This window comes from Brevibacterium sp. 1718 (assembly GCF_051131255.1).
GTDB classification, from domain to species: domain Bacteria; phylum Actinomycetota; class Actinomycetes; order Actinomycetales; family Brevibacteriaceae; genus Brevibacterium; species Brevibacterium sediminis.
In genome coordinates this window covers 1,032,978-1,145,949 of record NZ_CP186550.1, presented here as the reverse complement: position 1 = coordinate 1,145,949, position 112,972 = coordinate 1,032,978, and the positions used below count along the sequence as shown (strand labels likewise).

The window sequence follows — 112,972 nt, the reverse complement described above, 5'->3', positions numbered from 1 at the left end:
GCCGCGGCCATGGCGATCGGCGTGGTCTCCGTCGTACCGAGAATCGACGACGGTGACAGGGCTTGGATGAAGCCGGACTTGTCCTTGAAGTCGAGCGCCTCTCCGCTGCCATAGCGGATGCCGAGGTCCATAGCGGTGTCCATGACGTCACACATGTTCAGTTGGTTGCCCATCGCCGCGTAGCCCGTGTTGACGGACTTCTTCGTGGCCTCCAGCGCGGTCATCGAACCCTTGCCTTCACCGTCGCCGGCGTTGTTCGGGTCCCAGTCTCCGCCCATATTCGGACAGCCCTCGTACTTCCAGGAGCTGGCCGGGAAATTGCGCTTCGTCGCATTGACGGTGGTGTTGAGGCTCTTTCCTTCCTTCAGCCATGCCGTCAGGACGAAAGGCTTCCACGTCGAACCGACCTGGAAGCCGCCGCCTCCGTTGTGCTTCTTGTCGACGGTGTAGTTGATCGAGGTCTTCTTGTTCTTGTCCTTCTTCTTGACCTCTCCCGCGGTGTATTCGCGGTTCTCGGCCATGGCGATGACTTCACCGGTTCCAGGTTCGATCGTCACCAGGGCGTGACCGGCGCCGGAGGGGTCGCCGACGGGGACGCGCTTCTTGATCTCTTTGTCCGCGATCTTCTGGATATCGGGATTGAGGCTGGTCTTGATCTTCAGACCGCCACGTTGGAGGAAGGCCAGGCGTTCGTCAGCCGTGTCGCCGAAGGTGTCATCATTCATAATGACGTTCTGAACATAGTTGCAGAAGAATTCTGCCTTGCTCTTGGCTGCCGAACAGCCGTTCGGAGTCTCATGCAGGTCGAGGTCGAGGTCGGTCTTGACCGCCTTGTCGTATTCCTTCTGCGTGATGTGGTCGTACTTGAGCATCTGCCCGAGCACGGTGTTGCGACGCTTGAGCACCTGGTCGGGGAACCGCTGCGGGTTGAACGCCGAGGGGTTCTGCACGATTCCGGCGAGCATCGCCGACTGCTGGATGTTGAGATCTTTCGCGTGGATGCCCCAGTACCGGTAGGCGGCGGCTTCGACACCGTAGACGTTCGGGGAACCCGAATAGTTGTTGATGTTCATGTAGCGATTGAGGATTTCCTTCTTGTCGTACTTCTTCTCAACCGCGACAGCGAGTTTGGCTTCGCGCAGCTTACGCGCATAGCCGGCGGTGCCTTCGGACTCCTTCGCCGCAGCCACACCTTCGGAGTCCTCCTCGGCATGCGCGTTCTCTGCCAGCACGTTCTTCACGTACTGCTGGGTCAGCGTCGATCCGCCCTGAGTCGTCGAGGACACCATATTGTGCACCGCTGCACGAGCAATGCCCTCGATGTCGACGCCGCCGTGTTCGAAGTACCGGTAGTCCTCGACGGCGATCGTCGCATTCTGCATATCCTTCGAAATCTTATCCAGCGGGACCTCCTGGCGGTTCTGCCAGTAGAACTCCGCAAGCTCGGACCCGTCGGAGGCAAGCATCGTCGACTTCTCACCGAGGTCCTTGATCTCCAAGGTCGCGGGGAGTGAATCGAAGATCTCGACAGCGCTGTTCGCACTGGCTGTTGCGACACCGACTCCGGGAATGGCCAGACCGGCAGCGACGATTCCCGCCACTGCGCTGACGGCCACGAACTGCATGAACGCGCCCATTTTTGTGGGTGGGGCGTTTGACTCAGGAGACACCATGGTAGCCAGTTTAACGAATTTGCCTTGTGCAAATCTTCAGAAACCGCTGAACGGGTTAGGCCATTGCGACGAGTTCCAAGACGCTGACTTCGGGTCGGCAGGCGAAACGCACTGGTGAGTACGGTGAGAATCCGAGACCGGCGGAGATGGCGACGAGGCTCTTCCTGTACGGAAAGACTCCGCGTGCGCGTGTCCGATCGAGGTCGCAGTTCGTCACCGGCGCACCCCAGAAGGGCACGCGGATCTGTCCACCGTGAGTGTGTCCGGCCATGATGAGGTCCGCCCCCGCCGAGGCGAACGCCTCCAAGGTCCGCGAATACGGGGCGTGTGTCACGCCCACCTTGAGCCCGGCCTCGGAATCGAACCGCGGATGCTCAAGCACGCCCTTGCCGGGTGCTCCCCCACTCCAACGGATCCGGTCGCGGTCGATATGGGCGTCGCCGAGCCCGGTGAAGTGGATCCGGGTGCCCTTGATCGTCAGGGTCGCCTCGGTGTTGTCGAGGAAATGCCATCCCTGACTACCGGCCGACGAGTCCGACGGGGATGTCGGTTCTTCGAATCCGCGGACGAGGGCCTCGACATCGAGATCGGGGTTCACTCGGTGTTTGACCTGGGACGGCGATCGCAGATACTTCGCGGGATTCTTCGCCTGCGGCGAGAAGAAGTCATTTGACCCCAGGACGAAGACTCCGGGTGTGTCGAGCAGACCGGAGAAGACGTCGAGGACGTCGGGCACGATATCGGCCGAGAGGTTGTCACCGGTGTTGACGACGACGTCCGGTTCGAGCCGGGTGAGCGCTTTGACCCAGGAGGCACGGTGCTTCTGCCAGGGCGCCAGGTGCAGGTCGGCGACGTGGAGGATCCGGATGGATTCGGCTCCGGCAGGCAGGATCGGCAGGGTGTGGCGGCGGATGGCGAAGAGGTGCGGTTCGACGACCGCACCCCAGATTCCGGCGGCCGTGGGGGCGGCCAGAGCACCGGCGAGGAGAGCGCGCTTCTTCATTCCCCCAACTCTATCCGCTCCCAGAACTACCTGACGGCGGCCCAGCAACCTCGCGCGAGGTTGCTGGGCCGCCGTCAGGTAGCAACTAGGGGGTGGGGATGGGGGTGTTGTGTTCTCTTGCGGCGCGGTGGGCGCGGCGGCGGTGCAGGGATTTCATCCGGCGACCGCCGACGAGACGGCAGACGACGTAGATGAGGAACGAGATCGTCGTGACGAACGGGCTGATCGGGACCACCGGTGAACCGAGCGCAATGAGGATTCCACCGACCGAGGCGGTCACGGCGAAGATCACGCTGAGCACCGGAACCCACACCGGCGAGGCCGAGAGCTGGGTTGCTGCGGCGGCCGGGGTGATGAGGAGAGCGAGGACGAGGAGGACACCGACGACCTGCACGCTCAGCGCCACCGCGAGTCCGAGGGTGAGCATGAAGACGATGGTGAGCACACTGACCGGCACACCTTTGGCCCGTGCCACCTCGGGGTCGAGGCTGGAGAACATGAGCGGACGCCAGACGATCGCCAACACCACGAGTACGGCCAGCGCACAGATGATGAGGGTGAGGATCTGGCCGGGTGTGATCGCGACGATCTGGCCGGTGAGCAGCCCGAACTTGCTCGCCGCTCGCCCGTCGTAGAGGGCGAGGAAGAGGATCGCCAGCCCCAGACCGAAGGGCATGAGGACGCCGATGATCGCGTTCTTCTCCGAATCCTTGGCCCCGCCGATGCCGATGATGAGAGCGGCGACGACGGACCCGACGATCGACCCGGTCACGACGTCGAAGCCGACGAGCAGGGCGAAGGCAGCACCGGCGAAGGAGAGCTCGGAGACCCCGTGGACTGCGAAGGGGATGTCCCGAGCCATGACGAAGACACTGATGAGGCCTCCGACAACGCCGAGCAGCGCCGCGGCGATGAGAGAATTGGCCAGCAGCGCCACGAGCTCGCCGTAATCCTCGAAGGTGAAGAGGTTGGCAAAGATCTCAGGAATGCTCATCGGTTCACCACCGTCCCGTCGAGGTGGAAGGAGTCATCGGGCAGGTTGTGGTGGTCGACGCATTCCTCTTCACCGCCGACGACGACGAGGCGGCCGCCGACGCGTACCACTTCGACCGGAGCACCGTAGAGGCGGGACAGCGATTCGGTGGTCATCACCTCGGCGGGGGTGCCGATGAGGAATTGCCCGCCGACGATATAGAGCACCCGGTCGACATACGGCAGGATCGGGTTGATCTCGTGGGTGACGAAGACGACGGCGGCATCGCGTTCGACCCGCTGTTCGTGCAGCAGCGCGGCCACCACCTGCTGGTGGTGCAGATCGAGGGACAGCAGCGGTTCGTCGCAGAGCAGCACCGTGGGATCGTTGGCCAGGGCCTGGGCCACGCGCAGTCGCTGCAGCTCACCGCCGGAGACCGTGCCGGCGGGGGCGTCGGCATAGTCGGTGGCGCCGACGGAGGCCAAGAGGTCTTCGACCTTCTTCTTTCGTCCCCGGGACAGCAGGCCCATCCCCCACCGGTGACCGTCGATGCCCATGCGCACCAGATCGCGGCCGCGCATCGGAGTGTGCGGATCGATTCCGCGCTGCTGCGGAATGTAGCCGATGGCGGGATTGCCCTTGTGCACTTCCCGACCGCCGACCTCAGCGGTGCCGGCCGACAGCGCATTCTGTCCCAGCAGCACCTTGAGCAGGGAGGTCTTGCCGGTGCCGTTGGGGCCGAGCACGGCGAGGAACTCCCCGGGCGCGACGTCGAGGTCGAGATCGTGCCAGAGTACTCGCGGGCCGAACCGCAGTTCGGCGTCGCGCAGTCGAATCACCGGCTCCCGTCGTATTGCCGGTGCGGAAGCGTCGGATTCCTTGGCCATGTTCAGTGCTTGTGCCCTTCGAGTGCGGTTGAGATTTCGGTGATGTAGCCACCCATCCAGTCGGCGTAGTGCGTTCCCGAAGGCATGGTCTCGGCGAGGTCGACGACCGGGACGTCGGAGTCCTCAGCGGTGGACTTCAAGGCCTCTGCCTGCGGACCTGCCGCTTGAGTATTGTATCCAAGCAGCACGGCATCTCCATCGGAGATCTGCTTCTCCGCGGCCTTGAGCACCAGCGGCGGCACATCGTTGCCCTCTTCGACGGCGGCGAGGAACTCCATCGAGGTGACGTTCTCGAGCCCCATATCGTCGAACAGCCACAGCGGAATCGGTTCGGTCGCAGCGACCTTCTCGCCGCCGTGTTCCTTCTTCACCGCATCGATATCGTCCTGCAGGGCGGTCAGCTGCGCCTTGTACTCCTTCGCGTTCTCCTCGAACTCGCCCTGATGTTCCGGCAGGGCCTCGCCGAGGTGGGTCGCCGCCTCGTCGACGAGCTTCGTCATCGTCGGGACCGAGTACCACAGGTGTTCGTTGAATGATCCGTGATCGTGGCCTTCGTGGCCCGCATCATCGTGGCCCTCTTCGGCATGTTCATGGTCATGTGCCTCCTCACCCTCGTGAGCGTGCCCGCCGCCGTGGGCCTCCTCGTCGTCATGGCCCTCACCGTGTTCATGGTCGTGGGGCTCGTTGCCGAGGCCTTCCGAGCCGGGCAGGGCCGAGATCGAAACGGTATCGATGATGTCGACGTCGGTACCGGAGGCATCGAGCATTCCGGTCATGAATGCGTCGTAGCCGCCGCCGTTCTGTACTACGAGGTCGGCCTTCGACAGTTTGAGTCGATCCTGCGTGGTCGCCTCGTAGGAGTGAGGATCCTGGTTCGGATCATCGATGATCGGGCTCACCTCGGCGAAATCGCCGGCGACTTGGGAGACGATGTCGGCGTAGACGTTGGTCGAGGTCACCACGCGCAGTGCCCCGGCGTCGGCTTCGGAGGCCTGTCCCCCGCAGCCGCTGAGGACAAGCGTCGCCGAGGAGGCGATGGCAGCGGAAGTGAGAAGAATGCGCGAGGAGGTCATGAGGAGCCTTTCTAAGGCATCGAGGATGAAGCAACATCGTCGACGATACTCAGATCAGAGGCCCGCCACTAATATAAATATTTATATATAGCAACGCTTTTATATGTTCTGGCCACTTTCGACACTTGGCACCCATACCGTCACCCGAGGTCCGCTCGTTCAAGGCGGAGCGCACTCTTCGCTCCGTGTACCGCGTGCAATCTGCGGTTGCGCTTGAACAAGTTCGACCGGCGTGCGGGAACTCTGGATAAACGAGCGTGGCCTTGAACGAGACTGCCGCTGACGGGCAGTCGAGTGCGACTGTGGGAAACAACGAACCGCCCGAAAGCGTGTGCTTCCGGGCGGTTCATCACCTGACTGTCGTTGCCTTGCCGGCTCAGGCGGCCTTCGCCTCGAGCTTCTTGGCCAGCAGGGCGGCGATCTGGACAGTGTTCAGTGCCGCGCCCTTGCGCAGGTTGTCGTTGGAGACGAAGAGGACGAGTCCCTTGCCTGCTGGTGCCGACTGGTCGGCGCGGATGCGGCCGACGTAGCTGTCGTTCCGACCTGCAGCCTTGAGCGGGGTCGGGACCTCGTCGAGGGAGACTCCGGGTGCCTGCGACAGGATTTCGGTGGCCTGCTCGGGGCTGATGTCGGAGTCGAATTCGGCGTGGATGCTCAAGCTGTGTCCTGTGAAGACTGGCACGCGCACGCAGGTGCCGGCGACCAGCAGGTCGGGCAGGCCGAGGATCTTCCGGCTCTCGTTGCGCAGCTTCTTCTCTTCATCGGTTTCGTTCTGCCCGTCGTCGACGACCGATCCGGCCATCGGCAGGACGTTGAACGCAATCGGTTCGACGTAGTTGTCAGGCTCCGGCAGGCTCACCGCGTTTCCGTCGGTGGTGAGCTTGCGCGCATCGGGCAGACCGGCTTCGAGCTGACCGGCGAGCTCCTCGACCCCGGACAGACCCGAACCGGACACTGCCTGGTAGGTGGCCACGATGAGACGGCTCAGTCCGGCCTTGTCATGGAGAGCCTTGAGCACGGGCATGGCGGCCATGGTCGTGCAGTTCGGGTTCGCGATGATGCCCTTGGGCGGCTCATCAAGGGCATCCGGGTTGACCTCACTGACGACAAGCGGAACCTCCGGGTCCGAACGCCACGCCGAGGAGTTGTCGACGACGATGGCACCAGCCGCGGCGAAACGCTCGGCCTGTGCCTTCGACGTCGCCCCACCAGCGGAGAACAGGGCGATATCGAGTCCGCTCGGATCCGCCTCGGCGGCATCTTCGACGGTGATCGGCTGACCCTTGAAGTCGATCGTCTTCCCGGCCGAACGGGCCGAGGCGAAGAGCCTCAGGGCCCCGATCTCGAACCCGGGATCGTCGGCCAGCAGGTCGAGCATGACTCCGCCGACCTGGCCGGTCGCACCGACTACTCCGATATTGACGCTCATCGTCCGGTACCTCCGTACACCACTGCTTCGTTGTCTTCACTGTCGAGTCCGTAGGCGGCATGAGCGGCACGGACCGCGTCGTCGAGCAGGTCTGCTCGGGTGACGACGCTGATGCGGATCTCCGAGGTGGAGATCATGTCGATATTGACCTGGGCTTCGCTGAGCGCTTCGAACAGGGTCGCGGTCACGCCCGGGTGGGAGCGCATTCCGGCGCCGACGACGGAGAGCTTGCCGATCTGGTCGTCGTAGCGGACCTGGTCGAAGCCGATCTCTGCCTTCACACCGTCGAGGGCCTCGAGCGCCTTGGCTCCGTCGTCCATGGGCAGGGTGAAGGAGATGTCCGTCTTCCCCGGCTCGCGGGTGGAGATGTTCTGGACGATCATGTCGATATTGGCTTCCTGCTTGGCCAGAGTCTTGAAGATCTCAGCGGCCTTGCCGGGGACATCGGGAACACCGACGATCGTGACCTTGGCTTCCGAGCGGTCGTGGGCGACGCCGGAGATGATTGCCTGTTCCATGGTGGACTCCGTTTCTGGTTCCGCTGCCGGGGTCGATGATCCCCGGCCCTGGCGGAAGGCTTCGGGGATGGGTGAATCGGTCACCCAGGTTCCTTGGTTGCGAGAGAATGAGGACCGCACGTGCACCGGCACGTTGTAACGGCGGGCGTATTCGACGCAGCGGAGCATGAGGACCTTGGCGCCCGAGGCGGCCATCTCCATCATCTCTTCGTAGCCGATCTCATCGATCTTGCGCGCCGTGGGCACGATCCGCGGATCGGCGGTGAAGACGCCGTCGACGTCGGTGTAGATCTCACACACATCGGCGTCGAGCGACGCGGCCAGTGCCACAGCGGTGGTGTCGGAGCCGCCGCGGCCGAGTGTGGTGATGTTCTTCGCGGTCTGGCTGACGCCCTGGAATCCTGCGACGATGGCGACGTATCCCTCGTCGAGGGAGGACCGGATGCGGCCGGGAGTGACGTCGATGATTCGGGCCTTGCCGAACTGCTCATCGGTGATGACTCCGGCCTGGGAGCCGGTGAAGGACTGGGCTTCGAAGCCGAGGTTGGCGATCGCCATGGCCAGCACCGCCATCGAGATGCGCTCACCGGCGGTCAGCAGCATATCGAGTTCGCGGGCGGGGGGCATGGGGGAAACCTGTTGGGCCAAGTCGATGAGATCATCGGTACTGTCACCCATGGCCGACACCACGACAACTACTTCGTGACCGGCTTGACGGTACTCGACAATTCGTTTGGCCACTCGCTTGACCGATTCCGCATCGGCTACCGAGGACCCACCGAACTTCTGGACGACTATGCTCACTGCAGTATCTTCCTTATCGCTGATAAGTTCCGTGCCAGGCGATCGATTCCATGGTTCCAAACATGGACGTCTCGTACTGCATCGATCAGGATTTCAGCCGTGTCGGGCTCCCGGCACCTGAACCATTGTATGAGGTGCGTCATTCCGCTTCACCTTCGCCCGTCATTCAGACACTGCCTGACCGGGCCGAACGTCCGCCCCTGCAGACCCGAGCGTTGACTGTGCACATAGGCGAGGCGGCGGTTGGTCACCGGGCGTTCAGCCCCTGCTCAGAAATCGTTATAAACGAGGCATCGCGGAACGCCGGATTCACTCGCCGAGGCGGCCCGCCGGCTTCGTGCCGACGGGCGCTGCCCTTGACGGTCAGTCCGACCGTCGTTCCACGGTGAAGAGGTCACCGGGCTGACAGTCGAGGACCTCGCACAGAGCAATGAGAGTGGAGTAGCGCACGGCCTTCGCTCTGTTGTTCTTAAGCACGGAGAGGTTTGCGAGCGAGACCCCGACGCGCTTGGACAGTTCGGTCAGGCTCATGTCTCGCCGGGTCAGCAGACTGTCGAGGTGGCAGATGACTCGGGAAGAGCCGAATTCCTCGACCATCACACGAGCCCTTCGAGATCTTCTTGAGCTTCGCGCCCTGATCTGAAGCACCTCCGCAGCAATTCGGCGCCGCCGACGGCCCCGAGAACGAAGAATGCGTGGACGACGGTGATTCCCGGCCCCACTTCATCAGCGATGCCGATATCGGCGGAGATCCAATTGCCGCCGGGAACCTTGGTGATGAAGTGGAGAATCCACCCGATCGCCACAATCCACTCGAACGCCGCAAAGGCGCGGGACGCCCGGAGCGTGAAGGGTGTTCCCGCCGCGATGTCACGGATGACAGGCACCAGGGAGATCGCGGCCGCCAACACGGTGAGGATAAGAGTGACTTCGGCAATGGTCACCAGCACGACTGCCCCGGCCGAGACGTCGGCCGTCGGAACGACGATCTCGGTGAGTCCGGACAGGGATGCCGTTCCGTTCCCGGCATCGAGCGAGGAGGGTGCGCCTTCGGAGAAGTCCACCGTCACCGCCACTTCGGAGCGGATCATTCGCGTGACGAGATCAGTGACGGCATAGATGACGTAGAAGCCGACCGCCAAACCGATCCATAGTTCGTAACCTGTTCCGAACGCCTTGCGCTTCTGAGGTTCGCCGTCCGGCCTCTGTTCCTCTGTCGGTGACATGACAACGCCTTCCCGTCCCGGCGAGCAGCAGACGAGCTTTCCGCCGACCTTCGCCGCATCCGATGATTTATCGTTTGTCGATATATCGATAAACAATATGTTTCACGATTATCGATATGGTGTCAAGAGGGCGAAACCGAGGCGGTCAGTCGATTTCGCGACGACCGGAGAATGCCCGACCGAGGGTGACTTCGTCGGCGTATTCGAGGTCGCCGCCGACGGGCAGCCCCGAGGCCAGGCGGGTGACGGTCACGCCGAGTGATCCGAGCAGGCGGACGAGGTAGGTGGCGGTGGCTTCGCCTTCGAGGTTCGGGTCGGTGGCGATGACGGTCTCCTTGACCTCACCGTCCTGCAGACGCGTCATGAGCTCTTTGATCCGCAGGTTGTCGGGCCCGACTCCGGCCATCGGGTCGATGGCTCCGCCGAGGACGTGGTAGAGGCCCCGGTATTCTCGGGTCCGTTCGATTGCGACGACGTCCTTGGGCTCTTCGACCACGCAGATCATCGACCGATCGCGGCGCGGGTCCTGGCAGACCGTGCATTCGGCCTCCTCGGAGACGTTTCCGCAGATCTCGCAGAACCGCACTCGCTTCTTCACGTCGGTGAGCGCCTGGGCCAGCGCATTGACGTCCTGCGAGTCCGTCTGCAGGATGTGGAACGCCAGACGCTGGGCCGATTTCGGCCCGATGCCCGGAAGCTTGCCGAACTCTTCGACCAAGTCCTGAAGGGCACCTTCGTATACAGCGCTCATACTTCTCTTTCGTCAATGATTTCGCCGCCGAGGACCCGTGCGATCACATCGACGCCCATCTGCGGCGCTTCGGAGACGTCGAGGTCCGTTTCCGGATCATACTCGTCCTCGTCCGATCCCGACCCTTGCGGGTAGGGGTTCGATCCCGGCGCCGAGGCAGCCCCCGGTGCTGTCCCGCCTGCCGGGTTGGCCTGCGGAGCAGATCCGTAGCCGGGTCCGGCAGGCGGAGTGGTGGTGGCACCGTGCTTTTCGGCAAGTGCGGCGAAGCGCGATTTGAACGGTTTCGCCTCTCCCCCATGGGTCGGTGGCGGCGACTGCACGGCAGGTGCCGACTGGTCGAAGGCACCTCCTCCGAAGTCGCTCGTGGTGTCGCCGAGATCGGGATAGTCGAGATCGTCGTCGGGCGGCGGAACTACGACGGCGCCGACGTCGACAGCTCCGCTGCCGGCGCTCGTCTCGTCGACGTCGGTCGAGGCTGTGCCTGTCGATGCCGCATCGACCGGTGAGGAGTCGATCGGGGAGGGACCGTCGTTCCAATTCGGTTCCTCCCACCGCGGTTCGACATATTCCATCGGCGAATCGTCGGCGAAGCCGGACGACCTTGCTGGAGCTGGTTCCTGCTCGCGCGAGTGGTCAGACCGTCCGAAGTCGTCGGTCGGTGCGTTACCGGAGTCGGTCGACTCGGTTCCGGTGTCTGTCGGCGCACCGAAGAAGTCGTCGTCGGACAGGTCGGGCACAACAACATCCGGGACCGCTGGTTCGGAAGAATCGTGGTCAGGATCTCTCGGCTCAGGAGCAGTCCAGTCTGATCCTTCAGAGTCGGCCGAGTCCACAGCGGGAACCTGAGCGACCGAGGATTTCGGCTCAGACTCGGCCGATCCCTCTTCGGTAGTTTCGGCCGGTTCACCGGAGTTGTCCTGAGGTGTGGGTTCAGTCGGAGGGCCCGGCTGTTCCCCCTCCTCGTCGTCGGAGGACCAGGGCCCCTGCGTCGGGCCGCTGGGTTCCCAGAACTTCTCGTGGTCAACCTGTGGTTTGTCGACTTCACGAGTACCGACGACTGCGGCGACCTCCTGCGGACTCGGGCGTCGCAGGCTAGGCGCCGGTCCGTGATTGCCGCCGGAGTCATTCATGGGCGGAGCCGAGGATCCTTTGCCCTGGCTGCCTCCGCCGGCAGTTCCTCCGCCGATCCGACCGACATCACCGACGTCGATACGAGCCTGGATGCCGAGAACGTCGTTGATCGCCGCCGCGAGTTTGGCCGCATGGTCACGCTGCTGGAATCCCTGCACGGATCCGGCGTTGTTGAAGCCGAGGTAGACGACCCCGTCGGAGAACGACTGCGGGATCGCATTGGCCGCGATGATCGCTCGTGTCAGTCGGCTGCGCTTCTCCACCGAGGCGAGGATGCTCGGCCATGCTCGGCGGATCGCTTCGATCTCACCGCCGATGTCGCCGGATCCCGCCACCGAGGTCGCCTCCGGCGCCGCTGCCTGCTCGGACTGTCGCGAGCCATCGCCAGGTCCGGCTGGTGACGCAGACGCGGGAGCCGACTGACGCTGAGACTGGTTCGCCGGCGCGGAGTCCGGTGCAGAGCTGTGTGCGGAGGCACCGGCAGAGCCCTGTCTCTGCTGGTTATCCTGCACAGATTGCGACTCATTCTGCGGCGCGCCCGACGCTTCGGCCGCAGGCTCGGGCGGCGGCTGCTGTTCCTGCGCTGGCCGGCCCCTTTCTGCGTTCCGAGGGTTCTCAGCAGACTGCTGCTGCGGACCCGCGTGCGCGGTCTGAGATTGAGGCCCGGACGGCGATGCCTGCTCCGGCTCGGTCTGGCTATCGTGCTGAGACGACTGAGCCTGCTGATCCGACTGTTCTTGTTGCTCGGCCTGCTCTTGCGACCCCTGCCGATCAGATTGACGCTGCTGCCCCTGCTCAGGCTGCTGCCCTGGCTGCGCTACCGGTTCGTTGAGCATCGACTCGGCGGCCGCGGCCATGGCCGCGATGTCGTCGAAGTCGTCGTGAGCTGCGCTCTGAGGCTGACCGGCGGTCGCATCCGCATCCGGTGCTCCGGCCCCGCGGCCCGGCGCACCAGGCGACGCATCACCTGCCGGCGGTCGACCGCCCGACTGTCCCTGATCGACAGCAGGTGCCTGCCCCTGCACAGGGGCTTGCGCCGCACCCTGATCCGGGACTGCCTGCGGCGGCGGCACGTTCGCTGCCACACCGGTGGCCGACATGCCGATGCGACGTTCCATCCGCTCCATACGACTGAGCACAGCATCCCGGCTGCGGCCGGAACCGGGCAGCAGAATGCGGGCACAGATGAGTTCGAGCTGCAGCCTCGGCGAGGTGGCACCCGACATCTCCGTCAGTCCCACGTTGAGCAGGTCTGCGGCGCGGGAGAGTTCGCCTTGTCCGAAACCATTGGCCTGCAGGGTCAGCCTCTCCAGGCGGTCCGGCGGCACTTCGGGCAGGAAGGCATGGGCCGCCTCGGGGGCGGCGTTGATGACGATGAGATCCCGGAAGCGCTCGAGCAGATCTTCGACGAAGCGCCTCGGATCCTGACCGGATTCGATGACCCGCTCCACCGCGCGGTACACCCCGGCACCGTCGCCGGCGGAGAACGCATCGACGATGTCGGACAACAGCGAATCAGGAGTGTATCCGAGCAGCGCGACGGCTCGACCGTAGTCGACTCCATCGGGCCCAGCCCCGGCGATGAGCTGGTCGAGGACCGACAGCGTGTCACGCACCGATCCCCCTCCGGCCCGCACGACCAGCGGCAGCACGCCCTTGGCCACCTGCACACCCTCACTAGCGCACAGCTCCTCGAGGTAGTTGCCCAGGGCCTCCGGCGGCACCAGTCGGAACGGATAGTGGTGAGTCCGCGACCGGATCGTGCCGATGACCTTCTCGGGTTCGGTCGTGGCGAAGATGAACTTGATATGCGGCGGCGGCTCTTCGACGATCTTGAGCAGAGCGTTGAAGCCCTGCGAGGTGACCATGTGCGCCTCATCGAGGATGAACACTTTGTACCGATCGCGCGCGGGCGCATAGACGGCACGTTCACGCAGGTCACGGGCATCATCGACGCCGTTGTGGCTGGCCGCGTCGATCTCGACGACATCGAGCGAGCCGGGTCCGCCGTTGGCCAGATCCCGACAGCTCGGGCATTCCCCACACGGCACCGGGGTCGGTCCCTGCTCGCAGTTGAGGCACCGGGCCAGGATCCGCGCCGAGGTGGTCTTACCGCACCCGCGCGGGCCGGAGAACAGGTAGGCATGGTTGATGCGGCCACGTTCGATGGCGGCCTTCAGCGGATCGGTCACATGCTCTTGACCGATGACCTCGTCGAAGGTCTCTGGGCGGTATCTTCTGTACAGTGCGGTGGACACGTCCCCTAGCCTAATGCCAACGGCTGACACGAGACACGGCCCCGGACTCCCCGCCGTTGTCGCCGACTTCCCGATCAGGCACGATAGAGATCATGAGCTCAGCCACCCCCTCCCCCGACGAGAACGACCCCGCAAAGACCTTCCGCATCGGCCACAAAGAGCGCGACGAGGCGATCGAGCTGCTCCGCGAAGCCGCCGGCGACGGTCGGATCACGGTCGACGAGCTCGACGAACGGATGGAGAAGGTCCAGTCCGCGAAGTTCCCCATCGACCTCGACGCAGTGCTCGCCGACCTCACCACCGAGCTGCCCTCCGATCGCTTCCGCCCCGCCTCGGCGATCGCCCCTGCCCCTGGCCGCGCGATGGCGATCACGGGGCATGACCGCTTCGATCCGCTCGTCATCAAGGCCGGCTGGGAGTCCGCGGTCCGCCGCGCCAGGTGGGCGGTCCCGCCGTATATCCGCTGCGAACCGTCGATGTCGAACATCGAGCTGAACTTCCTCGAGGTCGAGACCGATCTCGAGGTCATCGAGATCGAGATCGTCGCCGGTATGGGCTCGGTCACCGTCGTCATCCCCGACGACTGGGCGGTCAACGTCGACCAGCTCTCAAAGTCCTGGGGAAGCGTGAAATCCGTGGTCGACGCCGTTCCGACCGGCCGCCGGCCTCTCGTGCGCGTGGGCGGATCGATCGGCATGGGCTCGTTCAAGGCCCGCTTCGCGAACTACTTCGACCGTCGGCGAATGGCGAAATGATGCAGCCCGGACTCGGTGCTGTCATCTTCCTCACCCTGTGCATCATCGTCGTCTTCAGCGTCGGTGCCTTCCTCGTGTACCGGGTGATGAACACTCCCGGTTCTCATATCGGCTCCCGCCTGCCCAAACACGATCCCCACGCCGAGGCGGCCCCCACCGACCCACCCGAGCGCGGATCCGCTGCGGACCAGTCCGACCCCGAGGGGACGAACAGCACCGACGGCCCTGACCGTCCTGAGGACCCCGAACCGCGGCGTCCTTGAAAACCGACACCTGCCGTGATCGACTTTCACTATGTCTGAGATTCAGATCACGCGCATCGCCGCCGACGATGAATCTGCGCTGCTGAAGTGGAACGACGTCATGCGCACCGCTTACACCGAGGGTCGCACCGCCGCCTGGTGGCGCAGCGCCGAGACGACGCTGACCCAATTCGCCCACCCGCGTCCGGGAGGGCAGGACATCGCCCTGGTGGGCCGCCTCGGCGAGGAGATCATCGGCGGCGTCGAGATCAGTCTCTCCCCCGAAACTCCGACCGATATCGAACTCGGTGTCCTCTCGGCTCACCGTCGGCAGGGTTTCGGCACTGCCCTCGCCGAGGCGGCCGCACAGTTCCTCGATGATGGTGACGATTTCTCGGAGATCGTGCAGACCGAAACCTACTGTCCGGCCGGGGTCGCCTTCGCGCAGGCGCACGGGATGAGCATCGGCAACGAAGAGCACCGACTGCTGCTCGACCTGCCCGCTTACCTGGACGCCGATGCGAATCGGTACAAGGATTCGGGGGCGTCGACGGTTGTGCCGGTGATCAGGGAGGACCCGGACTTCTCGGTCACCTCATGGATCGGAGCCTGCCCCGAGGAGGTGTTGGAATCCTGGACCCAACTGCGTGTGCAGATGGATGAGGACGTGCCCGTCGGTTTCCTCACCCGCTCCGCTACCCATGCCAGCACTGCGGCGATCCGCAGCCATGAGGAGCGGATGGAAGAGCAGGGCTGGACCTTGGTCAGCTCGATGGCGCACGTGGGCGAACTCGCCGTCGGCTACACGGAGATCATGGTCTCGGCCCACGATCCGCAGATCGTCATCCAGGAGGACACGCTCGTCGACCGAGCCTATCGAGGCCGCGGGATCGGTCGGGCCCTCAAGGTCGCGAACCTGCGTCAGCTGCCCGCGGTCGCGGCGACCGCCTCGGCGAAATGGGTGCAGACGTACACGGCGACGGACAACGAACCGATGCTCGCACTCAACCGCGACCTCGGGTTCTTCATCTCCGACACGATGACCGCTCTGGAGAAGAAGTCCGATCACAGCCGCGCGTGACATTCCGGTCGACTAGAGTGGGCGGTGACCCGTCCGGCCATCGAACCGAAGCAGACCGCCGTGCCCACAGAACTCCTCATCGCCGTCCTCGTCTTCATCATCGTCGTCCTCGTGACCGTGCTCGTCATCCGAACACGTGCCAACAAGGCCCGCAAGCAGGAGCAGACACAGCAGCCGACCACCCCGCGCGATCCCTTCGCCGCCGACCAGAACACCGGCGGTGATCCCGAGACCATCAAGGCCGGGGACCTCCTCGAATTCGGCAACGAGAAGTTCTTCGTCCGCGGCACCCTGCGCATCTCCGAAGGCGGCTACGACTGGGCCGAGCACTTCTTCCAGGCCGACGCCTCGGCGACCCGCATGTGGCTGAGCGTCGAACGCGACCCCGACGTGCAGATCGCCCGCTGGCGCGACCGCCCCGACCTCGACATCGAACCGAAGGCCCGGACCATCACCATCGACGGCACCGACTACGACCTCGTCGAGCACGGCACCGCATCCTACCGGTCCGAAGGCACCACGGGACTGAATGAGAAGGGCGGGGTCGACTATGTCGACTACGAATCCGGCGACGGCCGCCTGCTCGCCTTCGAACGCTTCGACCACGGACGCTGGGAAGTGAGCACGGGAGAGACCATCCCGACCGGCTCCTTCACCATCTACTCCGGCAGCTGATGCTCACCCTCCCCCGCCCGCTCGACGTCCCCTTCACCGACACCAGTGCCGAGGCGCTGCGGCTGAGCCTCGACCACGACCGGATCGCCCCGTTGGCTGCCCACCGCATCGATGTGCCCACAGCAGCCGCACCCACTGACACAGAGTCCACCCCCGCCGAGGAAGCACCGCACCTCACCCTGACACTGACCGTCATCGGCTCCTCCCACCAGGCGGTCCTGAGCACCGGGCCCACCGATGTGTTCATCGAGACCTTCGCCTGCCTCGGCGAGGGTGGGGACGATTCGTCTCCGAAACGACCGCGGTGGGACCGCGAGGACATCCGCCACGGCAGGTGGGCCGGATTCACCGAACACCGGTTCACCGCGACCCGCACCCACGTGTCCGGGGACTTCCCGACGGCCGCCGCCGAGGTGCTCGCCGTCGGTGCCGACCGTGCCCTCACCGCAGACGACCACCTCTCAGTCGCGTTCCCCGGACAGCCCGGCGCACTGACGGCACTGTCGCTGACCGCAGCAGGTCCCGAACGGATCGCCTGGCTGTCGTGGCACTGCTACCCGCAGCATGGAGAGATCGTGCACAGCAGCAGCGAGCTGAGGAGGTCGACATGAGCCAGGGACCGAACGTCTCGATGGGCGGAGGCTCTTTCGATTTCGACCGCGAAAACTCCGGCCCTTCCGGCCCCCAGCGCCCCTCCGGACCGCAGCGGCCCGGCGGCGGATCGGGGCGGAAGCCGCGCCGCATCGGCTGCGGAACGATCATCTTCTTCGTCGTCATCCTCATCGTCATCGGCAATATGTTCCGAGGTTGCGGTTCGTCCGGGTCGTCGGCGAACTGCGGTGACTACGACCTCAGCAACGGCCAATACGTCTCGAACCCCGGCGAGGGCGATTACGAGAAGAACGGCAGCAGCTATGACTACGTCGGCTGCGACTCGTCCCGCTCCGGAGGCGGCGGCTTCTTCTTCCTCCCGTTCTTCACCGGCGGCGGATCGAACTACGGCGACGGCTCAGGCTTCCGCGGCGGCGGACCGGGCACCGGAAAATAGGCACGATCAGGCACAGCGAAAGGCAGACATGCTCCTGAATTACCTCATCTACGAGACCGGAGTCGTCCTCTCCTATGCGGGCTGCGGACTCCTCCTCATGGTCATCGGCTACTTCGTCGTCGACCTGCTCACCCCGGGCAAGCTCCACGTCATCCTGTGGGAGCAGAAGTCGCGCAATGCCGCGGTCCTCGTCGCCTCCGACCTGGCCGGAGTCGCGATCATCGTCATCGCAGCCATCCGCGCCAGCTCAGATGACCTGGCCGCGGGCATCCTGTCCACTCTCGTCTTCGGCATCCTCGGCATCATCCTCATGGGAGTGAGTTTCGTGCTCATCGGCCTGCTCACCCCGGGCAAGACCGGCGACATCATCAACTCCCCACAGATGCACCCCGAGGTCTGGGTCAACGCCACCGCCCACCTGGGCATCGCGGGCATCATGGCCGCAGCCCTCCTTTGAACACCGCTGACGACGGCTCCGGCACCACCACCGAGGCGGCCCGACCGATCACCCTCCCGATGCGTCCGGGGCCGGCCCGATTCTTCGTCCTGCTCGCCGTGTTCATCTGCGCGAGCTGCGGAATGGTCTACGAGCTCGCGCTCGTGGCCTTGGGGTCCTATCTGCTCGGCGACACCATCGTCCAGGCCTCCATCGTCCTGGCCGTCATGGTCTTCGCCATGGGTGTGGGCTCGCTGGCGACCAAGCGGCTGACCGGGTTCGCCGCGGTCTCCTTCGCCCTCATCGAGGCGGCCCTGGGCATCATCGGCGGGCTCTCCGTCATCCTGCTCTACCTCGCCTTCGCGTTCGCCGACGTCTACACGGTGGCCATGGTGGCCCTCGCGTTCGTCATCGGCGCGCTCATCGGCGCGGAGATCCCGCTGCTCATGGAGCTCGTCCAACGCATCCGCGCGCAGAAGGCCTCGAGCGCAGTGGCCGACCTCTTCGCCGCCGACTATGTGGGCGGACTCATCGGCGGGCTCGCCTTCCCGTTCCTCCTGCTGCCGCTGCTCGGTCTGCCGCGCGGAGCACTGGCCGTGGGGATGACGAACGCGCTGGTGGGCATCCTCATCGTCCTCTGGCTCTTCCGCTCCGAACTCAGCCGCGCCGCCCAACTCATGTTGGCAGCGCTGCTTGTGCTCATCCTCGGCGGGCTCACCGTGGTGTGGGTGTATACCGACGACATCGAAGTCACCACCCGGCAGCGTCTCTACCGGGATCCGATCGTGTATTCGCAGCGGTCGGACTACCAGGAGATCGTGCTCACCGAGGCGAAGAGGACCGGTGATACGCGGCTGTTCCTCAACGGGGATCTGCAGTTCGCCTCGGCCGATGAGTACCGCTATCACGAAAGCCTCGTCCATCCGCTGCTGAACGGTCCGCGGCGCAACGTCCTCGTCCTCGGCGGCGGCGATGGATTGGCCGTGCGCGAGATCCTCAAGTATCCCGACGTCGAGTCAGTCACGCTCGTCGACCTCGACCCCGCGGTCCTCGAACTGGCGAAGAACTCGGAGCACTTCACCGCGTTCAACGACGACTCGCTCGACGATCCGCGGGTGACAACGATCGCCGCCGATGCCTTCACGTGGCTGCGCGAGGCGAAGCATTCGGCCTATGACGCGGTCATCGCCGATCTTCCCGACCCCGATGATGTGGCGACTTCGAAGCTCTACAGCATCGAGTTCTACGGGCTCATCCGCCAGGTGATGTCCCCGGAGGCGCGCCTCGTCGTCCAGGCCGGCTCCCCCTATTTCGCCCCAGAGGCCTTTTGGGGCATCGGAGAGGCCGTCGCCGAGGCGGGACTGTCGACCACTGCCTATCACGTCGATGTCCCCAGCTTCGGTGATTGGGGATACTTCCTCGCCGATCTCGACGGAGAGGGCCCCGAAGTGACCGTGGCCGATGATGCTCCGGACGGATTGAAATTCGTCACCGCCGAGGTGCTCGCCGCCTCGACAACGTTCCCACCGGACCGTGATCGCGCGGCTGTGGGCAAGGTCGAAGCCTCGACGCTGCTGCACCCGCGTGTCCTCGACCAGGAACGCGGAGCCTGGGTCGGATACTGAATTCGTCTGACACGGGCTTCTCAAATCGGCAGAGGGCCGACCCACACGGGTCGGCCCTCTGCGGTTTCTCTGTCGGTGTTGCCTTCTTGTCGCGGTCAGCCGGCCATGAGGCTGGCCAGGCCGCCGACGATGCCGAAGGAGATTCCGAGTGCCCATCCGAGGACAAGGAGACCGAGGAAGACGAGGCCCAAGATGAAGCCCCATTTGCCCATCTCGTTGTCTCCGAAACCTGCTTCCTGTGAGCGCTTGCGCGCCATGTGACCGGTGATGATGCCGACGACGGGTCCGATGAAGTTGAATCCGAGGAAGGTCGACAAGGTCGCCACGAGCGAGACGATGCCGAGCACCTTGCCCGGATCCTCCTCGGCGCGCTGGCCATTGCGGTACTGCGTCGGGTAGCTCTGCGGTGCTTCGTACTGCCCGGCGGACGGGCGTGGGTACTGTCCCGCGGAGGTCTGGTCGAACTGATCGGGAGTCGGGGTGGGTGTTGCGTTCATGGTGCTGGTCTCCTTGGTATCGGCTGTTGATACCAGCCTAGGAAGACGTCACCGGACGCCGACAGGGACCAATCCCCCGACCTGGATAGGGTTTTCCCGAAGTTCAGCGCACGTCGACGAGTGCGTGGCCTTCTCGTCCCATGAGATAGAGAAGCAGCTCGAGAGGTGCCCCGGTGATCGTCGTGGCCTCACCGCTGCCCTTCTTCCCTGCTGTGCGGGTACCGAAGCCCGGGGCTTCGATCGTCACGGGCCCCTTCGCCTTCGCCGCGTAGGGCAGGAGGGCCACTTTCGTCTGTGCCCACACGGTCGCGGTCTCCGCCTTCGACAGCCGACGCGGAATCCATTCGATCGCGGCGCGGCGGATGTCTTCGTGGTGGACGAGGAACTCGGTCGTGTTCATCACCGTCTCCACTCCCGGCAGGGCGCCCGGGGTCCACTTCGGCGGTGCGGCGACGAGTCCGAGCAGCCGGCTGAACGGCATCTCGGCGTACTCGTCTTCCTTCGCCTGCAGGCGGTCGGAGAACTTCGGCATGAAGATGCCCGCGGCAGCGCGGGGATGACGTTCGCGGATGACGAGGTGGGTGGCAAGGTCCCTGACCGTCCACCCTTCACACAGGGTGGGTGCGTCGTCCCCGGCACGGCGGGCTGTGTCGACAAGGCGCAGTCGTTCGGCGCGAGCCAGATTGTCTCTCATGACTCTCAGTCTTCCATTCCCGGCTTGGACTCCCCTGGATGCCTGGCCGAATCGCAGCCTGATCTCCTCACCGGCTTGCCCACGCGGTGACGAAGTCGGCGACGCGGGAGATCGACCGGAAGTCGGCGAATTCGTCTCCGCGGGTCGGCCCGTCGGTGACGATGACGACGGGTTTGCCTTCCTTCGCAGCCATCCTGACGAACCGCAGTCCGGAGAGCACCGCGAGCGAGGAACCGAGCACCACGAGTCCGGCAGCCTCGTCGGCGATCCGATTGGCTGCCTGGACCCTGGCGGCCGGGACGGAATCGCCGAAATAGACGACATCGGGTTTGAGCAGTCCACCGCATTCGGGGCAGTCGAGGACTGCGAATCCGGCGGTGTCCTCGAGTTCGACGTCGCCGTCGGGTGCGGTTTCGACGTCGATGGGGTCGATGCCGACCTCCTCGGCGAAGTCCGGGTTGAGTTCGCTCAGTCTCCGCTGTACCCAGTCGCGGTCGAACAGGTGCCCGTTGCTCAGGCAGATCACCCGGTCGAGGCTGCCGTGGAGGTCGATGACGGGACTCGGCGCCGGCGCTCCGGCCTCTGTCGCACGGTCGGCGGCGACCGCCTCGGCGGCGGCCTGATGGAGTCCATCGACGTTCTGGGTGATGATCCCGGCCACGGACAGCTCGGCCAGGGCGAGGTGAGCTTGGTTCGGGCGAGTGCCGCGCATCCGCGGCCAGCCCATCCATGACCGCGCCCAGTACCTGGCTCGCTGATCGGGGTGGGAGAGGAAGGTCTGGATCGTCATCGGCTTCCGCGGCGGGGAATCCGGTCCACGGTAGTCGGGCACGCCTGAATCCGTGCTCATTCCCGCCCCGGTGAGCACCGCCCAGTCCGCATCGGAATAGGTCTTCGTGAGCACGTCGATGATCGCGGCATCGGGGTGGCTGGCTTCCGGACGCACACGTCCGCGCAGGGGGTCGAAGATGACTGCCATGGCTCCACTGTAGACATGGCAGCTGACGGAGGGCACCGGCCGGGGCTAGGGTGGGGCCATGGTCAACGTTCTGCTCGTTCATCATTCCCCGTCCGCTGCGACGGTACGGATCGCCGAGGCGGCCGAGTCCGGGCTGCGTATGCCCGAGCTCGGCGACATCGACGTCACCATCCGCCCGGCGCTGGAGGCAAGTCTTGCTGATGTGCTCGCCGCGGATGCCTATGTGCTCGGCACGACCGCGAACTTCGGCTATATCTCCGGTGCCCTCAAGCACTTCTTCGACACCACCTATGACGCGGTGCGCGAGCCGACCGCCGGCAGGCCGTTCTCCTACTGGATCCACGGCGGCTACGACACGACCGGTGCCGAAACCGCGATGAAGCAGATCACGACCGGCCTGGGTTGGAAGCTCGCCTTCGACCCCCTCATCTTCACCGGCGAAGTCACCGAGGAGCATTTGGAGCGGGCCACGGAGCTGGCCGCCACAGTCGCCGCCTCCACCCCCTAATTACTACCTGACGGCGGCTCAGCAACCTCGCGCGAGGTTGCTGATCCGCCGTCAGGTAGTAATGGGGAGTTTTTGGTGAAAGTACTTTCCAATATGGAAAGTAGTTGGTACTGTGGAATCACTTCCACAGAGCAATCCCAATCAGAGGAATCGACATGAACGCGAACCCCACCCCGCAGCAGGCTGCAGATCTTCTCAGCCAGGTCGAAGCGAACCACTCCCGGGCGCGCAGCGGAGATGCGTGGCCGCTGGTCACACTGCTCTTCGTCCTCTCCGCCGGACTCTCCGTCGGGCTCACGGCCTTCGGCATCATCGACGACAACACGACTCAGCTCATGATCGCCGGAGCCGGACTGAGCTGGATCATTCCTGCCCTGATCGTCTACCTCGTCAAGGCCCTGTCCTGGAGCCGCCGCTCCACCGCCCTGCTGCTGACATGGCTGGGCGTCATCATCGTCGCCTTCGTCGCCGGCGTCATGGCCGATTCGTTCGCAGCCGGCGGTCCGATCCCGTTCATCGCCGCAGGACTGCTGTGGGTCGCCGCCCCGGTCTTCTCCCTGTTGGCCCTGCGCCGCTGAGGAGGGACCGACGATGACTGCGAAACAGAACTCCGCGACCGAACCAGAGGACGCGCACACCGAAGACGAGACGATCCCCCACCTCGGCGACTCTCTGTCCCGGCTCGAACCGGAGCTCAACAACCCCACGAGACTCGGCATCGTGTCGAGCCTGAAGAGCCGGGACAGGGCCGAGTTCAAACTGCTGCGCGACAGTCTCGGCGTCTCCGATTCCGTGCTCTCCCGGCACATCACCGCACTCGAGAAGGCCGGAATGATCGAGGTGAAGAAAGGGTACGTGGGCAAACGCCCGCGCACCTGGGTCTCGATCAGCAAAGACGGGAGCAGACGTCTCGAGGCACACATCCAAGCACTGCGGGAACTGGCCGGAGAATAGCCCCGTAGATGACTGTTCACCCTGGTGAGAAGATCGGCTAGGGTGATGGAAACCGATGCAGGGAGGCATGATGACCACACCGACGAGCACCGAGATCCCGTTCCTCGAGCTCCACGAAGTCTCGACACTCATCCGAACCAGGCAGCTGTCCTCGCGTGAGGTCACCGAAGCGATGCTCGAACGCATCGATAGCCTCGAGCCCCGACTGCAGGCCTTCGCCACGGTCATGGCCGAATCGGCCCTCGCCGAGGCCGACCGCGCCGATTCCCTCCTGTCCCGCGGCAACTGGCTCGGCGATCTGCACGGTGTCCCCGTGGCGGCGAAGGATCTTGCGAACACTCACGATGCACCGACCGGTGCGGGCACCACGATCCATGCGGACTTCCGCCCAGATTTCGATGCCACCGTCGTCGCTCGACTGCGAACCGCCGGAGCCGTCGTCCTCGGCAAACTGCGGCTGACCGAGGGAGCGTTCACCGGTCACCATCCCGACCTGCCGACCCCGGTCAACCCGTGGGATGCCGACACCTGGTCGGGAGTCTCCTCCTCAGGGTCAGGTGTGGCCACTGCGGCCGGACTCTGCTTCGCCTCGCTCGGCTCGGACACCGGCGGATCGATCCGCCTTCCGTCCTCGGCCAATGGCGTCACGGGACTCAAACCGACCTGGGGCCGAGTCTCCCGCCACGGCATCTTCGCACTCGCTCCCAGCCTCGACCACATCGGGCCGATGACCCGCAGCTCCCGTGATGCCGCGATCGTGCTGCGGGCCATCGCCGGCCACGATCCGGCCGATCCCACCTCGTCGCTCGAATCGGTACCGGACTACCCCAATACGCTGCGCGTCGACGAAGCCCCGGTCGTCGGTTTCGACCGCAAGCTGGCCGAAGAGCACTTCGACGCCGCGACGAATGCGATGCTCGAAGACACCATCGAAACGGTGACCGGCCTGGGCTGGCGGGTGCTCGAGGTCGAAACTCCCGGTTTTGAGGCCGCGGCCAAGGAATGGACGGCTCTGTGCGGGATCGAGACCGCCGGTGTCCACGCGGCGACGTATCCGGCCCGGGCGGACGAATACGGCCCCGACCTGTCCGGCCTCATCGAGATCGGGCGCGGACTCTCCGCCATCGACTATCACCGGCTGCTCGAATCGCGGAGAGACTTCACCGGCCGTATGCGCACTCTCATGGCCGATATCGATCTGCTCCTGCTGCCGGGAATCGGCGTCGGCTCACCGACGATCGCGCAGATGGCGAACCTGGGTTCCGACCAGAAGCTGTTCGCTGCGGTGACCATACCGACGGCACCGATCGACAACTGCGGAATGCCCTCGATCACTCTGCCCGCAGGGTTCACCGAACGGGGCACTCCCCTGGCAGCCCAGTTCGTCGGCGGTGACTTCACCGAACCCCTGGTTCTCGCCGCCGGTCACGCCTTCCAGCAGGTCACGGACTTCCACACCCGCCACCCGGAGATCACCGGATGAGGAGTCCGCGTATCCTGAATCAGTGACCTCCACGATCAAACAGTTTGACTCCCGAACCACGGCCTCGGGCCGCGTGGCCGAACGCCACCTGCCCAGCTATTCAGCGGGACAGGTGTGTCTGCCGATGCAGATCCTCGGTTCCGCGGAGACCATGGAGCACGAAACCTACTGGTCCGAACACTCCCACCCCACACATGAGCTCCTGTGGCGAGACGATGGCGTGGGGACGGTGACGATCGGCACCCGAACCTGGACGATCACGCCGCCTCTGGGGATGTGGATCCCTGCCGGGATTCCGCACTCCGGGTGGACTCCCGCCGGAGTGGTCGTCAAAGCAGCACAATTCGATGTCGACGAGCCACCGCTGGGCAATGCGCCGACCACCGTGAGCATCCACCCGCTGCTGCGCCTTCTGCTCTCACGGCTGCAGACCCTCGAACCCCGAACCGATTCCTATGCGCTGACCGAGGCGATGATCCTCGATGTCCTGTCCCCCGCAGAGCACGAGGTCCTCGTCCACCGACCGACCGCCGAGCTGCTGACCCCGATCGTCGAGACCGTGTTCAATGACCCCAGCGATCCGACGACTCTTCAGGAATGGGCGACGCGCCTGGGAGCCAGTCCGCGCACCATCACCCGCGCCTTCACCGCGGAGACCGGCTTGGGTTTCAACCGATGGGTGACGACGGCCCGCATCCACTGCGCGATCACCCTGATCGGACTCGGCTGCGAGATCCCTGATGCCGCTGCCGACGTGGGTTATGCCTCGGCGAGCGCATTCACCACAGCGTGCCGACGGATCACAGGGACGACACCGGCGAATCTCCGAGCAGAGACTTCATCGTCACATTTGTCCGTTTGACGCAACCGAGTGTCACAATTGCTCGATTGCGCCGAACCGCCTCCTCGGATACTTTGATTAGGCACACCTATGTATTGATTAGGCAAACCTACTTCCCGGCCTTTCCGGGTGTGCCCCACACACCTTTCGAAAGGAAGAAATGAACCGCCCATCCCGTGCCTTCGCTCTGCCTGTGGCCATTTCGGCAGCACTCGTGCTCTCCGCCTGTTCATCCTCCGGGACCTCCGCTGATGCCGAAGCCGGTGACGGTGACTGGGCGCCTGTGACCATCGAACACGCCCTCGGCACGACGAAGATCGAGTCGAAGCCCGAACGGGTCGCCACCGTCAACTGGGCCAACCATGAAGTGCCCCTGGCACTCGGCGTCGTGCCTGTCGGTATGGCCAGCGCCGACTTCGGTGATGATGACGGCAACGGCGTTCTCCCCTGGGTCGAAGACAAGCTCGACGAGCTCGACGCGGAGACGCCGACCCTGTTCGACGAGACCGACGGCATCGACTTCGAAGCCGTCGCGGACACCCAGCCCGACGTCATCCTCGCCGGATATTCCGGTCTGAGCCAGGAAGACTACGACACGTTGTCAGAGATCGCACCGGTCGTCGCCTACCCGGAGACCGCATGGGGCACACCATGGCGAGAGATGATCGAGATCAACAGTGAAGCGATCGGTATGAAGAACGAGGGTGAGGAACTCATCGCCGACCTCGAGTCGGAGATCGACTCAGCAGTCTCCGAGCATCCGGCGATCAAGGACAAATCGACGATGTTCCTCACTCACGTCGATCCATCCGATCTGTCAGAGGTCAACTTCTACACCACGCACGACACCCGTGCGATGTTCTTCGAGGATCTAGGCATGAAGGCTCCCGCCAGCATCGCGAAGGCCTCGGAGGAGACCGACCAGTTCTCCTCGCAGGTCAGCGCCGAACAAGCCGATGTCTTCGATGACGTCGACATCATCGTCACCTACGGCGACGACAAGCTCGTCAAGACCTTGGAAGATGATGAGCTTCTGTCCCAGATGCCTGCGGTGAAGAACGATGCGATCGTCAACCTGCCCGGCGACCAGCCCTTGGGCACCGCCGCCAACCCGACTCCGCTGTCGATCTCGTACATCCTCGACGACTACCTCGACGAGCTCGACGAGGCCGCCTCGAATCAGAAATAGGCCGCCATCTCGATGACAGCCACGTCGACTGCAGTGTCGACCGCCGCCAGGCTGCGGCGGTCGACTCGCGTCCGCTTCCTGTGGATGCTCACCGCGCTCGCACTCGTCGTCGTCCTCATGATCGCCTCGACGATGATCGGCTCCCGCAATGTCGGCCTCGAAGACGTGTGGGCCGCCTACGGCGGATCGGCGACCGGCTTCGACCAGGCTGCGGTGGCCAAGCGCATACCTCGCACCCTGCTCGCCGTCTGCGTCGGCGCGGCTCTCGGCGTCTCCGGAGCCGTCATGCAGGGTGTGACACGCAATCCTCTGGCCGACCCTGGCATCCTCGGCGTCAATACCGGGGCGTCCTTGGCCGTGGTCATCGGCATCGCCTTCTTCGGCCTATCCAGTGCTGAGGGCTATATCTGGTTCGCCATCGCCGGTGCGGCGGTCACCGCTGTGTTCGTCTACGCCATCGGGTCCCTCGGTCGGCAGGGGGCGACACCGCTCAAGCTCGCTCTGGCCGGAGCCGCCACCGCAGCGGCCCTGTCCTCTTTCATCTCCGCAGTAGTCCTCCCTCGCGGTGACATCTCCGATCTCGCACGGGATTGGCAGATCGGTGGGGTCGGCGGAGTCACCATGGATTCCGTCCTGCTCATCGTGCCCTTCCTCATCGGCGGCTTCTTCGTCAGCGTCTGGTGTGGTCCGGGGCTCAACGCTCTCGCCCTCGGCGACGAGCTCGCGGCGGGTCTCGGTCAGCATGTGGGACTCACCCGAGCCCTGTCCGCGGCCGGGGCCGTCGTCCTCTGCGGAGCCGCCACCGCCGTGGCCGGACCCATCGGCTTCCTCGGACTCGTCATCCCCCATGCCTGCCGACTGCTCATCGGCCTCGACCACCGGTGGCTGCTCCCGTTCTCGGCAGTCACCGGCGCCGGGCTGCTGACTGCCTCCGACATCCTCGGACGCATCGTCGCCCGACCGGCCGAACTTGACGTCGGCATCCTCACCGCGCTCATCGGCGCTCCGTTCTTCATCGCCATCGTCCGCCGGCAGAAGGTCCGATCCCTGTGAGTATCACACCACTGACCCCCACTGCCGAGGCGGTCGTCAGCCTGCGCAGGGCGCGGTCGAGGCACTGGACGAGCATCGTCGTGATCCTTTCCGTGCTCATCGTCGCGACCTTCCTGGCCAGCCTCATGGTCGGGCAGACTTTCTATTCCTTCGACACGGTCGTCCGTGTCATCGCCGGCGAACAGGTCCCCGGGGCGTCTTTCACCGTCGGCCGTCTCCGTCTGCCCCGTGCCGTGATGGCGCTGGCCGTGGGGCTGAGCTTCGGACTCGGCGGGGTCACGTTCCAGACGATGCTGCGCAATCCCCTGGCCAGTCCCGACATCATCGGCATCAGCTCGGGAGCATCGGCGGCCGCGGTGTTCGCAATCATCACCCTCGGCCTCGGCACCACCGGCGTCTCGATCTTCGCCATCGTCGCCGGCCTCGCGGTGGCGCTGCTCATCTATCTGCTCGCATATAAGAACGGGGCCGCGGGAATCCGCCTCATACTCGTCGGCATCGGCATCTCCTCGATGCTGACGGCCCTGATCAATTGGGAGCTGACGCGGGCGTCCCAATGGGACCTCCAAGAGGCGCTGCGCTGGTTGGCCGGCAGCCTCAACGGTGCGAACTGGGAGTCCGTGATTCCGGTGCTCATCGCGCTCGTCATCCTGGCCCCGCTGCTCCTCGGCCAGTCGAAGAACCTCTCGATCACGCAGCTCGGCGACGACACCGCCGAGGCTCTCGGCGTGCGTGTGTCCCGCACCCGTCTCCTCGTCATCGTCACCGCCGTCGGACTCATCGCCTTCGCCACCGCTGCGGCCGGCCCGGTGGCCTTCGTCGCCTTCCTCTCCGGACCGATCGCCGCCCGACTCATCGGGCCGGGTTCCTCACTCCTCATACCGGCGGGACTCGTCGGGGCACTCCTCGTTCTCGTCGCCGATCTCATCGGTCAGTTCGCCCTCGGCACTCGGTACCCGGTCGGTGTCATCACCGGTGTTCTCGGCGCCCCGTACCTCATCTACCTCATCATCAGAATCAATCGTTCGGGAGGTTCCCTGTGACCACGGACCATTCGCTTGCGGCCGAGGGTCTGCATCTGTCCTACGGGGACGCCGATATCATCTCCGGCCTCAGCCTCGCCCTGCCGTCCGGGGGCATCACGGGCATCGTCGGGGCCAATGCCTGCGGCAAGTCCACGCTGCTGAAATCGATGTCTCGGCTGCTGACCCCGCGTGCGGGGCAGGTTGTCCTCGACGGTCGGCAGGTGCATGCGATGCCGGCGAAGCAGCTCGCCCGCATCCTCGGCCTGCTCCCTCAGACTCCGATCGCCCCGGAGGGCATCACGGTTGCCGACCTCGTCGGACGAGGTCGCCATCCGCATCAGGGAGCTTTCTCCCGCTGGAGTGCCGCCGACGACCTCGCTGTCGCCGAGGCCCTGGACACCACCGGCACCGCGGAGCTCGCCGACCGGCCCGTGGACGAGCTCTCCGGAGGTCAGCGACAGCGTGTGTGGATCGCGATGGCCCTTGCCCAGCAGACCGACATCCTGCTCCTCGACGAACCGACGACTTTCCTCGACGTCAACCATCAGGTCGAAGTCCTCGATCTGCTCACCGAGCTCAATCAGCGCTCCGGAGTGACGATCGTCATGGTCCTCCACGACCTCAACCTCGCCGCCCGCTACTGCGATCGGCTCGTCATGCTCTCGGGCGGCACCATCCATGCCCAGGGCACGCCTGCCGAGGTTCTCACCGAGGACAACGTCCATCATGTCTTCGGACTGGAGAACCGGATCATCGAGGACCCCGTGTCCGGTCAGCCGCTCATGCTCCCGATCGGGCGTCACCGCACGCTGGGCTGACTCGCCGACGGCTCAGTCCGCTGACTTCCGAGCCACCATCTCCGTGATCCAGGTCGGGGCGAAGGGCGAGGTGCAGCCGGGCGAGGTCGGGTAGTCGCGGAGCACGCCGAGGCGCTCACCGATGTCGATGGCACGTTTCCGCAGGTCCGGGTTCTCGATGCCGATATAGGACAACGTCTCGTTCATCGCCCACTGCAGACGTTCTGGGGCATCGGACATCTCGGCCTCGATCACATCGAGCAGACCGGTCAGGTCGAGGCCTTCGGGTTTCCGGTTCACCCGTTCGCTCGTGAGCGCCCACCCGGCGGAGGCGACCACGGGATCCGGATCGTCCATCCACGACCGGCGCAGCGCCTCGGCGTGGGGTGATTTCTTGACGATATAGCTGACCAGCCAACCGTGGACCTTCGGGACACGGGAGTCACGCAGCATCTCATCGAGCTGTGCTTCGCTCCAGGCCTTCGGACGCATGATGAGGATCGCGACGAGGCGGGCCGCAGTGTCACCGGAGTCCCACAGTTCGGAGGCGAGTTCATCGTTCTTCTTCAGGTCCTTCGCCACGGCGCGCAGCTTCGTCAGGTTGACCGCGTGGTCGTCGCCGTGGCGGGCGTTGACGGCGCGGATCTTCTCGTCCTCGAGCGAGGCCAGGGTGGCGAGCACCTCGGTGCTGGTGGTCATCATGTGCTCCCGGTTCGGTTGAGCATGAGGGCAGTATGGATGAGTCGGGGTGAGCCGATGATATCCGACGCACAGGCGGCGTGGCAGAAGTTCTGGCAGCCGAGGACCAGGTCAGTCATCATCATCGGCATGCGGGGAGGCATCGATTTCAGCGCGCGTCCTCTTCGCACTGCTGAAGCCGACGATGACGACGACCATGCCGACGACGGCGCCGATGACGGTTTCGATGGCACGCGAGGCCAACAGCTCCGGAACCGGGTGGGGGCTGCCGATCTGGGTCATGAGCAGGGCCAACGGGGTGATGAAGAGCAGAGCCACCGAGTAGTTGCGCAGGACGAAGATCTCGGCGAGGAACTGCAGCAGGATCACCCACACCACCAGCTGCCACGCCTCGGTGGGGAACGACAGCAGGAACGCTGTGACGATCACGCCCAGCAGGGTTCCGACCACCCGGTGGACGCCGCGCTTGAGACGAGCCGAACGACCGGGCGGAGTGATCGGTGCGACCGCTGCGACCATCGCCCAATAGCTGTGTGACAGAAGCGGGAGCACATCGATGAGCAGGGTGCCGAGAACTCCGGCGATGAACGGGGCGATCGTGAATCGGGCGGCGTGGGCTGCCAGATCAGCCTTGCCCACCGGCGACAGCCCGACCCGCACATAGGTCTCCTTCTCCGGAGGCATGCGTTCGCCGGCATAGTGGGCGAACGCTCCGAGACCGATGCACACCAGCGCCGAGGCGGCCGCCACACCCATTGCCACCGGCACCGATGCGCCGCCCGGAATGGATCCGACGGCTCCCGTGGCGAAGATGAAGAAGATCGACCCGCCGGGTTTGAGCCGGAAGCGCAGGGCGATGGCCGCACCCGCACCGGACACGAGTGAGGTGATGACGACGAGCGCCCAGACCGAAGCTCCGAGGCTGCTGAGCAGGGCGCCGATGCCCACGCAGACGACGAGGACGGCGGCAGCGATCGACTGGCGTCTGGTCCGCGATCGTGGGGACTCGAAGCGCGCGTAGATGCCGGTGAAGGCGCCGAAGGCGGCATAGACGGCGAGGTCGAGGCGGTCGATTCCGAGCAGCACGAGAAGCGGGATGGCGACTCCCAGGGCGATGCGGAACGCGGGAATATGGTCGCGTTCGCCCGGTGGGATGCGGAAGAACTCCTGCAGGTGGCTCAAACGGGTTCGGCCTCTTTCGACATCGGGAACGGACCCCGGTGACGGGATCGCTGACATGGGTTGGTGAGCTGAGTGCTCCCTTCGATCGTAGTCCGCCATCGGTGCTGGCGAATGTCTTCTGCCGACAGGAGTGATCAACCTCGCTCGCCGAGGCGGCCGAGCGAGACCGTGATCACCGCCGTCACGGTCACCTCGGTCACGGTCGGTGGCCCTGCCCCGACCGTGCGCGTGCCGCCTGCCGGTTGAGATGGTCGCGTTCGGCGAGGTTGCCGGCCCGTTCGGCGGCCCGCGCGTAGAGCTCGGCGGCCCGCTGTGACTCCCCTGCGCGTTCGCGCAGGTGCGCTTCGACGGCGAAGTAGCGCGGCAGGCTCTCGTCCAGTCCCCGCAGTTCGGTCAGGCCCGCCCCTGGGCCGTCGGCTTCCCCGACGGCCACGGCACGGTTGAGTCGCACGATCGGGGTATCTCGCAGGGCCAGCAGCTCGTCGTACCACTGAACGATCTGCACCCAGTCGGTGTCCTCGACGTTCTGCGCGTCGGCGTGGAGTGCCGCGATGGCAGCCTGTGCCTGATATTGGCCGAGTTCATCCCGACCAAGGGCTGCCTGCAGGATCTCGATGCCCTCGATGATGAGCCGTCGATCCCACAGGGTGCGGTCCTGATCGGTCAGGGCGATGAGTCGTCCGTCGGGACCGAAACGGGCCTCGCGGCGGGCGTGGTGGAGGAGCATGAGGGCGAGCAGTCCGTCCACCTCGGCGGAGTCGATCATCGCCCGCAGGCTGCGGGTCAGTCGGATCGCCTCGGCGACGAGGTCGACCTTGCCCGAGTGGCCTTCGTTGAACACGAGGTAGAGGGTGGTGAGCACCGAGGACAGGTCGCCGGGTCGGTTGAGTCGGGAGCCTGCGATCGTCGATTTGGCGCGGCTGATGCGCTGGGCCATCGTCGACTCGGGCACCATATAGGCTTCGGCGATCTGCTTCGTCGTCAGTCCGCCCACCGCCCGCAGGGTCAGTGCCACCGCCGAGGCGGGGCTGAGGTCGGGATGGGCGCAGAGGATGTAGAGGTCGAGGGTGTCATCGGCGTTCGGGACGCCGTCGGCCCCGGGTTCGGCCGAGGTTTCGGGCTCGGCGAGGGTGGCGGCCATGACCCGTTCCTCGCGTTTCATCCGCGATCCCTCAGATCGCACGATGTCGAGGAACTTCCGCCACGCCACCGTCACGAGCCAGCCCCGCCGGTCACGGGGCAGGTCGGCCGGCCACGATCGCAGGGCTTCGATGAGCGCGTCCTGAACGGCGTCCTCGGCGGTCGCGAAGTCTGCTCCACGACTGACGAGGATGCCGATCGCGGCGGGGACGAGCTCACGCAGCTCCGCCTCGGCGAGGGGATCCGGATCGATCATCGCGGACTCCGTTCGCGTCCCTGATCATTCGTCCACGCTGGGTGCGTGGTCGAGGAAGGGACGCAGTTCGAGCCATTCGTTGATCGGCTCTCCGCCCTTGCCCGGTGCGGCGGACAGCTCACCGGCGAGTTCGAGAGCTCGGTCGTAGTTCTCGACGTCGATGACCATCCACCCGGCGATGAGGTCCTTCGTCTCGGGGAAGGGACCGTCGGTGACCGGAGGCTTGCCCGGTCCGCCGGATCGGACGAAGGTGCCCTCGGGCGAGAGTGCCTGGGAGTCGACGAATTCACCGGAGTCCTTGAGTCTGTCGGCGAAGGCGTTCATGTACGCCATATGTGCGTCGACCTCGTCGGGACTCCACTGATCCATCGGGGTGTAGTTCATGAGGTCGCTCGACATCCGATAGTGCTTGAGCATGAGGTACTTGGCCATGATGGTCTCCTTGTCTCGTGTCGCTCGCACGGGTTGTGCTCGCTGACATGTCTGGGACGCAGCCGGACGAGTGTTCTCGACATCGCCGGCGAAGTTTTCTCGAATCTCTTCGGCTCCGATCATCGAACACAGTCCCAGAATAGGCCGATGTGTCCGTCCTGGAACATGCGTCACCGGATCCGAACACGAATCGGCCCAGGTCACGGCTCCTCGCTGAGAGGCTTGTCTTGTACGAAACACCGACAGCTTTTTGCACACGAGACCAGGAGCAGACCATGAAGGCACAGACACTTCTCAAGACCATCACCGTTGCCGGAGCTCTCGCCGCGACCCTGACTCTCTCGGCCTGCGATATGAACATCACCTTCGGTCCGGAAGGTCAGGGCCAGGAACAGGGCCAGGAGCAGGACGGTCAGCAGGACCAGCAGACCGAGAGCACCGAGACGACCGCCGAAGAACCGGCATCGGATTCGGGCTCCGCCTCGGACTCCACCGGTTCGGGTTCGACCGGAACGACCGATAACGGCACGACGGACAACGGCACCACCGGCAGCGGCGGATCCACGGATTCGTCCAGCGCCTCCTCGGCGAGTGGCTCCTCCACCTCGAACGGCTCGTCGTCCACCGGATCGTCGTCCTCGAGCGACTCCACCTCGAGCGGATCATCGTCGTCGAGCGGCACGACCGACAACGGCTACCAGGGTCCGCGGATCGGCGAAGACGGAGTCGAACTCGACGCCGACGGCAACGGCAAGATCCCCGCCGACGTTCTCGAGGCGGACATCAAGAACGCCTACGCCAAGCAGGGCACCACGGTCGACAACGTCGACTGCTACTCCGACCTGCGGATCTTCTCCCACAGCGGCTCACAGAACTGCACCGTCACCGCTGCCGGCAAGAATCACTACGGCACTGTGAAGATCACCTCGGCGTCGCAGTCCGGCATCGGCTACAGCCTCGAGTTCCCGAACATCTGAGCCGACAATGCCCGGTCGCCTCATCGACGCGGCCACCCTGATCCGCTCCCCTCGAGCAGCCGCGATTCGCCTGACGAATTCCGCGCATCCCCAACTGCACTCCCCTGGCCCGCTGCGGCCCGGGGAGTGCGGTCATTCGTGTCGTGGAACAAGTCGGCTTCCTGTGGTGTTGTCGCTGATGTGGGCCACGGAACAGGTCGGGCCCCCAACCGATTCGTCAGTCGGACTGATTCGCCCACCGATGAGGAGCAGAGCATGACCAGACGCGTCCAGTACACCTCCAACGGAGACATCGATCAGCTTCACCTCGCCGAGGTGGCCTTCCCCGAGGTCGGCGAGGGCCAGGTCCTCGTCACCGTCCTCTATGCCGGGCTCAATCCCCTGGATTGGAAGATGCTCCAGGGCGGTCGCTTCGGTTCCGTCGAAACTGCCTCCGGCAACGGCGTGGACTTCTCCGGCGTCGTCGCCTCGGTCGGCGAAGGCGTTACGGACTTCACGCCCGGAGACCTCGTCTACGGCGGGCTGCCGAAGCAGGCGCAGACCGAACAGCTTCTCATCACCGATCCTGCCGACAGGCTCGACAGGATCCCGCGCGGACTCGGCGTCGACACCGCCGGAGGTCTCTACGTCGCAGGGCGCACCGCCGTCGCCGGAATCCGCGCCCTGCGCCTCAGCGAAGGCGACACTCTCTTCGTCTCCGGGGCCTCCGGCGGCGTCGGCATCATCGTCGCCCAGCTCGCCCGCAACCTCGGGGCGAGGGTCATCGGCAGCGCCAGCCAGGGCAATCATGCTCTCTTGGAAAGCCTCGGGATCGAACCCGTCACCTATGGTGAGGGCCTGTGGGACCGAGTCAGTGAACTCGCCACCGACGGGATCCAGGCCGCGTACTCGACGCAGGGTGAGGACGAGATCACCGGCATGATCGACCTCGGCATCCCAGCCGACCGCATCGTCTCGATCGGTGCGGGCCCCACGGTCGCGGAGAAGTACGGGGTGAGCATCGACGGCGAAGCCAGGGCCCGCCGTGATGACATGGTCTGGCTGGGCCAGGCCATCGCCTACGGCCATGTCCACGTCCCGATCGCCCGGGTCTTCGACGCCGAAGAGGTCCACGACGCCTACCGGCATCTGCTCACCGCCCACCCGGCAGGCAAGGTGCTGCTGCGCTTCCCCGCGAAGCCGCTGACCGACCAGCAGCGAGCCCATCTGACCTGAGGCGCCGGCCCAAGTTCCGCGGCGGCTCAATTCCCACGACAGACAGATTTCACGACAGACAGCATTTCCGGAACACAGAGAAAAGGAGCACCATCATGGCCATCACCGAAAAGAAGGTCGCATTCCTCCTCACCCGCGGCGTCGAGCAGATCGAACTCACCAGTCCCCGCGCGGCACTCGACGAGGCCGGGGCGACGACCGTCATCGTCTCCCCGTCCGAGGGAACACTGCAGGCGATGGAAGGCGATTGGGAGCACGCCGAGACCTTCGACGTCGACGTTCCCGTCGCCGAAGCCTCGGTCGATGACTTCGACGCCCTCGTCCTGCCCGGCGGCACCCTCAACGCCGACGCTCTGCGTCTGGACGAGGACGCCGTCAACCTCGTCAAAGCGTTCTTCGCTGCCGACAAACCTGTCGCGGCCATCTGCCATGCCCCGTGGATCCTCGCCGAGGCGGGAGTGGCCAAGGGACGGAAGCTGACGTCCTTCATCTCGACGAAGACCGACCTCATCAACGCCGGCGCCGACTGGACCGACACCGAGGTGGTCGTCGACGGCAACCTCATCACCTCCCGCAACCCCGGCGACCTCGACGCATTCAACCAGGCGATCGCTGACAAGCTGAGCTGAGCAGGAACGATGCCTCTTTCGCCGAGGTCGAACGCCTCGGCGACGAACTCCCCGTAACGATCGTTTCGGGGAGTTCGTCTGTTCGTCACCCGGGGTCTTGACAGCCGCGCTTATGATCTACTCATGCCAGCTTCCCCGTTCGTCAAGGCGACGACTCCTGCCCTCGCGTCACTGCTCATCGGGTTCCTTCTCCTTCTCTGCTCCACACCGCCTCCGGCACATGCCGCCTATTCGACCTCGGGCGCGATCGGGACGATGCACAGATCGCTCGGCGGGAATTCCGGCAAGCTCGGCCCAGCGGTCGGCCCGCAGCGGTGCACGCTGATCCAGAAGGGCTGCTATCAGTCGTTCAAGCACGGCAGCATCCATTGGACGAAGGCCACCGGTGCCCATGCGACTCTGGGTGCGATCCGCACGGCGTGGAAGAAGTCCGGGTGGGAACGCGGTCCGCTCGGCTATCCGACGAGCAACGAGTACCGGTCCGGGTCCGAGACCCGGCAGAAGTTCCAGAAAGGCATGATCGTGTGGACGGCGAAGTCCGGGGCGAAAGTGACGCTGACGAAGGCGCCGTCGTCGTTCACGATCAAGGGGTCGGGGTTCGGCCATGGAGTCGGGATGAGCCAGTACGGAGCGCGCGGAATGGCGGCAGCCGGAAAGTCATCGACGCAGATCTTGCAGCACTACTACACCGGGGCCAAGGTCACGACGATGTCGAAGGACGCCGACGCCAGTCTCAGGGTGCAGCTGCTGACCGGGAAGAAGTCCGTGACGGTCTCTCCGCGGTCCGGCCGTCTGCGGGTCAAGGTCGGGTCGAAGACCATCGAATCGGCCTCGAAGGTCACGATCGAACGGACCTCGTCCGGTTCGGTCAAGGCGATCATCGGGTCGAAGAGCTATTCGGGATCGAAGCTCACCCTCGAATGGCAGGGCACCCGATATTGGAAGAGTTCGTCGGCGACGACGGTGTCGGTCAGCGGTGCCCAGAACGGGGCGACCGGCACCTACCGGCACGGACGGCTCGAGATCGGTCAGCTGAAGAGCTCGCTCAACGTCATCAACGTGGTGGGCCTCAACAAGGAATATCTGCCGGGCATCGCCGAGATGCCGGCATCGTGGCAGTCCGAAGCCCTGCGCTCTCAGGCCATCGCTTCGCGCACCTATGCCTACCGCAATCTCGGTGCGGTGAAGCCGGCCTGCGGGTGCAACGTCTATGACGAGGTGGCCTCGCAGCGTTTCCTCGGGTGGACTCATGAGAATGCAGGCGATTCCGGTCCGTGGCGCAAGGCGGTGGCCGCAACACAGACCACGAGCGGGTCGACGGTGAAGTCGGCGCGCCTCATCACCTACAAGGGCGGGCTCATCGATGCTGTCTACTCGTCGTCGGCGGGGTCGAAGACGCATTCGGCTGCCGAGGTGTGGGGGTCGGCTGTGCCGTACCTGGTCTCGGTCGATGACTCTCCGTCGAAGTATGCCTCTGCGCAGAACCCGAACGCCTCGTGGTCGGTGACGGCCAAGCAGGCCGACATGGCACGGGCGTTCGGGCTGGCAGACGTCCGGTCTGTGACGGTGGCGAAGACCGGCTCAGGTCTGGTGAAGACGGTGAAAGCCACCTCGGTGAAGGGGAAGACCGCGAGCCTCACCGGCGATCAGCTGCGAACGAAGCTGAAGCTCAAGTCCGCGTCATTCAGCGTGGCCTGAGGGAAACTCGCCTCCAGGGTCAGACTCCGGCAGGGGTGAGCAGTCCCCTGTTGACGAGTTCGGCTTCCTTCTCGCGAACGATCGGGATGACGGTCTTGCCGAACGCTTCGAGTTCCTCCTGGAAGTGCAGGAAGCCGGTGAGGATGAGGTCGACGCCGATCTTCTTGTACTCGATGATGCGGTCGGCGACCTGTTCGGGAGTGCCGATGAGTTGGGTGCGGAAGCCGTCGTTGTACTGGACGAGGTCTTCGAAGCTCGAATCCGCCCACATGCCCTTCTTATCGTGAGTCGAGGCTCCGGCCTGCTGGACGGATTTGCGGAATCCTTCGACGGCGCCTTCATCGGCTTTGGCGATGATCTCGCGCAGCTGTTCGCGGGCTTCGGCCTCGGTGTCGCGGACGATGGCGAACCCGTTGAGCCCGAAACGGACCTTCCGATTGTGCGCTCGGGCCACCTCGGTGACGTCGTCGTACTGTTCGCGGAAGCCGTCGAAGTCCTTGCCGTTGGAGAAGTACCAGTCGGCGTGTTTGCCGCCGTTGATGCGAGCGGCCGAGGAGTTTCCGCCTTGGAAGATCTCCGGGTGGGGGCGGCCCTCGACTGGGTAGGGGCCGGGGCGGAGGGTGAAGTCGTCGACGGTGTAGAAATTGCCGCGGTACTCGACGTTCTCCTCGGTGAAGAGCTTGCGGACGACATCCATGAACTCGGCGGACCGGCGGTACCGTTCGCCGTGTTCGAGCCACGGCAGGCCGAGGCGGGTGTATTCGTCCTTGAACCAGCCGGAGACGACGTTGATGGCGGCCCGGCCCTTCGTGAACTGGTCGGCGGTGAGGATGAACTTCGCGAGCACGGCCGGTTCCCAGATGCCCGGATGAATGGCGGCGATGACCTTGAGCTTCTCAGTGGCAAGGGCGAGCGCGAGTGACGTGGAGGTCGATTCGTGCTGCTGGGCCGCGCCGTAGCTGGAGAGGTAGCGGACCTGGCTGAGCGCGTATTCGTAGCCGACCGCCTCGGCGGTCTGAGCGAGCTTGACGTTGTAGTCGTAGCCCCAGTCGGTGCGCTGTTCGATGTTCGACACAACCAGGCCGCCGGAGACGTTGGGCACCCAGTAGGCGAACTTCAGGTCTTCGGGTTCACCGGTATAGATCGGGTTGGCGTGGAGGTTCGTCATTGTGTGTCCCTTCCCATCGAAACTGGCATGAGCACCGTGCCCGCGGGTCGTGCGCTGCGCGAGGCGTCCGCGCCGGACCGGTTGCTGCGACGTCATCGGGCCAGTTCCCTTCAGTCGCTCGTGATGTGTGCAGGTGTGCAATATCATGTGTGCGGGTGTGCCGTGCCAGACTACTGAGACGCAGACCACACACGGCGGGCAGACTTCGCGGGCCGACGCATGCCGTCACAATGACGCATTCCGCCACGAACCGTCATGCGATTTGCCTTCCGGCAGCTGCGCTCCGCTGCACCCAGCTCCGCATCCCTCACCCTTGGCGGCACACCACCTCTTTGCACCGGTGCGTTGAGCCAGGACCGCCGAGGGACGCGAAAGCACCGGTAGTAGGTGGCACGAATGGTGCGAACTGTCACAATCGGTGTGGGATGTCCGAATACGAGCCTCCCGCGACCGGCATGGAGGTCCGCCGCCGGTGAATCGACGAAGTCCCGGCCCGCAGCAACTGCGAGACCGGGACTTCCGTGGCGGAGGATAGGGGATTCGAACCCCTGAGGGCGTTAACCCAACCCGCGTTCCAGGCGAGCGCCATAGGCCACTAGGCGAATCCTCCGCGAATCAGCTTATCCGAGTCATGACGACAATGCGAAATCGCGGTGGCCGAGTGTGAAGCATCCCACTTCCCGCAGGTGAACACGCGACCTCGTCACCCGACGGCACACGGTTCAGTCCGCGACGGCGCGGAGATGCCGTTCTGCCGACGGCTGCGCCCCGTCCTCCCGTCTGCGTTCGATGCTGCCGTCGTTGATCCAGCCGTGCAGCGTCTCCAATCGGGACCGCGTCACCGTGTCCACCGGCTGATAGACCGAGAGCGTCAGCCTCTGGTTCTCCTGCGCGATGAGCGTCGTCATCGTCAGCTTGAGCGTGCCCACATACGGGTTCTCAATGGTCTTGACCCGCCCGACGGATCGACCGACCGTTCCCGAATCCCACAGGCGGCAGAATTCCGGATTCCTGCGCAGCCGCGACAGCAGCGGCGACCACTCGGGATCGTCGATCGACTCCGCGTACGAGGCACGCAGCTTCGCCACGACCTGCGCCCGATGGCCGTCGTCGGAGTGGAAGGTCCGCGCCCATTCCGGGCTCTCGAAGGACTGGATCGCGCAGTTCCTGTCGGCCGGAGCGAGTGCTTCGAGGTCGGAGGCGAGATACCGTTCGACGGAGTTGAAGGCGAGGATCGTATACCGCGGATCAGTGACCATCGCCGGCAGCGGCAGCAGTTCGTCGAGCAAGGTGCGCATCTGCTCTCCCACCGCCGAGTCCCCCGGGTTCGCGACTCGATCCGGGTATCCGCCCAGCAGGAAGAGATGGGCACGCTCCTCACGGTCGAGCAGGAGCGCCTCGGCGATGGATTCGAGCACCGACTCCGAGGGGTGGACCTCGCGCCCCTGCTCAAGCCAGGTGTACCAACTGGTGCCGATGTTCGCGAGCACAGCGACCTCTTCGCGCCGCAGTCCCGGCACCCTCCGCCGGGCGCCGGCCGCAAGACCGACCTCGCAGGGTCGCACCCGGTTGCGTCGCGAACGCAGGAATCGTCCGAGCTCCTCGGTTCTCACTTGTGCCATGCCTCCATTGTCCGCCCGACGCTCACGCCATTCCACCCCGTCACCACTCTCAACCTGGTGGTGTGACCAACACCATCAACACGCCCTCCCACTCCCCCGCGGCCCATCGCAGACTGGATCCATGAGAGATTCCCACACACAGACATCATCGACCTCCGCCGAGGCGGTTCCGACCTCGGCCCTCGCCGAGGCTGCTCCCGATCACACACCCGACGTCGACCCCGCCCCCACCGCAGGCCATCCCGCCCCGGTGCTCTGGCCGCTCCACCTCGGTGCGTTCCTCGCGACATTCATGTTCTCCGTCTCAAACGTCGCGATCCCCGCGGTGCATGCCGACATCGGTACGAGTGATGCGACCTCGGCCCTCATCGTCGGTCTGTTCTCCGCCGCCTTCGCCTCCGGCCTCATCCTCTGCGGTCGCATCGGGGACCGCTTCGGGCGTCGCCGCCTGTTCATGATCGGCACGGGCGCGCTCGTCATCACCTCGATCGCCGTCGGAATGGCACCCGATCCGCTCTTCCTGCTCGTGGCTCGCGCGACCCAGGGTGCGGCAGCGGCGGTGATGATGCCGCAGATCCTCGCGAGCTTCCAGCATTCGCTGTCCGGGGCCGCACGGTTGAAGGCGATCAGCCTCTTCGGCGCATTCTCCGGAGTCGGCACCGTCGGCGGTCAGGTCCTCGGCGGCGGACTCATCTCCCTCTTCGGCCAGACCTGGGGGTGGCGGGCGGCGTTCCTCAGCTGCGCGCTCGCCGCCGCAGCCGCCTATCTCGGTTCCCTGCGTCTGACCGAATCACGCAGCATCGACCCGGCACCCCTCGACGTCCCCGGCGCAATCCTCCTCGGCGTGGGCATGATGAGCCTCGTCACCGGACTGGCGCTGGGACCGGTCACCGGCTGGCTTCCGCTGCCCGCAACCCTCTTGGCAGCCTGCGCTGCAGCTCTCACCGCGTTCGCACTCTGGCAGAACCGCGGCGAGGCGGCCGGACGTGACCCCCTCATTCCGCCGCAGGTGGTTCGCATCCCTGCCGCATGGATCGGGATGCTCATGGCCTTCGTGTTCTTCGCCGGCTTCGGCACGTTCCTCTACAACTTCGCGCTCACATCGCAGACCGGCCATGGTGACCCCGCCGCCGTCTCCGGACTCACGCTCGGCCTCTTCGCCGCAGCTTTCCTCATCACCTCTCTCCTCGTCCCCCGGGCCGTCGGTCGACTCGGCGGGCCCGGCACGATGGTCCTCGGCACGACCCTGCAGGCGATCAGCCTTCTCGGGGTGGCTTGGGCGTCGGCGACGGCCCCAGCCACAGAATGGAATCTGTGGTTCCAGCTTCCGGGAGTCGTCCTCGGCGCGGCTCAGGCTCTCCAGTTCGGTCCTCTAGTCGGCACCGTGGTCGGAGCGGTCCCCGACCGAGTGGCCGGGCTGAGCGGCGGTCTCATCGCAACGATGCAGCAGGCAGGCATCGCCGTGGGCGTGGCGCTGCTCGGAGCGCTCTTCCATGTCTTCACGCTCAGCCTCGGCTATGACAATGCCTTCGCCGTGGCATGCCTCGTTCAGGTCGGGCTGTGCCTGGCCTTCGGAACGGGCGCTCTGGCACTCCTCAGGCTCGGATCGCGTCGATGATCCGCACCCGAGTGGCGACGACAGCAGGCACCGATCCTGCCAGCGCTCCGGCTCCGACCGAGACGAGCATGCCCACAATCGCGGCAGAGATCGGGACCTGCGGAGTACTCGCACCGTCGAACATGAACTCAGCGACGAGCGGCGCCTTGAGCACGAGCACGGCGATGAGAACGCCGACAGCGCCTGCGATGGTCGTCGCGACGACGCTCTCCATCATCACGGAGAAGAAGATGCGCCGACTCGTCGCCCCGAAGGATCTGCGGATGCCGATCTCCCTGATCCGCTGTTGGATCGTCACAAGAGAGATGTTGAGCAGGCCGAGCATACCCATGAAGAGAATGAGGATGCTGATGACCAACAGCACGTTCTTCACCGGACCCAGTGTTTCATCGATGTCCGAGGCGAAATCGGTTCTGTCCGCACTGACGTCGAAGCCGGGCAGCTGCCGTCTGAGATCACTCGTCACCTGTTTGCTCAGCTCCTCACCGACCTCGGGCGGCACCCACATCTCGAATTCGGTGACGGCGTAGGCGTCTGCGGCGAACTGCTTCTCCTGCCCGTTGAGGACGTAGATCTCCCCGTACTCCTGGAATTCGGAGGAGGGCACCGAACCGATGACCGTGGCCGTCTTCCTCGGGGAACCGGACAGCTCGATCGTGGCCGGCAGGGAAGTCGGGTCGATGCCGTATTCGCTGAGGAAAGTCTCATCGGCGACGACGGCCGGCGACAGGTTCGCGGCGTCACCGGCGGTGAACCACCTGCCGTGATCGACGGAGAGTCGGCGCATGACGTCGAAATCCGGGTCGACGATGTACATCGAGGCGCTGATGGTGCCAGCCGGTCCCGGCACCGTGGTTTCGGCCTGACCGTAGGCGGAGATGTGGCTGATTCCGAAACGGTCGGCGGTCTCGTCGAGTGCTGACCGGACCTTCTCGACCTCGGATTCGCCCATCTCGGACTCGGTCGGATTGAGGCTCAGGGTGTAGGTCGCGGCGCGACCACCCTGCTGCTCGTAGGAGTCGGCGAGGCCCTTCTGCATCATGTTCCCGAACCCGACGACGAGCGTCAGTGCACACACTGCCACGCCGACGCCGATCAGGGACATCAGCACGCGCACCTTGTGCACCCTCAGTTCCTGCCAGGCTTCGACGAGCGATGCGGCGAATCCTGTGATCATCGGCTCTCACCCGCCAGCGCCTCGGCGGTGGCCCCGTCGAGGACCGGATGGAGACACCCCTGACTGAGCGAGAACTGTCGAGTGGCCATGTTCGCCACCCCGAGATCATGGGTGATCGTGATGAGCGCAGCCCCCGAGTCCTTGGTGATGCCGTCGAGGATCTCCATGACCTGACGCCCCGTCTCAACGTCCAGGGCGCCCGTCGGCTCGTCGGCGAGCACGAGCTTCGGCTCACGCACCAGCGCGCGTGCGATCGCGACTCTCTGCTGCTCACCTCCGGAGAGACGGTTCGGCTTCGCCTCGATCCGGTCGCCGAGGCCGAGACGCTCGAGCATGGCTTCGGCCGATCTCCGCCGATTGCGGAACTCCCGTCCGGTGGCGTACATCAGCGGGGCTTCGACGTTTTCCACCGCAGTGCGTCCGGGCAGGAGGTTGAACTGCTGGAAGACGAATCCGATGTCACGTCCTCTGATCGCTGCGGCCCTGTTCCGGGAGATCTTCTGCACGGGTTCACCGGCGAACTCCATATCCCCGGTCGTCGGCGCGTCGAGGAGTCCGAGGATGTTGAGCAGCGTCGATTTGCCGGTGCCGGAGCGACCGACGATGCCGATGTGCTCCCCCACCCCCACCTCGAGGTCGATATCGGCAAGGATCGTGAGCAGCTGATCGTCAGCGATCGGCACCGAACGCGACACATGCCGCAGCGAGAGCAGAGTCTCTGCCGCCGTCGGCTCCGGGCGGCTCACCAGTCCTCTCCCTCGCCGAACTCGCCATCCATGCCGCCCTCGGAACTCTCATCTTCAGGTTCGGTGCCGGGAACGAATTCATCGATCTCCTCACCTTCTTCCAGGCCCGACTTCACTTCGACCATGGACCCGTCGTTGAGGCCGATCTCGACCTCGCGCTCCTCGGACTTGCCGTCGTCTCCGGTCACCCAGACTGATCCCTTCTCGGTGAGTCCGCGCACCGCGGTCACCGGAACGACGATGACGTCCTTCGCCTCTCCCGCATCGATGGTCATAGTGAGATCGAGGCTGTTGTAGACGGTGACATCGTCGGGGATGGCACAGATCAGCTGCGGACCGTCTCCGGAACCTCCTTCCGAGCCTTCGGCGGCAGAACCGTCGTCACCTGCGCTTTCAGCCCCTGGGTCCTCGGACTCCTCCTCGCTCGTCGACGACGATGCCGAGGCTGTACCCGGCCCCTGGTCGAGTCTGAGACCCGTGCAGTCGAAGGGCTTCGGGCCCTCGTCGATCGCGATGTTCGCGGTGTCCGGAAGCTCCTGCACCCGGTAGAGATCGGTCGCCTTGATCGGTGCCTTGGCGGTGAAGGTCTTCTTCAGCAGCTCGGTCACCTGGGTGTCGGCAGAGACTGTGTCACCCTGCTCGACGGAGAAATCACCCACCGTGCCGTCTTCCGCAGCGATCACCGAATGATACTTCGGCTTGGCCGGGGTCGACGGGTCACCTCCCGATGCCTCATCCCCGCCATCCGAGTCTGCTGTCTCGGCACCGTCGCTGCCGCCGTCCGGCTCTTCGGGCGCCTCCTGCTCACCCTCGCTTCTGACCTGGAACAGCTCCGCGCCTTTGAATACCTCATCACCGGGCTTGACGAAGAGATGGTTGACCACGCCGTCGTGGTCGGCTTTGACCGCAGTCGGGGAGTCGACGTTGATGCGTCCCTTGACCTCGATTGTGTTGGAGATGTCGCCGCGTTCGGCGGTGATGGTGGATTCCGCCGGCTCCCCACTGGCACCGACATCGTCGAATTCGTCGTCGGCAGCCGGTTTGAAGGCGATCCAGCCGAGGAATACAGCGATGAGGATGAGGACGAGGAGGAAGGCCAGCGGCAGAACCGCTCTGCGGAAAATGTGCATGATTCCTTAGGGATGGGAAACGAGGATGCGTCCACACTATCCAGTGAATGTCCCGGTCAGATGATGTTTTTGTCACGAGTGGATAACAGTGTCCTTGTCGTAATCCTGTGGCCCCGCCCACTCGTTTTGTCCACCGAGGCCGCTCTCGACTAGACTGATTCACGGCTCCCCGTGCGGCGTCATCTTGTGAACTCCCCCAGGGCCGGAAGGCAGCAAGGGTAAGCGAGCTCTGTCGGGTGCACGGGGAGTCCTCTATTCCCCAACATCACAATTCCACAACTCCCCCTCTCCCCCATCTGCCCAGGTCAGCTCTGCCTACACGGCCCTCCGAGCGCCGGAATCGGGGCGAAGAAGCGAAAGCGTTAATACTTTCGTGATTTTGCTTCATTACCATTATTCTCAGTTCTCATCCCTGTGTTCAAACGAGGTTTCCCTGTTGTCCACGAAGATCCAAGGGGCCGTTGCCGCCCTTTCGGCACTGGCCCTGCTCACGGCGTGCACACCGTCGAGCGACGATCCCGACGCGACCCGCAATGGCGCGAACAAGACCGCCGAGGCGGCCGCGGATCCCGTGTTCCGCGTCGGAGCCATCACCTCCGAGGCAGCAGAATCCGCGTCCGAATCGACGCCGTCTTCGCAGCCCAGCGATGCGACCTCCTCAGCTGAGCCGAGTGAGTCCGTCGATGCGGCGACCGCGATGCCCGGCGCCGGGGACTTCGGCGAGGTGACCGAATCCGGTGACGACATCGACCTCGAGGCCGGCCAGCGGATCGGCATCTCAGTCGAGAACGCAGACCTCAGTGACATCTCCGTCACCGAGGAGGCCCACCCCCGGATCGCGCACGATCCCGGCACGTTCTTCGACGCTTCGGGCACCGCGCTCGAGGCAGATGACGACGCCCAGGCCGGTTCGTCGACGCCGAGCTCCACCGAGTCCGGGACCGCCGACGATGGTTCGAAGGACGCCGAAACAGACACCAAGGACACCGCCGAGGTGGTCGCCGCCCCGGACGAATCCGCCGCCTGGATCTCGACCTACGGCCTCGTCGCCGACAGCGAATACACCGTGAAAGTCACCGCCACCACTGCCAACGGAGACGAAGTCGACCTCGACGCAACGATCACCGTCGGTGACAGCGACGGCGCCCCGATGTCGGTGCGCACAACGCTCGCCGACGATCAGACGGTCGGCGTCGCCGCCCCCATCATGCTCAACTTCGGTTCCACCGTATCCAAGGACTTCCGCGACGATGTCGAACGCCGCCTCTCGGTCAAGGTCACCGATGAAGACGGCAAGGAGCGGGAGGTCGAGGGCTCCTGGGGTTGGCTCTACGACGATCCGCAGTCCCGACTGCATTTCCGCCCGAAGGAATTCTGGCCCGCTCATTCGAAGGTCTCCGTCGACGTCCCGCTCAAGGATGTGCCGACGGGCGAGAACAGCGTGGGTCAGAACGACCTCACCCTCGATTTCGAGATCGGACGCAAACAGGTCGTCAAGGCCGATGCGAAGTCCCATCGTATGACCGTCACTCGTGACGGCAAGACCGTCATGGACTTCCCTGCCTCGCTCGGCGCACCGAAGTCCCCGTCCTACAACGGCACGCATGTGGTCATGTCGAAGGCCGCCGACTATACGATGACCTCCGAACAATGGGACTACGAGACAGATGTGCAGTGGGCTGTGCGCATCCACAACAACGGAGAATTCATCCACGCCGCCCCGTGGTCGGCAGGCGTCCAAGGCTCGCAGAACGTCTCCCACGGCTGCATCAATCTCACCACCGAACGGGCCAAGGAGTACTACGACTCCGCGATCTTCGGTGATCCCGTCGAGGTCACCGGTTCCCAAGTGAGCCTGTCGACCAATGACAGCGACATCTCGGACTGGGTGTACTCCTGGGATGAATGGAAGAAGCTGAGCGCCCTCGATTGAGAGCGCCCAGCTTGCTTGCCTGACTGATGCGGCAGGCTCCTCGCCGACGACTTACTTGTCGAGCTTCTTCACCGCTTTGTCGATCATCGGCACATAGCGCTCGAGCGTCCAGGGGACGGTGAGCGGGTTGATGATCGAGGATCCGGTGACGAAGGGCTGATCATCCGGAGCCACGACAGCCCCGGCCTTGATCGCCGGAATATTCGCATACAGTCCCTGCGATTCGATCTCTTTCCTGTTCTTCTCATCGGAGTAGAAGGTGAAGATGAGGTCCGAATCGTTGAGCTTGTCCGCATTCTCCAGACCGATGAGCGCTGAATCCGTTCCGGGCTCGTCGTAGTCTTTCTTCAGCTCGTCGATGATCGGATCCGGGGTCAGCCCGAGCGCCGAGACCATCGCCACCCGCTGCTCGTTGGGGTAGAAGACGCCGAGGGTGCCGGGGCCCGAGTTGTAGATGAAGGAGAATGTGAGGTCCTTGTATTCCTCTCGCTTCGCCTCTTTCAGCTGCGTCTTGATGTCGTCGACGAGGCCTTCTGATTCCTCTTCCTGACCGAGCGCCTTGCCGATCGTGGTGATCTGCTCATCCCACTTGATCGTCCACGGCTGCTTCGGGTACGCCACGGTCGGGGCGATGGCATCGAGCTGTTTGTACTGCTCGGCCGTGATTCCCGACCAGGGGGCGAGGATGACATCCGGTTCGAGTTCGGCGATGGCTTCGACGTCGAGTTCCGTATCCCCCTGGAACTGTTCGGGCAGCTTCTCACCCTTGTCCTTCACGGCCTCGTAGATCCACGGCATGTAGCCGGTGTCATCGGATCCCCAGGCATATTCCTCCATGCCGACCGGCGTCTTGCCCAAAGCGATCGCAGTTTCCGTCGATCCCTGGCCGAGGGTGACGACGCGTTCGGGCTCGGATTCGATGACCGCTTCACCGAGTGCGTGCTTGATCGTCGCGGTCTCGAAATTCGCGGACCCGGATTCCTCCGCGGCCTGCGATCCCTGCCCGCAGGCGGTGGCGGTGAGCGAGAGCGCGACGAGCGCTCCGGCGATGACGGCCCGGCGGCTGTGAGGAACTGACATTCCTGTCCTTTCGACAGTGGTCGGAGCCTGATAGGACCCCTCGACATTAACGTAGGCCAGCCTAACTTAACCTACTGCCGTTGCCGCAACACCTGTGAGCCACTTCACGTCAGTCATCCTCATCTGCTGACAGCAGAAACCCTCGCCGAGGCGGCCCTACCGACCGTAGGCTCACCCCATGACCGACATGCTCCCGCACAGCCCGACCCCGCCGCCGCTGTGGCGTGAGGCGCTCGGCCGCGCTCTCCGACTGCGCCGCACCGATATGGGTCTCACCCTGGCTCAGGTCTCCCACCGGTCCGGGGTCTCGACCCAGTTCCTCTCCGAGATCGAACGCGGGCTCAAGGACCCGTCGTCGGAGGTCATCGAGGCAGTGGCCGAGGTGCTCGAGCTCCAGCTGCCGCAGGTCCTCGTGCTCGCGGCCTTCGGCCTGACTTCCGGGGTCCCTGCGACCGCGCTGCTGTCGGCGACCGATATGACGCGAGCCGCACCTGCTCCGCCGGCAGCGGGTCAGGTACGGCTCGCCCTCGCAGCCTGAACGGCTCAGCCGTTCCCGGCCTCGAGCCGGTTCGCCCGCAGCACCTCGAGTCGGGCACGATATTCGGCCTCCTCGATATCCCCCTGGGCGAAGCGCTGGGCCAGAGTCGCCTCGGCGCTCCTTGTTCCCTCTCGTGCCGCAGCCGCCCACGGCGGTCCCCCGGCCTGCCGCCACCGGCGACGGTTGAGGGTCACGATGAGGGTGACGATGAGTCCAATGACGAGGACCCAGAAGATCGGAATGAGGAAGAAGAACGGCCAGGCCAGCGGTCCGTGTTCCATGTGCATGATGCCTCCTTGGCGGGTGTCCACGCCGTTCGTGGACCTGACATCAATGACACACCGCAAGCCGGTCGCTGCGAATCCGCCGAAGGGAGTCACCTGCGCTGCTCCGCACGGAGCAGAACTCAGTGCTCGTTCAGCCAACCGGGCGACACCAGCCCCGATTCGTAGGCGAGGACGACGAGGTGGACGCGGTCTCTGGCCCCGACCTTCGTCATGATGCGCGAGACATGGGTCTTCGCGGTCAGCGGGGAGAGCACGAGCGATTCGGCGATCTCGTCGTTCGACTGACCGCGGCCGACGAGCGCGAGAACTTCGCGTTCGCGGTCGGTGAGAACGTCGAGCCCGGAGTCGGGTTCTGCCTTCAGCCCCAAGGACATGCGGGAGAGCAGGTATTTCGTGACTTCGGGCGAGAGCAGGGCCTCACCGGCGGCCACGACGCGCACGGCGCGGATGAGGTCGGTCGGGTCGGTGTCCTTCAGCAGAAAGCCGCTGGCCCCGGCGCGCACGGCGCGGACGATGTATTCGTCGAGTCCGAAGGTCGTCACGAGCACCACGCGGACGGCATCGAACCGCGGATCGGCGGCGATCTCCTCCGTCGCCCACAGTCCGTCTCCGTCGGGCATGCGGATGTCCATGAGGACGACGTCGGCGGGTGCTGTGCGCAGTGCTTCGAGCAGGGCGTTCCCGCCGGAGGCTTGGATCGTGACCTCGATATCGTCTTCGGAATCGAGCAGTGAGGCGAAGCCGGCGCGCACGAGCTGATGGTCATCGGCGATGGCGACTCGGATCGGTGTCATCGATGCGGCTCCTCGTCTGGCAGCTCTGCATGGTCGGCGTTCCAGGGGAGGTCGACGTCGACGACGGTGCCCTGCCGACCCTTCGAGGTCAGGGTGAGTGACCCTTTCAGCAGCTTCGCCCGCTCGCGCATGCCCATGATTCCCGTCCCTTCGACTCCTTCTGGGAGTCCTGTCCCGTCATCGCTGATGCTCACCTGCAGCCGATCCAAGTTCCGTGCGATGACGACTCGTGCGCTGCCGGCGCCGGCATGTCTGAGCACGTTCGTCAGTGCTTCCTGGATGATCCGATAGGCGGCTGCGTCCGTTGACTGGCCGGGTGTCTCTCTCACTCCCTCGGCGTCCGTATCCCGCCGATCGTCCACCCTGATGTCAGTGGAGCCGACGAGGCGGGAGACCAGCGCCGGAACGGCGTCGAGTCCGAGGACCGGAGCCAAGGGCGCCGGTTCTGAGGCTTCCGCAGCACCCGTGTCGGAGCGCATCGTATGCAGCACGGTGCGCACTTCGTTGAGCCCGGTGCGGCTGAGTTCTCTGATGGCCGCGAGTGCGGACCGTGCCTGTTCCGGATCGCGGTCGATGAGGTGTTCGCCGACTCCGGCTTGGACGTTGATCTGGGACAGAGCATGGCCGAGGACGTCGTGGAGATCCCGGGCGATGCGCAGTCGCTCGGCCTGAACGACCTCGGCGTGGCGTGCGCTCTGCTGGGCTGCCTCCTGCCGACGGAGCTCGCTGCGGCGGCGGACGAATGCGCCGATGCCCACGGCGATGGCGAGCCCCATCGTCGCCGAGACCACCCGTCCTACCGACCAGTCGATCCCCAGCAGGGGACCCAGCAGCAGGCAGCCCGCCCAGACTCCCGCCGCCGAGGCGATCGCCCAGACTGCACTTCCGCGGACGATCGCGGCGACGACGGCGAAGAGGAAGGCGGCGTAGAACGGCGTCGTCCCGGGCCCGGCCTCCGCGGGCGTCCAGGGACCGCGGTCGCTCCACGCACCCGGTCCCATGCCGAAACTGCCGGGGCCCGGATCAGGAGTCGCCGCCGCCCACACCAGGACGTCGAGGAGGACGAGCCCTGCCAGTACGGCCACGCGCGGTCCGGGCCACCGTGCTGAGACGAAGAAGATCGCCGGTGAGAGGACCGCGGTGCCGATGCGGATGATCATCGCGGCCGCAGACGTCTCGGTCGCCGCGGCGAGGACGATGGAGAACGGCAGCTGCAGCACCGCTGCGGCGACGGTGAGCAGGACGACTCGTCGGCGTGCGCGGCGGTCTGGACGGTCCGGTCTCATTCTCCGATCGTAGCGACCCGGACCGGACGCCGTAGTCATCCTCGGGGAGTATCTCCGCCCACCTCGGTGAGAGTACGCGGTCAGAGGATGACGTCGACGAGTCCGAAGTCCCGCGCCGCCTTCGCGTCGAGGACGAGGTCGCGATCGAAGTCACGGTGGATCTGCTCCGGGGTCCGACCGGTGCTGTCGGCGAGCATCTCTTCGACGTCCCGCCGTTGCCGGACGATCTCGTCTGCGGCGACGATGAGGTCGGGGATCGTGCCGCGCGCTCCTTCGGCATGCGGCTGTCGCAGCACGGCGCGGGCGTGGGCGAGCATGGCCCGCTGGCCGGGTTCTCCGGCGGCCAGGAGCACGGCCGCATCGGCGACGGCCTGCCCGACGCAGGTGGTGGCCACGGGCGCGCCGATGTGGTGCATTGCGTCGAAGATCGCCGTCATCGCGGTCAGGGAGCCGCCCGGGGAATTGATGTACATGCTGATCGGCAGGTCCCGGCTGCTCGAATCGAGGTGGAGCAGCTGCGCGATGATCGTGTTCGCCACCCCGTCGTCGATGGGCACGCCGAGGTAGACGATGCGATTGCCGAGCAGATGCGAGTAGACGTCGACGATCTTCTCGCTGCCACCGGTTCGGTCGACGACATTGGGGATCGTGTACTGGCTCATCGGCTTCCTCCGATCTGAGCTCGCAGGTCGGACAGGGAGTCGATGACGCGATCGATGAGTCCGTACTCGATCGCCTCCTCTGCGGTGAACCACCGGTCGCGCAGGGAGTCTTCGAAGATGCGGTCGTAGGTCTTTCCGGTCGCCTCGGCGATCCGGTGCAGGACGGTGTCTCTGACCGATCGGAGGTCATCGCCCTGGAGTTCGATGTCGGCGGCGGCTCCGCCGATTCCGCTCGATCCTTGGTGGAGGAGGATGCGAGCGTGGGGCAGGGCGAGGCGTCGTCCGGGCGTTCCCATGCTGAGAACGAATTGTCCCGCCGAGGCGGCCCACCCGAAGGCGATCGTGACCACGTCGTTGGGCAGAGCGGCGATGGTGTCGGCGATCGCGTGCATCATCGGCACGGAGCCTCCGGGAGAGTTGATCCACAGGTGGATATCGGAGCGCGGGTCCTCGGCGGAGAGGAGGACGAGTCGGGAGATGATCTCCATTCCGTTCTCGTCGCGCAGTTCGCCGTTGAAGACGACGGACCGGTAGGCGTAGAGCATTCGCTGGGATTCGGGGATCGCGGTGGCCGCGTCGGCCTCGTCGGAGTCGGAGAACATGGACGGTGTGGTTGCGGGGCGTGTATGCATGTCTCAACTGTGCGACCCGGCGGCAGCGAACCGGGCGCGGATCCGCTGGAAGCGGGACCGTGCCGCTGTGAGCGGACGGCACCGGCGGCTGAGGCTCCGGTGGCCCTTGACTCTTCGACCGGGCCCGGACATAGGATCGGCCGCATGAGCACACAGCGAGAGCACGCCGCTCGACTCATCGATGCGCACGGCCGCACCTTCGCCGCGGAGGCTGCGATCACTCTCCGGGACAAGCCGGCCCCGCTGTGGCAGCTGCTCGTCCTCAGCCTGCTCCTGTCCACGCGCATCAGCTCCGACATCGCCCTCGCGAGCGCGCGCGAGCTGTTCTCGGCGAAGTGGAGGACGCCGCAGCGTCTGCGCGCGAGCACGTGGCAGCAACGGGTCGATGCGCTCGGTCGAGGCGGATATCGGCGCTACGACGAGAGCACTGCCACCCGTCTGGCCGAGGCCGCCGATCTGCTCATCGACCGCTGGGACGGGGACCTGCGGAAGCTGCGCGATGAGGCCGAGGGGCAGCCTGGTCGGATTGCGAGGCTGCTGCAGGAATTCACCGGCATCGGTCCGACCGGAGCGTCGATCTTCCTCCGAGAGGTCCAGCAGGTTTGGCCCTCGGTGAGACCCGCCTTCGACCCGCTCGTCCGCAGGGGCGCAAAGACGGCCGGGCTGCCGGAGCAGGACGAGAAGCTGACCGCATTGGTCGGTGACGACGACCTCGCCGGCCTCGCGGCCGCGCTCGTGCGTCTCGCCCGAGATCCGGACCTCGCCGCCGACGCAGAGGACTGAGACCTCCGCACAGGCCCGCGTGTTAGCATCGACGCACTGGTTAGGGGGCGAGATGATGGCGAATATGTGGCTGACTCTGCAGCTGCTCGTCGTCGTGCTCTCTTCCGACCTCGACTCGGTCGTGCCCCAGTCCCCCACTCATCTCATCGTCCTGGCTCTCCTCGGTGCGGCCCTGCTGACGCCGATCGCCGCATGGGCGAGCATGGCTCTGCTGCGTGTGCTCTCGCTGTCGTCGCGTCCGCCGGCTCTGCCGAGCACGCGCCGAAGCATCCGCGAATTCCGCATGCCGGAAGAGCCCGGAACTCCAGGTACGGCCCTGCCCAGAGCCCCCTCTTCCGTCGTTCACGCCATCGCCTGAACGACCTGTTCCGTCCGGAACGCCTCCCCCGCCTCGGCGCGGGCAATTGTCACGGTGATGGCCTGCAACGGCCCAATCAACCGCGCCTCAGTGCGCCCTGTCCGAAGGACACTCACCCGTGAACATCTACGAATTCCTGCCCATCCGCCTGCTCGTCGAGGCCGCCTACACGGTGGTCACGGGGATCAGCGACATTCTCGAACCGCTCGCCGGCGGCTTCAGTGCCGCCCTGGCCGTCATCGTGCTCACCGTCCTGGTCCGCGCCGTGCTCATCCCCGTCGGGGTGTCCCAGGTCAGGGCAGGCATCACTCGGAAACGACTGGCCCCGAAGATCAAAGAGCTGCAGACGAAGTACAAGAAGCAGCCCGAACTCATGCAGCAGAAGCTCATGGAGCTGTACAAAGAGGAGAATGCCTCCCCCTTCGCCGGATGCCTGCCGGTGCTGGCACAGACCCCAGTGCTCATGGCCGTCTATGGCCTCTTCATCAATGCGACGATCGGCGGGCACGCCAATGAGCTGCTCGGGCATACGCTCTTCGGCCTGCCTCTCAACACGAGCTTCGTCAGACTGCTCGGCGCCGGCGATCTGACCGGCACCGCGATCACGGTCTACCTCATCCTCGTCGTCCTCATCGCCGTCGTCGCCGGGTTCTCCCGACACCTGCTCACCCCGGCCACACCCGAGACCCCGACCGCTCCCCCGACGAAGACCGGGGCAGATGCTCCGGCGATGCCGGATCTGTCAGGAGTGATGAAGACCCTGAGCTTCATGCCCTTCCTCACCGCGATCTTCGCGCTCTTCGTCCCCTTGGCCGCCGCTCTCTACCTGGCGACGACGACCACGTGGACGCTCGGCGAACGGCTCGTCCTCAACCGCCTTCTCGGCGCGAACGATCCCCAGCCCGAGCAGTCCTCTGCCACCCGCGGCTGACCCGGGACGCGACGCTGCCCGCAGCAACGACAGAGCCCGGGACGAAAGAACGGAATCTTTCGTCCCGGGCTCATTCCGGTTCGAACGCGTCACTCAGGGGCGACGGCCGGTACAGGGCCGCCTCGGTGATCAGGCGATGATCGGCTCCGGGCGGGTACCGGCCACGACCTTGAGTGCGCCGTCAACGACCGTGGCACGCACGGTGCCGCCCTCATCGACCGCCTCGGTGACGAGGAGATCGGCGATGCGGTCGTCGAGCTCGCGCTGGATCGTGCGACGCAGCGGACGGGCACCGAACTCGGGTTCGTAGCCTTCATCGGCCAGCCAGTCGAGAGCCTCTGCCGAGACGTCGAGGGCGATGCCCTGAGCCTCGAGGCGCTGCTTCGACGCGGCCAGCTGGTGATCGACGATGGACCGCAGCTGCTCGCGATCGAGCCGCGAGAACATCACGGTGTCATCGATGCGGTTGATGAACTCCGGCCGCATGAACTCCTTGAGGCGACCCATGACCTTGGCCTTGAGATCCTTCTCCGCGTCTCCCGCAGCCCCGGAAGCGAAGCCCAGCGGAGTGCCGGACATGAACTCGGAACCGAGGTTCGAGGTCATGATGACCACGGTGTTGCGGAAGTCGACCGTGCGGCCCTGACCGTCGGTGAGTCGTCCGTCGTCGAGGACCTGCAGCAGCAGGTTGAACGCATCCGGGTGGGCCTTCTCGACCTCGTCGAGGAGGATGACCGAATACGGGCGACGGCGGACCTTCTCCGTCAGCTGCCCTGCCTCGTCGTAGCCGACGTAGCCGGGAGGAGCACCGACGAGGCGGGACACCGTGTGGCGTTCGCCGAACTCGCTCATATCGAAACGGATCATGGCCGACTCGTCGTCGAACAGGGTCTGCGCCAGAGCCTTCGCCAGCTCAGTCTTGCCGACACCGGTGGGGCCGAGGAAGAGGAAGCTGCCGATGGGACGGTTGGGATCGGCCATACCGGTCTGGCTGCGGCGGATGGCGCGCGACACGGCGGTCACGGCTTCGTCCTGTCCGACCACGCGGTCGTGGAGGACCTCTTCCATGTTCGCCAGTCGTGCCTTCTGGCTCTGCGTCATCCGCGCTGCCGGGATTCCGGTGGCCCGGGAGACCACATGCGCGATCTCCTGCTCACCGATGATCGCCTCGGCGGCAGCGGTCTTCACGGCCTCCGCGTCCGGGTTCTCGGCGGATTCGATCCGAGCGGTCACCTCGTTGATCTCATCGCGGACACGGCCGGCACGCTCGTAGTCCTCGACCTCGATAGCGGACTTCTTCTCCGCTTCGAGTTCGGAGAGATTGAGCTTGAGCGCGTCGATATCGACCGCGGGTCCGCGCCTGAGCGACATCCGGGCGCCCGCCTGGTCGATGAGGTCGATGGCCTTGTCCGGCAGGAACCGGTCGGTGATGTAGCGGTTCGACAGCTCCACGGCCGCGCGGACCGCCTCTGCGGTGTAGGTGACCTCGTGGAACTCCGCGTACCGATCCTTCAGCCCGTCGATGATCGTCACCGCGTCCTCGACGCTCGGCTCGCCCACGGTCACCGGCTGGAAGCGACGTTCGAGAGCCGAATCCTTCTCGATGGTGCGGTACTCCTTGAGCGTGGTCGCGCCGATCATGTGCAGATCGCCGCGGGCCAGTCGCGGTTTGAGGATGTTGCCGGCGTCCATCGAGTTCGCCTCGCCGTTGCCGCCGGCGCCGACGAGGGTGTGGAGTTCATCGACGAAGACGATCATGTCCCCGTCGTCGGCGATCTCGTTGAGCGCTCCGGTCAGGCGCTCTTCGAAGTCACCGCGGTAGCGCGTGCCGGCGAGCATTCCGGGCATATCGAGCGCGATGATGCGCTTGCCCTGCAGCTGCTTGGGAACTTCGCCCGAGTGGATGGCCTGAGCGAGGCCTTCGGCGACCGCGGTCTTGCCGACACCGGCCTCGCCGAGGAGAACCGGGTTGTTCTTCGTCCGGCGGGCGAGGATCTCGATCGTCTGTTCGATCTCCTCCGAGCGGCCGATGACGGGATCGAGTTTGCCTTCGGCTGCGAGCTCGGTGAGGTCCGTGCCGAACTTCTCCAGCACGGATTCCTGACCGTCCTCACCTTCGGCCTCCTGGCCGGGGTGCATGCCTGCGGCTTCGGCCGCCTCGGCACCGGCCTGCAGTGCAGCCTGGGTGACGCCTGCCTGGGCGAGGATCCGACCGGCGGGCATCTCCTGGTTGAGCACGAAGGCGAAGAACATGTGTTCGGGATCGATGTAGGTCGACCCGAAGGCTCGCGCCACCTGGTAGGCGTCGAGCAGGGCGCGCTGGGCCGAACCGGTCAGCGTGGGCGTGGAATCCGCCTCGGTGTCGGTGCTGGCCGGAAGGCGCTCTTCGATCGCATGGGCGATGGCCTCGGGATCGGCGCCGGCCTGGCGCACGGCGGAGATTCCGGGTTCGGAATCGACCATGGTGCGCAGGATGTGGAGCGCGTCGACCTCGGACTGACCGTGTCGTCCTGCGAACTCCGCGGCCGCTTCGATGGCCTCGTGGCTGCGCTTGCTCAGCAGTCGGTTGATGTCGACGGAACGGCCTCGGCGGGCTCCGGTCTGCCCCTGGAGGAAACGAGCGAGGAACTCGTCGAACGAGTCTCCGCCCGAGCCTGCGGGTCCGAAGAATGTGGCCAAAGCTGACCTCCTCTTTCAAAGTTGAGCGTATACGACTCAATCAACAGGTGCATGCAGGCATATATTCCCACCTGTCGACCGCCCGACGACGGAGTGTGAACAACATCACCGTCGAGAAATGCATTGAATGCATTTCTGCATTTGGTGCAAATTTGCAAGAGGTGCATAATTTTCTGGTGAGTTCCGAACCGACCGAATCCCTGCGCGAGCGCCAGACCCGTGAGCGCCGTGCGTCCATCCACGCCGCGGCCGTCGATCTCGTCTTCGATCATGGACTCGACGAGGTGACTGTGGCTCGGATCGCGGAAGCTGCAGTGGTCTCGACGCGCACGTTCTTCAACTATTTCCCTACCAAGGAGATGGCGATCGTCGGACTGACGACCTCTGACGATATCGCCGCCGCTCTGCAGCGATTCATCGAGGACTTCGAGCCCCGGCGCGAGCGTCTGGTGGAGGATCTCTCCTTCACCATCCGCGCCGCGTTCGAATTCCTGCTGCCGCGGTCGGCGAACAAGCAGAAGCTGCGCGCGATCCAGGCTCGGCATCCGCACCTCGGCATGCTCAGCATGGAGACGAAACGGCACTACTCCGAGCAGATCATCACCGGCATCCGCCGGCGGATCGAACGTCGCGGAATCACCTTTGCCGATGACGACACCGCCGCACGGGCCACGCGGATGCTCGCGCAGCTGTGCAGCATCCCGCTCGAGCACGCTTTCGCCTCCGCGCGATTCGACACCGAACACGAATTGGACGACGAACGGGTGGACCAGGCGTTCACCTCCTCGATCGAACTGTTCCTGACCCTCTTAGAAAGGCTGAAATGACCACTACCGCCACCGAGCCCGCTGCCGAGAAGCAGCACGGCGCCGAGGAGGAGCCGGAGATCGAGACCTCGTCGGTCATCCTGCTATTCACCGGCCTGATGCTGGCAATGTTCATGTTCTCGCTCAACCAGACCATGCTGGCCACGGCCCTGCCGACCATCGTCGGTGACCTCAACGGCGTCGACCAGATGCTGTGGGTCTCGACGGCGTTCATGTTGGCGTCGACGATCATGATGCCGATCTACGGCAAGTTGGGCGATTCGTTCAACCGGAAGAAGATCTTCATCTTCGCCATCTGCATGTTCATCCTCGGTTCGATCGTCGGCTTCCTGGCCCACAACATGGCCGTCCTCATCACCGCACGCGTCATTCAGGGCCTCGGCGGCGGCGGTCTCATCATCCTCTCGCAGGCTCTCATCGCCGCGGTTGTGCCGGCGCGCAAACGCGGCCCGTATATGGGCATCATGGGGGCGAACTTCGCGGTCACCTCGGTGGCGGGACCGCTGATCGGAGGCTGGATCACCGAGGGTCCGGGCTGGCGCTGGACATTCGCTCTCAATCTTCCGTTCGGCGTGCTCGCGCTCATCGCCGCCATCCTCTTCCTCAAGGTCCCCAAGTCGGATCGGTCGGTCAAACGCCATGTCGATGTCGCGGGCATGATCCTCATCGCCGAATTCACCTCGGCACTCATCCTCACGACTTCGTGGGGCGGGCATCAGTACGACTGGGACGATCCGATCATCATCGGACTCATCGCCATCGCCGTCATCAGCGCCGTCGTCTTCGTCTTCGTCGAACAGGCTGTGCCCGAACCCGTCATCCCGATGTTCGTGTTCAAGGACACGAACTTCGTCCTCTGCACGATCGCCGGCATGTGCATCGCCATCGGCATGTTCGGCGTACTTTCGTACATGCCCACGTTCCTGCAGATGGCCCACGGGATCGAAGCGACCAAGGCCGGGCTCCTCATGGTGCCCATGATGGCCGTGATGCTGCCGAGCTCGGTCATCATCGGCTTCGTCGTCTCGAAGACGGGACGGTACAAGTGGTACCCGGTGCTCGGCAGCGCGATCGTCGGCGTCGCCCTCTTCCTCATGGGGACCTTCGTCACGGCCGATCAGAACGTTCTCGTCGTCATCGGCTGCCTGTGTGTGCTGGGCCTCGGCCTGGGACTGTCGATGCAGATGCTCGTGCTCATCGTCCAGAACTCGTTCCCGGTGGCGATGGTCGGCACGGCCACGGCGTCGAACAACTTCTTCCGGCAGATCGGCGGCACGCTGGGCATGTCGCTGATCGGTTCGCTCTTCACCTCGCGGCTGGCATCCAACCTCGAGGACGGCATCAAGTCCCTGGGACCCCAGGGCGCCCAGGCGATGAAGGGCACGGGGTCGAACTCACTGACCCCCGAAGTGGTCAAGTCGCTGCCCGATCCGATCCACTCGATCATCGTCAATGCGTACAGCGATGCGCTGGTGCCGATCTTCCTGTGGGTCTGCCCGCTGGGAATCATCGCGGCAGTCATCCTCATGTTCGTTCGTGAGAAGGCTCTGGCCACGAAGATCGATGCGGGCGCCCCGACGGACCATCAGCGTGAGGTCGTCGCGACCGACAGCATCGCTGTCGTCGAACAGCCTGGTTCGCTGGCCCCCTCGGGCACGAGCTCCGTCAGCGATGAGATCGAGTACGAGACGGCAACGCGAGGTGCCGAAGACTACTCTCTGCGGCCCCGCTCGCCCAAGCACTGATACGCACGTCTACACAATGACAGCGCAGGCCCCGCAATTGCGGGGCCTGCGCTGTATCGCGGCCGGAGTCTGTCCGCGACTGCCGCGGAACTAGCCTTTCGAAGGCCATCCGTTCGGCTCACACCCCTGCAGGCCCTTCGTCTGCTGCTGCATGAGCGGTGCGGTCTTGCCCGGTCCGGGGCAGGATTCGTGGCCGTGGCCGAGAGCGTGACCGACCTCGTGGTTGATGAGGTACTGCCGGTACTGGACGATATCGTCGAACTCCTCCGTGGCGGAGACCCAGCGCTTGGCGTTGAGGATGACGTTGGGTCCATTGCGGCATGAGAGCTTGCCCAGGGTCCGCAACGGCAGGCACATCTCGTCGACGGTATCGGGGCTGGCGATGGAGATCATCGTGTCCTGGCCTTCATCGACGAGCTCGATGGAGACGTCGTCCATGTCCTGCCAGCCGCGCTCGTCCTGGAGGGTCTTGATGATGAAGTCGCCGGCCTCATCGACGTCGATGGGCAGGTTGTCTTCGACGCGCAGGGCGACCTTGAACGTCTTGCCCTCGTCGCGGTTGGGTCCGGTCTCCTCTTTCGGCCGGTCCCATTTTCCGCTGCCATGATCGTCGATATCGCCTTCGCTCACCCCGGCGGCTCCCGCGTCGTCGATGCTCGAGGTCTCGGTGGGCTCGCTGGTTTCGGTGGCTGAGCCGCTCGGGCCCGGCGAGGCGGCCTGCGTTTCGACTGCCTTCGGAGTCGGCCGGGTCTCTTCGTCGGCGGCGGGCGCGCAGGCGCTCAGCCCGACGATCAGCGAGACAGCGGCAAGCGAGGTCAGGGTGCGGAGGCGTGGACGGGAGACAAGACGGGTTCGACTGAGCACGCCTGTGAGTCTATCTCCTGCCGATTCATCGAGAAACGGGCTGCTTGTCGAGAAACGTGCGCACACACCCGTGTCTCGACACTCAGCCCGTTTCTCGGCGAGTGATCAGAACTCGAGGATGCCGCCGGGCCCGCGCAACCTGGCACGCAGACGACAGTCCGGTCCCTCGACCACCGCGGTGTCACCGGCCCCGAGTACCTCGAGCACCTGTCGCGCCGCCTCGGGCTCCGGCGATTCCACACGGAAATCGAGCAGTTCGAGGGCGGGCAGGGCCGCCTCGGCGGGATGGACGGATTCGCCCCAGTCGATGAGGAACGGCTGCGCACCATCATGCGGCAATGGAGATCGGGTGGTCAGTCGCCATTCGAGGCGGTCGCCCTCGGCGGTGTCCCGAGCCATGTCCTGGACCTCGCCGAAGTCGATGCCCGCGGTGTTCGCGGCCGCGATCTTCGCGAGGAACGCCGGCGGATGGATGGCCCAGGTCTGCAAGGTCGGCTCGGCGGCCAGATGAGCGTCGAGCGGCAGGGTGCCGTCGGCGGGCGGCTCCTGCTGCGGGTCGGGGCCGAGGATCTCGAGGTAGGTGTGGGCTCCCTCCGGCCAACCATTCGGGGTGAGTCCGAGCAGATAGTTCGCGGTCCCTCGCCCCGGGTGCGAACCGCCGGGAACCGCGCGCAGCCCGGTGGCCTCTTCCACGGCGGCGACCCCGGCGTCGAGGTCGGGCACCGTGATGATGAGGTGGTCGAGCTGCGCAGGAATAGTGTTCAGAGAGTCCATGATCCACCCGGACCTTTCAGATGAGCGTGTAGGCCCTCAGTCTCCCCTTCTTCGACATCGAGGGCAATGATGTCGAGTCCGATGCCGAAGAAGTCAAGGATCGAACCTACCGCATCCGGGTCGTCGCTCGTGGCCCACAGGCGCTCGAGTCGGACCGACGGCATCTCCTGCATCGCGGGATGCTCGGAGTCCTTCCAGTCGATGAGGAACGGCTGGATCCCCGACCACGGCAGCGGGGTGTGCCTGGTCAGGCGCCAGTCGAGAACGGCTCCGTCCGGTCTGCGGCGGGTCATGTCATGGACCTCGCCGAGGCGGACGCGCGGTTCCCGTGACCGCGCAGCGGCCGTGACGAAGCCGTCGAAATCGTCCGGACGGATCGCCCACCTCTGCACGGTCGGCGCGGTGACCCCGGCCAACCGCGTGGCCGCCAGCGCCGGGTCCTGCTCGGGGTCGGGACCGAGGATCTCGAGGTACGTCAGCGGTTTCGGACCGCTCTGACGTGTGAGTCCCAGCGAATCGGAGAGTTCATCGCTGAGCTCGAGTCCGAGCAGCGCGTTGGCCGTGCCCAAGCCCGGATGCGCACCGCCGTCGACCGCACTCACCCCCAGACGGCCCTCACATTGCTCAACATATTTCTGCAGATCCGGGACGGCAATGACGAGATGATCGAATTCCGCACTGTTCAACATGTCTCTATATTAAGCCCCGGATTGACGGCGATTGCACGGATGCGCTTTACTCATGGCATGCGCATCCACTTCGGGCTCCACGCCGGACACCGCCTCTGTCTGCCGTCAACGGCACGTGCGCTGTCCGCATATTGTTGAACTATCACTCTCAGCTCCCTCTGTACCATCCCACTTGCCCGAAGGACCTCTTCCATGCCGGACCGTCTCTCCGCCTCCGCGAGTCTGACTCAGCGCCGCCTCGACCGCCGCTCGGTCCTCAGCCTCGGTCTCGGTTTCGGCACTCTGCTCACCCTCAGCGCCTGCACACCTCACGACTCCGGTTCGCTGGCCGAGGGCGAACCCGTCCGCGGTGGAGTGCTCACCTACTTCGAACCCCAGACCTGGACTCTGCTCTACCCGCCGTCGGTCGGCTTCTACCCCAACGGCGGGATCATGAACAACATCTCCGCACGCCTGCTGTGGCAGGATCCGAAGACACTCGAGCTCTATCCGTGGTTGGCGACCGAACTGCCGGAGACGAACGCCGATGCCACGACTTACACATTCACCATCCGTGAAGGCGTGACCTATTCGGACGGTTCACCGCTGACTCCTGAGAATGTGGCGAAGAACTTCGACCTGTTCGGTCTCGGCGACGAAGCACGCACGCTGCCTGTGTCCGAGCAGATCTCGAACTACGAGCGCAGCGAAGTCCTCGACGAGCATCGGGTGCGGTTCCACTTCTCCGCCCCCTCCCCCGGTTTCGCGCAGGCGACGTCGACGATGAACGCAGGACTGCTCGCCGATTCCACTCTCGACCTCGACGCCGAAGGCTTCGGCCCGGGCGGAGCCACGCAGATCCACACCTGCGGGCCCTTCCACATCACGGCCGAGACCATCGGCACGAAGCTCTCCGTCCGTGCCCGCGAAGACTACGACTGGGCTCCCCCGCATCTGAAGCACCAGGGCCGACCTCACCTCGACGGCATCGACTATCTGACCAACAACGAATACTCCGTGCGCATCGGAGCTGTGCTCTCCGGACAGGCAGACGGCGTCCGCGACGTCCAGGCTCCGGACGAGTCCCGTGTGACCGAGCAGGGGCTGCGCCTCTATGCGAAGGCGACGAACGGAATCAACAACAGCATCAACTTCCGGTTCCGCCACGACCTGCTTGCCGATATCGACGTCCGGCGAGCGCTCATCGCCGCCATCGATCGCCAGGAGATCGTCGACAAGCTCTTCACCCCGAACTACCCGCTGGCCACCGGTCTGCTGGCCAAGGGCGCCATGGGGTATGTCGACCAGTCGGGGTCGTGGGACTTCGACCCGGACAAGGCGAATCGCCTCCTCGATGAGGCCGGGTGGAGTGAGCGCAACGAGCAGGGCTACCGGGTCAAAGATGGGCAGCCGTTGGCGCTGACGGTGAATATCGCTCTGCCGCAGCCGCGGTCGAACGAGGTCCAGACCCTCATCCAACAGCAGCTGCGCCGCGTGGGCGTACGCCTGTCGATCAATCCCGGGGACCAATCGAAGCAGACCCTCGACGCCCTCGAACTCGACACCGTGCAGATCTACCATTCCATGGTCGCCCGCGCCGACTTCGACAACCTGCGCTCGAACTACTCGTCTGTCAACCGCGATGTCTTCCTCAACGGAGCCGACCGCCCCGACGCCGACGACGATTCGCTCGATGCGAAGGTCGACGAACTCCTCGAAACGCTGGCGTCCGAACCGAACCAGGAGAAGCGCCAGCAGGCCGCCGAGGCGGTCCAGAACTACCTCGTCGACCAGGCCTATGTGCTGCCGTTCTTCGAAGAGCCGCAGGTCTTCGCCTTCCGCCGCCGCGTCCACGGCTTCGCCACCGAACCCGTGGGACGGCCCGACTTCTACAGCACCTGGCTGGCAGGAGAGAAATGATCCTCGACACCCGTTACCTCTTCCTGCGCCTGGGCCAAGCGATCCTCGTGCTGCTGCTCGCGTTCACAGCGGCGTTCATCCTGCTCAGCCTCATCCCCGGCGACGGCGTCACTGCCCGCTTCGCCGATCCGGCGCTGGGTCTGTCCAATGACCAGATCGCTGAGATCCGTGAGGCCACCGGTGCCGACGACTCCTGGTGGTCGCGTTACGTCCTCAGCCTCACCGGGTTCCTCACCGGCGACTTCGGCTATTCGGTCCAGACCGGTGCGGCCGTGTCGACGATCATCGCTGCGGCTCTGCCGTCGACCGCAGTCCTCGCGGCCTCCGGGTTCGTCACCGCCCTCGTCCTCGCCGTGATCATCGCCGTCTTCGCCACCTTCGGACCGTCCACCGGGCCGACGGCTCGGGTGCGCCGGGTCCTCGACTCGGTGCCCAGCCTCTTCATCTCGATCCCGGTGTTCTGGCTCGGAATCCTGCTCATCCAGGTCTTCTCCTTCCAACTCGGCGTCGTCTCAGTCGTCGATCCCGGCCCCGCCGAGGCGCTCGCACTGCCGACCCTGACCGTGGCGGTTCCGCTCTCGGCCCCGATCGCCCAGGTGCTCATCCGCTCCATCACCGAGGCGCAGGCCTCCGGCTTCGTCAAGGTCACCACCGCGAAGGGCGCCTCCGAACTGTGGATCCTCGTCCACACCGTCGCCCGCAATGCGGTGCTGCCGGGGCTGACGATCATCGGCCTCGTCTTCGGCGAACTCGTCGCCGGCGCCGTGGTCACCGAGACCGTGTTCGGCCGCAACGGCATCGGACTCATCACCGCCCAAGCGGTCACTCACCGAGACAATCCGATCCTCCTGGCCGTCGTGGTCATCGCCACCTTCGGCTACGTCATCATCAACCTCGCAGTCGACCTCCTCTACCCCGTCATCGACGTCCGGCTGCGCACGAAACGCAGCTCCGCCTCGGCGGGCGGGGCCCTGCGCAGCCACGACGAACCGACACGTCGCGCTCTCACGGCATCCGCTGCCAGCGTCGGCGTCGACCTCGAATGGGATGACGAGACGAAGGAGAAGAACTCGTGAGCATCGTCTTCACCCGCGGCCAGGGCACCGAGACCCGGCGCGCACGCGGCGGCCGGGCACGCGCCGCGCTCTCCCCGGCGACCATCGTCTCCGCTCTGGTTCTGCTCATCGCCGTCGCCTGGGCGCTGGCTCCCGGGCTCTTCACCCACTTCGACCCCAACGACGGCGGAGACACCCCTGCCCTGCTGGCACCGAGTCTCGAGCATTGGTTCGGCACCGACCAGACCGGCAGGGATGCCTTCACCCGAGTCGTCTACGGCGCCTCCCAGTCCCTGTTGGCCGCGCTCGTGGCCGTCGGCGTCGGGCTGATCGTCGGCACCACGATCGGGCTCATCGCCGGCACCCGGCGCGGACTCATCGACGATGTGCTCATGCGCCTGATCGATGTGCTGCTGTCCATCCCCGCGATCCTGCTCAGCCTTTCGATCGTCGTGGTCCTCGGCTTCGGCACGATCAACGCGGCCATCGCCGTCGGCGTCACCGCCATCGCGCAGTTCGCGCGTCTCGCCAGGTCACAGGCGGTGCAGATCAATACGAGCGACTTCGTGGCCGCGGCCTACGGTTCCGGCGGCACCTTCTTCTCCGTCCTCACTCGCCATATCCTCCCGAATTCGATCTCTCCCGTGCTCTCGCTGGCGGTCCTCCAGGTCGGGTCGGCGATCCTCCAGATCTCCACGCTCGGGTTCCTCGGCTACGGCACCCCGCCGCCCACCCCGGAATGGGGACTCATCATCGCTGAAGGCCGCAATTTCGTCGCCACCGCCTGGTGGCTGACAGTGCTGCCCGGCCTCGTGGTCATGGCCATCGTGCTCGCCACCCACCAGATCGGCAACACCCTGCGAAAGGTGACATCATGACCGACTCCTCACTGCTGCGCATCGACGGCCTGTCCGTCGAATACTCCCACCGAGGCGGCTCCGCGGCACCGGCCGTGAGCGAGCTCGATCTCGCGGTCCGTCCCGGTTCGATGACCGCCGTGGTCGGGGAATCGGGTTCGGGGAAGTCGACGACGGCGAACGCCGTCATCGGTCTCCTTCCCTCCTCGGCCAGGGTCGCGGCCGGGCGGATCCGCCTCGGCGAGGTTGATCTGCTCAGCCTGGGCAACTCCGGTTGGCGCGGTGTGCGCGGATCTCAGATCGGCTACGTCCCACAGGATCCGGGGTCCTCGCTCAATCCGCTGCAGACGGTCGGCAATTCCGTCGCCGAGGCGCTGCGCATCCACCGTCGCGCGGGCCGCGCCGAGGCTCGTGCCCAGGTCGTCGAGCTCCTGGACCGGGTCGGCATCGACCAGCCGGAGAAGCGGGCCGACCAGTTCCCGCATGAGCTCTCCGGTGGGATGCGGCAGCGTGTGCTCATCGCCGCTGCCATCGCGCTGCGCCCGCGCCTGCTCATCGCCGACGAACCCACCTCCGCCCTCGACGTCACCGTCCAGAAGCAGGTCCTCGACCTTCTCGATGAACTGCGCGCCGAGACCGCGATGGGCATCCTCTTCATCACCCACGATCTCGCCGTCGCCGGCGAACGCGCCGACGAGGTCGTGGTCATGCAGGGCGGACGCATCGTCGAATCGGGGCCGGCCGGACGGGTCTTCTCCGACCCGGCCACCGATTACACCACCCGTCTCATCGCCGATGCTCCCGCACTGCAGACAAAGGCACGAACTGCCCGCGCCGAGGCGACCAGGGAGTCCACAGACCCGTTCGTCTCCGTCGAATCGCTCACCCATGTCTTCGACCGTACGGATGATCGGATCACCGGCATCGAGGGTGTGGACTTCACCGTGGCGCGCGGGACCACGCACGGTCTCGTCGGCGAGTCCGGCTCGGGCAAGACCACCACGGGCAAAGCGCTGACCGGGTTCCTCACCCCGCAGTCCGGGCATGTGCGCATCGGTGACTTCGATGCTGCGGAGCTCGGACGTGGTCGTCCCTCACGGCAGCGGCTGCGGGAGTTCCGGCGCACCGTGCAGCTCGTCCATCAGAACCCGTTCTCCGCTCTCGATCCCAAGCATTCGATCCGGTCGACGCTGACGGAGCCGCTGCGCAACTTCCGCCTCGGCGATCGCGCCTCCCGACCGCGGCTCGTGACCGAAGCGATGGACCGGGTGGCGCTGCCTGCCGACTTCCTCGATCGGCGTCCCGCCGAACTCTCCGGCGGACAGCTGCAGCGAGTGGCGATCGCCCGCGCCCTCATCGTCGAACCCGAACTCGTCGTCTTCGACGAGGCTGTCTCGGCTCTCGACGTGACCGTGCAGGCGCAGATCCTCACCCTGCTCGACGAGCTGCAGAGGGAGCTCGGTCTGACCTACGTCTTCATCACCCATGATCTCGCTGTCGTCCGCCAGATCGCTGATACGGTGTCCGTGATGTCGCACGGACACATCGTCGACGACGGCGCGACCGAAGAGATCTTCACTCGCCCGCGCTCCGCCTATACCCGCACTCTGCTCGAGGCGATCCCCCGTCCCGCGACGCTGTCGGCCGTTGCAGCGCCTGCGAACAATCGACCGGCGACCCCGACCCTGCTCACTGCAGCAGCAGAAAGCTGAGAACCATGACCCCGCAACCCACCGACACTCAGGCGACCGACACTCAGGTAGGCGGACCGAAGCTCGGATTCTTCACCCGCCTGCTCGAAGACGCCCCCGCCGCAGACCGCTATCGCTTCGCCCTCGAACAGATCGAGGCGGCCGAGGACTTCGGCTTCCATTCGGCCTGGGTCGCCCAGCATCACTTCTCCGCGGCCGAGGGCGGGCTGCCGTCCCCGCTCGTCTTCCTCTCCCACGCCGCCGCCCGTAGCACCCGAATCTCTCTGGGCACCGCGATCATCACCCTGCCGATGGAGAATGCCGTGCGCGTGGCCGAAGACGCCGCCGTCCTCGACGAGCTCTCCGGCGGTCGCCTCAAGATCGGTCTGGGCTCGGGCGGGAACCCGAAGTCGTTCCCCGCCTTCGGCACGAGCTTCGATGAGCGTCGTGAGGTCTTCGCCGACAATCTCGCGACCCTGCGCACACTGTTCTCAGGCGACCGGCTGCCCACCGACCATGGTCTCTACCCCGCTCCCGATGGGCAGCGTCCGAGCCTCGAGCGACGACTGTGGCAGGCGACGTTCTCCGCCGGCGGAGCCGGTGCGGCAGGCGCTGCCGGTGACGGTCTCATGCTCTCGCGGACTCAGCCGCGTCCCAAGGACAATCCGGCAGCACGCCTCGACGAGGTGCAGCTGCCGGTCATCGATACCTATCTCTCCCAGCTGCCCGAGGGGGCCGAACCGCGTATCCTCGCCTCTCGTACCGCCGTGGTCGCCGACGCCGAGGATCTGCCCCGGCTGCGCGAGATCACCGAACCGGCGCTGCGGGCCGAGGCCGACCGCCTCGTCGGCTATGACACCTCCGGACTGAGCCTCGATGAGCTCCTCGTCGCCACCGACACCTACCTCGGCACGCCCGAGCAGGTGAGCGAACGTCTGCAGCATGACCGCGTCCTCGATCGTGCCACCGACGTCAGCTTCCAGGTGCACTCGGTTCCGGCGACGAACGAGACCGCTCTGCGGTCCATCGAACTGCTGGCCACCGAGGTGGCACCCGCCCTCGGGTTCTCCGTGACCAAGGAGAAGGTGCACTGAGATGGCAGATATCATCAACCTCCTCGCCGGAATCGCGGCGAACGATCCTCTCGATGAGCTGCGCGGCCACCGGGCGCAGGCGAAGGAGAACGCGCAGCTGAGTTTCGAGGCTCTGCTCGAACCCGCTGATCCGAAGAGCGTGAGCTTCCGCGACCGTTATGCGGTCGCCGCGTTCACCGCGGGTCTGCTCGGTTCGACTCGGGCCGAGGAGTTCTACCGTGATCTCCTGCGTGACGAAGACGAGTCCGTGTCCTGGGCGGTCGCCGAACTCCTCGACGAGGCGACCTCGCCTGCCGGCACAGCTGGTCCCTACGGAATCTTCGAATCCGCGGCGTTGGCCGAAGAGAACGTTCCCGGGCCGTGGCTGACTGCCGCCGAGGCGACGGCGGAGAGACTCGGTGAGAAGCTGACGGCAGGACTCGAATTCGCTCATCTTCTCGTCCTCCATCCGCGCGACAGCCGCCCGGGCCACCTCGCGCTTCTGCTCGAGGCGGGATGGGACGAGGACGGCATCGTCACTCTCGCTCAGCTCGTGTCGTTCCTCAACTTCCAGATCCGCATCAGCACCGGACTCGCCGCGCTCACCGATGCGGCCTCAGCGACCGCGGATCCTCAACCGCACCAGGTGGACCGGTCGGAAGGCGAATCCGCGAACGAGACGGACGATGCCGACGACGGCCCCGCCTCGGCGAGAGTGGACGAAGCTCTGCAGGCCGTCGGCGACAGGGTGAAGACGTATCCGAATCTCCACCGCCCGAAGCTGTTCCAGCAAGGTGGGCTCGGGTGGGTGCCGTGGATCGCTCCCGTCGCCGAGGCGGACCTCAGCGATGACCAACGGGATGCCCTCATCGAGGCCGGACGGGCGAAGAACCCGTACTTCCGGCTGCTGGCGAGGGATCCTGCCGCACTCAAGGCACGGACCCTGACCGACTTCGACATCTTCTTCAACACCACCGACGGGCTCGGCCGGGCCGAACGCGAACTCGCCGCGACAGCGGCCTCGCGGCTCAACGGGTGCCTGTTCTGTGCGTCGGTCCACGCCGATCGGGCCACCGAGGAATCCGGGCGTCGTGACGTCGTCCAGCGCCTCCTCGACGAGGGAATCGGCCTGAAGAGCCACCTCGGTGATCGGGTGTGGGATGCCGTCGTCGATGCCTCGGTGGCGCTGACCCTGACCCCGCAGTCCTTCGGCGTCGCACACGTCGAGCAGCTGCGTGCGGCGGGTCTGGATAACGGCGACATCATCGATGCCCTCAGCTGTGCCGCCTTCTTCAACTGGGCGAACCGACTGATGCTCTCCCTCGGCGAACCCGAGGTGCTGAACGCCGGGAAGTGACCTCTTCTCGCAGGCGCGGTGGCTGCATGCGTCCTACGGCGTCGATTGTGTGGTCGATCCGCGTCGATTTCCTCGCGGGAACGCCGTGGATCGACCACACAATCGAGAATCAGCTGCGCCAGCTACTCGGCCGCGACTCGTCTCAGCCGACGACCATGAGCGTCGAGCGGATGATGAAGCGGTTTCCCGTCGGTGATTCGACGCTGAAGCCGCTCCCCCGTCCCGGCACCACATCGATCGTCAGATGCGTGTGCTTCCAGTACTCGAACTGCTCCGTCGACATCCAGAAGTCCAGTCCGGCCTTCTCGGCATCGTCGATGGGCAGGTCGAAGTGGCCGAGCAGCACATCGGCTTCCGAGGTGAGGAAGTCGCCTTCGGGGAAGCACATGGGCGACGAGCCGTCACAGCAGCCACCGGACTGGTGGAACATGAGCTGTCCGTGTTTGTCGACGAGGTCGGCGAGCAGGTCGATGGCGGCCTGAGTCATCGCCACTCGCGATTTCTCTTCGCCCTCGATCGTCGGTGTCGATTCGAGAGCGGCTGTTTCGGCTGTTTCACTCATCAGAAGAATCCTTGTGCATTTTCGGAGTAGCTGACCAGCAGGTTCTTCGTCTGCTGGTAGTGGTCGAGCATCATCTTGTGGTTCTCTCGTCCGATGCCCGAGGACTTGTATCCGCCGAACGCGGCGTGGGCCGGGTAGGCGTGGTAGTTGTTCACCCAGACGCGCCCGGCCTGGATGTCGCGTCCGGCTCGGTAGGCGGTGTTGCCGGTGCGGGCCCAGACTCCGGCGCCGAGGCCGTAGAGCGTGTCATTGGCTGAGGCGATCGCGTCGGCGTAGTCGGAGAACGAGGTCAGGGCCACGACGGGTCCGAAGATCTCCTCCTGGAAGATGCGCATCTTGTTCGTGCCCTTGAAGATCGTCGGCTGGATGTAGAAGCCGCCGGCGAGGTCACCGTCGAGTTCGGCTTTGTCGCCGCCGATGAGCACCTCGGCGCCTTCATCCTTGCCGATCTTCAGATAGGACATGATCTTCTCGAACTGGTCGTTCGAGGCCTGTGCGCCGACCTGGGTGTCGGTGTCGAGCGGGTTGCCCTGCTTGATGGAGCGGACGCGTTCGACGCCAGCGGCGACGAAGTCGTCGAAGATCGAGTCCTGGACGAGTGCACGCGACGGGCAGGTGCAGACCTCGCCCTGGTTGAGAGCGAACATCGCGAAGCCTTCGAGCGCCTTGTCTCTGAAGCTGTCGTCGGCGGCCATGACGTCGTCGAAGAAGATGTTCGGTGACTTGCCGCCGAGCTCGAGGGTGACCGGGATGATGTTCTGCGAGGCGTACTGCATGATCAGGCGACCGGTCGTCGTCTCTCCGGTGAAGGCGATCTTGCGGATGCGTTTGTTCGACGCCAGCGGTTTGCCGGCTTCGACGCCGAATCCGTTGATGATGTTGAGGACGCCGGGAGGCAGCAGGTCGCCGATGAGTTCGGCGAGGACGAGGATCGATGCCGGAGTCTGCTCGGCAGGTTTGAGGACGACGCAGTTGCCGGCGGCGAGCGCCGGTGCGAGCTTCCATGTGGCCATGAGCAGGGGGAAGTTCCAGGGAATGATCTGTCCGACCACACCGAGGGGCTCGTGGAAGTGGTAGGCGACGGTGTCGTCGTCGATCTGTGAGATGCCGCCTTCCTGCGCCCGGATGGCTGAGGCGAAGTAGCGGAAGTGGTCGACGGCCAGCGGGAGGTCTGCTGCCAGGGGTTCGCGAATTCCCTTTCCGTTGTCCCAGGTTTCGGCGACGGCGAGCATCTCGAGGTTGGATTCGATGCGATCGGCGATCTTGAGCAGAATGTTCGACCGTTCGGCGACCGAGGTCTTGCCCCAGCCCGGGGCCGCTGCCCATGCTGCATCGAGTGCGGTCTCGACATCATCTGCGGTGGAGCTGGGGATCTCGGTGAAGGCCTGCCCGGTGACGGGGGTGATGTTCTCGAAGTAGTTGCCGTCCTTCGGCGGCACCCACTCTCCTCCGATGTAGTTCTCATAACGGGGCTTGAACGTGACGAGCGCGCCGTCGGTACCGGGTGCTGAGTAGACTGCCATGACACTCCTTCGTGTGAGTCCATCCACCCCGCGACACGTGCCTCGTCCGATGGCGGTCGGAGGCGCGGAGCGGATGTGTCCGTGTCCTCTCACCTTAGGTCGGAACCCAGGCGCGGACAATAGCCGTTGAGGGAGTTCGCAGGTGACATTCGCCCGGAATCTGAGAGACTGTCGGCGTGGACATCAGGCCCTGCGCTCCGGAAGATCGCGACGCACTCGAGGCGCTCTTCGCACGCGCAGGAGAGGGCTCGCCCACGGGCACGCTGTGGGGAGATCCGGAGTCCGAAGCCTTGATCTACCTGACTCCTTATCTCCGCCACGATCCTCAGTCGGTTCTGCTCGCATGGACGCAGTCGGGACCGGTCGGATATCTGGCCGGATGTCTCGACACCGCAGAGTTTCCCCGCGAGGACAAGCTCTTCAGCGACGCCATCTCGGCTCGATTGATCATGCGTCGGCCATCCTCAGTTGCTTTCTTCGCCCGCAGCGCGGCGGACGCGATCCGCGACCGTCTGCGCAAACGGCCCGCGTCCGGCGAGCTCCTCGATCCTCGGTGGCCGGCGCATCTGCACATCAACGTCGCGACAGAGGCACGCGGTACGGGTGCCGGGGCAGCGCTGATGGCGGCGTGGATCGATCGGCTACGGGAGCATGGTGTTCCCGGCTGTCACCTCCAGACCATCGTCGAGAACCATGGTGCGGTGCGCTTCTTCGAACGCTCGGGCTTCCGCGTGCATGGACCGACCCCGCCGGTTCCGGGCATCCGCTGGCAGGGCGGCCGAGTTCATCAGCAGACGATGGTGCAGGAATTCCAGCGAGCGCGGACAGTCGTCCGCAGTCTCACCCCACCGGCTTCACCATGATCAGGCAGGGCGTGTCCGATCCCCACAGGGCGGTCTCCTCGAGAGGCAGGAAGCCCATCTTCTCGCAGAAGTGACGGGTCCGCGCATAGTTCGGATCGTCCTTCGACGGACCGAGGGACTTCACTTCGAGTAGCCGCGCCCCTCGGGCCCGCACATCCTTAGGCACGGCATCGTCGCGCTGAGCTCTCCAGTCGGCTTCAGTCATGGGCTCCACCCTAGACTCCGCATCGATGCTCCGGTACCCCGTTGCTAGACTCAGCCCCATGAGCGAGCCCGAGTCCCCCGTCCTCCGACTGATCCCGTATCTCGCGGCGATCACCGTCACGGTGTTCGCCACGCTGTCGGTGGTCGGCACCGGGGAGTCCAACCTGCTCGTCACGCTCGTCGTCGCAGCAGTCGGCTATTTCGGCACATATTTCATCGTCAAGCTCATCATCCACGCCCTCGTCACCCGGATCGGTTCCGACCACCACGACGACCACGACTGACAGTCGACTCGCCGCTCCTACTTCTTCGCCTGCGCCGGGACGACGACCTTGCGGATGATGATGAGCGCCGAGGCGGCCACTGGCACCGCGACCACTGCACCGAGCACCCCGCCGAGGGTTCCGCCGGCGATCGCGGCGATGATGACGAGTGCGCCGGGCACGTCGACGGCCTTATTCATGATCCGCGGGCTGAGCAGATACGCCTCGACCTGCATGTACACGAGGTAGTAGATGCCAGCGGTAATGCCCAGCCCGGGCGAGACCATCAGGCAGGACGCGGTGATGATGATCGCGCCGGTGATCGGACCGACCAGGGGAATGAGCGAGGCGAGGAACGCCACGAACGCCAACAGCGCCGGCAGCGGGGCGCCGATGATGGTGAGGAAGATCGCCGAGCATACGCCGTTGATGACACCCAGCGACACCTGACCGAGTACGTAACGTCCGATGGATCGGGTGACCTCCTCGGTGACGGACTCGACCGTCGGCCGCGATGAGGCCGCGACCAGGGAGAACATCGCGGATTTGATCGTCGGCATGGACACGGCGAAGTAGATGGTGAGGATGACGACGATGATCACCCCGGTGAGGAAGCTGAGGATTCCCGCCCCGATCGACACGACGCCGCCGCCGAGGGAGAGCACATTCTTCGGATCCGAGGCCCACTCCGAGATGTTGGCGAACACCGCATCGATGTCGATCGCGCCGGTGAATTGCTCTTCGAGCTCCGTCACCCACCCGGTCGTGGCAAGGTTCGCCACGATCCCGGGCAGATCCGCGACGAACGTCTGGATCTGACTGATCACGGCCGGCGCGATGAGCAGTGCGACGCCTACGACGATGAGGATGAATGCCACGACGACGATGAGCACCGACAGCGACCGCGGAACCTTGCGGTCGACGAGCCACTGCACGACCGGCTCGAGCCCGAGAGCGAGGAACAGTGCCAGACCGATATAGATGATCACGGTCGCCAAGGACTGCAGCGCCGTCATCACCACGATCGCCAGCCCGACGCCCAGGGCGCCGGTGAAACCGAGCCGGAACGCGCTGTTGAGTGTGAGGGACTTGCCCTGCCCAGTGCCCATGGAACCCAGTGTAACCAGCGATCATGCACTGGCCGGTCGACTCACGTTAGGATCGGAGCGAACCCCCACCCGCTTCAGAAAGTGAATCGTCGAGAAAATGAGCGCAGATCCGAACAGCATCGATGTCTGGGAAGCGTTCCTCGACCCGCAGACCGACTATTCGCTGCCCGACTTCGCCGCAGTCACCCCGGAGACGCTGCTGACCGCGGTTCACACGGCGACCGATTTCGCCCGCGCCGAGGTGGCCGCCATCATCGCCGACGACGCCGAGTCCACGTTCTTCTCCACCACCGTGAGATTCGAATCCGCGTCCGTGCCGATGACCCGCATCGCCTCCGTGGCGGCAGCCATCGAGTCGAATCATCTGCGTCCCGAACTCACCGACGCCATCTCCGAGACCTGGGAACTCCTGTCGGCCACCGAGACCGAGATCCTGCTGAACGTCGACCTCTTCCACCGCATCGAGCAGGTTTCGGTCTCCGACCTCAACCCCGAGGACAAGCGTCAGCAGGAACTGACTATCGATCAGTTCGTGCGTGCGGGCGCCCGCCTCGGCGAGGACGAACGCGAGCAGATGGCCACGATCGCGGCCGAACTGACCACTTTGGAGAACTCCTTCTCCCGCGCGCTGCAGCTCGATACGCGCGAGTTGGCCGTCCACCTCAGTGAGGCCGATTCCCTGGTCGGGATGAACGACGATCAGATTGCGGCAGCGGCGAATCGTGCCGCCGAGCGCGGCGTCGACGGCTACCTGCTGCCGCTGAACAACTTCACCCAGCAGGGTGTGCTCGAATCCCTGAGCACAGCACAGACGCGCCGGCACGTGCTGAACAATTCGATGGCGCGCGGATCTCGCGGAGGCGACGGCGACACCCGCACCCAGGTCGCCGACACCACGGCGCTGCGTGCGCTGAAGGCGCATCTGCTCGGATACCCCTCCTATTCGTCCTTCGCCATCGACACTCAGACAGCCGGCAACCCCGATGCCGCCGCCGATATCGTCTCCTCCCTCATCAATCCCGCGAATGCCCAACTCGATGAGGAACTTGCGCAGGTCAAGGAGCGCTACGGCCTCGAGACGGTCGCGTCCGAAGACGTCAAGTACTACCTTGCGAAATTCCGCGCCGACGAATTCGGCATCGACCCTGACGAGGTGGCCAAGTACTTCGAATTCGACACAGTCCTCACCGAAGGCGTCTTCCGGGCCGCCACCGGACTGTACGGAATCACGTTCGCCCCGTACGAGGGTGTCACCGCCTGGCATGAGGACGTCCGCGTCTATGAGGTCACCGACGTCAACGAACGTCACCTGGGGCTCGTCCTCATCGACCCGTACTCGAGGGATACGAAGCGCGGCGGGGCCTGGATGGACCAGCTGGTTCCGGCCTCCCGGCTGACCGGGCTGCTGCCGGTCGTCACCCTCTCGCTCAACCTCGCCAAGCCCGGTCCGGGCCGGCCCACGCTGCTCAATCCGACCGAGCTGACGACGTTCTTCCACGAATTCGGCCACGTCCTCCACGGGCTCTTCGCGAACTCCACCTACCCATCGACGGCCGGTACCGCCGTCCCCCGCGACTACGTCGAATTCCCGTCCCAGCTCAATGAGATGTGGCGCTTCCACCCGCAGGTCCTCCCCCACTTCGCCAAGCACGTCGACACGGGCGAGCCGATGCCGGCCGAACTCGTCGACGCGCTCATCGCCTCAGAGAAGTTCGGGCAGGGCTTCGACACGATCGAATACCTCGCCGCTGCCATGCTCGACCTGTCCTGGCATTCGCTCGAGGCCGGTGAGCACATCACCGAAGTCCTGTCCTTCGAATCGGAGGTCCTCGCCGCGGCCGGCTTCTCGCCGCTCGTTCCGCCGCGTTACCGGTCGACGTACTTCGGGCACATATTCGCCTCCGGCTATGCTGCCGGCTACTACTCCTACCTCTACTCCGAGGTCATCGCCGCCTGGGTGAGCGAATGGTTCGAGTCCCAGGGCGGACTCAACCGAGAAGCCGGAGATGCCTTCCGCGAGGCGATCCTCGCCCCCGGCTATTCGGTCGACCCGATGGCGGCGATCGAACGCTTCTTCGGCACCCGCCCGGATGTCGCCCCGCTGCTGCGCCGTCGCGGCCTCGCGGAACCCGTGACCGAGGTCGACGGGGAGGAAACGACCGAGACCGAGTCCGGAGCCGCCTCGGCGATGTGGGATCACCCCAACCACGAGGCGGTCGCCGCCGATCTCGCGGCTGCGGGCATCGATCCGCGCATCGAGATCTTCGACGGCTCGACGCCGACGGCGGCCGCAGCGGCCGAAGCGCTGGGCATCGAGGTCGGAGCGATCGCGAACAGCCTCATCTTCTCCTCCGACGGCGAACCCGTGCTCATCATGGCCTCGGGCGCCCACCGGGTCGACACCGCACATGTCGCCGAACTCATCGGCGTCGACTCCCTCGACCGGGCGTCGAAGGAACTCGTCCGCGAGGCCACGGGGCAGGTCATCGGCGGGGTCGCTCCCTGCGGTCATCCGGGGCCGATTCCGACCTATGTCGATGTGTCGCTGAAGGACTATCCTGTTCTCTGGGCCGGCGCGGGGACACCGAATTCGATGGTGCCTCTGACGTACGAGCAGCTGCTCACGGTCACCGGAGGAAAGGAAATCACCGTTGTCGCAGAAGAGTCCTGAGTCTGGGCGTTCCGAGTCCGAGTCTGGGCAGCCGGATCGCAACACCGATCCGGCGCACTCCACCACCTCGGCTGCACGATTCGCAGCTTTCGCTTCCTCCCGGGGCCGCTATTATGCGGTCTTCCTCGCCGTGTTCTGCGCGGTGCTCATCATCTCGAACATCTCGGCCACGAAGGTCATCGGCTTCGGTCCGATCGTCACCGACGGCGGCGCGTTCCTCTTCCCGATCGCCTACATCCTCGGTGATGTGATCAGCGAGGTGTACGGCTTCAAAGCCGCTCGCAAAGCCGTGATCACCGGATTCGCCCTGCAGATCCTGGCCACCTTCGTCTTCTGGCTCGTGCTCATCTCGCCTCCGGGGCCCGGGTACGAGAACCAGGACGCGTTCGCCGCCGTGCTCGGCTTCTACCCGCGCATCGTCGCGGCTTCCCTCGTCGGCTACTTCGTCGGCCAGCTGCTCAACTCGTGGGTGCTCGTGGCGGTGAAGAAGCGCATGGGCGAGTCGAAGCTGTGGGTGCGGCTGCTCACGTCGACCGGTGTCGGCGAGTTCGTCGACACGCTGCTGTTCTGCATCATCGCCTTCGCCGGTGTCATCCCGGGGCTCGACTTCCTCAACTACATCATCGTCGGCTTCGTCTACAAGGTCGCCGTCGAGATCATCTTCCTGCCCGTGACCTACCGGGTCATCAAGCTCGTCAAACGCCACGAACCCAGCTACGAACTCGACGCGGCTGAAGCGTAGATTTCAATGACGCCTTAGCCGACCGGCGCGCGTTCGCGAACTGATGCACCGGACGCACAACGGCTGGCCCCGAACGGAAAGCGGTTGTCGGCGAGTGTCATCGAGTTTTGTCCCCGGCCGACATCGACTTCTGATCAGGTCATCGAGATAGAACTCGATGTGCTGATCAGAAGTCGATGACTCACCTGCGGCCGGAAGCGTGTGGGGCCGGCTGGCGACCGCAGCGACCGCCGGAAGCGCGGCTACTTCTTCGCGTAGTAGCGGCCGAGGACCTCGGTTTCGAGCTCGTCGAAGCGGCCGTCGATCATCGCCTGGCGGATCTCGGCGACGAGCGAGACGACGAAGTGCTCGTTGTGGATGGTGCACAGGGTGGAGAAGAGCATCTCCTTCGCCTTGTACAGGTGCCGCAGGTACGCACGCGAGTAGTTCTGGCACGTATAGCACGTGCAGTCGGGATCGAGCGGGCCGAAATCGCGGCGGTACTTCGCGCCGGTGAGGTTGTACCGGCCGTCGCGGGTGTAGATCGCGGCGTTGCGGGCCACGCGGGAGGGCGAGACGCAGTCGAAGGTGTCCGCGCCGGTCTTGATCGCTTCGAACAGGTCGTCGGGTTCGGAGATGCCGAGCAGGTGCCGCGGCTTGTTCTCCGGCAGCTCCTCGCACACCCAGCGGATGATGATGCCGAGGTTCTCCTTCTCCAGTGCCCCGCCGATGCCGAAGCCGTCGAAGTCCATCGCGCCCAGGTCGCGGGCGGCCTTGCGCCGCAGATCTTCGTACTGCGCACCCTGCAGCACCCCGAACAGTGCCTGGTAGGGCCGATGCGACCGCTCCTCGGTGAGGCGGAAATGCTCTTCGATGCAGCGGATCGCCCACAGCCGGGTCCGCTCGAGCGATTCCTCCTGGTAGCCGCGGGTGTTCACCAGCGTGGTCAGCTCATCGAAGGCGAACATGATGTCGGCGCCGAGTTCGTGCTGCACCCGCATCGAGATCTCCGGCGTGAACCGGTGCATCGATCCGTCGAGGTGGGACTTGAACGTGACCCCGTCATCGTCGACGTTCGACAGCCGTTCCTTGCCGACGGCGACGAGCTCGTCGTTCTGCTCCCCGGTCGATTCCATCGAGATGACCTTCTTGAACCCCGAGCCGAGACTCATCACCTGGAATCCGCCGGAGTCGGTGAAGGTGGGTCCGGGCCAGTTCATGAATTTCCCCAGCCCGCCGGCCTCGTCGATGAGGTCCGATCCCGGCTGCAGGTAGAGGTGGTAGGCGTTCGAGAGCACCGCCTGACCGCCGAGTTCGGCGACCTCGTCGGGGCGCACGGCCTTGACCGTGGCCTTCGTGCCGACGGGTATGAACGCGGGGGTCTGGATGTCGCCGTGCGGGGTGCGGATGACTCCGGTGCGTCCGCCCGTGTCCATGCGGGTGCCCACCTCGAAGCCGAACTGCGATCGGTCGTTGATGGGGGCGGTCTCGGATGCTGCCGGAGTTTCGTCTGTAGTCACCAGACAAGCTTAACTAAGTCCATGACGTTCACCCAGATGCTCACCCTCACCGAGGCGGCCGCCCCCATCGTCATCGACGGCGGGCTGGGCAGTGCCGCCGAGGACCGCGGCATCGACCTCGACCACGCACTGTGGTCGGCCGAGCTCATCCGCCGTGAACCCGACACCCTGCGCGCCGTGCACACCGCCTTCGCGAACGCCGGAGCCCGGATACTCACGACCGCGAGCTACCAGGCGACGCCGCTCGGGTTCGCCGCGGCGGGAATCAGCGCCGAGGAGGGCAGCCGGATCATCGGCGACAGCGTGCGCATCGCGCGCACTGCGGCAGATCGCAGCGCCGCACCAGGCACAAGTATCCTCATCGCCGGGTCCGTCGGACCGTATGGGGCGGCGCTCGGCGACGGCGCCGAGTACACGGGAAGCTATCACCGGAGTCCTGAGGATTACACCGCCTTCCATCGTCCGCGCATCGAAGCCCTCGCCGAGGCGGGTGCGGACCTGCTCGCCATCGAAACCCAACCGCGCCTCGAGGAGATCGGCGCACTCATCGCTCTGACCGAGGACATCGGCCTTCCGGCTTGGGTGACCGTGACTCTACAGGGCACCACGGACACGACCGCCCCGACTCTTCCCGACGGCAGCACCCTGGCGGACCTCGCCGAGGCGGTGGCCGCCTCGGCGAGCGTGAATGCGATCGGGGTCAACTGCGTCCGCCCGTCCCTCGTGACTCCGGCGCTGAGAGAATTGTCAAAGCACACAGACCTGCCGCTCATCGCCTACCCGAACTCTGGTGCGACCTACGACGCGGACACTCTGACCTGGCACGACGGGGCGGAACCCGGCGTCGGGTCGTGGCCGGCGGCGGAGTGGACCCGCCTCGGCGCACGGATCATCGGCGGCTGCTGCCGGGTCCGCCCCGACGACATCGCGGTGCTCGCAGAACAGTTTCGCCGCTGACGCGATCCCTCAGCCCTGGGCCTCCACGAGCTCCGGGTAGAACTTCTCGGCGACGTTCGGGTGGGAGCGCAGCCGGGAGGCGAACGCGTTCTCCCCATAGACGGCGTGGAGGGCGTCGCGTTCGTCGTCGGTGACCCCGCGGGCCTCGGCGGCGAGTTCGTCGGGCAGTGCGACCTCGGGCAGGCGGGCGCTCAGTGCCGGGTTGAAGAAGAACGGGATGGAGATCCGGTCCTGGCCGGGACCGGTCGGCAGGACCCGGTGGACGGTGGCCTTGAGGTAGCCGTTCGTGGCGACTTCGAGGAGTTTGCCGATGTTGACGACGAAGGTGTTCTCGATCGGATCCGCATCGATCCAACCGTCGTCGGTGAGCACCTGCAGACCGGTCGTGCCCGGCTGCGGGTAGAGCAGGGTGAGGGTGCCGCCGTCGCGGTGCTCGCCCACACCCTGGGTCACGGACTCGGACTCGGCTTCGGGATAGCGGACGATCTTGATGAAGGATTCGGCATCCTCGGCGAAGGCGGAGGCGAAATGCTCGCCGGGCTGGCCGAGGCTGAGAGCCCACTGTTCGAGGAGGCGGGTGCCGACCTCACTCAGCTGCGCATGCCAGGATTCCGTGGCCTCCCGCAGCTCGGGCAGCGATTCCGGGTACTGGTTGGGTCCGGTGAGCTGGTCGAAGTCGTTGACCGGTTCGGCCACGGGTGCGCGTTCGGGGCCGATGTCGATCTGCTCGCGCCAGTCGACGCGGCCCTGGGTGCGTTCGCCCCCGGTGCGGGTGTAGCCGCGGAAATGCGGGGAATTCGTATTCTCGATCGCAAGCTTCTCGTCCTCCGGCAATGCGAAGAAGCTCTGGGCGACATCGATGATGCGGCTGAATTCGGCGTCGGGGATGCCGTGGCCGGTGAGGTAGAAGAAGCCGATCTCGTGGGTGACGCGACGCAGGTCCTCGCGGAACTGTTCGGCAGTCGCGGGGTCATCGGCGAGGCTGAGGTCGAGAACGGGCAGCTGGGTGAGCGTCATGGGGAATCCTCTCTTTTCCCAGCACCTTAGGCCGCGCCCTGACGGGGCCGGCCGCGACCGGTCACAGTCGGTCGCGAACCGTCACAATCCGAGACATGAAGAGGAGAATCAGCCGAGCATCTTGCCCGGGTTGAGGATCCCCAACGGATCCACCGCCGCCTTGATCGCAGTCTGCAGCGCCCGCGCACCCGCATCGAGTTCGCGCACCAGCCAGTCCTTCTTCAGATACCCGACCCCGTGCTCACCCGTGATCGTCCCACCCAAATCGAGACCCAGCTGCATGATCTCAGCGAACGTCTCCTTCGCCTCGGCCACACTCGCCTCATCCTGGGCATCGAAGAGCACACTCGGATGCATATTCCCATCCCCGGCATGCCCGGCCGTGGACACCTCCACCGAATGCCGGGCCGCGATCTCGTCCAACCTGGCGAAGAACTCGCCGAGGCGGGACCGAGGAACGCACACATCATCGATGAGCTCTCCCCCACCGAGCCCCGACACGTACTTCTCCATCGCCGGAGACACAGCCCGACGAGCCGCGACCAGCATCTCCGAATCCGCCGGATCATCGGAGAAGAACACCTCATCGGCACCCTGCGCTCTGGCGATCGCCTCGAATGATTCCAGCTCGGTCACACCGGCCTGCCCCGGAGCATCCGACTGCACCAACAACAGCGCACCGGCCCCGTCGGGCAGCCCGAAATCACCATAGGCATTGATCATGCCCACGGTGCCTCCGTCCATGAGCTCGAGCATCGACGGGGCCGCCCCGGAGGCCATGAACTCAGAGACCGTATGCCCGGCCGATTCCAAGTCCGGGAAGATCCCGACACCGGTCACCGGCGGAGTCAACAGAGGTCTGAGCCCGAGGGTGATCTCGACGATGACACCCAGAGTCCCCTCGGACCCGACGAACAGCCCCGCCAGATCGAGACCGGCCACACCCTTCGCCGTCTGCCGACCCAACCGGGTCACTGTCCCGTCGGCGAGGACCACGGTCAGACCGCGCACGTAGTCTCGCGTCACCCCGTATTTCACACAGCACATGCCGCCGGCGTTCGTCGCGACGTTCCCGCCGATCGTGGAGATCGCCACCGACCCCGGATCCGGCGGATACGACAGACCATGTTCCGCCAGCGCGGTCTTGAGGTCTTGGTTGATGACACCGGGCTGGACACGGCAGGTCTGGTTCACCCCGTCGATGTCGACGATCGCGTTCAGCTTCGCGACGTTGAGCAGGAGCGCCCCGTCGGTGGCGTTCGCCGCCCCCGACAAACCCGTCCTGGCACCCTGAGTGACCACCGGGATCCGATGCGCGGTGGCGAAGCGCATCACCGCGACCACATCATCGACGTCGGCAGCTCGCACGAGCGCCGAGGCGGTCCCCACCGGACAGAACAGGGCCTTGTCCGCCGAATAGGAGTCGATGACATCCCGATCGGTGACCAGGGCGCCTGCGCTCAGCTCGGCCGCAAGTCCGTCCAGGTCCGTGCCCACCGTCGTCTCCGCACTCATCGTCACAGCGACGCGGCGACCTTGAGCACGCGCTCGAGAGCCTCATCGGGTCCGATGCTCACACGCACACCGCCCTGCAGACGACGCACGGCCACGGCCTGCTTCGCGCACTCGCCTTCGAAGGCGACGGCCGCCTCGGGGTCGAGCGCGATCCACACATAGTTGCCCTGAGCATCGGGCACGGACAGACCCAGCTCCCGCAGATCGTGAGCGAACCGGTCGCGCACCGCGGCGACTTCCTTGGCGCGCACGGCCACCTCGTCGACGCGTGCCAGGGATTCCCGGGCGGCGGCCTGGGCACCGGCGGTGACGGAGAACGGGGCGATGACCTGGCGCATCGCCGAGGCGATCTCGGCGTCGGCGATGCCGTAGCCCACGCGCAGACCTGCCAGGCCGTGCGCCTTCGAGAAGGTGCGGGCGAGCACGAGATTCGGGTGCTTGGCGCGAGCGGCGAGGGAGTCGGCCGCCTCGGTGGCGAATTCGAGGTACGCCTCGTCGAGGACGACGATGACGGACTCGGGCACCTCGGCGAGGAATCCCTCGAGTTCGGCATCGGTGATCGTCGGACCGGTCGGATTGTTCGGCGAGCACAGCAGCACGAGGCGGGTCGTGTCATCGATCGCCGCGGCCAGCCCGGCGAAGTCGTGCCGACCGTCTTCCAGGAGGTCGACGGGGCGCTTCTCCGCGTCCCGCGCCGAGGCGAGGATCGGGTACATCTCGAACGACGGCCACGGATAGACCACGGACGTGCCCGCTTCGAGGGTGATGTTCGTCAGCGCCGTGAGGACCTCGGAGGCCCCGGCGCCGGGGACCACCTCGGCGGGTTCGACATCGAGGTGGGAGGCGATATCGGCCACGAGCGCGGCTGCGGTGGGATCGGGGTAGTTCCCCGGAATCGCCGAGGCGGATGCCACCGATTCGACGACACCCGGCAGCGGCGGCAGGTGGTTCTCGTTCGACGACAGTTTGTACGGGGTCAGGCCGGGGGATGCGACGGGAGGCTTGCCGGGAACGTAGGGAGGGAATTCGGCGAGTGCGTCACGGAGCTGGAAACGTTTGGACATGTGCCCATAGTTGCACATCTTGTGGCGGGCAACACAGACTGTCTTGCCAAAGCGTCCGAATGGTCGGATAAAGGCGAGCAGGGCGGACGTCCATCCGCTGTGAGAATGCTCTCGCGACGCTTCGTTCCCTCCTCCCGGGTTACAGGTGGGCCGATGCCGGAGAGTACCCTGAGAGACGAATACATGTAGTCAGAGACGAGGAATGAGAGTCCAAATGCCCTCACCGCAGGAAAAAGTCGACGTCGTCTTGATCGGCGGCGGCATCATGAGCGCCACTCTGGGCGCCATGCTGACCGAACTTCAGCCCGATTGGGACATCCGTGTCTACGAGAAGCTCGACTATGTGGCAACGGAGAGCTCCGACCCCTGGAACAACGCCGGGACCGGCCACGCCGCACTCTGCGAACTCAACTACACCCCCGAGGACTCCAACGGTCAGATCGACCTGGAGAAGGCCTCGAACATCAACCAGCAGTTCCACCACTCGCGCCAGTACTGGTCGCACCTCGTCGACACCGGTGTCATCACCGATCCGACGACCTTCATCAATCCCATCGCCCACGTCAGCTACGGACGCGGCGACAAGGGACGTGACTACATCAAGAACCGCTACGAGACGATGGTGCGCAATCCGCTGTTCGCGGACATGGAATACACCGAGGACGCGGACACTCAGGCCGAATGGCTGCCGCTGATGTTCTCCGGCCGTGGTCCCGGTCAGGTCAACGGCATCTCGCGCATCAAGCAGGGCACCGACGTCGACTTCGGCTCTCTGTCGTCTCAGCTGCTCAGCTACGTCGCCGCCAAGGGCGCGACCGTGCGCACCAGCCACCAGGTCACCGACCTCGACCGTTCCTCGGACGGCTGGACTCTCACCGTGAAGGATCTGCTCTCGCACGAGACCCACCAGGTGGGCGCGAAGTTCGTCTTCGTCGGCGCCGGCGGCGGTGCACTGCCGCTGCTGCAGAAGTCCGGCATCCCGGAGGGACGCGGCTACGGCGGCTTCCCGGTCTCCGGCTACTTCCTGCGCACCGCGAACCAGGATCTCGTCGCCCGCCACCAGGCGAAGGTGTACGGCCAGGCCGCTCAGGATGCTCCCCCGATGTCGGTGCCGCACCTCGACACCCGTGTCGTCGACGGCCAAGACTATCTGATGTTCGGCCCCTACGCCGGCTTCTCGCCGAAGTTCCTCAAGAAGGGCCGCTTCACCGATCTGCCGCTGTCCGTGCGCGGAAACAACATCGGCACGATGCTCAATGTCGCCAAGGACAACACGGATCTTGTCACGTACCTCCTCGGTGAGCTCGCCGCAACGAAGAAGGCACGCTTCGAGGCCCTGCAGACCTTCATCCCCTCCGTCGACCCCGCCGACTGGGAACTCATCCAGGCCGGTCAGCGCGTGCAGGTGATGAAGAAGGATCCGAAGAAGGGCGGCGTCCTCCAGTTCGGCACCGAACTCATCTCGTCCGCCGACGGTTCGCTGGCGACCCTGCTCGGTGCTTCACCGGGTGCCTCGACCGCGGTGCCGATCATGATCGAACTGCTCAAGACCTGCTTCCCGCGCGAGTTCGCGGGCTGGGAGAAGAGCTTCAAGGACATGATCCCGTCGCTCGGCCGCGACCTCGTCGATGACGAGACGCTGCTCAAGGAGGTCTCCGAGTACACCTCGCGGACCCTGCAGCTCATCTGAGTGGACTGACGCACTCAGCCGACTGACATACAGGAGAAGCGGCTGGCCGGAATCCTTTCCGGCCAGCCGCTTCTTACGTTCCCTCAGGAGTTCGGAGCGTCGAGAAGCTCAGAGCTCGACCTGGCGGTTGACGTCCTTGTACAGCAGGTAGCGGAAGCGTCCGGGCCCTCCGGCATAGCAGGCCTGCGGGCAGAAGGCGCGCATGGAGATGAAGTCGCCCTCCTGCACCTCGACCCAGTCGCCGTTGAGACGGTAGACAGCCTTGCCCTCGAGCACGTAGAGGCCGTGCTCCATCTCATGCGTCTCCGCGAACGGGATGACCGCTCCGGCTTCGAAGGTGACGATGTTGACGTGCATGTCGTAGGCGAGGTCGTCCGGGTCGAGCGGGCGGGTCGTGCGCCAGCGTCCGTCGGTTCCGGGCATCGGCGACGGTTCGACATCGGCTTCGTTGCCGAACTTCGCCTCAGGGGTCAGTCCCGCCACGGGCTGGTAGCGTTTGCGCACCCAGTGGAAGCGGGCCGCCTCGGTGCCGGTGGACGTCGCCGACCACGTCGATCCGGCGGGCAGGAACGCGAACCCACCCGGAGTCAGCGTGTGCGCGGTGCCCTCATGGGTGACCTCGAGCGTTCCGGCCATGACGAAGAGGAACCCTTCGACCTCGGGCTGCGGTTCCGGCGCCTGCGAGCCGCCGCCGGGCGCGACTTCGAGGATCGTCTGCGAGAACGTCACCGCTCCCCCGGCCACGGGCTTGCTCAGCACCCACGACCGGGTCCCGGTCCACTCGGGCAGATTCGAAGTGACGATATCGCGCATCACTCCGCGCGGGATGACCGTATAGGCCTCGGTGACGAGTGCACGGTCGGTGAGCAGATCGGACTGCGGCGGGTGGCCGCCGGTCGGGGCCCAGTAGGTGTACGGGTCGGTCGTCGTCATGGGCAGGGTCTCCTTCGGTCGGTGGTCGGTGGGCTCAGTCGAGCGAGCCGGTGCGGGCGAGCTGCCCGAGCTGGGTGAGGCTGAGATTCGTCCGCGAGGTCACGAACTCCTTGGTGTGGGCTCCGCAGACGAGTCCCCTGTCGAGGTAGCGGGCGAGCGCCTTCGCGGTCGCGGGTTCGTCGAGGACCGTCGAATCCGCCTTGAACACGTAGTCGTGCAGGCGCTGCGCCGCCCGTGGCCCGCCTTCGCGGTAGAAGGCGAAGGTCGCCAGGAACCTGGTCGGCAGCTGGTGCGGGTGCAGATCCCAGCCCTGGTAGATCCCTCGTTTGAGATGGCGGCGGACGAGGCCGGCGTGCAGAGCCCACGCGTGGTGGACCTCCGCCGGCTCGCCGAGCGGGAGAATGTTCGTCGACCCGTCGGAGAGGTGGACTCCAGTGCCCGCGACGGCGAGCATCATCTGGTTCTTCGCGAAGTCCGCGACCGGATGGTCCATCGCCTGGTAGGCCGCGGCCACTCCCATCGACGCCGAATAGTCATAGGTTCCATAGTGCAGCGAGGTCACGCGCCCGGCCCCGGCCTGCAGCGCCGTCGCCAGCGGCACGGTGCCATCGGCGGCGAGGACGAGCTGCGGGGTCTCGACCTGGATCTCGAAGGTGATAGTCCCTTCACCGAGGCTGTGCTCGGCTTCCAGCGCTCGCGCGGCGACCACCATCGCCCGGACCTGATCGACGGTGCTGACCTTCGGGAGGGTGAGCACGAGATTCTCCGGCAGTCTGCCGCCTGCCTTGATGAGTTCGGAGAGGAACAGGTCGAGAGTGCGCAGACCGCGTTCCCGGGTCGCTGACTCCATGCATTTGAACCGGATGCCGACGAAGCCGGGGGCTGCCTTCTCCGCGCGGCCGGCCACCGCATCGCGGGCGGCCTGGACGACCCACCGATCCTCGGTCTCATCCCCCTGGTCGCCGAATCCGTCTTCGAAGTCCAGACGCAGGTCCTCGATCGGCTCACGTTCGAGCTTCGCGGTGACCGCCTCGGCGAGGAGTTCGGCCTCCCGCGCCACCTGGTGGATGCTGGGCACCTGGCCAGGGATCGCGGGACCGGATTCCTTCCGGGCTGCGGTGATGACGCGTTCGGCCAGCTGCAGCATTCCGCCGTGGGCCTCGACGCATTCGAGCGCCTGCTGCCCCCACTGGTACGGCAGGTCGGCACTCGTGCGGTGTCCGGGCACGTACACGGTGTGCACTGGCTGGCGGACGTCGCGATCACCGGGGTACGCGGTCGCCAGAAGCTCGTCCGTGTCTCCCAGCAGTGAGTCGATATCGGCGAGTGTTGATCGTTCCACTTTCACATTCTCTTTCTCTGCACGGGGTTCGACGGCGAGGCGGCGGCGCCTGACCTGGCCTCATTGTCTCTCATTCTCCGTCCCCAGGCACGCAAGGCTCTCTGGGGTTTCAGGACGAGACCCGGGCGACCGCCTCGGCGACCTTCTTCGCGACTTCGGGATCGAACACGGAGGGGATCACGTAGCCGGGGTGGAGTTCGTCCTCGGGGATGCACGAGGCGATGGCATCGGCGGCGGCGACCATGATGTTCTCATCCACGTCGCGGGCTTCGGCGTCGAGGAGTCCGCGGAAGATTCCCGGGAACGCGAGCACATTGTTGATCTGGTTCGGGAAGTCGCTGCGGCCGGTGGCCACGACGGCTGCGTGTTTCGCCGCCTCGGCGGGGTCCACCTCGGGGTCGGGATTGGCCATGGCGAAGACCAGCGCGTCCTTGTTCATCGCCTCGATATCGTCACCGTCGAGCACATTCGGGGCGGAGACGCCGATGAACGCGTCGGCGCCGACGACGGCTTCCTTGAGGGTGCCGGAGAAGCCCTCGGGGTTCGTATTCGCCTGCAGCCACTTCTTGTGGTCGGTGTCGACCGTCGAGTCCGGGCCGATCGCCCCGTCGCGGCCGCAGGCGATGATGTTCGCGGCACCGGCGACCTGGAGGAGGCGGATGATGGCGTTGCCGGCCGCGCCGACTCCGGAGACGACGATGCGCAGGTCCTCGATCTTCTTGTCGACGACCTTGAGCGCGTTCTTCAGCGCGGCTAGGGTGACGACACCGGTGCCGTGCTGGTCATCGTGGAAGACGGGGATGTCGAGTTCCTCGCGCAGCCGGGCCTCGATCTCGAAGCAGCGCGGGGCAGCGATGTCTTCGAGGTTGATTCCGCCGTAGGCCGGTGCGATGGCCTTGCAGATGGAGATGATCTCCTCGGTGTCCTTCGTGTCGAGGGCCACCGGCCAGGCGTCGACATCGGCGAACTGCTTGAACAGCACGGCCTTGCCCTCCATCACCGGCATGGCCGCTTCGGGGCCGATATCGCCGAGGCCGAGCACCGCGGTCCCGTCGGTGACCACGGCGACGGTGTTGCGTTTGATCGTCAGCCGACGTGCATCCTCTTTGTTCTCAGCGATCGCCTTGCACACACGGGCCACACCCGGGGTGTAGGCACGGGAGAGGTCGTCGCGGTTGCGCAGGGGCACCTTCGGGGTGGATTCGAGCTTGCCGCCGAGGTGGAGCAGGAAGGTCCGGTCCGACACCTTGTGGACGTCGACTCCGGGCAGGGCACCCAGCGCATCGGAGACTTCGTCGGCATGGGCGACGTCGCGGGTATCGGCGCTGACGTCGATGATGACCGAGTGCGGAGTGGACTCGACGACGTCGAGGGCGGTGACTGACGCGCCGGTGGCGGCGGCCGCGGCGACGAGGTCGGAGGTCGAGGCCTGACCGACCTGGGTGCCGACGCGCAGAGTGATGGAGTATCCGGGGCTGGTGGCGACCATGGGCAATATCCTCCTTGATATCGAGTTTCCGTATTATGGATAATAACTTCTGCCTAGTGGAAATACTAGACGGTGTCAGTGGATTCGGAAAGTTTCTTCCATTTCGGGACTAGACTGAACGGAGTTTCACTGCCGAGACTCACCACAGATTAAGGAACATCGATGAGCAGCAAGGACACCCCGGCGATCCGCCAGTCCAAGGGCGGCGTGCAGTCCGTCGAACGCGCGTTCGGACTGCTTGAGTGCATCGCGAACTCCGCAGGATCGGCGACGCTGAGCCATATCGCCGCGGACGTCAATCTGCCCCTGCCGACGATCCATCGTCTGCTCAACACCCTGGTCAACCTCGGCGTGGTCCGACAGCTTCCCGACCGCGGCTATGCGCTCGGGCCCGGGCTGGTGCGACTCGGCGATATCGCCGGCTCCCAGCTCGGCGCCGTCGCCCGCCCTTATCTGCGCGAACTCGTCGCCGAGCTCGGGGAGTCGGCAAACGTGGCAACGATGGACGGAGACATGGTCGTCTACGTCGATCAGGTCGCCTCCGAACGCCAGATGAGGATGTTCACCGAGGTGGGACGCCGTGCCCATATGCACGCCACCGGGGTCGGCAAGGCCATTCTCGCGGGGCTCGAGTCCGAGCAGGTCCGGCATATCGCAGCCACCGCCGGAATGCCCACCCCCACGGAATACAGCATCGGGACGATCGAGGATCTCGAGGCCGAGCTGAGCCGCATCCGTGAGCGCGGCTATGCCATCGACGAGCAGGAGCAGGAGCTCGGGGTGCGCTGCTTCGCCATGGCCATCCCGGACTCCCCCGCGCCTTTGGCGATCTCCGTGTCGGGTCCGATCAGCCGCGTCGACCAGTCGTTCGCCGATCGCGCCGTGCCCCTGCTCAAAGACGCGGCCGCCCGCATCTCCGCAGAGATGCAGAGCGGCCGCTGACTCTGGCTTCAGCTCCCGGACCGGGTCAGGAGTCTCCGCCGGCCGTTCCCGAGGTGCCGGCGTTGACGTCGTTCAGACGATAACGTCGAGCCGCCTCGGCGGGAATGGATCCGTCGATCTCACCGCGCTTGGCAAGCAGCTGCAGGGTGCGCACGACCATCGAGTGCGCGTCGATCTTGAAGTGCCTGCGCGCGGCGGCGCGGGTGTCGGAGAAACCGAACCCGTCGGCGCCGAGCGTCGCGAAATCGTGGTCCAGGTACGGCCGGATGAGATCCGGCTGGGTGGAGTCGAAGTCGCTCGTGGCCACGATCGGGCCAGGCTGCCCCTCCAGCTTCTGACGCACGTACGGCACGCGGTCGGCCGCCTCGGTGCCGTCGGCGGCGCTGAGTTCCGCAGCTTCGCATTCGAGGCCGTCGCGGCGCAGCTGCGCCCATGAGGTCACTGACCACACGGCGGCATCGACGCCCCAGTCGGCGGCGAGCAGGTCCCGGGCCTCGAGAGCCCAGGGCACGGCCACACCGGAGGCGAGCAGCTGCGCTTGCGGACGGTCGCCGGGGGCCGCCTCGGCGACGCGGTGGATGCCCTTGAGGATGCCCTCGACGTCGACGTCCTCCGGTTCGGCCGGCTGGAGCATCGGCTCGTTGTACACGGTGAGGTAGTACATGACATTGCGCTCGTCCTCGCCGAGGTCGTGCTCTCCGTACATGCGATGCAGACCGTCGCGGACGATATGCCCGATCTCGTAGCCGAAGGCCGGATCAAAGACGCGCACGGCCGGGTTCGTGGCCGCGAGCACCGGGGAATGTCCGTCGGCGTGCTGCAGGCCCTCACCGGTCAGGGTCGTCCGTCCGGCGGTGGCGCCGATGATGAACCCGCGGGTCATCTGGTCGCCGGCAGCCCAGAAGGCGTCACCGGTGCGCTGGAACCCGAACATCGAGTAGAACACGTAGATCGGGATCATCGGTTCGCCGTGGGTGGAGTACGCGGTTCCCGCGGCGGTGAATCCGGCCGCGGCACCGGCCTCGTTGATGCCCACGTGGAGGAGCTGGCCGCTCGTGGCCTCCTTGTACGAGAGGAACATCTCGCGGTCGACGGCGAGGTAGTTCTGCCCGTTCGGGTTGTAGATCTTCGCGGTCGGGAAGAACGCGTCGATGCCGAAGGTGCGGGCCTCATCGGGGATGATGGGCACGATCCGCTCGCCCAGCCCCTTCTCTCGCATGAGGTCCTTGAGCAGCCGGACGAAGGCCATAGTCGAGGCGGCCATCTGCTGCCCCGAGCCCTTCTTCGTCTGTGCGAACGCCTTGTCGCTGGGCGCGGGCAGGGTGATCTTGTTGTGCTCGGGTTTGCGTGCCGGCAGGAATCCGCCGAGCTGACGCCGACGGTCGAGCATGTACTGGATCTCTTCGGAATCCTTGCCCGGGTGGTAGTAGGGCACCGCGTACGGGTCCTCGTCGATGACCTTGTCGCTGATCGGGATGTCCATCCGATCGCGGAAGGCCTTGACGTCGTCGGCGGTGAACTTCTTCATCTGGTGCGTGGCATTGCGGGACTCGAACGTCGTGCCCAAGCCGTAGCCCTTGACGGTCTGCACGAGGATGACGGTCGGCTTGCCCTTGGTGTTCACGGCCTTCTGGTAGGCGGCGAAGACCTTGTGATAGTCGTGGCCGCCGCGTTTGAGGTTCCAGATGTCGTCGTCGGACAGGTGGTCGACGAGCCCCTTCGTCGCAGGTGTCCGGCCGAAGAAGTTGTCGCGGATGAATCCGCCGGATTCGGCCTTGAAGGTCTGGTAGTCACCGTCGAGGGTCTCGTTCATGATCTTCACGAGGTCGCCGGTGCGGTCCTTGGCCAGCAGGTCGTCCCATTCGCGGCCCCACAGCACCTTGATGACATCCCAGCCGGCGCCGGTGAAGGTCGCTTCGAGCTCCTGGACGATCTTGCCGTTTCCGCGCACGGGGCCGTCGAGGCGCTGGAGGTTGCAGTTGATGACGAAGGTGAGGTTGTCCAGCCCTTCGTTCGCGGCCAGCTGCAGGGCGCCGCGCGATTCGGGTTCGTCCATCTCGCCGTCGCCGAGGAACGCCCACACCCGCTGATCCGAGGTGTCGGAGATGCCGCGGTTGTGGAGGTAGCGGTTCATCTGCGCCTGGTAGATCGCGTTGATCGGGCCCAGACCCATCGACACGGTCGGGAACTGCCAGAACTCCGGCATCAGCCGCGGGTGCGGATACGAGCTCAGTCCGTGCGGGGCACGTGAGACCTCCTGCCGGAACCCGTCGAGGTCGGCCTCGGTCAGGCGGCCCTCGAGGAACGCCCTGGCGTACATTCCCGGTGAGGCATGGCCCTGGAAGAAGACCTGATCGCCGCCGCCGGGGTGGTCCTGACCGCGGAAGAAGTTGTTGAATCCGATTTCGTAGAGCGTGGCGGCGCCGGCGTAGGTGGAGATGTGCCCGCCCACGGAGATCTCGGGCCGCTGCGCCCGATGGACGAGCATGGCGGCGTTCCACCGCAGCCATCTGCGGAAGCGGCGCTCGACCTTCTCCTCGCCGGGATAGAACGGTTCCTGGTCAACGGGGATGGTGTTGACGTAGTCAGTGGTGGTGACCTTGGGCTGGGCGACGGAGTTCGTGGCCGCGCGTGCACGCAGCGCCTCCATGATCTCGCCCGCGCGCTGGGTTCCGCGCGCGCCGACGAGCCCTTCCCAGGACTCGATCCATTCATCGACCTCTTCGTCGACGTGTCCCCTCGGACTCGCCGAGGTTGTGTCCTGTGTCATATCGGGGTTTCCTTCTCACGGGGTCCGGGCTCCCGGAACAGTACCCCGGGAGCCCGGAGATGGAAAGTCCTGTCTCAGCAGGTAATGTTCAGATCTCAGCAGAAGCCGGCGACCTGTGCCCATGCGTCCTTGTTCTCGTCGACGCCTTCACGGGTGAAGGTGGCTTCGATGAGGCCGTAGGGGCGGTCGGCAACGATGAAGACCTCGTTCGGGTTCTCGAGCCCGAAACGTTCGATGTCATAGAGGAAGTGGTGCTTGTTCGGGCAGGAGAAGCGGATCTCGTCGATCTCCGGCACAGCCTCTATGACCTTCTCGCCCATCTGGTACAGCGTGTGCTGCAGGGCGTGGGAGAAGTGATCGGTGAAGGAGTCGAGGATGATCTCCTTGACCTTGGTGTACACGGCTTCGAAGTCGAGGTCGGTGGTGTTGTAGATCCACCGGGTGGCGATATCGGTCGCGAGGATCCGGTCCTGGGTCTCCGGCAAGGTCGTGTACTTGTCCTTCGGGTAGCCGACGAAGCCCGACTCCGTGGTCTTGAGCACGGTGAGTCCGTTGAAGCCGGAGATCAGCGTGTCCTTGTCGCCGTCTCGGGTGAAGACGACGGTGCGGACCTCGGGAGCGGACTTGAAGAACGAGTGCTTGTGGTCGTTGATCCGGTCCCAGCCGTATTCTTCGGCTTCCCAGCGTCCGCCGGTGACCCAGTCGAAGCTTGAGGTGAAATGGTCGGCCAGGCCCATGAGGAACTGTTCGGGCGAGCTCACGCCCAGCTCCTTGGCCTTCGCGAAGACCGTGTTCTTCTGGGTGTCGGTGGCGACGACGTGCTCGTTGTTGCCTTCGGTGTGAGCGGTCTCGAAGTCGCCCCACAGCTGTGAGGTGACATTGAGATCGCGGATCTCGTGGCGGTCGGTGTCGCGGTAGACCCGCATGAGTCGGTTCTCCGCCTTGCCGTACTGGTTCGATGTCAGTCGGACCTTGCTCATTTTCTTCCTCCAGTTCGTCGGCGTGCACCCCTGCACACGCCGTGACCATTCGTTTGGCGAGGCCTGCCGGCAGTTCCCGGACGGCTTCGGCGGTTTGTTGAGGATGGAGATCCTGCAGGGGGCCTGCTTCCCCTGTGAGCGATTGTGGGCGCGGCTCAGCTGCCGCGGTAGGTGCTGTAGGCGAAGGGGCTGAGCAGCAGCGGAATGTGATAGTGCTCCTGCCCGGCCTGGACGGTGAAGTCGATGGTGACCACGGGGTGGAAGTGATCGATCTCGCGGGCAGCGAAGTAGTCGCCGGTGCCGAAGACGATTCGGTAGTCCCCCGGCTCGAGGTGGTCGGGGCCGAAGTCGGAGACTCGCCCGTTGTCGTCGGTGCGGGCCGAGACGATGGTCTCGGCCCCGGAGTAGAGAGTGACCTCGAGGTCGGCGGCGGGGGTGCCGACCATGGAGTCGAGCGCGTGGGCGGTGATGAAGCTCATGAGAGGATCCCTTCGAGTCTCAGTTCGGCGATCTGGATGAGCTGCTGCCCGACCTCGGCGGTCTCATCCTCGTCGGTGTTGTCCATGCGGCGCTGCAGTTCGGAGAGGATCTCCTCAGGGGTGCGACCGGCGGCGCGGATGAGGAAGACGCGGTCGAAGCGGTCTTCGTAGGCGGCGTTGCCCGCGGCCAGCTGGGACTGCACGTCTGCTTCCAAGGTGCCGAGTCCGGCCTGCTCACGGCTCGAATGGGCCGCCTCGGCGCTGTCGCCCTTCGCCTTCTCACCGATGCGCGGATGATGGGACATCGCCGCGTCGATCTCGGCGGTGGTCAGCGGTGCGGCGGCGCGGGACGCCGCCTCGGCGGAGTCGAGGTCGGCCAGGGGGCGGGCGTCGACGATCGCGTCGATCCACCGGTCGACGTCGAGGCAGGGACGCAGAATTCCGCGGGCATCATCGGCTGGGAGTCGGTTGAACTCGGCCAGGTCCACGGTGACCTCCTTGGCAGGCGCTGAATGACTTTCACCGTTCGGAATACCATTTCCGAACAACTGCTCCGAGTCTGCTGGGCGTCATCGGCAATGTCAAATTGCTCACACATTTTTGTGGAAACTTTCTTCCGTATAGTGGATACTGTTCGTGTGGCAACCGCCGCACACCCGGCCATCGACGATGAGGTTGAATGAGTGCATGAGCCTGACAACGACAGATCAGACCCCGTCAATCGTCTGCGCCCCTGACTCATTCAAGGGTTCGGCCTCCGCTCCGGCCGCCGCAGCCGCCATGGCCCGCGGAGCTCGAGCAGTCTTCCCCAGCGCACGAGTCACCGAACTGCCCTTCGCCGACGGCGGGGAGGGCACGCTCGACGCCCTGCTCGCCGTCTGGGGAACCCGGCCGCGCACCGTCGACACGGTCGATGCCCTGGGCAGGACCGCCTCGGCGGACTTCGGCCTCTCCCCCGACGGAAAGACCGCGGTCATCGAGGCGGCCCAAGCCAATGGCCTGCCGCAGGTCTCGGACGTGGAGCTGCGGCCCGAACGCGCCGACACCTATGGTGTCGGGCTCATCGCGACCGCGGCGCTCGACCTCGGCGTCGAGGAGATCCTGCTGTGCATCGGCGGCTCGGCGAGCACGGACGGCGGGACCGGAATACTGGCCGCCCTCGGCGCCCGCTTCACCGATGTCGCAGGTCAGCCGGTCGCCCCGGGCGGAGGCGGCCTGGCCGCGATCGCTGCGGTCGACACCTCGGGGCTGGACCAGAGGGCGACGGCCGTGCGGTGGCGCATCGCCGTCGACGTCGACAATCCGCTCACCGGGCCCCGCGGGGCCGCTGCGGTCTTCGGTCCGCAGAAAGGGGCGGACGCGGACTCGGTGGCCGTGCTCGATTCCGCGCTCGGCCACTTGGCCGAGGTGCTCACCGGCACCTCTGCCGAGGCGAAAGACCTGGCGGCGACTCCGGGATTCGGGGCTGCCGGCGGGATTCCGCTGGCGCTGACGACGATGCTCGGCGCCGAGGTGGTTCCCGGATCGACGATGGTCGCCGAGGCCGTGGGACTGTCCGAGGCCCTGGCCGACGCCGATTTCGTACTCACCGGAGAGGGATCCTTCGATTCCCAATCCCTGGGTGGGAAGGTCGTCGCGGCCGTGCGGGACCATGCCCCCGCCTCGGCGAGGGTGATCGTCATCGCCGGTCGGGTCGGCCTGACCGCCGCGGAATGCCGGGAAGCCGGGATCACGGCGGCGCTGTCGATCGCACCGGGACCGGCGGACCTCACCACCCTGTCCGAGCGCGCCGAAGCGCTCATCGAGGACACGGCCGCACAGGCGTGCGCACTCAGCGCACCGCCGGACGCACCATTTCAACGACGAAAGGACGCACCATGACCACGACCACTCAGACTCAGCTCACCGTCGGAGACATCGCTCCCGACTTCACGCTCACCGACGCCGAGGGGCGGACGGTGTCGAAGGCCGACTATGCCGGCCGCAGCGTCATCCTCTACTTCTACCCGAAGGCCGCATCGCCGGGGTGCACGACGGAGGCCCGCGACTTCCGGGACAACCTCTCGGCGCTGGCGGCCGCCGGCTTCGAGGTCCTCGGGGTCTCCCCCGATGACACCGAATCGCTCAAGGAGTTCGCCGCCGAGGAGGGGCTGACCTTCTCGCTGCTCTCCGACCCTGGCGCTGCAGTGGCGAAGGCCTACGGCAGCTATGGACAGAAGACGGTCGGCGAGCACACGTTCCAGGGCACCCAGCGCTCGACCTTCGTCATCGGCGCCGACGGCACGCTCACCCACGCCGAGTACAACGTCGACGCCCGCGGCCACGTGGCCCGCCTCCGCACCCAGCTCCTCCCCTAATTGCTACCTGGCGGCGGCGGTGCCACCTCGCGCGAGGTGGCACCGCCGCCGCCACCTGCGTCTGGGAGCGTTTCCGGGCACTCAGTTCGTGCGCAGACGGGTGGCGAGCTCTCCGAGGATCCGCTCGAACGGAGCCGCGCGGAAGAGATCGCCGTATGTGAGCCGGATGATCGTGTACCCCCTGGCTTCGAGTGCGGCCTGACGCGCCTTCTCCGCGGCGATGCTCTCTTCCGGCGAACGTCCATTCATCGTGTACTTCTCCACGCCGTCGATCTCGATGATCAGACGGGCATCGTGATTGCAGAAGTCGACTCGGGCGACAACGCCTCCGGAGTGGTCGAAGAATTCGACTTGCGGTTCGAAGCCGATGATTCCGTGTTCGAAGAAGCGCACTGCTGCGATCGACTCCGACGGGGCTTCGCGCCTGCCATCAGTGAGGTCGAGGGCGCGCAGCACCGCCGCGTCCCCGCGTAGTTCGGGGCATTCGGCCAGCACAGCCTCGATGCGGAATCGCGCGGTGCGGCGTCGGCGGATCACCTCGTCAAGCATCGGCACCGACATATCGGGTCCGTAGTCGCGGGCGACGTCGATGAGCGTCCGTTCCATCGTCGTCACCGCATAGATGCCGACCATCTGGCGATGTGGTGACGGAACCTCTCTGTCCCGGACATAGAGGTGCTTGTACTTGCGGCTGATGTTGGGACGCAGCACCTCCACCCTGGACTCGGCCGGATAGGCGATCGGGAGGCCGTGGATGAGCGCCGCCGACAGATGCGAGAAGACCTCACGCCCCTTCGACACTCGCCACCGTCCAGAAGCGGTGTGGATCTTCTCAGCACGAGTCCGGATGAGTACGCGAAGACGCTCGATCTCATCACGCATGTCGCCGTGGTGGCCGAACTCCTCGAAGTCCTCTTCACTCAGTGCCGACCAGATCGGCTCATGTCGCGCGTCCGTGCAGGAGCCGGTGGCCACATACCGTCCTCGCGCTACGCGTTCGAGGCAGCACTTCTCCCCGCGCCGAATCTCGTCTTTGGTGAACCCGAGCCGATAGAGCTTCTGCGTCGTCATACTTAAGTACATGACACCAAACTGCACTCTTGACCTTCAAAAGACAATAACCGAGAGCAATCTGTGGATAACTTCTCCCCACAACTACCTGACGGCGGCCGTGCCACCTCGCGCGAGGTGGCACGGCCGCCGTCAGGTAGTAAATCAGCGGGCTTTGAGGAGGCGGCCTCCCGGGGTCTCGAAGTCGACCGGGGCCCCGCGCAGCACCGTCTGCGTGACCCGACCGCGGACGGTGCGGGTGTCGTACGCGCTGATCTGGTTGCGATGCCAGAGCTCCGTCGCCCGCACGGTCCACTCGTCGTCGGGGGCGAAGACGGCGAAGTCCGCGTCATTGCCTTCGGCGATCGAACCCTTGCCTTCGACCCGAGCCACGGCCGCCGGTGCCGCGGACATCCAGCGGACCACCTCGGCGAGCTCGATTCCGCGCTTCGCTGCTTCGGTCCACACGAGCGAGAGTCCCAGCTGCAGCGACGAGATCCCACCCCACGCCGCACCGAAGTCGCCCGTGTCGAGCAGCTTGAGCTCGGCCGTCGAGGGCGAATGGTCGGAGACGATGCAGTCGATCGTGCCGTCGATGAGGCCCTGCCACAGCGCCTCCCGGTTCGATTCCTCGCGGATCGGCGGGCAGCACTTGTGCGTGGTCGCCCCGTCCGGGATCTCCTCGGCAGTGAAGACGAGGTAGTGCGGGCAGGTCTCGACGGTGAGCTTGACCCCTTCAGCCTTGGCCGCAGCGATCTGATCGAGCGCATCCGCCGAGGACAGGTGCAGGATGTGCGCCCGGGCACCGGTCTCCCGAGCAGCGTCGATGACGCGGGCGATCGCGACGTTCTCGGCCTCGCGGGGGCGCGTGGCGAGGAAGTCAGCGAACCTCGGACCCGAGTTCTTCGGTGCCGAGGTCATCACCTCGTGATCCTCGGCATGGACGATGAGCATTCCGTCGAAGGAGGCGATCTCGGCCATGTCCGCCGTCATCTCCGCCGGTTCCAGCGGCGGGAACTCCTCGACGCCGGAGTCCTCGAGGAAGCATTTGAACCCGTAGACGCCGGCCTCATGCAGGGGGCGCAGATCCGCGGTGTTGCCGGGGATCGCCCCGCCCCAGAAGCCGACGTCGACGAAGGCCTTGGGCTCGGCGACCGCCCGTTTCGTCTCCAGAGCTGCGACGTCGACCGTCGGTGGCAGCGAGTTCAGCGGCATGTCGACGATCGTCGTCACTCCCCCGGCCGCGGCCGCGCGGGTGGCGCTGGCGAAGCCCTCCCATTCGGCGCGACCGGGATCGTTGACGTGGACGTGGGAGTCGACGAGACCGGGCAGCAGCACCTGATCATCCGCGATCTCGATGACTTTCACCTCCGCCGAGGCGGCTGTGCCCAGATCCTGTCCACCGCGGGCGATCTCGGCGATCCTCCCGTCCCTGACCCCGATCGTCACCAGTTCGATGCCCTCCGGCAGCAGAGCCTTCTCGGCATGGATGATCAGGTCGAAGTCGGCGTCGTTGCTCATGTTCCTCCTCGGTCGCCCGCCCCTGGGGGCCGGTGGATTCAGTTTCGGTATACCGTTCTAGCCTACTCGGCTCGGGCGGTTCGGCCCAGCCCCCCGGCGGGTTGGACCCTGCCTATTTCGCTGCAGCCAGTTCGCCCATCGGGCTCAGCGCCGTCGGAGCGTCGGCCGGGGTCTGGGCGAGCGTCTCGAACTCGTTGATCTGATCGAGGGCGGTTCCCATCGAGATGTTCGTGACGCGCTCGAGGATGACCTCGACGACCACGGGCACCTGGTGTTCGTCCATGAGCTCCTTGGCCACGCGCAGGCCTTCGCCGATGAGTTCGGGGTCCTCGACCCGCAGCGCCTTGCACCCGAGCCCCTGGGCGACGGCCACATGGTCGACTCCGTAACCGGACGATGCGGAACCGGCGGTGTTGATGTTCTCGAATGCCAGCGACACCTCATAGTCCATCTCGAATCCGCGCTGGGACTGGCGGATGAGACCGAGGTAGGAGTTGTTGACGACGACGTGGACATAGGGGATCTGGTGCTGCGCACCGACGGCGAGCTCTTCGATCATGAACTGGAAGTCGTAGTCGCCCGACAGCGCCACGACGGTCTCGCCGGGCTTGCCCTTGGCCACACCGAGCGCGGCCGGTCCGGTCCAGCCCAGGGGTCCGGCCTGTCCCGCGTTGATCCAGTGCCGAGGTCGGTAGACGTGCAGCATCTGGGCGCCGGCGATCTGGCTGAGCCCGATCGTCGAGACGTAGGTGACGTCGCGGCCGAAGGCCTGGTTCATCTCCTGGTAGACACGCTGGGGTTTGATCGGCACCTCGGTGAAGTTCGTCTTCCGGTGCTCGGTCGACTTCCGTGCCGTGCATTCGCCGGCCCAACCGGTGAAGTCCGGCAGCCCGCCCGACCGAGAGCGTGCGGCAGCCAGCAGTGCGTCGAGGGCGGCTCCGGCGTCGGAAGCGACCCCGTAGTCGGGGGCGAAGACGCGTCCGATCTGGGTGGGTTCGATGTCGATGTGGACGAACTTCCGACCCTTGCGGTACACGTCCAGATTCCCGGTGTGGCGATTGGCCCAGCGGTTGCCGATGCCGATGACGAGATCGGATTCGAGGAAGGACGCATTGCCGTAGCGCACATGCGTCTGGATTCCGACCATGCCCGCGGCCAACGGGTGGTCATCGGGGATCGCACCCCAGCCCATGAGGGTCGGCGAGACCGGGATGGAGGTGAGTTCGGCGAATTCGACGAGCCTGGCGGCGGCGTCGGCGTTGATGATTCCACCGCCGGCGATGATGATCGGGTGCTCCGCCTCGGCGATGAGGTCGAGGATCTTCTCCGCCTGCGTCGCGGTGGCCGCGGGCTTCGCCGGGGCCAGCGGTTCGTAGGTGTCGATGTCGAATTCGATCTCGGTCTGCTGCACGTCGATGGGCAGGTCGATGAGCACGGGTCCGGGACGGGCAGAGCGCATGAGCTGGAACGCGGTCTGGAAGACACCGGGCACCTGCCCGGCTTCGAGCACCGTCTTGGCCATCTTCGTCACGGGCTTCGCGATCGAGGCGATGTCGACGGCCTGGAAGTCCTCCTTGTCGAGCACGGCGACGGGTGCCTGGCCGGTGATGCACAGGATCGGCTGGGAGTCTGCGGCCGCGGCGTAGAGGCCGGTGATCATGTCGGTGCCTGCCGGGCCCGAGGTGCCCAGGCAGACTCCGATGTTGCCCGGTGCCGAACGGGTGTATCCGTCGGCCATGTGGGAGGCTCCCTCGACGTGCCGGGCGAGGGTGTGGCGGATTCCGCCGTGGGCCTTCATCGCCGAGTAGAGCGGGTTGATCGCCGCCCCCGGCAGCCCGAAGGTCTCGGTGGCACCTTCCTTCTCGAGGATGAGCACAACGGCGTCGACTGCGCGCATGCGTGTCATTGTTCGTCCTTTGTTCGTGAGCCGGCGACGACGCTGTCGCCGGCTCGGTTCATGGTTGGGCGGGACCGTTGGTGTCGTTGGGCCGACGACCCCGCCCGGCTGGTGTGGCCTCGCCGAGGCGGTCGTTCAGTTCTCGTTCTTGCCTGAGAGGGCTTCGATGACGGTGAAGAGGCCCGAGTGATCGAGTCCTCCGTTGCCCTGCTGCACTGTTGCGGCGACGAGCTGGGCGACCGTGGCGCCGAGCGGGATCGCGACTCCGGCCTCGCGGGCGGCGGCGGTGACGATGCCCATGTCCTTGTGGTGGAGTTCGAGCCGGAATCCGGGGTCGAAGGAGCGGTCGAGCATCTTCTGCCCCTTCTGGTCGAGCACCTTGGATCCGGCCAGACCGCCGCCGAGGACCTGCAGGGCCGCACCTGTTTCGACTCCATAGGCTTCGAGGAAGACGACGGCCTCGGCGAGGAGTCCGATATTGCCGGCGACCATGAGCTGGTTCGCGGCCTTGACGGTCTGGCCGGCTCCCGAGGGGCCGACGAGGACGATGGTCTTGCCGACGGCGTCGAAGACATCGGATACGGCGTCGAAGTCGGCCTGGTCGCCGCCGATCATGACGGAGAGGACACCGTCGATGGCTCCGGGCTCCCCTCCGGAGACGGGGGCATCGAGCGGTTTGAGGCCGGCGGTCTTGGCCTGTTCGGCCAGGTCCTTCGCGACGTCGGGGCGGATGGTGGAGAAGTCGATCCAGGTGGCCCCGGCGGACGCGTGGGCGAGGATTCCGTCGTCGCCGGTGAGCACGGCTTCGACGTCGGGTGAGTCGGGAACCATGGTGATGATGACGTCGGCCCCGTCCACCGCCTCAGCGATGGTGGCGGCGGCACTGCCTCCCGCCTCGGCGAGGGCGTCGGCCTTGGCCGGGGTGCGGTTGAAGCCGCGGACGTCGAATCCGGCGTTGACGAGGTTCTTGGCCATGGGCAGGCCCATGATGCCGAGTCCGATGAAAGCGATGGTCTTGGACATGGTGGGGGTTTCCTTCGAGTCGTCGGTGGTGATGTTCAGGCGGTCTGGGCGGCGCGGTCGAGCCAGTCGAAGGCGGTCGCGCGGTCCTGTTTGTATTCGAGCGCCACGGCTCCGGTGTAGCCGAGCTCGTAGGCGCGGTCGATCCACTGGCGCAGCGGCAGCGACCCGGTTCCCGGTGCCCCGCGGCCGTCGGCGTCGGCGATCTGGATGTGGCCGAAGTTCGCGGCTTCGGCTTCGATGACGACCGCGACGTCGTCGCCGTTGACGTGCATGTGGTAGAAGTCGGCGAGCACGGCGATGTTCTCGGGTCCGTCGGCGCGGACCTGGGCGACCACCTCGGCGGCGTCGGCGTAGCGCTTGAGCGGGTAGGCCTCGGCTCCGGAGACGGGTTCGACGAGGACGGATCCGCCGATTTCGGCGACCTTGCCGGCGGCCAGCGCCAGGTTGGCGGCGGCGGTGGCGTCCTGAGCGGCCGGGTCCTGTCCGTCGGTGCGCAGACCGTAGAGCGCGTTGAAGGCGCGGCAGCCGGTGCGGCGGCCGATGTCGACGACGATGTCGACGTTCTTCGCGAAGTCCTCTTCGGCGCCGATGATCGAGACCATTCCGCGATCGCCTGCTGCCATGTTTCCGGCCCAGAAGTTCAGGCCTTTGAAGGCGACGCCTGCGGATTCGAGGGAGGCGATGAACTCATCGACCTCCGCCGAGGTGGGGCTCGGGTTCCCGTCGAAGGGCCACCAGAATTCGACGTCGTCGAAACCGGCGTCCTTCGCGGCCTGCGCGCGCTCGAGAACGGGCAGTTCGGTGAGCAGGGTCGAGCAGTTGAGGACGTAGCTGCCAGGTGAGGTGAAGTTCTGGGACATGGAGCTCTCCTTTGAGTTGCCGCTGTTTTCCGTATTGTGGAAGTGTGTTTCCATTCCGTGAAATCAGCATAAGTCGCCCTTGGAGCTCCCGTCAAGACCTGTCCCCCAGAACTACCTGACGGCGGCCCAGCAACCTCGCGCGAGGTTGCTGGGCCGCCGTCAGGTAGCAATTAGGGGTGGAGGGAGACGCCGTCGACCCAGACGTCCGCGATGTCGCCCGGGGTGCCCATGGCGAAGATCTTCGCCAAGGCGTCGCCGTCGTCGGCGGCGTGGCGGATGCCGACGTTCAAGGGCTGGCCCTCGGCCGGGCGGATGAGCACGGCGTCGAAGCGCTTGCCCGGACTCAGCACCCCGACCTCATCGAGTTCGAGCGCTTCGGCCCCGGCAGAGGTCGCCAGGTGCAGCAGATGCGCAGAGGTCAACGCCACTCCCCTGGACGGGTCGAGCTGCTGCATGAAGTACGACTGCACGCCCTCCTTGAGCAGGTTGAACCCGGTGCCCGCTCCGACGTCCGAACCCAGGGCCACCCGGACGCCGGCCTCGATGTGCCGGCGCAGCGGGAAGAAGCCGCTGGCCAGAGCCGAGTTCGAGGTCGGGCAGTGTGCGACCACCGACCCGGCTTCGGCCATCCGCGCCAGTTCCCGATCCTGCGGGTGGACGTTGTGCGCGAGCACGGTGCGCCGACCGACGAGTCCAGCCCGGTCGTACGTATCGAGATAATCACGGGCATCCGGGTGGATCTGCGCGACCCCGGAGATCTCATCGACGTTCTCGTTCAGGTGGGAGGTCACCCAGATGCCCGGGTTCTCCTCCACGAGGCGGCCGCCGGCGGCCAGAAGCTCCGGTCCCGCGGAGAACGAGAATCGCGGGGTCACCGCGTAGCGCAGTCGTCCCTTGCCGTGCCACCGGTCGATGAGCGCTTGGCTCTCCTCGGTCGAACGCTCCACTTCGGTGAGCAGCGCATCGGGCAGGTTCCGGTCGCTCGTCACCAGCCCGGAGGTGATCCGCAGCCCCGATGCTGAAGCGGCGGCGAAGAAGGTGTCCATGGCGCCCGCGAAGTGCGAACCGAAGACCATCGCCGAGGTGGTCCCCGCCGAGATCAGTCCCGTGAGGAATTCGCCGGCCACCGCCTTCGCGTAGGCGGGCTCGCCGAGCTTCGCCTCTTCGGGCAGGGCGCACTGATCGAGCCAGTCGAGCAGCGGCCGCCCGAGATGGCCGATGGCCCTGACCTGCGGCAGATGGACGTGGGTGTCGATGAGTCCGGGGATGAGCACACCGTCGCGGAGGTCGACGACTTGCGCCTCGGGGTGTGCTGCCCGGGCGGAGTCGAAGTCGGTGCGGGAGGTGATGAGTCCGTCGTCGACGACGAGGGCGACATCGGCCGCCGAACGCAGCCGGCCGCCGGTGAATGGGTTGTCCGGCGTATCGAAGACGCGGGCACGGTAGATGACCACAGTGGTTCTCCTTGAGTCAGTGGTGGTGAAAGTCAGTGGTGGTGAAGAGTCAGGCCATGCGGCCGAGCAGATCCGCGGCGACGCTCACGGCGATCGTCGCGGGTGCTTTGCCGGGCAGGTCGGGCAGTCCAATGGGGCACCGGATGGTGTCGATGACCTCGGGCGCGAAGCCTTCGGAGGCGAGGTTCTTGCGGAAGCGCTGCCATTTCGCGTTCGAGCCGATGAGCCCGACCGATCCGAGGTCGCCGCGGGTCAGCGCCGCGGAGCACAAGTGCAGGTCCTCGGCATGGTCATGGGTCATGATGACCACGTGCGCTCCGGCCGGCAGCTCAGTGATCACCTCTTCCCCGACGACAGCGAATTCGCGGCGGATCCGCGCCACCGGCTCCTCCAACTCATCGAGAGCCTCGAGCTGTTCCGGCCGTGAATCGGACACGGTCAGGTCGAGATCATGGCGGGCGAGGATCCGGGTGAGCTCGAGTCCGATGTTGCCGATCCCGAAGATCGCCACCGAGGCGGGCACGGGCAGGGGCTCGAAGAGCATGGTGACCTCTCCGCCGCAGCATTGGCGACCGTATTTGGCCGGAGCCTTGTCGTTGAGCCGCAAGGTGAGCATCTCCGGAGCCGTCTGCCCCTCGGAGAGCAGCTCCCGGGCACGGGTGAGGGCCGTCATCTCGAGATTGCCCCCGCCGATGGTCCCGAACAGGTCATCAGCGGTGGCGATCATCTTCGCTCCCGCCTCGCGTGGGGCATGCCCGCGCACCGCGGCGAGAGTGACGAGGACAGCCGGCACCCGAGCTGCGCGAAGCTCGGCTGCGGTGTCCATCCAGGTCATGACGGAACTCGTTGTCCTTCCCTCGCCGAGGCTGCCGCCCCCGAGTCCTGCCCGCGGGCTTCTTCGATCGCCCAGAACACCGCTTCGGGTGTGGCCGGGGACGCGAGGTCGACGCTGTGGCCGGGTCGCGCGAAGGCACCGACGGCCTCGCGCAGGGCTTCGCGGACGGAGAAGGCGAGCATGAGCGGGGGTTCGCCCACGGCCTTCGACCCGTACACGGCTCCCTCTTCATGCGCTTTGTCGAGGAAGGTGACATTGAAGATCTCAGGGACTTCGGAGAAGCTCGGAATCTTGTACGTGCTCGCCGCCTGAGTGGCCAGTCGACCGCGGCTCGGCTTGTCCGATTCGTCCCAGCGCAGGTCCTCGAGCGTCAGCCAACCGGCGCCCTGGATGAAGCCGCCCTCGATCTGTCCGAGGTCGAGCAGCGGTGACAGGGAGTCACCCACGTCGTGGACGATGTCGACGCGGCGCAGGGTGTAGGAACCGTCGAAGCGGTTGACTTCGACTTCGGACACTGCGGCCCCGTAGGCGAAGTACTTGAACGGTTCGCCGCGCATCTGCGAGAGGTTCCAGTGCAGTCCCTCGGTGCGGTAGAAACCTGAGGCCGAGAGCTGGATGCGCTGGAAGTACGCGGTGTTGATGAGCTCTTCCCAGGTCACCGTCTTCGGAGAGGACAGCGCGGAGACGATTCCCCGCGAGATCTCCACCTCATGAGCGGGTGCCCCGAGGATGCCCGCGGCCACCTGCCGCAGCCGATCGAGGATCTGGTCGCAGGCGTTCTTCACCGCTCCGCCGTTGAGGTCGGATCCGGAGCTCGCCGCCGTCGCCGAGGTGTTCGGCACCTTGTCCGTGCGCGTCGGTGCCAGACGCACCGTCGACAGTGGCACACCGAGGGTGGTGGCCGCGACCTGCAGCATCTTCTGATGCAGCCCCTGCCCCATTTCGGTGCCGCCGTGGGTGACGAGGACGGATCCGTCCTTGTACACGAGCACGAGCGCCCCGCCCTGGTTGAAGGCGGTGAGGTTGAACGAGATCCCGAACTTCACCGGGGTGATCGCCAGACCGCGTTTGATGTGCTCGCTGCCCGAGTTGAACGCCTCGATCTCAGCCTCGCGGGCTTCCAGATCGGATTGGGAGATGAGCTGGTCCCAGCACGCCCCGATCCGCTCGGGATGACGCACCGGCTGATAGTAGGGAGTGTCCTGACCTTGCGCGTAGAAGTTCCGGCGGCGCAGCTCGCGGGCGCTGAGTCCCAGCTGCGGGGCGACGCGTCCGATGATGTCTTCCATGACGAGCATGCCCTGTGGGCCGCCGAATCCGCGGAACGCCGTCTGCGAGGTCTTGTTGCATTTGGCGATGCGGCCGGTGACCCGGATGTTGGGCACCCAGTAGGCGTTGTCGATATGGCACATGGCGCGGGTGAGCACCGGTTCGGAGAGGTCGAGGCTCCACCCGCCGTCCGCGGTCAGCGTCGCATCGAGGGCGAGGATCTTCCCCTCCTCGGTGAATCCGATCTTCCAGGACGAATGGAAGCCATGCCGCTTGCCGGTCATGGTGATATCGCGGGTGCGGTCGAGACGCAGCCGCACCGGCCTGCCCGTGAGCTTCGCACCGAGCGCGGCCAGGGCCGCGTAGCCGTGGGGCTGCATCTCCTTGCCGCCGAAGCCGCCGCCCATGCGCAGGCACTGCACGGTCACCTCGTGGGCGGGAACCCCGAGGACGTGGGAGACGATGTCCTGAGTCTCGGTGGGATGCTGGGTCGAGGACTGGATGAAGACCTGTTCGTTCTCGTCCACGTGTGCCAGGCACGCCTGAGTCTCGAGGTAGAAGTGCTCCTGGCCGGCGAACTCGAATTCGCCTTCGAAGACATGAGCGGCATCGGCGAACGCGGAGTCGACTTCGCCCTTGTCGATCGACAGGGGCTTGCCGTGGTAGCTGTCGGCGGCGATCGCATCGCGCACTGTCACCAGTGACGGCAGTTCCTCGACCTCGGCGGTGACGGCGGCCGCGCCTTCCTTCGCGGCTTCGAGATCCTCGGCGAGCACCCAGGCCAGGGGCTGGCCGAAGAACATGATCTCGTCGACCGGCAGCATCGGCTCATCGTGCTTGACGCCCTGATCGTTGACGCCGGGGATATCGGCGGCGGTGATGACCTTGACGACTCCGGGCACCGCATAGGCGGGTTCGATATCGATGGCGCCGAGGCGGCCGTGCGCGGTCGTCGACTGCACGGGGAAGGCGTGGAGGACCCCGGTGAGACGTCCGACGAGGTCATCGGTGTAGAGCGCGGTACCGGTGACGTGACCGAAGGCGCTTTCGTGGTGGTGGCGTTCGCCGACGACCGGGTCGGCGGGGCGCTGGGAGAGCTGGCTCATCACTGGACCTCCTTGCTGGTCACGGCCGGGTGGCCGAGCTGCTCGGCGTAGAAGCGTTCGAGGGAGGACCGCAGCATCGCGGTCCGGTATTTCGCACTCGCCCGGTGGTCGTCCATCGGGGTGCCTTCGGCGGCGAGGGTCTCGGCCGCCTGGTGCACGGTCTCCAATGTCCATGGCCGGCCTTCGAGGAGGGCTTCGGTGGCGGTGGCGCGCAGCGGGGTGGCGGCGACTCCGCCGAGGCCGATCCGAGCCTTGGCGATCAATCCGTCCTGGATGTCGACGGCGTAGCCGATCGCCACCGAGGAGATGTCGTCGAAACGGCGCTTGGCGATCTTCTGGAACGACGTCAGCGGGGACAGCGGCAGCGGGATGCGGATGGCGGTGATGAGTTCATCGGACTCCCGCACCGTCTGCCGGTATCCGGTGAAATAGTCGGCCAGCGCCACGGTTCGGGATCCGCGCACCGAGGTGAGCACGAGCTCGGCCTCCAGCGCCAACAGAGCCGGCGGTGTGTCGCCGATGGGCGAACCGGTGCCGAGGTTGCCGCCGATGGTCGCCCCGTTGCGGATGAGGCGGGAGGCGAACTGTGGGAACAGCTTGCCCAGCAGCGGAATGTCTCCGGCGAGCTCACGCTCGAGTTCGGACAGGGTGCGGGAGGCGCCGAGTTCGACGAACGACTCGGTCCGGCGGATTCCGCGCATCTCCTCGAGCCGGTCGACGGCGAGGATGTTCTTACCGCGTGCTCCCTTGATGTTGACCTCGACGCCCCAGTCGGTGGCCCCGGCCACGACGGTGGCCTCGGGATCCTGGCTGAGGATGGAGGTCGCCTCGGCGAGGGTGGCGGGACGACGGTAGCGCCCGATCTTTCCCGTGGCGGTGTCGGCGCGCTGATAATCGGTGGCTCGAGCCGACGGGGCCGGGCGGTCACGGCGGGCGGCCAGAGCATCGTCGGCGGCGGGCTCTCCCAGCGCATTCGCGGCGTCGCGGATGGGACGGTAGCCGGTGCAGCGGCACAGATTGCCCGACAGGGAGTGGAGGTCGAAGCCGTCCTCGCAGCGGTCGGGCCGGTAGTATTCGGCGGCCATCGAGGAGATGAAGCCGGGGGTGCAGTATCCGCATTGGGATCCGCCGCGCACGGCCATCTCTTCCTGGACGGGGTGGACGGTGTCTCCGTCGGCCAGACCTTCGGAGGTCACGACCTCTCCCCCGTCGAGGGCTGCTGCCGGCAGCAGGCAGGAGTTCACCGAGGTCCAGCGGGTTCCACCGGATTCGTCGGGGCGGGCGACCATGATCGCGCAGGCCCCGCATTCGCCTTCGGCGCAGCCTTCCTTCGCTCCGGTCAGACCCTGACCGCGCAGGAAGTCCAGCGCATTCGTATGGGGTGGGCCGTCGAACTCACGAACGGTCCCGTTGATTGTCACTTCGGCAGTTGACTGGTCCGTTGTCGCTGCGGACATCGCACTTCACACCTCCCGCGCCTCTCCACTGAGGCGCACAGTGCATGGTTGGAACAATTTGCTTCGTTCTTCGAGCCTCTGGTTATCCATGCGAACAGCGCAGAAGAACGCGGAAGAGGGGACTGGACGTCCCCGCAGGTCAAGCCCCGTGGGCGATCTGACCCTTTCCCCAAGCTGAGTGTCCAACCATTGTTCTCATGCCCCCAAGATAGCCGAAATCGGGCCGCGAACGAAGTACAGGACGAATCCGGCCGAGACGACCCACAGCAGCCAGTGGACCTGGCGGGCACGGTTGCTCATGGCGTGGATGAGCGCCCAGGAGATGAATCCGACGCCGATTCCGTTGGCGATCGAATAGGTCAGCGGCATCGTCACCATGGTGAGGAAGACCGGCAGCGAGGTGCGGAAGTCGGTCATGTCGATCTCGCGGATCTGCGTGACCATCATGGCGCCGACGACGACGAGCGCAGCGGCTCCGGCTTCCATCGGGATGACGGCGATGAGCGGTGAGAAGAACATCGACAGCAGGAACAGCACACCGGTGATGCAGGCGGCCAGACCCGTGCGTGCGCCTTCGGCGATTCCGGCTGCGGAGTCGACGAAGACCGTGTTCGACGATGCGGAGGCACCGCCGCCGAAGACCGCGCCGAGGCCTTCGACGATGAAGGCTCCGCGGATGCGCGGGAACATTCCGTCCTCGGTCTGCAGTCCGGCGCTGCGGGCCAGTCCGGTCATCGAGCCCATGGCGTCGAAGAAGTTCGTGAACACGAGGGTGAACACGAGCATCGTGGCCGCGAGGACTCCGATGTGCTGGAAGCCGCCGACGAGGTCGAAGGCGCCGATGAGACCGAAGTCGGGAAGGGCGATGACCTGTTTCGGGAATTCCGGAGCTGAGAGGTTCCAGCCCAGCGGGTCCGGATTGACCGGGTCGCCGACGGTGCCGAGCTTCGCGAACGCCTGGATGATGATCGCGGCGATCGTGGCCACGATGATGCCGATGAGGATGCCGCCGGGAATCCTCCGCGCCACGAGGATGCCGATGAGGACGAGCGCGAAGACGAAGACCAGCGTCGGCAGGGAGCCGATCGATCCGTCCTGACCCAACTGGACGGGCGGACCGGCCGGGGTGCGGGTGACGAACCCGGCGTTGACGAAGCCGATGAAGGCGATGAAGAGTCCGATGCCCACAGTGATGGCGATCTTCAGCGCGTGTGGGACGGCGTTGAAGATCGCGGTGCGGATGCCCGTGGCACCGAGGACGACGATGATGACGCCGTTGATGACCACCAGTCCCATCGCATCGGCCCAGGTGACCTCCTGAACGACGGACACGGCGAGGAAGCTGTTCATGCCCAGGCCCGCGGCCAGGCCGAAGGGCAGTCGGGCGACGACGCCGAAGAGAATCGTGATGACGCCGGCGACGAGCCCGGTGACCGCGGTCAGCTGAGCGAAGTCGAGGCTGTCACCGGCGACGTCCTGGGAACCGCCGAGGATGAGCGGGTTGAGGACGACGATATAGGCCATCGCGACGAAGGCGACGATGCCTCCGCGGATCTCCTGTCTGATCGTCGAGCCTCGATGGGTGATTTCGAAGAATTTGTCGAGAAGCCCCGGTCTCGAAGATGCGGTCTGCACCGCTTGGTCGTTGTCAGCCATTTTCATGGACCACCTCAGGTTGTTCGATTTGGTCAGCCGGCGACATCATCGTCGTCGGCCCTGCGCCTTGAACATGCGCAATGAGACAGTCGAGTCTTCAACCCCGGATACCGGACCGGGATACCGAAAAGTAATTCCATATCCCGGAAAACTCTTTCTGTTTCACCGAGCAAGTCTCGCCGCTCGACCCTGGTGTGTCAATCATCACACCTCTGCCCGCGCCGATGCCATCCTTCGACGAGACAGACGAAACCCCTGACCAGAAGCGTCTGATCAGGGGTTTCCCTTGGCGGTGGCGGTGGGATTTGAACCCACGGTAGGGGGTTGCCCTACACAACATTTCGAGTGTTGCACCTTCGGCCGCTCGGACACGCCACCGCCGACAACTGTACAGCGGCGGACTTTCTGCGTCCAAATCGGTTCGCCGTGAGCTGGGACACGTCAGCGTTTGGCCGCGAAGAACTCCCTCAGCAGGGCCCGGCTCTCCTCCGCCCGGACGCCCGAGGTGACCTCCGGATGGTGGAGTGCGGCGCGGTCGCGCAGCAGATCCCAGACCGAGCCGACCGCCCCGGCCTTGTCGTCATAGGCCCCGAAGACGACCCTGTCGATGCGGGAGCCGACGAGGGCTCCGGCGCACATCGCGCACGGTTCCAGCGTGACGACGAGGATGCAGCCGTCCAAGCGCCATTCGCCCCTCGCCGAGGCGGCGGCTGAGATAGCCATGAGTTCGGCGTGGCCGAGCGGGTCGGCATCGATCTCGCGTCGATTGTGACCGCGCCCGATGATCTCACCGGCACCGTCGATGACTACGGCCCCGACGGGAACGTCGTCATGAGCGGGCGCCAGGGCCGCCTCGGCGAGGGCATGACCCATCCATTCATCGAGCCGGGTCACGGACGCAGCGGTCAGCGTGCGGCCTCGAGCTGATCGGCGAAGCCGACGGTCTCACCGACATGGGCGACGACGCGGGCCGGGTCGGACCGATAGCTTTCGACCTGGTCGATGAGGGTGGCGGCGGGGACTCCGCAGTCGGAGTAGATATCGGCGTCTCCGCCCCATTCGGCATCGGCGTCGAACTCGAGCATTTCGACCTCGTCTTCGTCGTCCTCCTCGTCGACGGCGGCCTCATCCTCTTCGGCCCCGAAGTCCTCTTCGGGTTCGGCGTCATAGGCATCGGGGCGGGAGTCGAGGAAGTCGGCGAAGATCTCCGCGAACGGGCTCGCCTCTGCCGCGGCGAGATCGGACAGGAAGACCTTGACCTCATTGTTCCGGCACAGGCGCACGAGCCCGAACCATTCGTCTTCGTGTTCGATGACGGCCACGGCCTCTCCGTCATCGCCGGCTGCCGAACGCATCATATCGACGAGGTCATCGAGGTCGTTCGCGTCACGGACGTCGACATCGAGGGCGCGGAAGCCATCGCCGGAATCGGCCAGGATCTCAGTGAAGTACGACATGCCTCCATTGTGAACGCTTCGCCCCGCGTTGACCACTGCCTTAAGCCCGAAGTTCTCCCGTACCATTTGGGGTATGCATCTTCACGTAGCCGACCACCCGCTCATCGCCCACAAACTCACCGCTCTGCGCGATGTGAATACGGATTCCGCTCGTTTCCGACAGCTCACCGAAGAGCTCGTCATGCTGCTCGCCTATGAGGCGACCCGCTCGGTGGCCGTCGAAGACAAGGAGATTTCGACTCCGGTGACGACGACCGTCGGCACCCGCATCGCCGAGCCCCGCCCCGTCGTGGTCCCCATCCTGCGCGCCGGGCTCGGCATGCTC

The 112,972-nt window shown here is 65.6% G+C and carries 105 protein-coding genes, 2 tRNA genes and 1 other RNA gene (2 of these 108 only partly in view); 46 read left to right on the top strand and 62 right to left on the bottom strand.

Annotated features, from left to right (window positions below; genetic code table 11):
* The 11 genes from ACOZ9V_RS04950 to ACOZ9V_RS04900 form a co-directional block, all read right to left on the bottom strand.
* Positions 1–1,673, bottom strand: the 5' portion of a protein-coding gene (locus ACOZ9V_RS04950) for a transglycosylase domain-containing protein (protein ID WP_434594169.1). 733 nt of this gene lie to the left of the window's left edge; the window shows 1,673 of its 2,406 coding nt (coding positions 1–1,673); the start codon lies at positions 1,671–1,673; the stop codon falls past the left edge of the window.
* Between the two features lie 55 nt (positions 1,674–1,728).
* Positions 1,729–2,676, bottom strand: coding sequence for a metallophosphoesterase (locus ACOZ9V_RS04945; protein WP_410710780.1), 948 nt, complete (start codon positions 2,674–2,676; stop codon positions 1,729–1,731).
* 85 nt (positions 2,677–2,761) lie between these two features.
* On the bottom strand, positions 2,762–3,670 hold the full coding sequence (locus ACOZ9V_RS04940; protein WP_172173965.1) for a metal ABC transporter permease: 909 nt from the start codon (positions 3,668–3,670) through the stop codon (positions 2,762–2,764).
* Positions 3,667–4,536, bottom strand: coding sequence for a metal ABC transporter ATP-binding protein (locus ACOZ9V_RS04935; protein WP_434594164.1), 870 nt, complete (start codon positions 4,534–4,536; stop codon positions 3,667–3,669). Before ACOZ9V_RS04935 ends, ACOZ9V_RS04940 begins: the two co-directional genes overlap by 4 nt.
* Positions 4,537–4,538: 2 nt before the next feature.
* Entirely contained in the window at positions 4,539–5,609 is a 1,071-nt protein-coding gene (locus ACOZ9V_RS04930; RefSeq protein ID WP_434594161.1) for a metal ABC transporter solute-binding protein, Zn/Mn family, read from the bottom strand.
* A gap of 376 nt (positions 5,610–5,985) precedes the next feature.
* Positions 5,986–7,038 carry an aspartate-semialdehyde dehydrogenase gene (locus ACOZ9V_RS04925; RefSeq protein ID WP_434594158.1) on the bottom strand — a complete coding sequence of 351 codons (1,053 nt, stop codon included), beginning with the start codon at positions 7,036–7,038 and terminating at the stop codon, positions 5,986–5,988.
* On the bottom strand, positions 7,035–8,360 hold the full coding sequence (locus ACOZ9V_RS04920) for an aspartate kinase (RefSeq protein ID WP_139468722.1): 1,326 nt from the start codon (positions 8,358–8,360) through the stop codon (positions 7,035–7,037). Before ACOZ9V_RS04920 ends, ACOZ9V_RS04925 begins: the two co-directional genes overlap by 4 nt.
* Positions 8,361–8,723: 363 nt before the next feature.
* Positions 8,724–8,957 (bottom strand): helix-turn-helix domain-containing protein, encoded by a 234-nt coding sequence (locus tag ACOZ9V_RS04915; protein WP_139468723.1) that lies wholly within the window; start codon positions 8,955–8,957, stop codon positions 8,724–8,726.
* Positions 8,957–9,586, bottom strand: a complete 630-nt coding sequence (locus tag ACOZ9V_RS04910; RefSeq protein ID WP_434594153.1) for a hypothetical protein — start codon at positions 9,584–9,586, stop codon at positions 8,957–8,959. The genes ACOZ9V_RS04915 and ACOZ9V_RS04910 overlap by 1 nt, the downstream gene beginning before the upstream one ends.
* A gap of 145 nt (positions 9,587–9,731) precedes the next feature.
* Entirely contained in the window at positions 9,732–10,337 is a 606-nt protein-coding gene (gene recR, locus ACOZ9V_RS04905; RefSeq protein WP_025780860.1) for a recombination mediator RecR, read from the bottom strand.
* Entirely contained in the window at positions 10,334–13,726 is a 3,393-nt protein-coding gene (locus tag ACOZ9V_RS04900) for a DNA polymerase III subunit gamma and tau (protein ID WP_434594150.1), read from the bottom strand. The genes recR and ACOZ9V_RS04900 overlap by 4 nt, the downstream gene beginning before the upstream one ends.
* A 92-nt stretch (positions 13,727–13,818) precedes the next feature.
* Here ACOZ9V_RS04900 and ACOZ9V_RS04895 point away from each other — a divergent pair, with 92 nt between their 5' ends.
* Genes ACOZ9V_RS04895 through ACOZ9V_RS04860 form a run of 8 tightly spaced genes read left to right on the top strand, consistent with a single transcriptional unit; the run spans position 13,819 to position 19,588 of the window.
* Positions 13,819–14,481 (top strand): DUF1707 SHOCT-like domain-containing protein, encoded by a 663-nt coding sequence (locus tag ACOZ9V_RS04895; RefSeq protein ID WP_181270943.1) that lies wholly within the window; start codon positions 13,819–13,821, stop codon positions 14,479–14,481.
* Positions 14,478–14,744, top strand: coding sequence for a hypothetical protein (locus tag ACOZ9V_RS04890; RefSeq protein WP_434594142.1), 267 nt, complete (start codon positions 14,478–14,480; stop codon positions 14,742–14,744). The genes ACOZ9V_RS04895 and ACOZ9V_RS04890 overlap by 4 nt, the downstream gene beginning before the upstream one ends.
* Before the next feature lie 31 nt (positions 14,745–14,775).
* The gene (locus ACOZ9V_RS04885; RefSeq protein ID WP_434594139.1) at positions 14,776–15,804 is read left to right on the top strand and encodes a GNAT family N-acetyltransferase; all 1,029 of its coding nucleotides are present in this window, start codon (positions 14,776–14,778) and stop codon (positions 15,802–15,804) included.
* A 24-nt stretch (positions 15,805–15,828) separates the two neighbouring features.
* The gene (locus ACOZ9V_RS04880) at positions 15,829–16,479 is read left to right on the top strand and encodes a DUF4178 domain-containing protein (RefSeq protein WP_434594136.1); all 651 of its coding nucleotides are present in this window, start codon (positions 15,829–15,831) and stop codon (positions 16,477–16,479) included.
* Positions 16,479–17,090, top strand: a complete 612-nt coding sequence (locus tag ACOZ9V_RS04875) for a DUF2617 family protein (RefSeq protein WP_434594133.1) — start codon at positions 16,479–16,481, stop codon at positions 17,088–17,090. The genes ACOZ9V_RS04880 and ACOZ9V_RS04875 overlap by 1 nt, the downstream gene beginning before the upstream one ends.
* A complete protein-coding gene (locus ACOZ9V_RS04870) occupies positions 17,087–17,527 on the top strand; it encodes a hypothetical protein (RefSeq protein ID WP_434594130.1) in 441 nt (146 codons plus the stop codon). Before ACOZ9V_RS04875 ends, ACOZ9V_RS04870 begins: the two co-directional genes overlap by 4 nt.
* Before the next feature lie 28 nt (positions 17,528–17,555).
* Complete coding sequence (locus tag ACOZ9V_RS04865) at positions 17,556–17,984, top strand: DUF350 domain-containing protein (protein ID WP_052240077.1); 429 nt, start codon at positions 17,556–17,558, stop codon at positions 17,982–17,984.
* Complete coding sequence (locus tag ACOZ9V_RS04860; RefSeq protein ID WP_434594127.1) at positions 17,981–19,588, top strand: polyamine aminopropyltransferase; 1,608 nt, start codon at positions 17,981–17,983, stop codon at positions 19,586–19,588. Before ACOZ9V_RS04865 ends, ACOZ9V_RS04860 begins: the two co-directional genes overlap by 4 nt.
* Before the next feature lie 95 nt (positions 19,589–19,683).
* Here ACOZ9V_RS04860 and ACOZ9V_RS04855 read toward each other — a convergent pair whose 3' ends face one another.
* From ACOZ9V_RS04855 to ACOZ9V_RS04845, 3 genes are all read right to left on the bottom strand, one after another.
* Entirely contained in the window at positions 19,684–20,085 is a 402-nt protein-coding gene (locus tag ACOZ9V_RS04855) for a DUF4190 domain-containing protein (RefSeq protein WP_434594124.1), read from the bottom strand.
* Between the two features lie 103 nt (positions 20,086–20,188).
* Positions 20,189–20,779 carry a TIGR03085 family metal-binding protein gene (locus ACOZ9V_RS04850; protein WP_139468730.1) on the bottom strand — a complete coding sequence of 197 codons (591 nt, stop codon included), beginning with the start codon at positions 20,777–20,779 and terminating at the stop codon, positions 20,189–20,191.
* Positions 20,780–20,846: 67 nt separating this feature from the next.
* On the bottom strand, positions 20,847–21,758 hold the full coding sequence (locus tag ACOZ9V_RS04845) for a Sir2 family NAD-dependent protein deacetylase (RefSeq protein ID WP_434594121.1): 912 nt from the start codon (positions 21,756–21,758) through the stop codon (positions 20,847–20,849).
* Positions 21,759–21,816: 58 nt separating this feature from the next.
* On the opposite strand from ACOZ9V_RS04845, the gene ACOZ9V_RS04840 reads away from it, so the two are divergent.
* The 9 genes from ACOZ9V_RS04840 (at position 21,817) to ACOZ9V_RS04800 (ending at position 29,629) form a co-directional block, all read left to right on the top strand.
* On the top strand, positions 21,817–22,266 hold the full coding sequence (locus ACOZ9V_RS04840; RefSeq protein ID WP_434594118.1) for a flavodoxin family protein: 450 nt from the start codon (positions 21,817–21,819) through the stop codon (positions 22,264–22,266).
* A 155-nt stretch (positions 22,267–22,421) separates the two neighbouring features.
* Complete coding sequence (locus ACOZ9V_RS04835; RefSeq protein ID WP_434594115.1) at positions 22,422–22,844, top strand: hypothetical protein; 423 nt, start codon at positions 22,422–22,424, stop codon at positions 22,842–22,844.
* Positions 22,845–22,857: 13 nt separating this feature from the next.
* Positions 22,858–23,220: a winged helix-turn-helix domain-containing protein gene (locus ACOZ9V_RS04830; protein ID WP_434594112.1), complete on the top strand. Its 363-nt coding sequence runs from the start codon at positions 22,858–22,860 to the stop codon at positions 23,218–23,220.
* A 70-nt stretch (positions 23,221–23,290) separates the two neighbouring features.
* Positions 23,291–24,703 (top strand): amidase, encoded by a 1,413-nt coding sequence (locus ACOZ9V_RS04825; RefSeq protein WP_434594109.1) that lies wholly within the window; start codon positions 23,291–23,293, stop codon positions 24,701–24,703.
* Positions 24,704–24,725: 22 nt separating this feature from the next.
* The gene (locus ACOZ9V_RS04820) at positions 24,726–25,565 is read left to right on the top strand and encodes a helix-turn-helix domain-containing protein (protein WP_229664007.1); all 840 of its coding nucleotides are present in this window, start codon (positions 24,726–24,728) and stop codon (positions 25,563–25,565) included.
* Positions 25,566–25,704: 139 nt separating this feature from the next.
* Positions 25,705–26,733: an iron-siderophore ABC transporter substrate-binding protein gene (locus ACOZ9V_RS04815; RefSeq protein ID WP_181270953.1), complete on the top strand. Its 1,029-nt coding sequence runs from the start codon at positions 25,705–25,707 to the stop codon at positions 26,731–26,733.
* A 12-nt stretch (positions 26,734–26,745) separates the two neighbouring features.
* A complete protein-coding gene (locus tag ACOZ9V_RS04810) occupies positions 26,746–27,786 on the top strand; it encodes a FecCD family ABC transporter permease (RefSeq protein WP_181270954.1) in 1,041 nt (346 codons plus the stop codon).
* Positions 27,783–28,829, top strand: a complete 1,047-nt coding sequence (locus ACOZ9V_RS04805; RefSeq protein ID WP_229664008.1) for a FecCD family ABC transporter permease — start codon at positions 27,783–27,785, stop codon at positions 28,827–28,829. The genes ACOZ9V_RS04810 and ACOZ9V_RS04805 overlap by 4 nt, the downstream gene beginning before the upstream one ends.
* On the top strand, positions 28,826–29,629 hold the full coding sequence (locus ACOZ9V_RS04800) for an ABC transporter ATP-binding protein (RefSeq protein WP_434594103.1): 804 nt from the start codon (positions 28,826–28,828) through the stop codon (positions 29,627–29,629). Before ACOZ9V_RS04805 ends, ACOZ9V_RS04800 begins: the two co-directional genes overlap by 4 nt.
* Before the next feature lie 12 nt (positions 29,630–29,641).
* On the opposite strand, the gene ACOZ9V_RS04795 is transcribed toward ACOZ9V_RS04800, so the two are convergent.
* The 4 genes from ACOZ9V_RS04795 to ACOZ9V_RS04780 all read right to left on the bottom strand — a co-directional run bounded on the left by ACOZ9V_RS04795 (position 29,642) and on the right by ACOZ9V_RS04780 (position 33,317).
* On the bottom strand, positions 29,642–30,307 hold the full coding sequence (locus tag ACOZ9V_RS04795) for a DNA alkylation repair protein (RefSeq protein ID WP_139907160.1): 666 nt from the start codon (positions 30,305–30,307) through the stop codon (positions 29,642–29,644).
* 111 nt (positions 30,308–30,418) lie between these two features.
* Positions 30,419–31,489, bottom strand: coding sequence for an FUSC family protein (locus ACOZ9V_RS04790; protein WP_434594100.1), 1,071 nt, complete (start codon positions 31,487–31,489; stop codon positions 30,419–30,421).
* Positions 31,490–31,685: 196 nt separating this feature from the next.
* A complete protein-coding gene (locus ACOZ9V_RS04785; RefSeq protein ID WP_434594097.1) occupies positions 31,686–32,885 on the bottom strand; it encodes an RNA polymerase sigma factor in 1,200 nt (399 codons plus the stop codon).
* A gap of 24 nt (positions 32,886–32,909) precedes the next feature.
* On the bottom strand, positions 32,910–33,317 hold the full coding sequence (locus ACOZ9V_RS04780) for a YciI family protein (RefSeq protein WP_434594094.1): 408 nt from the start codon (positions 33,315–33,317) through the stop codon (positions 32,910–32,912).
* Between the two features lie 275 nt (positions 33,318–33,592).
* Here ACOZ9V_RS04780 and ACOZ9V_RS04775 point away from each other — a divergent pair, with 275 nt between their 5' ends.
* The 4 genes from ACOZ9V_RS04775 (at position 33,593) to ACOZ9V_RS04760 (ending at position 37,836) form a co-directional block, all read left to right on the top strand.
* Positions 33,593–34,294 carry a hypothetical protein gene (locus tag ACOZ9V_RS04775; RefSeq protein WP_434594091.1) on the top strand — a complete coding sequence of 234 codons (702 nt, stop codon included), beginning with the start codon at positions 33,593–33,595 and terminating at the stop codon, positions 34,292–34,294.
* Between the two features lie 255 nt (positions 34,295–34,549).
* Complete coding sequence (locus tag ACOZ9V_RS04770; RefSeq protein WP_181270960.1) at positions 34,550–35,509, top strand: NADP-dependent oxidoreductase; 960 nt, start codon at positions 34,550–34,552, stop codon at positions 35,507–35,509.
* A 95-nt stretch (positions 35,510–35,604) separates the two neighbouring features.
* The gene (locus ACOZ9V_RS04765; RefSeq protein ID WP_181270961.1) at positions 35,605–36,138 is read left to right on the top strand and encodes a type 1 glutamine amidotransferase domain-containing protein; all 534 of its coding nucleotides are present in this window, start codon (positions 35,605–35,607) and stop codon (positions 36,136–36,138) included.
* 123 nt (positions 36,139–36,261) lie between these two features.
* On the top strand, positions 36,262–37,836 hold the full coding sequence (locus tag ACOZ9V_RS04760; protein WP_434594087.1) for a SpoIID/LytB domain-containing protein: 1,575 nt from the start codon (positions 36,262–36,264) through the stop codon (positions 37,834–37,836).
* A 19-nt stretch (positions 37,837–37,855) separates the two neighbouring features.
* Here the strand turns inward: ACOZ9V_RS04760 and sfnG are convergent, their stop codons facing one another.
* The 3 genes from sfnG to ACOZ9V_RS04745 form a co-directional block, all read right to left on the bottom strand.
* A complete protein-coding gene (gene sfnG, locus ACOZ9V_RS04755; RefSeq protein ID WP_139907154.1) occupies positions 37,856–39,004 on the bottom strand; it encodes a dimethylsulfone monooxygenase SfnG in 1,149 nt (382 codons plus the stop codon).
* 522 nt (positions 39,005–39,526) lie between these two features.
* Positions 39,527–39,614, bottom strand: a tRNA-Ser gene (locus ACOZ9V_RS04750).
* Between the two features lie 112 nt (positions 39,615–39,726).
* On the bottom strand, positions 39,727–40,626 hold the full coding sequence (locus tag ACOZ9V_RS04745) for a helix-turn-helix transcriptional regulator (RefSeq protein ID WP_434594084.1): 900 nt from the start codon (positions 40,624–40,626) through the stop codon (positions 39,727–39,729).
* 121 nt (positions 40,627–40,747) lie between these two features.
* Here ACOZ9V_RS04745 and ACOZ9V_RS04740 point away from each other — a divergent pair, with 121 nt between their 5' ends.
* Complete coding sequence (locus ACOZ9V_RS04740) at positions 40,748–42,244, top strand: MFS transporter (RefSeq protein ID WP_434594081.1); 1,497 nt, start codon at positions 40,748–40,750, stop codon at positions 42,242–42,244.
* On the opposite strand, the gene ACOZ9V_RS04735 is transcribed toward ACOZ9V_RS04740, so the two are convergent.
* Genes ACOZ9V_RS04735 through ACOZ9V_RS04725 form a run of 3 tightly spaced genes read right to left on the bottom strand, consistent with a single transcriptional unit; the run spans position 42,222 to position 45,297 of the window.
* Complete coding sequence (locus ACOZ9V_RS04735) at positions 42,222–43,421, bottom strand: ABC transporter permease (RefSeq protein WP_434594078.1); 1,200 nt, start codon at positions 43,419–43,421, stop codon at positions 42,222–42,224. The two genes, ACOZ9V_RS04740 and ACOZ9V_RS04735, sit on opposite strands and share 23 nt — an antisense overlap.
* On the bottom strand, positions 43,418–44,167 hold the full coding sequence (locus ACOZ9V_RS04730) for an ABC transporter ATP-binding protein (protein ID WP_229664009.1): 750 nt from the start codon (positions 44,165–44,167) through the stop codon (positions 43,418–43,420). The genes ACOZ9V_RS04735 and ACOZ9V_RS04730 overlap by 4 nt, the downstream gene beginning before the upstream one ends.
* Positions 44,164–45,297 (bottom strand): efflux RND transporter periplasmic adaptor subunit, encoded by a 1,134-nt coding sequence (locus ACOZ9V_RS04725; RefSeq protein ID WP_181270966.1) that lies wholly within the window; start codon positions 45,295–45,297, stop codon positions 44,164–44,166. The genes ACOZ9V_RS04730 and ACOZ9V_RS04725 overlap by 4 nt, the downstream gene beginning before the upstream one ends.
* 160 nt (positions 45,298–45,457) lie before the next feature.
* Between ACOZ9V_RS04725 and ffs the strand changes: the two genes are divergently transcribed.
* Positions 45,458–45,553: signal recognition particle sRNA small type (gene ffs, locus ACOZ9V_RS04720), an RNA gene on the top strand.
* Between the two features lie 180 nt (positions 45,554–45,733).
* Entirely contained in the window at positions 45,734–47,230 is a 1,497-nt protein-coding gene (locus tag ACOZ9V_RS04715) for a L,D-transpeptidase (RefSeq protein WP_434594073.1), read from the top strand.
* A 51-nt stretch (positions 47,231–47,281) separates the two neighbouring features.
* On the opposite strand, the gene ACOZ9V_RS04710 is transcribed toward ACOZ9V_RS04715, so the two are convergent.
* Positions 47,282–48,310: an iron-siderophore ABC transporter substrate-binding protein gene (locus ACOZ9V_RS04710; protein ID WP_181270967.1), complete on the bottom strand. Its 1,029-nt coding sequence runs from the start codon at positions 48,308–48,310 to the stop codon at positions 47,282–47,284.
* 178 nt (positions 48,311–48,488) lie between these two features.
* On the opposite strand from ACOZ9V_RS04710, the gene ACOZ9V_RS04705 reads away from it, so the two are divergent.
* The gene (locus tag ACOZ9V_RS04705; protein ID WP_172174064.1) at positions 48,489–48,848 is read left to right on the top strand and encodes a helix-turn-helix domain-containing protein; all 360 of its coding nucleotides are present in this window, start codon (positions 48,489–48,491) and stop codon (positions 48,846–48,848) included.
* 5 nt (positions 48,849–48,853) lie between these two features.
* On the opposite strand, the gene ACOZ9V_RS04700 is transcribed toward ACOZ9V_RS04705, so the two are convergent.
* The 5 genes from ACOZ9V_RS04700 to ACOZ9V_RS04680 form a co-directional block, all read right to left on the bottom strand.
* Positions 48,854–49,135: an SHOCT domain-containing protein gene (locus ACOZ9V_RS04700; RefSeq protein WP_139469354.1), complete on the bottom strand. Its 282-nt coding sequence runs from the start codon at positions 49,133–49,135 to the stop codon at positions 48,854–48,856.
* 119 nt (positions 49,136–49,254) lie between these two features.
* A complete protein-coding gene (locus ACOZ9V_RS04695; RefSeq protein ID WP_139469353.1) occupies positions 49,255–49,929 on the bottom strand; it encodes a response regulator transcription factor in 675 nt (224 codons plus the stop codon).
* Positions 49,926–51,215, bottom strand: a complete 1,290-nt coding sequence (locus ACOZ9V_RS04690) for a sensor histidine kinase (protein ID WP_181270968.1) — start codon at positions 51,213–51,215, stop codon at positions 49,926–49,928. The genes ACOZ9V_RS04695 and ACOZ9V_RS04690 overlap by 4 nt, the downstream gene beginning before the upstream one ends.
* 80 nt (positions 51,216–51,295) lie before the next feature.
* On the bottom strand, positions 51,296–51,877 hold the full coding sequence (locus tag ACOZ9V_RS04685; RefSeq protein WP_139469351.1) for a ClpP family protease: 582 nt from the start codon (positions 51,875–51,877) through the stop codon (positions 51,296–51,298).
* Positions 51,874–52,479, bottom strand: a complete 606-nt coding sequence (locus ACOZ9V_RS04680; protein WP_219922253.1) for a ClpP family protease — start codon at positions 52,477–52,479, stop codon at positions 51,874–51,876. Before ACOZ9V_RS04680 ends, ACOZ9V_RS04685 begins: the two co-directional genes overlap by 4 nt.
* A gap of 174 nt (positions 52,480–52,653) precedes the next feature.
* Between ACOZ9V_RS04680 and ACOZ9V_RS04675 the strand changes: the two genes are divergently transcribed.
* The 3 genes from ACOZ9V_RS04675 to ACOZ9V_RS04665 all read left to right on the top strand — a co-directional run bounded on the left by ACOZ9V_RS04675 (position 52,654) and on the right by ACOZ9V_RS04665 (position 54,581).
* Entirely contained in the window at positions 52,654–53,292 is a 639-nt protein-coding gene (locus ACOZ9V_RS04675; RefSeq protein WP_181270970.1) for an endonuclease, read from the top strand.
* Between the two features lie 52 nt (positions 53,293–53,344).
* Positions 53,345–53,650: a hypothetical protein gene (locus ACOZ9V_RS04670; protein ID WP_181270971.1), complete on the top strand. Its 306-nt coding sequence runs from the start codon at positions 53,345–53,347 to the stop codon at positions 53,648–53,650.
* Between the two features lie 118 nt (positions 53,651–53,768).
* Positions 53,769–54,581 (top strand): YidC/Oxa1 family membrane protein insertase, encoded by an 813-nt coding sequence (locus ACOZ9V_RS04665; protein ID WP_181270972.1) that lies wholly within the window; start codon positions 53,769–53,771, stop codon positions 54,579–54,581.
* A 129-nt stretch (positions 54,582–54,710) separates the two neighbouring features.
* Here ACOZ9V_RS04665 and ACOZ9V_RS04660 read toward each other — a convergent pair whose 3' ends face one another.
* Positions 54,711–57,260: an ATP-dependent Clp protease ATP-binding subunit gene (locus ACOZ9V_RS04660; protein ID WP_434594064.1), complete on the bottom strand. Its 2,550-nt coding sequence runs from the start codon at positions 57,258–57,260 to the stop codon at positions 54,711–54,713.
* 176 nt (positions 57,261–57,436) lie between these two features.
* Between ACOZ9V_RS04660 and ACOZ9V_RS04655 the strand changes: the two genes are divergently transcribed.
* The gene (locus ACOZ9V_RS04655; protein ID WP_248284024.1) at positions 57,437–58,087 is read left to right on the top strand and encodes a TetR/AcrR family transcriptional regulator; all 651 of its coding nucleotides are present in this window, start codon (positions 57,437–57,439) and stop codon (positions 58,085–58,087) included.
* A complete protein-coding gene (locus ACOZ9V_RS04650; protein WP_139469346.1) occupies positions 58,084–59,832 on the top strand; it encodes a DHA2 family efflux MFS transporter permease subunit in 1,749 nt (582 codons plus the stop codon). Before ACOZ9V_RS04655 ends, ACOZ9V_RS04650 begins: the two co-directional genes overlap by 4 nt.
* Before the next feature lie 90 nt (positions 59,833–59,922).
* Here ACOZ9V_RS04650 and ACOZ9V_RS04645 read toward each other — a convergent pair whose 3' ends face one another.
* From ACOZ9V_RS04645 to ACOZ9V_RS04635, 3 genes are all read right to left on the bottom strand, one after another.
* Positions 59,923–60,696 (bottom strand): DUF3152 domain-containing protein, encoded by a 774-nt coding sequence (locus tag ACOZ9V_RS04645; protein WP_180345645.1) that lies wholly within the window; start codon positions 60,694–60,696, stop codon positions 59,923–59,925.
* 105 nt (positions 60,697–60,801) lie between these two features.
* Positions 60,802–61,470: a VOC family protein gene (locus ACOZ9V_RS04640; RefSeq protein WP_181270974.1), complete on the bottom strand. Its 669-nt coding sequence runs from the start codon at positions 61,468–61,470 to the stop codon at positions 60,802–60,804.
* Positions 61,458–62,159, bottom strand: a complete 702-nt coding sequence (locus tag ACOZ9V_RS04635) for a VOC family protein (protein ID WP_434594059.1) — start codon at positions 62,157–62,159, stop codon at positions 61,458–61,460. The genes ACOZ9V_RS04640 and ACOZ9V_RS04635 overlap by 13 nt, the downstream gene beginning before the upstream one ends.
* Positions 62,160–62,351: 192 nt before the next feature.
* On the opposite strand from ACOZ9V_RS04635, the gene ACOZ9V_RS04630 reads away from it, so the two are divergent.
* The 6 genes from ACOZ9V_RS04630 to ACOZ9V_RS04605 are packed head-to-tail and all read left to right on the top strand — an operon-like array spanning position 62,352 to position 70,091.
* Positions 62,352–64,058 (top strand): TIGR04028 family ABC transporter substrate-binding protein, encoded by a 1,707-nt coding sequence (locus ACOZ9V_RS04630; protein WP_434594056.1) that lies wholly within the window; start codon positions 62,352–62,354, stop codon positions 64,056–64,058.
* Positions 64,055–65,134, top strand: a complete 1,080-nt coding sequence (locus ACOZ9V_RS04625; RefSeq protein WP_181270977.1) for an ABC transporter permease — start codon at positions 64,055–64,057, stop codon at positions 65,132–65,134. Before ACOZ9V_RS04630 ends, ACOZ9V_RS04625 begins: the two co-directional genes overlap by 4 nt.
* Positions 65,131–65,991, top strand: coding sequence for an ABC transporter permease (locus ACOZ9V_RS04620; protein WP_373284079.1), 861 nt, complete (start codon positions 65,131–65,133; stop codon positions 65,989–65,991). The genes ACOZ9V_RS04625 and ACOZ9V_RS04620 overlap by 4 nt, the downstream gene beginning before the upstream one ends.
* Positions 65,988–67,682 (top strand): dipeptide ABC transporter ATP-binding protein, encoded by a 1,695-nt coding sequence (locus tag ACOZ9V_RS04615; RefSeq protein ID WP_181270978.1) that lies wholly within the window; start codon positions 65,988–65,990, stop codon positions 67,680–67,682. The genes ACOZ9V_RS04620 and ACOZ9V_RS04615 overlap by 4 nt, the downstream gene beginning before the upstream one ends.
* Positions 67,683–67,687: 5 nt before the next feature.
* The gene (locus ACOZ9V_RS04610; protein ID WP_181270979.1) at positions 67,688–68,755 is read left to right on the top strand and encodes a putative FMN-dependent luciferase-like monooxygenase; all 1,068 of its coding nucleotides are present in this window, start codon (positions 67,688–67,690) and stop codon (positions 68,753–68,755) included.
* A 1-nt stretch (position 68,756) separates the two neighbouring features.
* Positions 68,757–70,091 carry an alkylhydroperoxidase domain protein gene (locus ACOZ9V_RS04605; protein WP_181270980.1) on the top strand — a complete coding sequence of 445 codons (1,335 nt, stop codon included), beginning with the start codon at positions 68,757–68,759 and terminating at the stop codon, positions 70,089–70,091.
* A 142-nt stretch (positions 70,092–70,233) separates the two neighbouring features.
* On the opposite strand, the gene ACOZ9V_RS04600 is transcribed toward ACOZ9V_RS04605, so the two are convergent.
* On the bottom strand, positions 70,234–70,653 hold the full coding sequence (locus tag ACOZ9V_RS04600; RefSeq protein WP_181270981.1) for a DUF779 domain-containing protein: 420 nt from the start codon (positions 70,651–70,653) through the stop codon (positions 70,234–70,236).
* Positions 70,653–72,176, bottom strand: coding sequence for an aldehyde dehydrogenase (gene adh / locus ACOZ9V_RS04595; RefSeq protein ID WP_181270982.1), 1,524 nt, complete (start codon positions 72,174–72,176; stop codon positions 70,653–70,655). Before adh ends, ACOZ9V_RS04600 begins: the two co-directional genes overlap by 1 nt.
* A gap of 176 nt (positions 72,177–72,352) precedes the next feature.
* On the opposite strand from adh, the gene ACOZ9V_RS04590 reads away from it, so the two are divergent.
* Complete coding sequence (locus ACOZ9V_RS04590) at positions 72,353–73,039, top strand: GNAT family N-acetyltransferase (RefSeq protein WP_434594049.1); 687 nt, start codon at positions 72,353–72,355, stop codon at positions 73,037–73,039.
* Here the strand turns inward: ACOZ9V_RS04590 and ACOZ9V_RS04585 are convergent.
* Positions 73,017–73,244: a hypothetical protein gene (locus ACOZ9V_RS04585; RefSeq protein WP_181270984.1), complete on the bottom strand. Its 228-nt coding sequence runs from the start codon at positions 73,242–73,244 to the stop codon at positions 73,017–73,019. The two genes, ACOZ9V_RS04590 and ACOZ9V_RS04585, sit on opposite strands and share 23 nt — an antisense overlap.
* 58 nt (positions 73,245–73,302) lie before the next feature.
* On the opposite strand from ACOZ9V_RS04585, the gene ACOZ9V_RS04580 reads away from it, so the two are divergent.
* Positions 73,303–73,527: a hypothetical protein gene (locus ACOZ9V_RS04580; RefSeq protein WP_139469332.1), complete on the top strand. Its 225-nt coding sequence runs from the start codon at positions 73,303–73,305 to the stop codon at positions 73,525–73,527.
* Between the two features lie 17 nt (positions 73,528–73,544).
* Here the strand turns inward: ACOZ9V_RS04580 and ACOZ9V_RS04575 are convergent, their stop codons facing one another.
* Positions 73,545–74,615 (bottom strand): AI-2E family transporter, encoded by a 1,071-nt coding sequence (locus ACOZ9V_RS04575; protein WP_181270985.1) that lies wholly within the window; start codon positions 74,613–74,615, stop codon positions 73,545–73,547.
* A gap of 97 nt (positions 74,616–74,712) precedes the next feature.
* Between ACOZ9V_RS04575 and ACOZ9V_RS04570 the strand changes: the two genes are divergently transcribed.
* Together ACOZ9V_RS04570 and ACOZ9V_RS04565 are read left to right on the top strand one after the other, a co-directional pair.
* Positions 74,713–77,286, top strand: a complete 2,574-nt coding sequence (locus tag ACOZ9V_RS04570) for a M3 family metallopeptidase (protein ID WP_434594044.1) — start codon at positions 74,713–74,715, stop codon at positions 77,284–77,286.
* On the top strand, positions 77,267–78,028 hold the full coding sequence (locus ACOZ9V_RS04565) for a queuosine precursor transporter (protein WP_229664012.1): 762 nt from the start codon (positions 77,267–77,269) through the stop codon (positions 78,026–78,028). The genes ACOZ9V_RS04570 and ACOZ9V_RS04565 overlap by 20 nt, the downstream gene beginning before the upstream one ends.
* A 242-nt stretch (positions 78,029–78,270) precedes the next feature.
* On the opposite strand, the gene tgt is transcribed toward ACOZ9V_RS04565, so the two are convergent.
* Positions 78,271–79,527: a tRNA guanosine(34) transglycosylase Tgt gene (gene tgt, locus ACOZ9V_RS04560; protein WP_434594041.1), complete on the bottom strand. Its 1,257-nt coding sequence runs from the start codon at positions 79,525–79,527 to the stop codon at positions 78,271–78,273.
* Between the two features lie 21 nt (positions 79,528–79,548).
* On the opposite strand from tgt, the gene mmuM reads away from it, so the two are divergent.
* The gene (gene mmuM, locus ACOZ9V_RS04555; RefSeq protein WP_434594038.1) at positions 79,549–80,484 is read left to right on the top strand and encodes a homocysteine S-methyltransferase; all 936 of its coding nucleotides are present in this window, start codon (positions 79,549–79,551) and stop codon (positions 80,482–80,484) included.
* Between the two features lie 9 nt (positions 80,485–80,493).
* On the opposite strand, the gene ACOZ9V_RS04550 is transcribed toward mmuM, so the two are convergent.
* The 3 genes from ACOZ9V_RS04550 to ACOZ9V_RS04540 form a co-directional block, all read right to left on the bottom strand.
* Positions 80,494–81,501, bottom strand: coding sequence for an isopenicillin N synthase family dioxygenase (locus ACOZ9V_RS04550; protein ID WP_434594036.1), 1,008 nt, complete (start codon positions 81,499–81,501; stop codon positions 80,494–80,496).
* Between the two features lie 108 nt (positions 81,502–81,609).
* On the bottom strand, positions 81,610–83,016 hold the full coding sequence (locus ACOZ9V_RS04545) for an FAD-binding oxidoreductase (RefSeq protein WP_434595351.1): 1,407 nt from the start codon (positions 83,014–83,016) through the stop codon (positions 81,610–81,612).
* A 2-nt stretch (positions 83,017–83,018) separates the two neighbouring features.
* Positions 83,019–84,080 (bottom strand): pyridoxal phosphate-dependent aminotransferase, encoded by a 1,062-nt coding sequence (locus tag ACOZ9V_RS04540; protein ID WP_434594034.1) that lies wholly within the window; start codon positions 84,078–84,080, stop codon positions 83,019–83,021.
* A 214-nt stretch (positions 84,081–84,294) separates the two neighbouring features.
* On the opposite strand from ACOZ9V_RS04540, the gene ACOZ9V_RS04535 reads away from it, so the two are divergent.
* On the top strand, positions 84,295–85,770 hold the full coding sequence (locus ACOZ9V_RS04535) for a malate:quinone oxidoreductase (RefSeq protein ID WP_139469324.1): 1,476 nt from the start codon (positions 84,295–84,297) through the stop codon (positions 85,768–85,770).
* A gap of 108 nt (positions 85,771–85,878) precedes the next feature.
* Here the strand turns inward: ACOZ9V_RS04535 and ACOZ9V_RS04530 are convergent, their stop codons facing one another.
* The 3 genes from ACOZ9V_RS04530 to ACOZ9V_RS04520 form a co-directional block, all read right to left on the bottom strand.
* Entirely contained in the window at positions 85,879–86,703 is an 825-nt protein-coding gene (locus tag ACOZ9V_RS04530; RefSeq protein WP_139469323.1) for a bifunctional allantoicase/(S)-ureidoglycine aminohydrolase, read from the bottom strand.
* 34 nt (positions 86,704–86,737) lie between these two features.
* Positions 86,738–88,045 carry a DUF6986 family protein gene (locus ACOZ9V_RS04525; RefSeq protein ID WP_434594031.1) on the bottom strand — a complete coding sequence of 436 codons (1,308 nt, stop codon included), beginning with the start codon at positions 88,043–88,045 and terminating at the stop codon, positions 86,738–86,740.
* 109 nt (positions 88,046–88,154) lie between these two features.
* Positions 88,155–89,534, bottom strand: a complete 1,380-nt coding sequence (locus ACOZ9V_RS04520; RefSeq protein WP_434594028.1) for an NAD-dependent malic enzyme — start codon at positions 89,532–89,534, stop codon at positions 88,155–88,157.
* Between the two features lie 162 nt (positions 89,535–89,696).
* Here ACOZ9V_RS04520 and ACOZ9V_RS04515 point away from each other — a divergent pair, with 162 nt between their 5' ends.
* On the top strand, positions 89,697–90,476 hold the full coding sequence (locus ACOZ9V_RS04515; RefSeq protein ID WP_172174124.1) for an IclR family transcriptional regulator: 780 nt from the start codon (positions 89,697–89,699) through the stop codon (positions 90,474–90,476).
* A gap of 25 nt (positions 90,477–90,501) precedes the next feature.
* On the opposite strand, the gene aceE is transcribed toward ACOZ9V_RS04515, so the two are convergent.
* The 4 genes from aceE to uraD form a co-directional block, all read right to left on the bottom strand.
* Entirely contained in the window at positions 90,502–93,246 is a 2,745-nt protein-coding gene (gene aceE / locus ACOZ9V_RS04510) for a pyruvate dehydrogenase (acetyl-transferring), homodimeric type (RefSeq protein ID WP_172174127.1), read from the bottom strand.
* A 95-nt stretch (positions 93,247–93,341) separates the two neighbouring features.
* Entirely contained in the window at positions 93,342–94,226 is an 885-nt protein-coding gene (gene pucL, locus ACOZ9V_RS04505) for a factor-independent urate hydroxylase (RefSeq protein ID WP_434594023.1), read from the bottom strand.
* A 155-nt stretch (positions 94,227–94,381) separates the two neighbouring features.
* Positions 94,382–94,705 carry a hydroxyisourate hydrolase gene (gene uraH, locus ACOZ9V_RS04500; protein ID WP_172174149.1) on the bottom strand — a complete coding sequence of 108 codons (324 nt, stop codon included), beginning with the start codon at positions 94,703–94,705 and terminating at the stop codon, positions 94,382–94,384.
* The gene (gene uraD / locus ACOZ9V_RS04495) at positions 94,702–95,193 is read right to left on the bottom strand and encodes a 2-oxo-4-hydroxy-4-carboxy-5-ureidoimidazoline decarboxylase (RefSeq protein WP_139469311.1); all 492 of its coding nucleotides are present in this window, start codon (positions 95,191–95,193) and stop codon (positions 94,702–94,704) included. The genes uraH and uraD overlap by 4 nt, the downstream gene beginning before the upstream one ends.
* A gap of 199 nt (positions 95,194–95,392) precedes the next feature.
* On the opposite strand from uraD, the gene ACOZ9V_RS04490 reads away from it, so the two are divergent.
* Entirely contained in the window at positions 95,393–96,586 is a 1,194-nt protein-coding gene (locus ACOZ9V_RS04490; protein WP_434594018.1) for a glycerate kinase, read from the top strand.
* On the top strand, positions 96,583–97,062 hold the full coding sequence (locus ACOZ9V_RS04485) for a peroxiredoxin (protein WP_434594015.1): 480 nt from the start codon (positions 96,583–96,585) through the stop codon (positions 97,060–97,062). Before ACOZ9V_RS04490 ends, ACOZ9V_RS04485 begins: the two co-directional genes overlap by 4 nt.
* An 81-nt stretch (positions 97,063–97,143) precedes the next feature.
* Here ACOZ9V_RS04485 and ACOZ9V_RS04480 read toward each other — a convergent pair whose 3' ends face one another.
* From ACOZ9V_RS04480 to ACOZ9V_RS04420, 13 genes are all read right to left on the bottom strand, one after another.
* On the bottom strand, positions 97,144–98,133 hold the full coding sequence (locus tag ACOZ9V_RS04480) for a DUF559 domain-containing protein (protein WP_181270991.1): 990 nt from the start codon (positions 98,131–98,133) through the stop codon (positions 97,144–97,146).
* Positions 98,134–98,277: 144 nt separating this feature from the next.
* Positions 98,278–99,633: an allantoinase AllB gene (gene allB / locus ACOZ9V_RS04475; RefSeq protein ID WP_181270992.1), complete on the bottom strand. Its 1,356-nt coding sequence runs from the start codon at positions 99,631–99,633 to the stop codon at positions 98,278–98,280.
* Between the two features lie 112 nt (positions 99,634–99,745).
* Positions 99,746–101,539, bottom strand: coding sequence for a glyoxylate carboligase (gene gcl, locus ACOZ9V_RS04470; protein WP_172174164.1), 1,794 nt, complete (start codon positions 101,537–101,539; stop codon positions 99,746–99,748).
* A 126-nt stretch (positions 101,540–101,665) separates the two neighbouring features.
* Positions 101,666–102,553: a 2-hydroxy-3-oxopropionate reductase gene (locus ACOZ9V_RS04465; RefSeq protein WP_181270994.1), complete on the bottom strand. Its 888-nt coding sequence runs from the start codon at positions 102,551–102,553 to the stop codon at positions 101,666–101,668.
* A 35-nt stretch (positions 102,554–102,588) separates the two neighbouring features.
* Entirely contained in the window at positions 102,589–103,413 is an 825-nt protein-coding gene (locus ACOZ9V_RS04460; RefSeq protein ID WP_181270995.1) for a hydroxypyruvate isomerase family protein, read from the bottom strand.
* A gap of 170 nt (positions 103,414–103,583) precedes the next feature.
* Positions 103,584–104,867, bottom strand: a complete 1,284-nt coding sequence (gene guaD, locus ACOZ9V_RS04455) for a guanine deaminase (RefSeq protein ID WP_434594009.1) — start codon at positions 104,865–104,867, stop codon at positions 103,584–103,586.
* A gap of 49 nt (positions 104,868–104,916) precedes the next feature.
* Positions 104,917–105,702: a xanthine dehydrogenase accessory protein XdhC gene (gene xdhC / locus ACOZ9V_RS04450; protein ID WP_346659562.1), complete on the bottom strand. Its 786-nt coding sequence runs from the start codon at positions 105,700–105,702 to the stop codon at positions 104,917–104,919.
* Positions 105,699–108,077 carry a xanthine dehydrogenase molybdopterin binding subunit gene (gene xdhB, locus ACOZ9V_RS04445; RefSeq protein WP_434594005.1) on the bottom strand — a complete coding sequence of 793 codons (2,379 nt, stop codon included), beginning with the start codon at positions 108,075–108,077 and terminating at the stop codon, positions 105,699–105,701. Before xdhB ends, xdhC begins: the two co-directional genes overlap by 4 nt.
* Complete coding sequence (locus ACOZ9V_RS04440) at positions 108,077–109,534, bottom strand: xanthine dehydrogenase small subunit (RefSeq protein WP_434594002.1); 1,458 nt, start codon at positions 109,532–109,534, stop codon at positions 108,077–108,079. Before ACOZ9V_RS04440 ends, xdhB begins: the two co-directional genes overlap by 1 nt.
* Positions 109,535–109,729: 195 nt before the next feature.
* Positions 109,730–111,190 (bottom strand): NCS2 family permease, encoded by a 1,461-nt coding sequence (locus tag ACOZ9V_RS04435; protein ID WP_264800756.1) that lies wholly within the window; start codon positions 111,188–111,190, stop codon positions 109,730–109,732.
* A 287-nt stretch (positions 111,191–111,477) separates the two neighbouring features.
* Positions 111,478–111,568: transfer RNA gene (locus ACOZ9V_RS04430), tRNA-Ser, on the bottom strand.
* 63 nt (positions 111,569–111,631) lie between these two features.
* Entirely contained in the window at positions 111,632–112,063 is a 432-nt protein-coding gene (locus ACOZ9V_RS04425; protein WP_434595349.1) for a nucleoside deaminase, read from the bottom strand.
* A gap of 32 nt (positions 112,064–112,095) precedes the next feature.
* Complete coding sequence (locus tag ACOZ9V_RS04420; RefSeq protein ID WP_434593998.1) at positions 112,096–112,647, bottom strand: tRNA adenosine deaminase-associated protein; 552 nt, start codon at positions 112,645–112,647, stop codon at positions 112,096–112,098.
* 73 nt (positions 112,648–112,720) lie between these two features.
* Between ACOZ9V_RS04420 and upp the strand changes: the two genes are divergently transcribed.
* Positions 112,721–112,972: the 5' portion of a uracil phosphoribosyltransferase gene (upp, locus tag ACOZ9V_RS04415; RefSeq protein ID WP_139469287.1), read on the top strand. Its footprint extends 387 nt past the window's final position; 252 of the gene's 639 nt are visible here — the first part of the coding sequence; its start codon is at positions 112,721–112,723; the stop codon falls past the right edge of the window.

Coding starts and splice junctions, on each gene's coding strand:
- ACOZ9V_RS04485 (WP_434594015.1), top strand. CDS start 96,583: ATGACCACGACCACTCAGACTCAGCTCACCGTCGGAGACATCGCTCCC.
- ACOZ9V_RS04685 (WP_139469351.1), bottom strand. CDS start 51,877: ATGAGCCAGTACACGATCCCCAATGTCGTCGACCGAACCGGTGGCAGC.
- ACOZ9V_RS04520 (WP_434594028.1), bottom strand. CDS start 89,534: ATGGTCGCCACCAGCCCCGGATACTCCATCACTCTGCGCGTCGGCACC.
- ACOZ9V_RS04640 (WP_181270974.1), bottom strand. CDS start 61,470: ATGGACTCTCTGAACACTATTCCTGCGCAGCTCGACCACCTCATCATC.
- ACOZ9V_RS04540 (WP_434594034.1), bottom strand. CDS start 84,080: ATGTCCAAACGTTTCCAGCTCCGTGACGCACTCGCCGAATTCCCTCCC.
- ACOZ9V_RS04945 (WP_410710780.1), bottom strand. CDS start 2,676: ATGAAGAAGCGCGCTCTCCTCGCCGGTGCTCTGGCCGCCCCCACGGCC.
- ACOZ9V_RS04870 (WP_434594130.1), top strand. CDS start 17,087: ATGAGCCAGGGACCGAACGTCTCGATGGGCGGAGGCTCTTTCGATTTC.
- xdhC (WP_346659562.1), bottom strand. CDS start 105,702: ATGACCTGGATGGACACCGCAGCCGAGCTTCGCGCAGCTCGGGTGCCG.
- ACOZ9V_RS04550 (WP_434594036.1), bottom strand. CDS start 81,501: ATGACGCTCACCCAGCTGCCCGTTCTCGACCTCAGCCTCGCCGATGAC.
- ACOZ9V_RS04635 (WP_434594059.1), bottom strand. CDS start 62,159: ATGTTGAACAGTGCGGAATTCGATCATCTCGTCATTGCCGTCCCGGAT.
- pucL (WP_434594023.1), bottom strand. CDS start 94,226: ATGAGCAAGGTCCGACTGACATCGAACCAGTACGGCAAGGCGGAGAAC.
- ACOZ9V_RS04675 (WP_181270970.1), top strand. CDS start 52,654: ATGAGCACACAGCGAGAGCACGCCGCTCGACTCATCGATGCGCACGGC.
- ACOZ9V_RS04630 (WP_434594056.1), top strand. CDS start 62,352: ATGCCGGACCGTCTCTCCGCCTCCGCGAGTCTGACTCAGCGCCGCCTC.
- ACOZ9V_RS04780 (WP_434594094.1), bottom strand. CDS start 33,317: ATGGCCAAGTACCTCATGCTCAAGCACTATCGGATGTCGAGCGACCTC.
- ACOZ9V_RS04830 (WP_434594112.1), top strand. CDS start 22,858: ATGACTGCGAAACAGAACTCCGCGACCGAACCAGAGGACGCGCACACC.
- ACOZ9V_RS04535 (WP_139469324.1), top strand. CDS start 84,295: ATGCCCTCACCGCAGGAAAAAGTCGACGTCGTCTTGATCGGCGGCGGC.
- ACOZ9V_RS04725 (WP_181270966.1), bottom strand. CDS start 45,297: ATGCACATTTTCCGCAGAGCGGTTCTGCCGCTGGCCTTCCTCCTCGTC.
- ACOZ9V_RS04745 (WP_434594084.1), bottom strand. CDS start 40,626: ATGGCACAAGTGAGAACCGAGGAGCTCGGACGATTCCTGCGTTCGCGA.
- ACOZ9V_RS04695 (WP_139469353.1), bottom strand. CDS start 49,929: ATGACACCGATCCGAGTCGCCATCGCCGATGACCATCAGCTCGTGCGC.
- ACOZ9V_RS04855 (WP_434594124.1), bottom strand. CDS start 20,085: ATGAACGCAACACCCACCCCGACTCCCGATCAGTTCGACCAGACCTCC.
- ACOZ9V_RS04735 (WP_434594078.1), bottom strand. CDS start 43,421: ATGATCACAGGATTCGCCGCATCGCTCGTCGAAGCCTGGCAGGAACTG.
- ACOZ9V_RS04465 (WP_181270994.1), bottom strand. CDS start 102,553: ATGTCCAAGACCATCGCTTTCATCGGACTCGGCATCATGGGCCTGCCC.
- ACOZ9V_RS04775 (WP_434594091.1), top strand. CDS start 33,593: ATGAAGGCACAGACACTTCTCAAGACCATCACCGTTGCCGGAGCTCTC.
- xdhB (WP_434594005.1), bottom strand. CDS start 108,077: ATGAGCCAGCTCTCCCAGCGCCCCGCCGACCCGGTCGTCGGCGAACGC.
- ACOZ9V_RS04690 (WP_181270968.1), bottom strand. CDS start 51,215: ATGAGACCGGACCGTCCAGACCGCCGCGCACGCCGACGAGTCGTCCTG.
- ACOZ9V_RS04840 (WP_434594118.1), top strand. CDS start 21,817: ATGGTCAACGTTCTGCTCGTTCATCATTCCCCGTCCGCTGCGACGGTA.
- ACOZ9V_RS04670 (WP_181270971.1), top strand. CDS start 53,345: ATGATGGCGAATATGTGGCTGACTCTGCAGCTGCTCGTCGTCGTGCTC.
- ACOZ9V_RS04600 (WP_181270981.1), bottom strand. CDS start 70,653: ATGAGTGAAACAGCCGAAACAGCCGCTCTCGAATCGACACCGACGATC.
- uraH (WP_172174149.1), bottom strand. CDS start 94,705: ATGAGCTTCATCACCGCCCACGCGCTCGACTCCATGGTCGGCACCCCC.
- ACOZ9V_RS04850 (WP_139468730.1), bottom strand. CDS start 20,779: ATGAGAGACAATCTGGCTCGCGCCGAACGACTGCGCCTTGTCGACACA.
- ACOZ9V_RS04440 (WP_434594002.1), bottom strand. CDS start 109,534: ATGTCCGCAGCGACAACGGACCAGTCAACTGCCGAAGTGACAATCAAC.
- mmuM (WP_434594038.1), top strand. CDS start 79,549: ATGACGTTCACCCAGATGCTCACCCTCACCGAGGCGGCCGCCCCCATC.
- ACOZ9V_RS04460 (WP_181270995.1), bottom strand. CDS start 103,413: ATGTCCCAGAACTTCACCTCACCTGGCAGCTACGTCCTCAACTGCTCG.
- ACOZ9V_RS04585 (WP_181270984.1), bottom strand. CDS start 73,244: ATGACTGAAGCCGACTGGAGAGCTCAGCGCGACGATGCCGTGCCTAAG.
- ACOZ9V_RS04770 (WP_181270960.1), top strand. CDS start 34,550: ATGACCAGACGCGTCCAGTACACCTCCAACGGAGACATCGATCAGCTT.
- ACOZ9V_RS04865 (WP_052240077.1), top strand. CDS start 17,556: ATGCTCCTGAATTACCTCATCTACGAGACCGGAGTCGTCCTCTCCTAT.
- ACOZ9V_RS04760 (WP_434594087.1), top strand. CDS start 36,262: ATGCCAGCTTCCCCGTTCGTCAAGGCGACGACTCCTGCCCTCGCGTCA.
- aceE (WP_172174127.1), bottom strand. CDS start 93,246: ATGACACAGGACACAACCTCGGCGAGTCCGAGGGGACACGTCGACGAA.
- sfnG (WP_139907154.1), bottom strand. CDS start 39,004: ATGACGAACCTCCACGCCAACCCGATCTATACCGGTGAACCCGAAGAC.
- adh (WP_181270982.1), bottom strand. CDS start 72,176: ATGGCAGTCTACTCAGCACCCGGTACCGACGGCGCGCTCGTCACGTTC.
- ACOZ9V_RS04570 (WP_434594044.1), top strand. CDS start 74,713: ATGAGCGCAGATCCGAACAGCATCGATGTCTGGGAAGCGTTCCTCGAC.
- ACOZ9V_RS04680 (WP_219922253.1), bottom strand. CDS start 52,479: ATGTTCTCCGACTCCGACGAGGCCGACGCGGCCACCGCGATCCCCGAA.
- ACOZ9V_RS04435 (WP_264800756.1), bottom strand. CDS start 111,190: ATGGCTGACAACGACCAAGCGGTGCAGACCGCATCTTCGAGACCGGGG.
- ACOZ9V_RS04610 (WP_181270979.1), top strand. CDS start 67,688: ATGACCCCGCAACCCACCGACACTCAGGCGACCGACACTCAGGTAGGC.
- ACOZ9V_RS04885 (WP_434594139.1), top strand. CDS start 14,776: ATGTCTGAGATTCAGATCACGCGCATCGCCGCCGACGATGAATCTGCG.
- ACOZ9V_RS04810 (WP_181270954.1), top strand. CDS start 26,746: ATGACAGCCACGTCGACTGCAGTGTCGACCGCCGCCAGGCTGCGGCGG.
- gcl (WP_172174164.1), bottom strand. CDS start 101,539: ATGACACGCATGCGCGCAGTCGACGCCGTTGTGCTCATCCTCGAGAAG.
- ACOZ9V_RS04740 (WP_434594081.1), top strand. CDS start 40,748: ATGAGAGATTCCCACACACAGACATCATCGACCTCCGCCGAGGCGGTT.
- ACOZ9V_RS04835 (WP_434594115.1), top strand. CDS start 22,422: ATGAACGCGAACCCCACCCCGCAGCAGGCTGCAGATCTTCTCAGCCAG.
- ACOZ9V_RS04925 (WP_434594158.1), bottom strand. CDS start 7,038: ATGAGCGTCAATATCGGAGTAGTCGGTGCGACCGGCCAGGTCGGCGGA.
- ACOZ9V_RS04845 (WP_434594121.1), bottom strand. CDS start 21,758: ATGGCAGTCATCTTCGACCCCCTGCGCGGACGTGTGCGTCCGGAAGCC.
- ACOZ9V_RS04425 (WP_434595349.1), bottom strand. CDS start 112,063: ATGGGTCATGCCCTCGCCGAGGCGGCCCTGGCGCCCGCTCATGACGAC.
- ACOZ9V_RS04710 (WP_181270967.1), bottom strand. CDS start 48,310: ATGTCAGTTCCTCACAGCCGCCGGGCCGTCATCGCCGGAGCGCTCGTC.
- ACOZ9V_RS04930 (WP_434594161.1), bottom strand. CDS start 5,609: ATGACCTCCTCGCGCATTCTTCTCACTTCCGCTGCCATCGCCTCCTCG.
- ACOZ9V_RS04480 (WP_181270991.1), bottom strand. CDS start 98,133: ATGACGACGCAGAAGCTCTATCGGCTCGGGTTCACCAAAGACGAGATT.
- ACOZ9V_RS04700 (WP_139469354.1), bottom strand. CDS start 49,135: ATGCACATGGAACACGGACCGCTGGCCTGGCCGTTCTTCTTCCTCATT.
- ACOZ9V_RS04420 (WP_434593998.1), bottom strand. CDS start 112,647: ATGTCGTACTTCACTGAGATCCTGGCCGATTCCGGCGATGGCTTCCGC.
- ACOZ9V_RS04785 (WP_434594097.1), bottom strand. CDS start 32,885: ATGATCGATCCGGATCCCCTCGCCGAGGCGGAGCTGCGTGAGCTCGTC.
- ACOZ9V_RS04580 (WP_139469332.1), top strand. CDS start 73,303: ATGAGCGAGCCCGAGTCCCCCGTCCTCCGACTGATCCCGTATCTCGCG.
- ACOZ9V_RS04815 (WP_181270953.1), top strand. CDS start 25,705: ATGAACCGCCCATCCCGTGCCTTCGCTCTGCCTGTGGCCATTTCGGCA.
- ACOZ9V_RS04515 (WP_172174124.1), top strand. CDS start 89,697: ATGAGCAGCAAGGACACCCCGGCGATCCGCCAGTCCAAGGGCGGCGTG.
- ACOZ9V_RS04575 (WP_181270985.1), bottom strand. CDS start 74,615: ATGGGCACTGGGCAGGGCAAGTCCCTCACACTCAACAGCGCGTTCCGG.
- ACOZ9V_RS04915 (WP_139468723.1), bottom strand. CDS start 8,957: ATGGTCGAGGAATTCGGCTCTTCCCGAGTCATCTGCCACCTCGACAGT.
- ACOZ9V_RS04530 (WP_139469323.1), bottom strand. CDS start 86,703: ATGACGACGACCGACCCGTACACCTACTGGGCCCCGACCGGCGGCCAC.
- ACOZ9V_RS04650 (WP_139469346.1), top strand. CDS start 58,084: ATGACCACTACCGCCACCGAGCCCGCTGCCGAGAAGCAGCACGGCGCC.
- ACOZ9V_RS04545 (WP_434595351.1), bottom strand. CDS start 83,016: ATGAGTGCGGAGACGACGGTGGGCACGGACCTGGACGGACTTGCGGCC.
- ACOZ9V_RS04940 (WP_172173965.1), bottom strand. CDS start 3,670: ATGAGCATTCCTGAGATCTTTGCCAACCTCTTCACCTTCGAGGATTAC.
- ACOZ9V_RS04875 (WP_434594133.1), top strand. CDS start 16,479: ATGCTCACCCTCCCCCGCCCGCTCGACGTCCCCTTCACCGACACCAGT.
- ACOZ9V_RS04605 (WP_181270980.1), top strand. CDS start 68,757: ATGGCAGATATCATCAACCTCCTCGCCGGAATCGCGGCGAACGATCCT.
- ACOZ9V_RS04705 (WP_172174064.1), top strand. CDS start 48,489: ATGACCGACATGCTCCCGCACAGCCCGACCCCGCCGCCGCTGTGGCGT.
- ACOZ9V_RS04895 (WP_181270943.1), top strand. CDS start 13,819: ATGAGCTCAGCCACCCCCTCCCCCGACGAGAACGACCCCGCAAAGACC.
- ACOZ9V_RS04765 (WP_181270961.1), top strand. CDS start 35,605: ATGGCCATCACCGAAAAGAAGGTCGCATTCCTCCTCACCCGCGGCGTC.
- allB (WP_181270992.1), bottom strand. CDS start 99,633: ATGAGCAACGACGCCGACTTCGACCTGATCATCCATGCCGAGAAGGCT.
- recR (WP_025780860.1), bottom strand. CDS start 10,337: ATGAGCGCTGTATACGAAGGTGCCCTTCAGGACTTGGTCGAAGAGTTC.
- ACOZ9V_RS04890 (WP_434594142.1), top strand. CDS start 14,478: ATGATGCAGCCCGGACTCGGTGCTGTCATCTTCCTCACCCTGTGCATC.
- ACOZ9V_RS04490 (WP_434594018.1), top strand. CDS start 95,393: ATGAGCCTGACAACGACAGATCAGACCCCGTCAATCGTCTGCGCCCCT.
- ACOZ9V_RS04625 (WP_181270977.1), top strand. CDS start 64,055: ATGATCCTCGACACCCGTTACCTCTTCCTGCGCCTGGGCCAAGCGATC.
- ACOZ9V_RS04935 (WP_434594164.1), bottom strand. CDS start 4,536: ATGGCCAAGGAATCCGACGCTTCCGCACCGGCAATACGACGGGAGCCG.
- ACOZ9V_RS04825 (WP_434594109.1), top strand. CDS start 23,291: ATGACCACACCGACGAGCACCGAGATCCCGTTCCTCGAGCTCCACGAA.
- ACOZ9V_RS04615 (WP_181270978.1), top strand. CDS start 65,988: ATGACCGACTCCTCACTGCTGCGCATCGACGGCCTGTCCGTCGAATAC.
- ACOZ9V_RS04795 (WP_139907160.1), bottom strand. CDS start 30,307: ATGACCACCAGCACCGAGGTGCTCGCCACCCTGGCCTCGCTCGAGGAC.
- ACOZ9V_RS04910 (WP_434594153.1), bottom strand. CDS start 9,586: ATGTCACCGACAGAGGAACAGAGGCCGGACGGCGAACCTCAGAAGCGC.